General features: G+C 69.7%; 88 protein-coding genes and 3 pseudogenes. 51 read left to right on the forward strand and 40 right to left on the reverse strand.

From position 1 onward, the window contains the following. Positions 1-137 precede the first annotated feature (137 nt). Together purN and purH are read left to right on the forward strand one after the other, a co-directional pair. A pseudogene (gene purN, locus ACZ7IB_RS07575) lies at positions 138-650 on the forward strand (phosphoribosylglycinamide formyltransferase); the annotation flags it as partial. Then, positions 637-2190, forward strand: coding sequence for a bifunctional phosphoribosylaminoimidazolecarboxamide formyltransferase/IMP cyclohydrolase (gene purH / locus ACZ7IB_RS07580; protein WP_470909989.1), 1554 nt, complete (start codon positions 637-639; stop codon positions 2188-2190). The pseudogene purN and the gene purH, both read left to right, overlap by 14 nt. A gap of 102 nt (positions 2191-2292) precedes the next feature. On the opposite strand, the gene ACZ7IB_RS07585 is transcribed toward purH, so the two are convergent. After that, positions 2293-2883 (reverse strand): hypothetical protein, encoded by a 591-nt coding sequence (locus ACZ7IB_RS07585; protein ID WP_470909991.1) that lies wholly within the window; start codon positions 2881-2883, stop codon positions 2293-2295. A 238-nt stretch (positions 2884-3121) separates the two neighbouring features. Here ACZ7IB_RS07585 and ACZ7IB_RS07590 point away from each other — a divergent pair, with 238 nt between their 5' ends. The 5 genes and pseudogenes from ACZ7IB_RS07590 to ACZ7IB_RS07610 all read left to right on the forward strand — a co-directional run bounded on the left by ACZ7IB_RS07590 (position 3122) and on the right by ACZ7IB_RS07610 (position 8323). Beyond that, positions 3122-3985, forward strand: a complete 864-nt coding sequence (locus ACZ7IB_RS07590; RefSeq protein WP_470909993.1) for a bifunctional methylenetetrahydrofolate dehydrogenase/methenyltetrahydrofolate cyclohydrolase — start codon at positions 3122-3124, stop codon at positions 3983-3985. Positions 3986-4014: 29 nt separating this feature from the next. After that, on the forward strand, positions 4015-4710 hold the full coding sequence (locus ACZ7IB_RS07595) for a DUF3017 domain-containing protein (RefSeq protein WP_470909995.1): 696 nt from the start codon (positions 4015-4017) through the stop codon (positions 4708-4710). 413 nt (positions 4711-5123) lie between these two features. Next, a pseudogene (locus ACZ7IB_RS07600) lies at positions 5124-5454 on the forward strand (helix-turn-helix domain-containing protein); the annotation flags it as partial. Positions 5455-5835: 381 nt separating this feature from the next. Then, entirely contained in the window at positions 5836-6825 is a 990-nt protein-coding gene (locus ACZ7IB_RS07605; protein WP_470909996.1) for a malate dehydrogenase, read from the forward strand. A 121-nt stretch (positions 6826-6946) separates the two neighbouring features. Beyond that, the gene (locus tag ACZ7IB_RS07610; RefSeq protein ID WP_470909998.1) at positions 6947-8323 is read left to right on the forward strand and encodes a B12-binding domain-containing radical SAM protein; all 1377 of its coding nucleotides are present in this window, start codon (positions 6947-6949) and stop codon (positions 8321-8323) included. Positions 8324-8356: 33 nt separating this feature from the next. Here the strand turns inward: ACZ7IB_RS07610 and ACZ7IB_RS07615 are convergent, their stop codons facing one another. After that, positions 8357-9091: an isocitrate lyase/PEP mutase family protein gene (locus ACZ7IB_RS07615; protein ID WP_470910000.1), complete on the reverse strand. Its 735-nt coding sequence runs from the start codon at positions 9089-9091 to the stop codon at positions 8357-8359. A 58-nt stretch (positions 9092-9149) separates the two neighbouring features. Continuing rightward, positions 9150-9665, reverse strand: a complete 516-nt coding sequence (locus ACZ7IB_RS07620; RefSeq protein ID WP_470910002.1) for a carboxymuconolactone decarboxylase family protein — start codon at positions 9663-9665, stop codon at positions 9150-9152. Between the two features lie 47 nt (positions 9666-9712). On the opposite strand from ACZ7IB_RS07620, the gene pdxR reads away from it, so the two are divergent. Then, a complete protein-coding gene (gene pdxR, locus ACZ7IB_RS07625; RefSeq protein WP_470910003.1) occupies positions 9713-11116 on the forward strand; it encodes a MocR-like pyridoxine biosynthesis transcription factor PdxR in 1404 nt (467 codons plus the stop codon). Positions 11117-11173: 57 nt separating this feature from the next. Here pdxR and ACZ7IB_RS07630 read toward each other — a convergent pair whose 3' ends face one another. Beyond that, entirely contained in the window at positions 11174-12037 is an 864-nt protein-coding gene (locus tag ACZ7IB_RS07630) for a DMT family protein (RefSeq protein WP_470910446.1), read from the reverse strand. A 295-nt stretch (positions 12038-12332) separates the two neighbouring features. Then, positions 12333-13538 carry an ornithine--oxo-acid transaminase gene (rocD, locus tag ACZ7IB_RS07635; protein WP_470910005.1) on the reverse strand — a complete coding sequence of 402 codons (1206 nt, stop codon included), beginning with the start codon at positions 13536-13538 and terminating at the stop codon, positions 12333-12335. Positions 13539-13778: 240 nt separating this feature from the next. Here rocD and trpS point away from each other — a divergent pair, with 240 nt between their 5' ends. Both trpS and ACZ7IB_RS07645 read left to right on the forward strand, forming a co-directional pair. Continuing rightward, positions 13779-14792 (forward strand): tryptophan--tRNA ligase, encoded by a 1014-nt coding sequence (gene trpS / locus ACZ7IB_RS07640; protein WP_470910008.1) that lies wholly within the window; start codon positions 13779-13781, stop codon positions 14790-14792. A 119-nt stretch (positions 14793-14911) separates the two neighbouring features. After that, on the forward strand, positions 14912-15502 hold the full coding sequence (locus ACZ7IB_RS07645) for a 2'-5' RNA ligase family protein (protein ID WP_470910010.1): 591 nt from the start codon (positions 14912-14914) through the stop codon (positions 15500-15502). 18 nt (positions 15503-15520) lie between these two features. Here ACZ7IB_RS07645 and ACZ7IB_RS07650 read toward each other — a convergent pair whose 3' ends face one another. Then, positions 15521-16351, reverse strand: a complete 831-nt coding sequence (locus ACZ7IB_RS07650; RefSeq protein ID WP_470910012.1) for a decaprenylphospho-beta-D-erythro-pentofuranosid-2-ulose 2-reductase — start codon at positions 16349-16351, stop codon at positions 15521-15523. Between the two features lie 69 nt (positions 16352-16420). After that, positions 16421-17770 (reverse strand): FAD-binding protein, encoded by a 1350-nt coding sequence (locus ACZ7IB_RS07655; RefSeq protein ID WP_470910014.1) that lies wholly within the window; start codon positions 17768-17770, stop codon positions 16421-16423. A 141-nt stretch (positions 17771-17911) separates the two neighbouring features. Here ACZ7IB_RS07655 and ACZ7IB_RS07660 point away from each other — a divergent pair, with 141 nt between their 5' ends. Beyond that, positions 17912-18841, forward strand: a complete 930-nt coding sequence (locus tag ACZ7IB_RS07660; RefSeq protein WP_470910016.1) for a YihY/virulence factor BrkB family protein — start codon at positions 17912-17914, stop codon at positions 18839-18841. On the opposite strand, the gene ACZ7IB_RS07665 is transcribed toward ACZ7IB_RS07660, so the two are convergent. After that, the gene (locus ACZ7IB_RS07665; RefSeq protein WP_470910018.1) at positions 18789-20042 is read right to left on the reverse strand and encodes a D-alanyl-D-alanine carboxypeptidase family protein; all 1254 of its coding nucleotides are present in this window, start codon (positions 20040-20042) and stop codon (positions 18789-18791) included. The genes ACZ7IB_RS07660 and ACZ7IB_RS07665 overlap by 53 nt on opposite strands. A 121-nt stretch (positions 20043-20163) precedes the next feature. On the opposite strand from ACZ7IB_RS07665, the gene ACZ7IB_RS07670 reads away from it, so the two are divergent. The 3 genes from ACZ7IB_RS07670 to ACZ7IB_RS07680 all read left to right on the forward strand — a co-directional run bounded on the left by ACZ7IB_RS07670 (position 20164) and on the right by ACZ7IB_RS07680 (position 23455). Beyond that, the gene (locus tag ACZ7IB_RS07670) at positions 20164-20409 is read left to right on the forward strand and encodes an SCO4848 family membrane protein (RefSeq protein ID WP_256103017.1); all 246 of its coding nucleotides are present in this window, start codon (positions 20164-20166) and stop codon (positions 20407-20409) included. Positions 20410-20438: 29 nt separating this feature from the next. Beyond that, the gene (locus ACZ7IB_RS07675; RefSeq protein ID WP_470910020.1) at positions 20439-21710 is read left to right on the forward strand and encodes a metallophosphoesterase; all 1272 of its coding nucleotides are present in this window, start codon (positions 20439-20441) and stop codon (positions 21708-21710) included. Positions 21711-21898: 188 nt separating this feature from the next. Continuing rightward, positions 21899-23455 (forward strand): ABC transporter substrate-binding protein, encoded by a 1557-nt coding sequence (locus ACZ7IB_RS07680; protein ID WP_470910447.1) that lies wholly within the window; start codon positions 21899-21901, stop codon positions 23453-23455. A 95-nt stretch (positions 23456-23550) separates the two neighbouring features. Here ACZ7IB_RS07680 and ACZ7IB_RS07685 read toward each other — a convergent pair whose 3' ends face one another. The 4 genes from ACZ7IB_RS07685 to ACZ7IB_RS07700 all read right to left on the reverse strand — a co-directional run bounded on the left by ACZ7IB_RS07685 (position 23551) and on the right by ACZ7IB_RS07700 (position 26446). After that, positions 23551-24261, reverse strand: coding sequence for a TetR/AcrR family transcriptional regulator (locus ACZ7IB_RS07685; RefSeq protein WP_470910022.1), 711 nt, complete (start codon positions 24259-24261; stop codon positions 23551-23553). Positions 24262-24284: 23 nt separating this feature from the next. Further along, positions 24285-24713, reverse strand: a complete 429-nt coding sequence (locus ACZ7IB_RS07690) for a thiol-disulfide oxidoreductase DCC family protein (protein ID WP_470910024.1) — start codon at positions 24711-24713, stop codon at positions 24285-24287. A 7-nt stretch (positions 24714-24720) separates the two neighbouring features. Next, positions 24721-25152 (reverse strand): hypothetical protein, encoded by a 432-nt coding sequence (locus ACZ7IB_RS07695; RefSeq protein ID WP_470910026.1) that lies wholly within the window; start codon positions 25150-25152, stop codon positions 24721-24723. 67 nt (positions 25153-25219) lie between these two features. Beyond that, complete coding sequence (locus tag ACZ7IB_RS07700; RefSeq protein WP_470910028.1) at positions 25220-26446, reverse strand: MFS transporter; 1227 nt, start codon at positions 26444-26446, stop codon at positions 25220-25222. 87 nt (positions 26447-26533) lie between these two features. Here ACZ7IB_RS07700 and ACZ7IB_RS07705 point away from each other — a divergent pair, with 87 nt between their 5' ends. Further along, positions 26534-27043 (forward strand): MarR family winged helix-turn-helix transcriptional regulator, encoded by a 510-nt coding sequence (locus ACZ7IB_RS07705; RefSeq protein WP_470910030.1) that lies wholly within the window; start codon positions 26534-26536, stop codon positions 27041-27043. Between the two features lie 19 nt (positions 27044-27062). On the opposite strand, the gene ACZ7IB_RS07710 is transcribed toward ACZ7IB_RS07705, so the two are convergent. The 7 genes from ACZ7IB_RS07710 to ACZ7IB_RS07740 all read right to left on the reverse strand — a co-directional run bounded on the left by ACZ7IB_RS07710 (position 27063) and on the right by ACZ7IB_RS07740 (position 32782). Next, entirely contained in the window at positions 27063-27551 is a 489-nt protein-coding gene (locus ACZ7IB_RS07710) for a hypothetical protein (RefSeq protein ID WP_470910032.1), read from the reverse strand. 290 nt (positions 27552-27841) lie between these two features. Further along, complete coding sequence (locus tag ACZ7IB_RS07715) at positions 27842-28444, reverse strand: hypothetical protein (RefSeq protein ID WP_470910034.1); 603 nt, start codon at positions 28442-28444, stop codon at positions 27842-27844. Between the two features lie 180 nt (positions 28445-28624). Next, the gene (locus ACZ7IB_RS07720) at positions 28625-29392 is read right to left on the reverse strand and encodes a succinate dehydrogenase iron-sulfur subunit (protein ID WP_470910035.1); all 768 of its coding nucleotides are present in this window, start codon (positions 29390-29392) and stop codon (positions 28625-28627) included. Next, positions 29392-31152, reverse strand: a complete 1761-nt coding sequence (gene sdhA, locus ACZ7IB_RS07725; RefSeq protein WP_470910037.1) for a succinate dehydrogenase flavoprotein subunit — start codon at positions 31150-31152, stop codon at positions 29392-29394. The genes ACZ7IB_RS07720 and sdhA overlap by 1 nt, the downstream gene beginning before the upstream one ends. A 29-nt stretch (positions 31153-31181) precedes the next feature. After that, on the reverse strand, positions 31182-31658 hold the full coding sequence (locus ACZ7IB_RS07730) for a succinate dehydrogenase hydrophobic membrane anchor subunit (RefSeq protein ID WP_327273381.1): 477 nt from the start codon (positions 31656-31658) through the stop codon (positions 31182-31184). Between the two features lie 5 nt (positions 31659-31663). Further along, positions 31664-32044, reverse strand: coding sequence for a succinate dehydrogenase, cytochrome b556 subunit (gene sdhC, locus ACZ7IB_RS07735; protein ID WP_093900148.1), 381 nt, complete (start codon positions 32042-32044; stop codon positions 31664-31666). Between the two features lie 207 nt (positions 32045-32251). Beyond that, complete coding sequence (locus tag ACZ7IB_RS07740) at positions 32252-32782, reverse strand: 2-oxo-4-hydroxy-4-carboxy-5-ureidoimidazoline decarboxylase (protein WP_470910449.1); 531 nt, start codon at positions 32780-32782, stop codon at positions 32252-32254. Positions 32783-33080: 298 nt separating this feature from the next. Here ACZ7IB_RS07740 and ACZ7IB_RS07745 point away from each other — a divergent pair, with 298 nt between their 5' ends. The 6 genes from ACZ7IB_RS07745 (at position 33081) to ACZ7IB_RS07770 (ending at position 39354) form a co-directional block, all read left to right on the forward strand. Beyond that, on the forward strand, positions 33081-34685 hold the full coding sequence (locus ACZ7IB_RS07745; RefSeq protein WP_470910039.1) for a beta-N-acetylhexosaminidase: 1605 nt from the start codon (positions 33081-33083) through the stop codon (positions 34683-34685). A 124-nt stretch (positions 34686-34809) separates the two neighbouring features. After that, positions 34810-35607 carry a DUF4328 domain-containing protein gene (locus ACZ7IB_RS07750; RefSeq protein ID WP_470910040.1) on the forward strand — a complete coding sequence of 266 codons (798 nt, stop codon included), beginning with the start codon at positions 34810-34812 and terminating at the stop codon, positions 35605-35607. A gap of 135 nt (positions 35608-35742) precedes the next feature. After that, positions 35743-36252 carry a hypothetical protein gene (locus ACZ7IB_RS07755; protein ID WP_470910042.1) on the forward strand — a complete coding sequence of 170 codons (510 nt, stop codon included), beginning with the start codon at positions 35743-35745 and terminating at the stop codon, positions 36250-36252. A 34-nt stretch (positions 36253-36286) separates the two neighbouring features. Further along, positions 36287-37084, forward strand: coding sequence for a hypothetical protein (locus tag ACZ7IB_RS07760; RefSeq protein WP_470910044.1), 798 nt, complete (start codon positions 36287-36289; stop codon positions 37082-37084). Between the two features lie 348 nt (positions 37085-37432). Next, on the forward strand, positions 37433-38224 hold the full coding sequence (locus tag ACZ7IB_RS07765) for an RNA polymerase sigma factor (protein WP_470910450.1): 792 nt from the start codon (positions 37433-37435) through the stop codon (positions 38222-38224). Further along, positions 38224-39354, forward strand: coding sequence for a hypothetical protein (locus ACZ7IB_RS07770; RefSeq protein WP_470910046.1), 1131 nt, complete (start codon positions 38224-38226; stop codon positions 39352-39354). The genes ACZ7IB_RS07765 and ACZ7IB_RS07770 overlap by 1 nt, the downstream gene beginning before the upstream one ends. Before the next feature lie 206 nt (positions 39355-39560). Here the strand turns inward: ACZ7IB_RS07770 and ACZ7IB_RS07775 are convergent, their stop codons facing one another. Then, positions 39561-40379 (reverse strand): L,D-transpeptidase family protein, encoded by an 819-nt coding sequence (locus tag ACZ7IB_RS07775; RefSeq protein WP_470910452.1) that lies wholly within the window; start codon positions 40377-40379, stop codon positions 39561-39563. A 343-nt stretch (positions 40380-40722) separates the two neighbouring features. Here ACZ7IB_RS07775 and ACZ7IB_RS07780 point away from each other — a divergent pair, with 343 nt between their 5' ends. The 3 genes from ACZ7IB_RS07780 (at position 40723) to leuE (ending at position 43730) form a co-directional block, all read left to right on the forward strand. Then, complete coding sequence (locus tag ACZ7IB_RS07780) at positions 40723-42303, forward strand: acyl-CoA mutase large subunit family protein (RefSeq protein WP_470910048.1); 1581 nt, start codon at positions 40723-40725, stop codon at positions 42301-42303. An 89-nt stretch (positions 42304-42392) separates the two neighbouring features. After that, complete coding sequence (locus tag ACZ7IB_RS07785) at positions 42393-43004, forward strand: Uma2 family endonuclease (RefSeq protein WP_470910050.1); 612 nt, start codon at positions 42393-42395, stop codon at positions 43002-43004. Positions 43005-43064: 60 nt separating this feature from the next. Then, positions 43065-43730, forward strand: coding sequence for a leucine efflux protein LeuE (gene leuE / locus ACZ7IB_RS07790; RefSeq protein WP_470910052.1), 666 nt, complete (start codon positions 43065-43067; stop codon positions 43728-43730). A gap of 18 nt (positions 43731-43748) precedes the next feature. On the opposite strand, the gene ACZ7IB_RS07795 is transcribed toward leuE, so the two are convergent. Both ACZ7IB_RS07795 and ACZ7IB_RS07800 read right to left on the reverse strand, forming a co-directional pair. Next, positions 43749-43973, reverse strand: coding sequence for a hypothetical protein (locus ACZ7IB_RS07795; RefSeq protein WP_470910054.1), 225 nt, complete (start codon positions 43971-43973; stop codon positions 43749-43751). A gap of 56 nt (positions 43974-44029) precedes the next feature. Beyond that, a complete protein-coding gene (locus ACZ7IB_RS07800; protein WP_470910056.1) occupies positions 44030-46000 on the reverse strand; it encodes a DUF8189 domain-containing protein in 1971 nt (656 codons plus the stop codon). Positions 46001-46201: 201 nt separating this feature from the next. Between ACZ7IB_RS07800 and ACZ7IB_RS07805 the strand changes: the two genes are divergently transcribed. Then, the gene (locus ACZ7IB_RS07805; RefSeq protein ID WP_470910058.1) at positions 46202-55810 is read left to right on the forward strand and encodes a polymorphic toxin-type HINT domain-containing protein; all 9609 of its coding nucleotides are present in this window, start codon (positions 46202-46204) and stop codon (positions 55808-55810) included. Beyond that, positions 55807-56088, forward strand: coding sequence for a hypothetical protein (locus tag ACZ7IB_RS07810; protein ID WP_470910059.1), 282 nt, complete (start codon positions 55807-55809; stop codon positions 56086-56088). The genes ACZ7IB_RS07805 and ACZ7IB_RS07810 overlap by 4 nt, the downstream gene beginning before the upstream one ends. Positions 56089-56521: 433 nt before the next feature. Here ACZ7IB_RS07810 and ACZ7IB_RS07815 read toward each other — a convergent pair whose 3' ends face one another. The 3 genes from ACZ7IB_RS07815 to ACZ7IB_RS07825 all read right to left on the reverse strand — a co-directional run bounded on the left by ACZ7IB_RS07815 (position 56522) and on the right by ACZ7IB_RS07825 (position 60247). Next, the gene (locus ACZ7IB_RS07815; protein ID WP_470910454.1) at positions 56522-57658 is read right to left on the reverse strand and encodes an acyltransferase family protein; all 1137 of its coding nucleotides are present in this window, start codon (positions 57656-57658) and stop codon (positions 56522-56524) included. A gap of 226 nt (positions 57659-57884) precedes the next feature. After that, positions 57885-59270, reverse strand: a complete 1386-nt coding sequence (locus ACZ7IB_RS07820; RefSeq protein ID WP_470910060.1) for a polysialyltransferase family glycosyltransferase — start codon at positions 59268-59270, stop codon at positions 57885-57887. Beyond that, the gene (locus tag ACZ7IB_RS07825) at positions 59270-60247 is read right to left on the reverse strand and encodes a glycosyltransferase family 2 protein (RefSeq protein WP_470910062.1); all 978 of its coding nucleotides are present in this window, start codon (positions 60245-60247) and stop codon (positions 59270-59272) included. Before ACZ7IB_RS07825 ends, ACZ7IB_RS07820 begins: the two co-directional genes overlap by 1 nt. A 209-nt stretch (positions 60248-60456) precedes the next feature. Between ACZ7IB_RS07825 and ACZ7IB_RS07830 the strand changes: the two genes are divergently transcribed. Genes ACZ7IB_RS07830 through ACZ7IB_RS07845 form a run of 4 tightly spaced genes read left to right on the forward strand, consistent with a single transcriptional unit; the run spans position 60457 to position 65130 of the window. Then, entirely contained in the window at positions 60457-61806 is a 1350-nt protein-coding gene (locus ACZ7IB_RS07830; RefSeq protein ID WP_470910064.1) for a DUF6716 putative glycosyltransferase, read from the forward strand. Between the two features lie 20 nt (positions 61807-61826). Then, a complete protein-coding gene (locus ACZ7IB_RS07835) occupies positions 61827-63062 on the forward strand; it encodes a cytidylyltransferase domain-containing protein (RefSeq protein WP_470910066.1) in 1236 nt (411 codons plus the stop codon). 47 nt (positions 63063-63109) lie between these two features. Further along, complete coding sequence (locus ACZ7IB_RS07840; protein ID WP_470910068.1) at positions 63110-64063, forward strand: N-acetylneuraminate synthase family protein; 954 nt, start codon at positions 63110-63112, stop codon at positions 64061-64063. A gap of 11 nt (positions 64064-64074) precedes the next feature. Further along, positions 64075-65130, forward strand: coding sequence for a hypothetical protein (locus ACZ7IB_RS07845; protein ID WP_470910070.1), 1056 nt, complete (start codon positions 64075-64077; stop codon positions 65128-65130). A 338-nt stretch (positions 65131-65468) separates the two neighbouring features. Here the strand turns inward: ACZ7IB_RS07845 and ACZ7IB_RS07850 are convergent, their stop codons facing one another. Beyond that, complete coding sequence (locus ACZ7IB_RS07850; protein WP_470910073.1) at positions 65469-65714, reverse strand: hypothetical protein; 246 nt, start codon at positions 65712-65714, stop codon at positions 65469-65471. Positions 65715-66049: 335 nt separating this feature from the next. Here ACZ7IB_RS07850 and ACZ7IB_RS07855 point away from each other — a divergent pair, with 335 nt between their 5' ends. Beyond that, complete coding sequence (locus tag ACZ7IB_RS07855) at positions 66050-66781, forward strand: XRE family transcriptional regulator (protein WP_470910075.1); 732 nt, start codon at positions 66050-66052, stop codon at positions 66779-66781. Between the two features lie 258 nt (positions 66782-67039). On the opposite strand, the gene ACZ7IB_RS07860 is transcribed toward ACZ7IB_RS07855, so the two are convergent. Next, positions 67040-67360 (reverse strand): replication initiator, encoded by a 321-nt coding sequence (locus tag ACZ7IB_RS07860; protein ID WP_470910077.1) that lies wholly within the window; start codon positions 67358-67360, stop codon positions 67040-67042. Positions 67361-67678: 318 nt separating this feature from the next. Here ACZ7IB_RS07860 and ACZ7IB_RS07865 point away from each other — a divergent pair, with 318 nt between their 5' ends. Together ACZ7IB_RS07865 and ACZ7IB_RS07870 are read left to right on the forward strand one after the other, a co-directional pair. Further along, complete coding sequence (locus ACZ7IB_RS07865) at positions 67679-68953, forward strand: helix-turn-helix domain-containing protein (protein WP_470910079.1); 1275 nt, start codon at positions 67679-67681, stop codon at positions 68951-68953. A 141-nt stretch (positions 68954-69094) separates the two neighbouring features. Continuing rightward, positions 69095-69412, forward strand: a complete 318-nt coding sequence (locus ACZ7IB_RS07870) for a hypothetical protein (RefSeq protein ID WP_470910081.1) — start codon at positions 69095-69097, stop codon at positions 69410-69412. Between the two features lie 190 nt (positions 69413-69602). On the opposite strand, the gene ACZ7IB_RS07875 is transcribed toward ACZ7IB_RS07870, so the two are convergent. The 5 genes from ACZ7IB_RS07875 to ACZ7IB_RS07895 form a co-directional block, all read right to left on the reverse strand. Beyond that, complete coding sequence (locus tag ACZ7IB_RS07875; RefSeq protein ID WP_470910083.1) at positions 69603-70562, reverse strand: ABC transporter substrate-binding protein; 960 nt, start codon at positions 70560-70562, stop codon at positions 69603-69605. Between the two features lie 124 nt (positions 70563-70686). Then, positions 70687-72702, reverse strand: a complete 2016-nt coding sequence (locus ACZ7IB_RS07880) for an ABC transporter permease (RefSeq protein ID WP_470910084.1) — start codon at positions 72700-72702, stop codon at positions 70687-70689. Between the two features lie 61 nt (positions 72703-72763). Beyond that, the gene (locus tag ACZ7IB_RS07885) at positions 72764-73873 is read right to left on the reverse strand and encodes a quaternary amine ABC transporter ATP-binding protein (RefSeq protein WP_470910086.1); all 1110 of its coding nucleotides are present in this window, start codon (positions 73871-73873) and stop codon (positions 72764-72766) included. Next, on the reverse strand, positions 73870-75426 hold the full coding sequence (locus ACZ7IB_RS07890) for a GMC family oxidoreductase (RefSeq protein WP_470910088.1): 1557 nt from the start codon (positions 75424-75426) through the stop codon (positions 73870-73872). The genes ACZ7IB_RS07885 and ACZ7IB_RS07890 overlap by 4 nt, the downstream gene beginning before the upstream one ends. Positions 75427-75498: 72 nt before the next feature. Further along, positions 75499-77019: an aldehyde dehydrogenase family protein gene (locus ACZ7IB_RS07895; protein ID WP_470910090.1), complete on the reverse strand. Its 1521-nt coding sequence runs from the start codon at positions 77017-77019 to the stop codon at positions 75499-75501. Between the two features lie 351 nt (positions 77020-77370). Between ACZ7IB_RS07895 and ACZ7IB_RS07900 the strand changes: the two genes are divergently transcribed. The 14 genes and pseudogenes from ACZ7IB_RS07900 (at position 77371) to ACZ7IB_RS07965 (ending at position 90272) form a co-directional block, all read left to right on the forward strand. Continuing rightward, on the forward strand, positions 77371-77976 hold the full coding sequence (locus ACZ7IB_RS07900) for a hypothetical protein (RefSeq protein WP_470910092.1): 606 nt from the start codon (positions 77371-77373) through the stop codon (positions 77974-77976). A gap of 140 nt (positions 77977-78116) precedes the next feature. Further along, entirely contained in the window at positions 78117-79343 is a 1227-nt protein-coding gene (locus tag ACZ7IB_RS07905) for an amidohydrolase (RefSeq protein WP_470910455.1), read from the forward strand. Between the two features lie 138 nt (positions 79344-79481). Next, positions 79482-80522: a BMP family lipoprotein gene (locus ACZ7IB_RS07910; RefSeq protein WP_470910094.1), complete on the forward strand. Its 1041-nt coding sequence runs from the start codon at positions 79482-79484 to the stop codon at positions 80520-80522. Positions 80523-80786: 264 nt separating this feature from the next. Beyond that, a complete protein-coding gene (locus ACZ7IB_RS07915; RefSeq protein WP_470910097.1) occupies positions 80787-82379 on the forward strand; it encodes an ABC transporter ATP-binding protein in 1593 nt (530 codons plus the stop codon). Continuing rightward, a complete protein-coding gene (locus ACZ7IB_RS07920; protein ID WP_470910099.1) occupies positions 82376-83491 on the forward strand; it encodes an ABC transporter permease in 1116 nt (371 codons plus the stop codon). Before ACZ7IB_RS07915 ends, ACZ7IB_RS07920 begins: the two co-directional genes overlap by 4 nt. Further along, entirely contained in the window at positions 83488-84777 is a 1290-nt protein-coding gene (locus ACZ7IB_RS07925; protein WP_470910100.1) for an ABC transporter permease, read from the forward strand. The genes ACZ7IB_RS07920 and ACZ7IB_RS07925 overlap by 4 nt, the downstream gene beginning before the upstream one ends. After that, complete coding sequence (locus ACZ7IB_RS07930) at positions 84774-85172, forward strand: cytidine deaminase (protein WP_114246244.1); 399 nt, start codon at positions 84774-84776, stop codon at positions 85170-85172. Before ACZ7IB_RS07925 ends, ACZ7IB_RS07930 begins: the two co-directional genes overlap by 4 nt. A gap of 112 nt (positions 85173-85284) precedes the next feature. Beyond that, the gene (locus tag ACZ7IB_RS07935; RefSeq protein WP_470910102.1) at positions 85285-86562 is read left to right on the forward strand and encodes a thymidine phosphorylase; all 1278 of its coding nucleotides are present in this window, start codon (positions 85285-85287) and stop codon (positions 86560-86562) included. Positions 86563-86660: 98 nt separating this feature from the next. Beyond that, positions 86661-87251: a Uma2 family endonuclease gene (locus tag ACZ7IB_RS07940; RefSeq protein ID WP_470910104.1), complete on the forward strand. Its 591-nt coding sequence runs from the start codon at positions 86661-86663 to the stop codon at positions 87249-87251. A gap of 6 nt (positions 87252-87257) precedes the next feature. Beyond that, positions 87258-88071 (forward strand): annotated as a pseudogene (locus ACZ7IB_RS07945) (transposase); the annotation flags it as partial. A gap of 529 nt (positions 88072-88600) precedes the next feature. Next, on the forward strand, positions 88601-89065 hold the full coding sequence (locus tag ACZ7IB_RS07950) for a hypothetical protein (protein ID WP_470910106.1): 465 nt from the start codon (positions 88601-88603) through the stop codon (positions 89063-89065). Positions 89066-89211: 146 nt separating this feature from the next. After that, the gene (locus ACZ7IB_RS07955; RefSeq protein WP_470910108.1) at positions 89212-89508 is read left to right on the forward strand and encodes a hypothetical protein; all 297 of its coding nucleotides are present in this window, start codon (positions 89212-89214) and stop codon (positions 89506-89508) included. Next, a complete protein-coding gene (locus ACZ7IB_RS07960) occupies positions 89505-89873 on the forward strand; it encodes a hypothetical protein (protein WP_470910109.1) in 369 nt (122 codons plus the stop codon). Before ACZ7IB_RS07955 ends, ACZ7IB_RS07960 begins: the two co-directional genes overlap by 4 nt. 264 nt (positions 89874-90137) lie before the next feature. Next, entirely contained in the window at positions 90138-90272 is a 135-nt protein-coding gene (locus ACZ7IB_RS07965) for a hypothetical protein (protein ID WP_470910111.1), read from the forward strand. A 333-nt stretch (positions 90273-90605) separates the two neighbouring features. Here ACZ7IB_RS07965 and ACZ7IB_RS07970 read toward each other — a convergent pair whose 3' ends face one another. Beyond that, on the reverse strand, positions 90606-90734 hold the full coding sequence (locus ACZ7IB_RS07970; protein ID WP_470910113.1) for a hypothetical protein: 129 nt from the start codon (positions 90732-90734) through the stop codon (positions 90606-90608). Positions 90735-90858: 124 nt separating this feature from the next. On the opposite strand from ACZ7IB_RS07970, the gene ACZ7IB_RS07975 reads away from it, so the two are divergent. Further along, positions 90859-91236: an STAS domain-containing protein gene (locus ACZ7IB_RS07975; protein ID WP_470910115.1), complete on the forward strand. Its 378-nt coding sequence runs from the start codon at positions 90859-90861 to the stop codon at positions 91234-91236. 118 nt (positions 91237-91354) lie between these two features. On the opposite strand, the gene ACZ7IB_RS07980 is transcribed toward ACZ7IB_RS07975, so the two are convergent. From ACZ7IB_RS07980 to ACZ7IB_RS07995, 4 genes are all read right to left on the reverse strand, one after another. After that, complete coding sequence (locus ACZ7IB_RS07980) at positions 91355-91609, reverse strand: hypothetical protein (protein ID WP_470910117.1); 255 nt, start codon at positions 91607-91609, stop codon at positions 91355-91357. 34 nt (positions 91610-91643) lie between these two features. Beyond that, the gene (locus ACZ7IB_RS07985; RefSeq protein WP_470910118.1) at positions 91644-92633 is read right to left on the reverse strand and encodes a sigma-70 family RNA polymerase sigma factor; all 990 of its coding nucleotides are present in this window, start codon (positions 92631-92633) and stop codon (positions 91644-91646) included. Between the two features lie 117 nt (positions 92634-92750). After that, positions 92751-93467 (reverse strand): L,D-transpeptidase family protein, encoded by a 717-nt coding sequence (locus ACZ7IB_RS07990; protein ID WP_470910120.1) that lies wholly within the window; start codon positions 93465-93467, stop codon positions 92751-92753. An 85-nt stretch (positions 93468-93552) separates the two neighbouring features. Beyond that, a complete protein-coding gene (locus tag ACZ7IB_RS07995) occupies positions 93553-94875 on the reverse strand; it encodes an MFS transporter (RefSeq protein WP_470910122.1) in 1323 nt (440 codons plus the stop codon). Positions 94876-94937: 62 nt separating this feature from the next. On the opposite strand from ACZ7IB_RS07995, the gene ACZ7IB_RS08000 reads away from it, so the two are divergent. Further along, positions 94938-95891, forward strand: coding sequence for a LysR family transcriptional regulator (locus ACZ7IB_RS08000; RefSeq protein WP_470910123.1), 954 nt, complete (start codon positions 94938-94940; stop codon positions 95889-95891). Positions 95892-95975: 84 nt separating this feature from the next. On the opposite strand, the gene ACZ7IB_RS08005 is transcribed toward ACZ7IB_RS08000, so the two are convergent. The 3 genes from ACZ7IB_RS08005 to ACZ7IB_RS08015 all read right to left on the reverse strand — a co-directional run bounded on the left by ACZ7IB_RS08005 (position 95976) and on the right by ACZ7IB_RS08015 (position 100090). Next, entirely contained in the window at positions 95976-97748 is a 1773-nt protein-coding gene (locus ACZ7IB_RS08005; RefSeq protein ID WP_470910125.1) for an RICIN domain-containing protein, read from the reverse strand. Between the two features lie 283 nt (positions 97749-98031). Further along, positions 98032-99006 (reverse strand): AraC-like ligand-binding domain-containing protein, encoded by a 975-nt coding sequence (locus ACZ7IB_RS08010; RefSeq protein ID WP_470910457.1) that lies wholly within the window; start codon positions 99004-99006, stop codon positions 98032-98034. Between the two features lie 322 nt (positions 99007-99328). Beyond that, a complete protein-coding gene (locus ACZ7IB_RS08015) occupies positions 99329-100090 on the reverse strand; it encodes an alpha/beta hydrolase family protein (protein WP_470910127.1) in 762 nt (253 codons plus the stop codon). A gap of 103 nt (positions 100091-100193) precedes the next feature. Between ACZ7IB_RS08015 and ACZ7IB_RS08020 the strand changes: the two genes are divergently transcribed. Further along, entirely contained in the window at positions 100194-101348 is a 1155-nt protein-coding gene (locus ACZ7IB_RS08020; protein ID WP_398632090.1) for an adenosine deaminase, read from the forward strand. 136 nt (positions 101349-101484) lie between these two features. Next, positions 101485-101817, forward strand: coding sequence for a hypothetical protein (locus ACZ7IB_RS08025; RefSeq protein WP_470910130.1), 333 nt, complete (start codon positions 101485-101487; stop codon positions 101815-101817). Positions 101818-101959: the final 142 nt, after the last annotated feature.

The following is a 101959-nucleotide window of genomic DNA, read 5'->3' on the forward strand; positions in this document are numbered from 1 at the left end:
CATCCCCTCCCCCCTCCCTTCGGCGTGCCCCCCCCCCCCCCCCCCCCCCCCCCCCCCCCCCCCTCCCCCCCCCCCCCCCCCCCCTCCCTCCCCCCCCTCCCCCCCCCCCCCCCCCCCCCCCCCCCCCCCCCCCCCCCCGCTCCGGCGTCGTCGGTCTGGAACGGGCGGAGCGCGCCGGACTGCCGACCTTCGTGTGCAGGGTCAAGGACCACGCCACCCGCGAGGAGTGGGACGCGGCACTCGCGGCCGCGACGGCCGAGCACCGCCCGGACCTCGTGGTGTCCGCGGGATTCATGAAGATCGTGGGCAAGGAGTTCCTCGCCCGGTTCGGTGGCCGGATCATCAACACCCACCCCGCCCTGCTCCCCAGCTTTCCCGGTGCCCATGGGGTGCGTGACGCACTCGCGTACGGCGTGAAGGTCACCGGGTGCACCGTCCACTTCGTCGACGACGGCGTCGACACCGGTCCGATCATCGCGCAGGGCGTGGTCGAGGTGGCCGAAGAGGACACGGCGGAGGGCGAAGCCGCTCTCCACGAACGCATCAAGGAAGTCGAGCGCAAGCTGCTCGTCGAGGCCGTGGGGCGGCTCGCCCGCGACGGCTATCGCATTGAGGGACGAAAGGTTCATCTCGGTCATGTCGGTGAATAAGCCCATCCGCCGCGCCCTGGTCAGTGTCTACGACAAGACGGGGCTCGAAGACCTCGCCCGCGGTCTGCACGAGGCGGGTGTCGAGCTGGTCTCCACCGGCTCCACCGCCGGGAGGATCGCTGCTGCCGGGGTGCCGGTCACCAAGGTCGAGGAGCTCACCGGCTTCCCCGAGTGCCTCGACGGCCGCGTCAAGACGCTGCACCCGCGCGTCCACGCCGGCATCCTGGCGGACCTGCGCCTGGACGCCCACCGCGAGCAGCTCGCCGAGCTGGGTGTGGAGCCGTTCGACCTGGTGGTCGTCAACCTCTACCCGTTCAAGGAGACCGTCGCCTCCGGTGCGTCCGCCGACGAGTGCGTGGAGCAGATCGACATCGGCGGCCCGTCCATGGTCCGCGCCGCGGCCAAGAACCACCCGTCCGTGGCCGTCGTCACCAGCCCCGAGCGGTACGCCGACGTCCTTGCCGCGGTCAAGGCGGGCGGCTTCGACCTGACCGCCCGCAAGCGGCTCGCCGCCGAGGCGTTCCAGCACACGGCCGCGTACGACGTGGCCGTCGCCTCCTGGTTCGCGGACGAGTACGCCGCCGCCGACGACTCGGGCTTCCCCGACTTCTTCGGTGCGACGTACGAGCGCAGCAACGTCCTGCGGTACGGCGAGAACCCGCACCAGCCCGCCGCGCTCTACACCTCCGGCACCGGCGGCCTGGCCGAGGCGGAGCAGCTGCACGGCAAGGAGATGTCGTACAACAACTACACGGACACGGACGCCGCGCGCCGGGCCGCGTACGACCACGCCGAGCCGTGCGTGGCGATCATCAAGCACGCCAACCCGTGCGGCATCGCGATCGCCGACGACGTCGCCGAGGCGCACCGCAACGCGCACGCCTGCGACCCGCTGTCGGCCTTCGGCGGTGTCATCGCCGTCAACCGTCCGGTGACCGTCGCCATGGCCGAGCAGGTCGCGGAGATCTTCACCGAGGTCATCGTCGCCCCGGCGTACGAGGACGGCGCGGTCGAGATCCTCGCCCGCAAGAAGAACATCCGTGTGCTGCGCTGCCCCGACGCCCCGACCTCCACGGTCGAGGTCAAGCCGATCGACGGCGGCGCGCTGCTCCAGGTCACCGACCGCCTCCAGGCCGACGGTGACGACCCGGCCAACTGGACCCTCGCCACCGGTGAGGCCCTCTCCGAGGACGAGCTGAAGGAGCTCGCCTTCGCGTGGAAGGCCTGTCGCGCGGTCAAGTCCAACGCGATCCTGCTCGCCAAGGGCGGCGCCTCGGTCGGCGTCGGCATGGGCCAGGTCAACCGGGTCGACTCCGCGAAGCTGGCCGTCGAGCGTGCGGGCGAGGAGCGGGCGCGGGGCGCGTACGCCGCGTCCGACGCGTTCTTCCCGTTCCCGGACGGGCTGGAGATCCTGACCGCGGCCGGCATCAAGGCCGTGGCCCAGCCGGGCGGTTCGGTCCGTGACGAGCTGGTCGTCGAGGCCGCGAGGAAGGCGGGCGTGACGATGTACTTCACGGGTACGCGGCACTTCTTCCACTGACCCGGCAGAACGACCGAAGGCCGTACCCCCGCCCACGTGCGGGGGTACGGCCTTCGTGTGATTCCGGTGCCGCGACGGCGGGCCGGCAGGCCCGCGGCCGGATCAGTACTGCGGCTGCTGCTGGCGGTTGAACCAGGCGTTGCCGTCGGCCCGCGCGACGAAGACGATGATCAGCACGGCGAGAACCGTGTGGACGAGACCGAAGATGACGAACGGGTAGATACCGAGAATCGCGGTGATCGCACCGAAGACGATCGCCGTTATGCGGATGCCGTTGGTCCCCTTGCCGAACTTCACGGCCAGGAAGACGGCGAAGACGCCCCACAGCACTGCGAAGACCACGATGCCCCACAGGGCACTGCCGGAGTAGTCGGCAAGCTGCTGAAACTGAACGTCGTCCTTGAGCGTCGCGTCGTTCTTCGCGGCGTTCACGGCCGCAGCGGCGATCGCGAAGATGATCGCGCCGATGACCTGCAGGCCGGTGATCACGTAGAGCATGACGCGGGCTGCCTTCACGCCGCCCGGCATCTCGGTGGGCGCACCAGGGAAGCCATAGCCGCCCTGTACCGACGGGGCCGCGGGATAGCCGCCCTGCTGCGGCACACCCTGCGGGGACTGCTGCGGGTAGCCGTACCCCGGCTGCCCGCCCTGCTGCTGCTGGCCGTAGGGGTTGTTCGGGTCGCCGAAGCTCATGGCGAATTTCCTCCGTTGCAAAAAGTGCGGGGACGACGCGGTCCGAGCGGAGGAAACATGCGCAATTAGTACGGTCTGTCCCCCCGACGCTGTCCGCGGTACTGCGCGGCTCATCGTGGTCCTGACAACGACTTTTTGTCCAGTCGATCGCCGTATGCGTTGTGCAAGCGCAATCTGATGGCCACCGTGGGCACCCAGAATTGGTATGCGGGCGGGGTCATCCGCGAGGATGGGCACTATGACTGCCCAGATTCTCGATGGCAAGGCCACCGCAGCCGCGATCAAGTCCGATCTCACCGTCCGCGTGGCGGCCCTCAAGGCGCAGGGCATCACCCCTGGCCTGGGAACCCTGCTCGTCGGGGACGACCCGGGCAGCCGGTGGTACGTGAACGGCAAGCACCGTGACTGCGCACAGGTCGGCATCGGCTCCATCCAGCGCGAACTCCCCGACACCGCCACCCAGGAGGAGATCGAGGACGTCGTACGGGAGCTCAACGCCGACCCCGAGTGCACGGGGTACATCGTGCAGCTTCCCCTGCCCAAGGGGATCGACACCAACCGCGTCCTGGAACTGATGGATCCGGCCAAGGACGCCGACGGCCTCCACCCGATGAACCTCGGCCGGCTCGTACTGAACGAGACGGGCCCGCTGCCCTGCACCCCGCAGGGCGTCGTCCAGCTGCTCCGCCACCACGACGTGGAGATCAACGGGGCACACGTCGTGGTCGTCGGCCGCGGTGTCACCATCGGCCGCTCGATCCCGCTGCTGCTGACCCGTAAGTCCGAGAACGCCACCGTCACCCAGTGCCACACCGGTACGCGTGACCTCTCGGCCCAGCTCAAGCAGGCCGACATCATCGTCGCCGCGGCCGGAGTGCCGCACATCATCAAGCCCGAGGACGTGAAGCCGGGCGCGGCCGTGCTCGACGTCGGCGTCAGCCGGGACGAGCACGGCAAGATCGTCGGGGACGTACACCCGGGCGTGGCCGAGGTCGCCGCCTGGATCTCCCCGAACCCGGGCGGTGTCGGCCCGATGACCCGCGCCCAGCTGCTCGTCAACGTGGTCGAGGCGGCCGAGCGCAACGCAGCCGACGCAGTCTGAGCCGGCTGACCCGATCCGGAAGGAACCCCATGGGTGCTGGTACGAGTCCCGCCGACCCGGCCGCCGAGGCGGACCGGACGTCTCCGGTGCCGTCGGACGCGGACGTGCCCGGTGCGGGCGCGGCGGATGAGGCTGCGCCGGATCGGGCTGCGACCCGTGAGGGTGCTGCTCGTGAGGGGACGGTCGTCCGGGCGGATGCGGACTTTGATGCCGACGCCGATGAGGACTCCGGCGACGCGGACCGGGGCGAGGACACCCGCCCGGAGGCTGCCGCTGCCGCCGGTCCCGGTAGCGGCGCCCCGGCCGGCGCACCGCACAGCGGTCCGCGTCCGTCGCGGAGGTTCCCGTCGTTCACCCGGGACACCGCGCGCCCCGAGGGCGGTGGCCGTGCCGCGTCCGGGGACGCGCCCGCCCCGGCCCGGCAGTGGCCGCTGCTCGCCGTGCTCTGCACGGCCGGGATCGGACTGCTGATCGTGGCCGTCGACCCCTTCGCAGAGGCCTTCAGGATCGGCACGATGCTGATCGGTGTGGCCCTCATCGGGGGTGCCGTGCTGCGTGTCGTGGTCCCGTCGGTGGGCATGCTGGCGGTCCGTTCCCGCTTCACCGACCTGGTGACGTACGGGTTGCTCGGCTTCCTCATCGTGATGCTCGCGCTGGTGGCGCAGCCCAAGCCGTGGCTGGATATTCCGTTCCTGGAGGACGCGGTCCACTTCACGATCCGCTGAGGCCGTCCGTACAGCTACAGCTACAGCTACGGCGCGCGGCTTGAGGACGGTGTCCGTCCCCTCCCCCGAGAAGGGACGGACACCCGAGGGCGGGGGCAGCCACCGAAACGCAAGCGTTCCGGATTGTGGTGACTTGAGCGGCCTTGCCCCCGTCCTGGCTTCAGCCTCGTGGACGGCGAAGACCGCTACAAGGGAACCCTGTGGCCTGTGGCACGGAAGTGACCATTCCGCCACTGTGTGATCGCCCCGCAACGTGTTCGGCACGCATCGGTGGCGCCGGGGGCGTGCGCGGGTGCGCCCCGAGTCCCGAACACCCCTGTGCGCCCCGTCCGCTGGAACTGCCGCCCTGCGTTCGTGCGTACTCCTGGGTAGTCCGGAACGGAAGAAGAACCGGATCCGGGCAAGGGGAAGCAATGCCTCGTTGGAAGGCGCTGTCGGATGAACTCGATCCACAGATCAGGGAGTTCGCCGGCCAACTGCGCAGGCTCGTCGACCGCAGAGGGCTGAGCATCGCCGCGGTGGCCGACCGTACGGGCTACAGCAAGACGTCGTGGGAGCGCTATCTGAGCGGGCGTCTGCTCGCGCCCAGAGGAGCGATCGTCGCTCTCGCCGAGGCGACGGGCACCAATCAGGCGCATCTGACGACCATGTGGGAGCTGGCGGAGCGGGCATGGAGCCGTTCCGAGATGGGCCAGGACATGACGACGGAGCCCATCCGGATCCCCCGGGCGCGTGCGTCGCTCCCGCCGGTCCCGCAGCAGCCCCCGCACCGGACCGGAGACGGGGGAGTGGACCGCTGTGGCGGCGGCCGCAGACGACTGGCCGTGCTCCTCGTGGTGGCGGTCGGTGTGCTGCTCGTACTGGCCGGGGCGGTGCTGCTGACCGGAGCGGGGCGGTGACGGCGATGACGGGACGGCCCACCATCGAGCGACCGTCTCCCGGGTGAGCGGATACGGCCGGGTGAGCGCTGTGTGACGGGTTGTGTGCGGTGCCACAGGGGGCCGGGCGGTCGGGGGGTTCCGGGTCGGATAGCCTGATCGCTGGATATCTCTTCACGTCAAGATTCAGGGATGTCCAGCACCAGGGGCAGGGACCCCCACCGCCAGCTGTCTAACGGAGATCGCCATGACCCGCACTCCCGTGAATGTCACCGTGACCGGCGCAGCCGGCCAGATCGGCTACGCGCTGCTCTTCCGCATCGCCTCCGGCCACCTGCTCGGCCCGGACGTGCCGGTCAACCTGCGCCTCCTGGAGATCCCGCAGGGGCTGAAGGCCGCCGAGGGCACCGCGATGGAGCTCGACGACTGCGCCTTCCCGCTGCTGCGCAACATCGAGATCACCGACGACGCCAATGTCGGCTTCGCCGGTGCCAACGTGGCCCTCCTGGTCGGCGCCCGCCCGCGTACGAAGGGCATGGAGCGCGGCGACCTGCTCTCCGCCAACGGCGGCATCTTCAAGCCGCAGGGCAAGGCCATCAACGACAACGCCGCGGACGACATCAAGGTCCTCGTCGTCGGCAACCCGGCCAACACCAACGCGCTCATCGCGCAGGCCGCCGCCCCGGACGTACCGGCCGAGCGCTTCACCGCGATGACCCGCCTCGACCACAACCGCGCGATCTCGCAGCTGGCCGCCAAGACCGGTGCCGCCGTCTCCGAGATCAAGAAGCTGACGATCTGGGGCAACCACTCGGCGACCCAGTACCCGGACGTCTTCCACGCGGAGGTCGCCGGCAAGAACGCCGCCGAGCTCGTCAACGACGAGGCGTGGCTGGCCGACACCTTCATCCCGACCGTCGCCAAGCGCGGCGCCGCGATCATCGAGGCCCGTGGAGCGTCCTCGGCCGCCTCGGCCGCCAACGCCGCCATCGACCACATCCACACCTGGGTCAACGGCACCGCCGCCGGCGACTGGACCTCCATGGGTATCCCGTCGGACGGCTCCTACGGCGTGCCCGAGGGCATCATCTCGTCCTTCCCGGTCACCACGAAGGACGGCAAGTACGAGATCGTCCAGGGCCTGGACATCAACGAGTTCTCCCGTACGCGCATCGACGCGTCGGTGCAGGAGCTCATCGAGGAGCGCGACGCGGTTCGCGAGCTCGGCCTGATCTGATCCGTTACGCCCTCCGAGGCGTACACCACCGCCCCCGGCAGCAGTCGCCGCCGGGGGCGGCCGCGTCGGTACGTGGCCGTGGCCGGGAACTGACCGCCCGGCTTCCCGAGTCTGGGCTGTCATGCGCGTGACGATGATTCTTCCGGCCCTGACCGAGGCGACCAGCCCGTTGTTCCGGCCCATCAAGTACTCGCTCTTCCCGCCGCTCGGCCTGGCGACCCTCGCCGGCTACCTGGACCCGGACGACGAGGTGACACTCCTCGACGAGCATGTCGAGCGGGTCGACATCGAGACGCTCGACAGCCCCGATCTGCTGGTCGTCCAGCCGTACATCACCTCCGCCCGGCGCGGCTACGAGATAGCCGACCACTTCCGAGCCCGCGGCGTCCACGTCGCCATGGGCGGCCTCCATGTGACCTCGCTCCCGGATGAGGCCGCGGCACATGCCGACACGATCTTCACCGGGCCGGGGGAGGACACCTGGCCGCTGTTCCTGAAGGAGTTCCGGGACGGTGTGCCGGGCCGCAGGTACGACTCGAAACTGCGCACCCTGGCCGGACTGCCGCCCGTGCGACGGGACCTGATCAAGCGGCATCTGTATCTGGTGCCCAACTCGATCGTCGTCTCGCGCGGCTGCCCGCACCACTGCGACTTCTGTTACAAGGACGCCTTCTTCGAGGGCGGCAAGTCCTTCTACACCCAGGCCGTGGACGACGCGCTCGCCGAGATCGAGCGGCTTCCCGGCAGGCATCTGTACTTCCTCGACGACCATCTGCTCGGCAACCGGCGCTTCGCCGAGGCGCTCTTCGACGGGATGGCCGGAATGGGGCGGCTCTGGCAGGCGGCCGGCACCGTGAAGTCCGTACTCCAGCCGGATCTGCTGGAGCGTGCCGTGGACGCGGGGCTGCGCAGCCTGTTCGTCGGCTTCGAGACCGTCAACAGCGCGAACCTCGCCGAGCGGCGCAAGGACCAGAACATCGGGAAGGACTACGCGGCCGCCGTGCGCCGCCTTCATGACGTCGGTGTCATGGTCAACGCCAGCTTCGTCTTCGGGCTCGACCACGACGGCCCGGACGTCTTCGACCGTACGGTGGAGTGGGCCGTCGAGCAGGGCATCGAGACGGCCACCTTCCACATCATGACGCCGTATCCGTCCACCGGCCTGTGGAAGCAGATGGAGGCCGAGGACCGGATCGTCCACCGGGACTGGGACCTCTACGACACCCGCCATGTCGTCTACCGCCCGAAGGGAATGAATCCGCGTCAGCTGGAGGACGGGTACTGGCGTGCGTACCGGGACTTTTACCGGTGGTCCAACATCTGGCGCGGTGCGGCCGCCCAGCCGGGCACGCATGAGCGGCTCAGGCATCTGGCGTACGCGGGCGGCTGGAAGAAGTTCGAGCCCGCCTGGGACGCCCTGATCCGCTCCCGCAACGTGGTGCGGGCCATGCCGATGCTGGAACGGACCCTCGCGGCCTTCGGCGGCAGACAGGCCTGAGCGTGCGGGGCAACCGTGCGCGGCCCGGGGTGCCTACCCCTTCCGCAGCTCGTCCGCGATCTCGCGTACGGCCGCCATGGCCCGGCGCTGCAGCCCGGGGCCGAAAGTGATCCGGTCGGCGCCCAGTTCCCCCAGCCGGCGCGGGGTCGGGCCGTCCGGCCGGGCAAGGGCGTTGAGCGGGGCCGGGACGGCGGCGGCCAGCCGGGGCAGGGCCTCGGGCGGAGCCGCGATCGGGTAGACGCAGTCCGCGCCCGCCGCCACGTACAGCAGGGCGCGGCGAACCGTCTCCGCTTCCTGGTCCGTGCCGTCGGGGACGCCGTGGACGTATGTGTCGACGCGGGCGTTGACGAAGAGCCGGTCGCCCGCGACCGCCCGTACCTCCGCCAGCCGGTCCGCCTGCCTCTGGGCATCGACGAGGGTGCCGTCGGCCGAGTCCTCCAGATTGCAGCCGACGGCTCCGGTGTCGAGGAGGCGTTCCACGAGTTCCTCCGGCGCCAGTCCGTAACCCGCCTCGATGTCCGCCGAGACGGGGACGGCGGCCGGGACGGCGCGCACGATCCTGGCCACGGCCGCGAACATCTCGGCGGCGGGCGTCGCCCCGTCCTCGTAACCGAGCGAGGCCGCGACCCCGGCACTGGGTGTGGCGAGCGCCGGGAAGCCCGCATCGGCGAAGACGCGGGCGCTCGCCGCGTCCCACGGACCGGGGACGATCAGCGGATCGCCGGGGGCGCGGTCGTGGTGCAGGGCACGGAGGACGGATGCGGTCATCGCGGGGCTCCCGGGGGTGTTCCGACGCAGGGGCGGGCGGGGTGCGGGGCGTGCCGGGTCAGTGCTTGACGTCGCCCGGCGTGTAGTGACCGGGGACCATGCGGGTGGTCACGGCGAACCGGTTCCAGGCGTTGATCGTCGTGATCGCGGCGATGAGGTGGGCGAGCTCGGTCTCGTCGAAGTGCTTGGCGGCTTTCTCCCACACCTCGTCCGGCACGAAACCGTCGGTCAGTACGGTCACCGCCTCGGTCAGCTCAATGGCCGCGATCTCCTTCGGCGTGTAGAAGTGCTGCGACTCCTCCCACGCGCTGAGCTGGACGATCCGCTCGATGGACTCGCCCGCCGCCAGTGCGTCCTTGGTGTGCATGTCGAGGCAGAACGCGCAGTGGTTGAGCTGCGAGGAGCGGATCTTCACCAGCTCCCCGATGACCGGGTCGAGGCCCCTGCGGGATGCCGCGTCCAGCCGGACCATGGCCTTGTAGACATCGGGGGCGAGCGCGGCCCACTGCTGCATACGAGGGGTGTGCTCGGGGTTGAGTCCGGAGGTCGGGTGGCTGTGCTCGTTCGTCGTCATGGGTACGACGTTACGGTGAAGATGGCGCAGCGGTATGGTCCATTTCCATGACGGATTCCTGGGCCACTTTCGGCGCCGACCTGCATCTGGAGACGACGGGTGCGGCGGGGCTGCGGGCCGGGCTCATGGACGCCCTGCGCGAGGCCGTACGGACGGGGCGACTGGCGCCCGGCACCCGGCTGCCGTCCTCCCGCAGCCTCGCCGTCGACCTCGGCATCGCCCGGAACACCGTCGCCGACGCGTACGCGGAGCTGGTCGCCGAGGGGTGGCTCACCGCCCGGCAGGGTTCGGGGACCATGGTGGCGCGGCGGGCCGAGCCGCGCCGGACGGCCACCAGGGCGACACGCTCCCGGCCGGTGCGCTCGCGGCCCGCCCACAACCTGCTGCCCGGGTCGCCCGACCTCTCGACGTTCCCGCGCGCCGACTGGCTCAAGGCGGCCCGTCGCGCCCTGACCGCCGCACCCAACGACGCCTTCGGATACGGCGATCCGCGCGGGCGCATCGAGCTGCGCGCCGTCCTCGCCGACTATCTGGCCCGCGCCCGCGGTGTGTACGCGCATCCGGAGCGGATCGTGATCTGTGCCGGTTTCGTGCAGGCGCTGAAGCTGATGGGGACGGTGCTGCGCAAGCGGCGGGTGCGGGAGGTGGCCGTCGAGTCGTACGGACTGGACGTGCACTGGAAGCTGCTCGCGGACGCCGGGCTGCGCATGCCCTGTCTGCCGGTCGACGGACTCGGGGCCAGGACCGGTGAACTGGCCGGGCTGCGCGGCGTGGGCGCGGTCCTGATGACGCCCGCGCACCAGTTCCCGACGGGGGCGCCGCTCCATCCCGACCGGCGGGCCGCGGCGGTCGACTGGGCGCGCGGCACGGGCGGCCTGATCCTGGAGGACGACTACGACGGGGAGTTCCGCTACGACCGGCAGCCGGTCGGTGCGCTCCAGGGCCTCGACCCCGAACGCGTCGTACACCTGGGAACGACGAGCAAGTCGCTGGCGCCGGGACTGCGGCTGGGGTGGATGGTGCTGCCGGAGAACCTGGTGGGGGAGGTGGCCGAGGCCAAGGGGCTGAGCGATTGGTCGTCGAGCGCGCTGGAGCAGCTGACGCTTGCGGAGTTCATCGAATCGGGTGCGTACGACCGCCATGTGCGCTCGATGCGGCTGCGCTACCGCCACCGTCGCGACCAGCTCGTCGCGGTGCTGGCACAGCGGGCGCCCGATGTCCGGATCAGCGGTATCGCCGCCGGACTGCACGCCGTGCTCGAACTCCCGGAGGGCAGCGAGCCATCGGTGATGCGGGCGGCCGCCTGGCAGGGGCTGGCACTGGAGGGGATCTCGCGCTTCCGGCACCCGGAGGCGCCGCCGGGGCGCGACGCTTTGGTCATCGGCTACGGGACACCGACCGACAGCGCCTGGGCGGGCGCACTGGACGCACTCTGCCGGGTGCTGCCGTAGCCCCCGCCGTCGTACGGCAGACGGCAGTCCGACGACAGGACCGAGTACACCCAGGTCCTACAGCGTTCCGGGGAAGGTCGGTTCGGCCGGTCCGGGGGTGTCCGCCGGGGCCTCGCCGAACCGGGCCAGGGCCAGCGCTCCCACCACCGCCACCACGAAACCGGCGACCGCCAGCCAGACCAGGCCCTCGCGGGTACGGTCCCCGAGCCAGATGACGCCCACCAGCGCCGGGCCGATCGTCTCGCCGAGCACCATGCCGGCCGTGGCCGTCGTCACCGAACCGCGCTGCAGCGCCGACGTCAGCAGCAGGAACGCCGAACCGCCGCCCAGCAGCAGGGCGTACCCGGCCGGGTCGGCGAGCAGCGCAGACGGGGACATGTCGTTGATCAGCCGGACCGTGACCTCCACCACCCCGAAGCCGCACCCCGCGCCGAGCCCCAGAACGAGCGCCCGCGGCCTCTCCGGTAGGCGTCCGGCTGCCGCGCCGATCAGCAGAATGCCGAGGGAGATCCCCAGCATCGTCCAGCCCAGGGCCGCCGGACCGGTCCCGTGGCCCTCACCGCCGGAGGCGAGCCCCAGCATGCCCAGGCCCGCGCAGACGACGCCGACCGCGGTCCATTCGACGCCGCTCAGCCGCACCTTGAGGAGCCGGGCGGCGACTACGGCGGTCACCGCGAGACTCGCGGCCAGGGCGGCGCCCACCGCGTAGATCGGCAGGGACCGCAGGGCGATGATCTGGAGGACGAAACCGCAGCCGTCGAGGGCGAGTCCGGCGGTGTAGCGCCACTGGCGCAGGGCGCGCAGCAGCAGCGCCGGATCGACCCCCGCGTCCGACCCCGGCTGGGCGGCGGCCCGCGAGGCGACGGCCTGGAGGACGGAGGCCGTACCGAAGCAGACGGCGGCGCCGAGCGCGCAGATCATCCCGATGAGCACACAGGGACTGTACTTGTGGCCGTTCGGTGCACCGGCTTTCGGTCGTAACCCGCAGCCGTTTTGTCTGATAACTAGCCCAATGGCTTGGTTTGTTGGCTTGATTCATGAATTATTCGCGGGAATCGCGCGGGTGTGGATCACGAGGGGGCAATGTCTGCCGGTTCCGGTCTCGTCGTACATGTCGTCGAGTGGTGGTCGCACGGTCATGGACGAGTACGCCCGCTTCCTGCCCCACGTCATCCTCTGGATCCCGGCCCGGCGGCCCGGCGACCGCCGACGGAACTCAGCCGCGCAGGACGCCGCGGAGCTGCTCCAGCCCCCAGTCCAGGTCCTCCTTGCTGATCACCAGCGGCGGGGCGATCCGGATCGTCGAGCCATGGGTGTCCTTGACCAGCACCCCGCGGTCCATCAGCTTCTCGGAGATCTCCCGGCCGGTGCCGTGGCGCGGGGCGATGTCGACGCCCGCCCACAGCCCGCGGCCCCGTACCGCCTCCACCGCGCCCGCGCCCACCAGCAGCCTCAGCTCCTGGTGGAGGTGTTCGCCCAACTCGGTGGCCCGCTGCTGGAATTCGCCGGTACGGAGCATCGCGATGACCTCCAGCGCGACCGCACAGGCAAGGGGATTCCCGCCGAACGTCGAACCGTGCTCACCGGGCCGGTACACCCCGAGCACATCCTTCGACGAGACCACCGCCGACACCGGGACCACACCGCCGCCCAGCGCCTTGCCGAGCACATACATGTCCGGCACGACACCCTCGTGCTCACAGGCGAAGGTCTTCCCGGTCCGGCCCAGGCCCGACTGGATCTCGTCCGCGATGAACAGCACATTCCGCTCACGGGTGAGTTCACGTACCCGGGGGAGATAGCCGGGCGGCGGCACCAGTACCCCGGCCTCGCCCTGGATCGGCTCCAGCAGAACCGCCACGGTGTTCTCGGTCATCGCCTCCGCGAGCGCGGTCAGATCCCCGTACGGCACGATCTCGAACCCAGGCGTGTACGGACCGAAGTCCTCCCGTGCCTCCTGGTCCGTGGAGAAGCTGATGATCGTCGTCGTCCGGCCGTGGAAGTTGTTCGCGGCGACGATGATCTTCGCCATGCCGTCCGGGACGCCCTTCACCCGGTAGCCCCACTTGCGGGCGGTCTTGACCGCGGTCTCCACGGCCTCCGCCCCGGTGTTCATCGGCAGCACCATTTCCATGCCGCACAACTCGGCGAGCTGTGTACAGAAATCGGCGAACCGGTCGTGGTAGAAGGCGCGCGAGGTGAGGGTCACCCGCTCCAGCTGTGCCTTGGCCGCGTCGAGCAGTCGCCGGTTGCCGTGGCCGAAGTTGAGCGCCGAATATCCGGCGAGCATGTCGAGGTAGCGCCGGCCCTCGACATCGGTCATCCAGGCTCCGTCCGCCGAAGCGACGACGACGGGCAGCGGATGGTAGTTGTGCGCGCTGTGCGCCTCGGCGGAGGCGATGGCAGTTTCCGTGGTCGACACGGGATCTCCGTTCGTCGTGCGGCGTGGGCGGAGGGTGGTGCCCACTTTGTATCGTCGGTCGGAACCCTGGTGAGGAAACCTTCAATTCACGGCGCGCCCGTCCGCGCCGTCCACCGCCCGCAGCCGTCCCGCCGGCCCGGCTGTGTTCCCCGTCTCATCCACGGCGGTGCGTGTCCTGCGTCCGCACACCTTCCGCACCGCCTGCCGGAGATCGGTTCCGTACCTGAGACAATGGGTCGCATGGCCTCTGAACGCCCCCGCGTGCTCTCCGGAATCCAGCCCACCGCAGGCTCGTTCCACCTCGGCAACTACCTCGGTGCGGTCCGCCAGTGGGTGGCGCTGCAGGAATCCCACGACGCCTTCTACATGGTCGTGGACCTGCATGCGATCACCATTCCGCAGGACCCCGCGGAGCTGCGCGCGAACACCCGGCTCGCCGTCGCCCAGCTCCTCGCCGCCGGTCTCGACCCGGAGCGCTGCACGCTCTTCGTCCAGAGCCATGTCCCCGAACACGCCCAGCTCGGCTGGATCATGAACTGCCTCACCGGCTTCGGCGAGGCGTCCCGCATGACGCAGTTCAAGGACAAGTCCGCCAAGCAGGGGGCCGACCGCACCACGGTCGGTCTCTTCACGTACCCGATGCTGATGGTGGCCGACATCCTGCTGTACCAGGCCGACCAGGTCCCGGTCGGCGAGGACCAGCGCCAGCACCTGGAGCTGACCCGTAACCTCGCCGAGCGGTTCAACGGCAGCTACGGCGACACGTTCACCGTGCCGGACCCGTACATCCTCAAGGAGACGGCGAAGATCTACGACCTTCAGGACCCGTCGTCGAAGATGAGCAAGTCGGCGGCCACCCCGAAGGGCCTGATCAACCTCCTCGACGAGCCGAAGGCCACCGCCAAGAAGGTCAGGAGCGCGGTCACCGACACCGACACGGTCATCCGATTCGACCGGACCGAGAAGCCCGGGGTCAGCAATCTGCTGACCATCTACTCCACGCTGACCGAAACTGGTATCGCGGATCTGGAGCAGAAGTACGAGGGCAAGGGCTACGGTGCGCTCAAGACCGACCTCGCCGAGGTCATGGTCGAGTTCGTCACACCGTTCCGCACCCGCACCCAGGAATACCTGGACGACCCGGAGACGCTGGACTCGATCCTGGCCAAGGGCGCGGAGAAGGCCCGCTCCGTCGCGGCCGAGACCCTGGCCCGGACGTACGACCGGATGGGCTTTCTGCCCGCGAAGCACTGAGTTCAAGGACCCTGGCGGTTTCGCGGCCGCAGGCGTCACACTGGCGACGGGAAGTTGATCCGGTGGATGGCTGAAAACCGGCCATCGACCATCGACCATCGAGGATTGAGGAGAACGACGTGGGGACCGTAACGCTCGGCGTTTCGATCGCGGTCCCGGAGCCCTACGGCAGCCTGCTCCAGGAGCGGCGCGCGAGCTTCGGGGATCCTGCCGCGTACGGCATTCCCACCCACGTCACGCTCCTCCCGCCGACCGAGGCCGAGGCGGCCGACCTGCCCGCGATCGAGGCGCATCTCGCGCAGATCGCCACGGGCGGCCGCCCCTTTCCGATGCGGCTGGCCGGCACGGGGACCTTCCGGCCCCTCTCGCCGGTCGTCTTCGTCCAGGTCGTCGAGGGGGCCTCGGCCTGCTCGTGGCTGCAGAAGCGGGTCAGGGACTCCTCCGGGCCGCTGGTGCGTGAGCTCCAGTTCCCGTACCACCCGCATGTGACCGTGGCGCACGACATCGCCGAGCAGGCGATGGACCGGGCGTACGAAGAGCTCTCCGACTACGAGGCCGCTTGGACCTGCGCTTCCTTCGCGTTGTACGAGCAGGGCCCGGACGGCGTCTGGCGCAAGATCAACGAGTTCCCGTTCGGTGCCGGGGACGGCGCGCCCGCCGTGCCCGCGCAGGGCGGCTCCTGCGTGGACGAGCCCTCCCTGCACCCTTGAGCGCCTGGCGGGCCCTCTTCACTCCTTGAACGCCCCGGCGCCCGAGGGCCAGACCGGCAGGCGCCGGAACAGCGGGCGCGGTACATGCCGCAGTGCCGACATCACTACACGCAGTGACCCCGGCACCCACACCGTCTCCGAACGCCGCCGCAGACCCGTCACGATCGCCGCCGCGACCGCGTCCGGAGTCGTTGCGAGCGGCGACGCCTCCAGCGGTGCAGCGGCGAACCGTGCCGCGGTGAGCCGCGGCGTCGCGGGCCGGGCCGCCGTTTCTGGCCGTACGACGCCGGGGCGTACGACCATCACATGCACCCCCGTGCCGTACAGCGCGTCCCCCAGCCCCTGTGTGAACGCGTCCAGGCCCGCCTTGCTGGACCCGTAGATGAAGTCGGCACGGCGGACGCGTTCGCCGGCCACCGAGGACAGCACCACCAGCGAGCCGTGTCCCTGTGCCTGGAGTGCTCCGGCGCACACCAGCCCGGCGGAGACGGCTCCCGTGTAATTCGTCCGGGCGACCCGGACCGCGGAGAGCGGCTCCTCCTCGTCACGCTCCTGGTCGCCCGCGATACCGAAGGCGAGGAGCACCATGTCGATGTCGCCCTCGGTGAAGATCTTGCCGAGGGCGGTCTCGTGGGACTCGGAGTCGAGGGCGTCGAAGTCGACCGTACGGACGTCGGCGCCGCGTGTGCGCAGTTCGGCGGCGGCCGACTCCAGTCCGGGCGAGGGGCGGCCGGCCAGCCAGACGGTACGGGTCCGGCGGGCGATCAGCCGGCGTGCGGTGGCGAGAGCGATCTGGGACGTGCCGCCGAGAACGAGCAGGGACTGCGGGGCACCGAAGGCGTCCTTCACGGAAACACTCCTTGCGGACGAGGGGGGTGAGCGGGACGAAGGAGGGCGAGAGGCGGAAGACCGCAGCGGTCAGAGTGACAGGCGGCGCGACAGGTCCGAGCGGAAGGCCCCGTTCGGGTCCAGCTCGGCGCGCAGCGACCGGAATTCGGCCAGCCGTGGATACATCGCGGCCAGCGTCTGAGGCCGCAGCCGGGAGTCCTTGGCCAGGCAGACCCGGCCGCCGGCCTCCGCCACCTCCTCGTCCAGCGAGTCCAGGAACCCGGCCAGGCCCGGCAGCGCGGCGGGCAGATCGAGGGCGAGCGCCCAGCCGGGCATCGGGAACGACAGCCAGCCCGGGTCGCCTTCGCCGAACCGTTTGAGCACGGCGAGGAACGACGGGCAGCGCCGCTGGGAGATCCGGCGCACGATCCGGCGCAGTGTCTCCTCCTGTCCGTGCCCGACGACGAACTGGTACCGCACGGATCCGCCGCGCCCATGGATCCGGTTCCAGTGCGGCAGGCAGTCCAGGGGATGGAAGAACGCGGACAGCTCCTGGAGCTCGCCGATGCGGTATCTGGGGGCGCTGCGGTAGTGGAGCTCGTTGAAGATGGCGACGGAGGTACGGCCGAGCAGCCCTTCCGGTACGAGCGCGGGTGCGACCGGCAACTGTCCCGGGCGGAACGCGAGCGGTGTGCGCCGGGCGCGCGCCGGGAGCGCGTACCGGGGTACGTGCTCCCCTCGAGTGAGTACGGAGCGCCCTGTCGCCCGGCCGCGGGCGAGGAGATCGATCCAGGCGGCCGAATAGCGGTAGCGGTGGTCCCCGGCGGAGAGCCTGGCCAGCAGGTCGTCCAGGTCGACGGTCCGTTCGGTGTCCACCGACATCCAGGAGCTGGTGACACGGTGGCACCGGAGCGTGGCGGAGAGGATCACACCCGTCAGACCCAGGCCGCCCGCGGTCGCGTCGAAGAGATCGGTGCCGGGCCGGACCGTACGGATCTCGCCCTCGGCTGTCAGCAGCTTCAGCTCCTGGACGTGCCGCGAGAAGGAACCGGAGAAGTGATGGTTGCGGCCGTGGATGTCGGCGCCGATCGCGCCGCCCACGGTGACATGACGGGTGGCCGGTGTGACGGGGACGAACCAGCCGAGCGGAAGCAGTACTTCCATCAGCCGGTGCAGGCTGGCCCCGGCGTCGCAGACCACCAGGCCGGTCCCGGCATCGATGGTGCGGATCCGGTTCAGCGCGGTCATGTCGAGGACGGAGCCGCCCGCGTTCTGTGCGGCGTCGCCGTGGGACCGGCCGAGCCCCCGGGCGATGGAACCGCGGGGTCCGCAACCGCGTACCGTCGCCGCCGCCTCCTCGTACGTACGGGGGCGGAAGCGCAGGGCGGTCGTCGGGGCGGTACGGCCCCAGCCGGTCAGGGACACGGTGTCGACAGACATGGTGGTGACCGTATCGCCCGAGAAAACCCTTTCGAGGGATTTGTTACAACACTCACCGATATGGGTGATTGGGGAAGTGGCAGCCCGTACGGCAGCGAAGGGGATGCCGGTTTTCCGTGCCCGGGAGGGTAGTCGTACGTCATGGACTGGCTGAAAAACCTCCCTGTCATCGGGCCGATCGTCTCCCGGCTGATGGCGACGCACGCCTGGCGCTCGTACGAGACGCTGGAACGGGTCCACTGGGCCAGGCTCGCCGCCGCGATCACCTTCATCAGCTTCCTGGCGCTCTTCCCGCTGATCGCGGTCGGTGCGGCGATCGGTGCCGCGCTGCTCTCCACCGAGCAGATCCACAAGATCGAGGACAAGATCGCCGGGCAGGTGCCGGGCATCTCCGACCAGCTCGGCATCAGCAATCTTGTCGCTCACGCGGGCACGGTCGGGCTGGTCGCCGGTGCGCTGCTGCTCTTCACCGGCATCGGCTGGATCGGCGCGATGCGGGGCTGTCTGCGCGCCGTGTGGGGCATGGACGACATGGACCTGGGCAATCCGGTCATCCGCAAACTCAAGGATGTCGGGCTGCTCTTCGGTCTGGGCGGGGCGGCGCTCGTGACTCTCGCCGTCTCCTCGGCCGGTTCCGTCACCGTCGGCCGGACCGCCGGTCTGCTGGGCATCTCGGACCGGGGTGCGGGCGGTGTGGTGCTGCAGGTGGCCGCCTTGGTCGTGGCGGCCCTCGCCGACTTCCTGCTGCTGCTCTATCTGCTGACGCTGCTGCCCGGGGTCGAGCCCCCGCGGCGCAGGCTGCTGGTCGCTGCGGCGATCGGCGCGGTCGGCTTCGAACTTCTCAAGCTGCTGCTCGGCAGCTATGTGAAGGGCGTCGCGTCGAAGAGCATGTACGGCGCCTTCGGGGTGCCGGTCGCGCTGCTGCTGTGGATCAACTTCACGGCAAAGCTGCTGCTGTTCTGCGCCGCCTGGACGGCGACGCGGAACAGCAAGGACACCGAGAAGGACTCCGCCGTCGTCAGCGACGAGGAAGGCGGCGCACCAGGTCCGGCAGCGGCCAGCGCCGGTTGACCAGGAACACCCCGCCGGCCAGCAGCGCCAGGACGCCTCCGGCGATTCCCAGCGCGATCCATACGCCCCCGTTGCCGCCGTCGGCGGCAGCGGCCTCGGTGTTGTGCGAGGGGCCGTTCCTGCCCTTGTCCTTCTCGTGCGCCGCCGCGGGGCCCTTCCCGGTGCCGGTTCCGGTGCTGGCGGACTTCGGGGGTACCAGTTCGCCGACCGGGGTCACCTTGCCGCTCGCGGCGAAGCCCCAGTCGAGGAGGCTGGCGGCTTCCTTGTAGACGGCGTGGCGCTCAGTGGACGACGGGTTCATGACGGTGACGAGCAGCACCTTGCCGTTGCGTTCGGCGACACCGGTGAAGGTGTTGCCCGCGTGCGTGGTGTAGCCGTTCTTGACCCCCGCGATGCCCTTGTACGGGTCGACGCCGTCCGCACCGGTGAGCAGCCGGTTGGTGTTCTGGATCTTGAAGCTCTCGCGCTTCCCTTTCTTCTCCGCGCCGGGGAAGTCCGCCTCGGCCGTCGAGCAGTACTCCCGGAAGTCCGCCTTCTGCAGCCCGCTGCGGGCGAACAGCGTCAGGTCGTACGCGCTGGAGACCTGATCGGGCGCGTCGTAACCGTCGGGCGACACCACCTTCGTGTCGAGCGCCTGCAACTCCACGGCGTGTGCCTGCATGTCGGCGACGGTCTTGGGGATGCCGCCGTACATCGAGGACAGCACATGCACCGCGTCATTGCCCGAACGCAGGAACACCCCGAGCCACAGGTCGTGGACCGTATAGCTGAGGTGTTCCTTGACGCCGACCAGGCTGCTGCCCTCGCCGAGATCGGCGAGGTCCTCCTCCTGCACCGTGTACGTCCGGGTCTTCGGCTGCAGTCCGGGCATCACGGTGTCCGCGAAGAGCATCTTCAGGGTGGAGGCGGGGGGCAGCCGCCAGTGCGGGTTGTGCGCCGCGAGGACCTCGCCGTTCTCCGCGTCCGCGACGATCCAGGACCTGCCCGTGAGGTCCTTGGGCAGTACCGGGGCGCCGACCCCCAGCTTGACCTGCGTGCCGGTCCGGCCCAGCAGCTCGCCACCGACCCGGGACATACCGGCGGGTGGCTTCGGCCGGTTGGCGGGGGTGTCCTTGTCGACCGCCAATGCCGGACTGATGGCAAATGTGGACAACAAGGCGGCAGAGGTGACCGTCAACGCGATCTTTTTCAGAGCAGGCACGGTCGGAAACGTACAGGGTGAAGATATGAATGTGGGTACGGATGGCTTGACCCGCCGTGTGTACCGCCGGGACAGCCCACCCCGGGCGACTTCGCCGGAGCGCGGCGGAGATACTGGGGCCATGAAGCTCAGCCGCCCCGTCTCCTGGTTCCTGCTCGCTTTCGGGGTGTGGAGCTGGTTCATCTGGATCACTTTCGTCAAGAACCTGTGGAAGGACGGCAGCGGACTCGCCTTCGACGACGCGGGTGACCCGACTGCGTACTTCTGGGTGCATCTGTTGCTCGCCATCACGTCCTTTCTCCTGGGGACGGCCGTTGGTGTGATCGGGTTCCGTGGGGTCAGGGCCCTGCGCCGCGAAGGTGCATAACAAGCCGTACGACGGGCGGGGGAGCGCAAGTGGCAGTGGCCGGTCTCGCAGTGACGGCAGTCGTGGTGCTCGCGCTGCTCGTCGGCGTGCACCGCTATCTGTGGCGCCGCTTCGTCGGTGACACGACGGCCGAGGGCAGCGCCCTGCGCAGAACCGGCACGGTGGCCGCGTACCTCCTGCCGCTGCTGAGCATCGGCGCCCTGGTCTCCGGCCGTACGGGTGCGCCCTTCTGGCTCCAGCGGGTGCTGGCCTGGCCGGGGTACCTGTGGCTGGCCGCGCTGCTGTATCTGACGCTGGCTCTGCTGGTGGGCGAGGCGGCACGGCCGATTCTGCGACGGGTGCTCGCGGGCCGGGCGAACGAGTCAAGCCGGTCGAATCGTCCCGCGGTGACGAAAGTGCTCACGCCCGAGGCCATCGGCGCCCCCGCAGCGGACATCCGCGTCGCCGATGCCCCCGCCGCAGACACCCTCGCCGTCCCCACGCGCCGTCTGTTCGTCGCACGGGCCGTCGGGGGCGCCGCCGCCGTCGCCGGGCTCGGCACGGTCGGCTACGGCACGTACGGCGTGCTGCGCGGGCCGCGGATCAAGCGGATCACCGTCCCGCTCGCCAAGCTGCCCCGCTCCGCGCACGGCTTCCGGATCGCCGTCGTCAGCGACATCCACCTCGGCCCGATCCTCGGCCGCGCCCACACCCAGCGGATCGTCGACACGATCAACCGGACCCAGCCGGATCTGGTCGCCGTCGTCGGGGATCTCGTCGACGGAACCGTCGCCGACCTCGGTCCGGCCGCGGAGCCGCTCGCGCGGCTGAGTGCCCGCCGGGGCAGCTTCTTCGTCACCGGTAATCACGAGTACTACTCCGGTGCCGCCCAATGGGTTGATCATGTACGGGAATTGGGGCTTCACCCTTTGGAGAATGCCCGGGTCGAGATCGACGGATTCGATCTTGCGGGCGTCAATGACATTGCCGGGGAGAGCGAGGGGAAGGGGCCCGACTTCGATCGCGCGCTCGGTGACCGGGACCGCACCCGCGCCGCCGTCCTCCTCGCCCACCAGCCCGTCGTCATCCACGATGCCGTCGCCCACGGCGTGGACCTCCAGCTCTCCGGCCACACCCACGGGGGCCAGCTCTGGCCGGGCGATCTCATCGCCGAGTTGGCCAATCCCACGGTCGCCGGGCTCGACCGCTACGGCGACACCCAGCTGTACGTCTCCCGTGGCGCGGGCGCTTGGGGGCCGCCCGTACGGGTCGGCGCACCCTCCGACATCACCGTCGTGGAGCTCGCCTCCCGGCAGGCCTGACACTCCGTCGATGGCCTGTTACGGATCTTGTTGATCTACCCAAGGTTTCAAGTGCCGAACAAAAGGCCATGAGCCCCACTTTTACTCTTCCAGATGTGAAAATCGTGTGATTGGCTGAGCGCGAACATGCGGTGATGTGCGTGTCTGAGCGCAACGCCGAGGTGGGGCTGGTAAGGGAGAGCACGGCAATGCGGTCGATCCGGCTACGGATTCTCGCGATTCTCGCGGTTTTGGTCATCGCAGGCGTCGGCGCCTGGCAGCTGCTTCCTTCGGACGAGGTGAAGAAGGACCCGATCACGGTCGGTACGACGGACGCGGTCACCTCGCTCGACCCGGCGGGTGCGTACGACGCCGGTTCCTGGGCGATGTACAGCAACATCTATCAGTCCCTCATGACGTTCAAGTCCGGGGCGATCGTCCCCGAACCCGACGCCGCCGAGAGCTGTGGGTTCATCGGCCAGAAGCTCCAGACGTACCAGTGCAAGCTGCGCGACGATCTGTTCTTCTCCAACGGTCGTAAGATGACCGCCGCCGATGTCAAGTACTCCATCGAGCGCATGATCAGGATCAAGACGGATGTCGGTCCGTCGGTGCTGTTCCCGAGCCTCAAGAGCGTGGTGTCCGAGGGCCGCACCATCACCTTCAACCTCTCCTCGCGCGATGCGACCTTCCCGCAGAAGCTCGCCACGGGAGCCGGTTCGATCGTCGACCGCGAGTCGTACCCGCCGAACAAGCTCCGGGCCGGAAGCACGGTCGACGGCTCGGGTCCCTACATCCTGACGTCGTACCGGCCGAGCGCCACCGCCGAGCTGGTCCCCAACCCCCGGTACAAGGGTGCGCTGAGCAAGACCGGCGTCCCGGTCACCGTGCACTACTACAAGGGGTCGGAAGCGCTCCTGGCGGCCTGGAAGTCCGGGCAGGTCGATGTGACGCACCGCCAGCTGCCGCCTGCCACGCTCGCCGAGCTGAACCCCGGCGACCCCGATCTGCGCGTCACCGAGGCGGGCAGCGCCGAGATCCGCAATCTCGTCTTCAACGTCCGCGACGGTTCCCCGTTCGCCGACAAGAAGGTCCGGCAGGCCATCGCGTCGCTCATCGACCGTGGGCCGCTGGTGACCGATGTCTACAAGGGCACGGTCGAACCGCTCTACTCGCTGATCCCGCAGGGCTACATCGGACACAGCACACCGTTCTTCGACGCCTATCCGTCGCCCGATCCCGCGCGCGCGAAGAAGCTCCTGGAGCAGGCCGGCGTGCAGACGCCGCTGCACTTCACCTTCGGCTACCGCGGCGGCGACGAGGCGTACGCGAACGAGACCGCGGAGCTGCGCAGGCAGCTGGAGGCGGGCGGCCTGTTCAAGGTCACGGTCAAGGCCGTCGAGTGGACGAAGTTCCAGAAGGAGTACGCGGCCGGCAAGTACGACGCGTACACCGTCGGCTGGTTCCCCGACTACCCGGACTCCGACACTTTCAGCCAGCCGCTGGTGGGCCGCACCAACAGCCTCCACAACGGCTACACCAGCAAGAAGATGGACGCCCTGATCGGCGCCACGCTGCAGTACAGCGACCGCAGCCGTACCTCGGCGGACTTCAAGGAGCTCCAGGCGCTGGTCGGTGAGGATGTGCCGCTCGTGCCGCTGTGGCAGAAGAAGGACTACGTCGTCAGCACGACCGATGTCTCCGGTTCGCAGTACCTCTCGGACGGCACCGGCCTCTGGCGGCTGTGGGAACTGAGGCGGATCTGACGGTCCGCCGCGCCGGACCCGGCGCGTACGACAGGATCCGAGGGGCGGTCGTCCCGGTACTGCCGGGAGGCCGCCCCCCCCTGCCTGGGGCCTGCCTAGGTCCGACGCTTCGCTGCGCCGGGCAGGAACTCCTCCAGCACCTCGTGAATCTGCCGCACCAGAGGTCGCAGCACCCGGAACCGGGAGAGTGCGATGGCGCGGGCACCGATCGGGGCGGAGCGCTCGACCAGGCGGCGGCTGCGTTCGGTGTGCTCCGTCCGGTCGTACACCCAGTAGAGCACCAGGCCCATCTGCATCAGCCACATCAACTGCGGCAACAGCTCCGCCAGTTCGGGATCGGTCTTGGCGTCCGAGCCGGCCAGGCACCGCCGGTGGATGGAGATCGCCGCCTCGCGGGCCGCGACCGAATCCGCCGAGAACGGGCTGAGCGGGCTCTCCGGGTCGGCGGCGTTCTTGAAGAACTGGGCGGCGAAGCGGTGGTACGGCTCCGCCACGTCCAGCCACGTGAGCAGGACCCCGCGCATCCGCACCGCGAGGTCCTTGTCGCCGTCCAGGACCGGCTGGACCGCCGCTTCGTGCTCGGCGGCGAGCCGGTCGTAGAAGCCCTGGACGAGGTGTTCCTTGTTCGTGAAGTAGTAGTAGGCGTTCCCGACGGAGACGCCGGCCTCCTGGGCGATGGCCCGCATCGTCGTCTTGTCGTAGCCGCGTTCCTGGAAGAGCCGGAGCGCGGTTTCGAGGATGAGTGTGCGGGTCTGCTCGCTCTTGGGAGCCTTGACTTCCTTCACGTCCTTCGCTTCCTTCACCACAGTCCCGAGGGTATCCGCCCCGATCAGTCCCCGGATCCGGGGACCGTACAGGCACTGTCCCCGTCGCCGCACGGTGTCGCGGTCAGCGACCGGTACTTCGCGGCGGCGAGCACGGTCGCCCGGGCGAACGGGCGGCCCGCCGGGGTGGTCAGCCAGTGGGATCTGGGCCGGTGTTCGGCCAGCGCCCAGAGGCAGACGATCCATGCGTCGGTCCCGCGGTAGATCTGCCCCCGGTCGCCGATCACGGTGATCTCGTCGAGTGTCCCGGCGTGGTCGAGTCCGGGGAAGCGGCGTCGTGCCTCGTCGGAGGTCGCCGGGACGAGGTCGAGCGGGACGAGCTGACGCTGCTTCACCAGCCACTGGCGCAGATGGACGCAGAGCGAGCACTGCGCGTCGTACAGCACCGTGAGGCGTTCGACGGGCAGCCGCTGCCCGCCTGTTCCGGCCGTCATGGCGCGCTCAGGCCTTGCCGGCGGGTGCAGCCCACGGGCCGTTTCCCGGGCCCGTCCAGCCCTGCGGCGGTACGGGCGGGGTCTGCTCACGCTCCATCAGGCCCCTGCGGCGGATCTTGTTGAGCACATAGACGTTGCCGAGGTGCAGCACGCCGAGGACGAGCAGGACGACGCCGAGCTTCACCGACAGTGCCTCGAAGAGCCCGCGGGCGTCGGCGACCCCGTCGTCGTTCCTCAGATAGAGGGTGACGAAGCCCAGGTTGACCAGGTAGAAGCCGACCACCAGCAGGTGGTTGACGGCATCGGCGAGTTTCTCGTTCCCGTGCAGCACATCGGCGAGGAACACCCTGCCGTTGCGGCTGAGCGTGCGCGCCACCCAGACGGTGAGTGCCACGCTGATCAGCAGGTAGATGACGTACGCGACAACAGTGAGGTCCATGCCCCACCCTCCCTTGAACGCGTTCAAAAGTTGTTGTCATGGACTGTAGACCTGTCTTTGAACATGTTCAAGCAGGTACCTCGGCGGCTCGCTCCTCCTGCTTGCCGGGCGCCCCGAAGCGCCGTACGCCCGGCACCGCCGCCGTCGCCAGACAGGCGGCGCCGACCCCCACCGCGGCGACGGCCAGGGGGACTTCGGCGCCCCAGGCCGAGGCGGCGAGCGGGGCCAGGGCGTAGCCGAGCGGCATCGCGCCGAGGGAGAGGAGCCAGTCGTACGAGGTCACGCGGGCCAGGGCATGCGCGGGCACGGCGGACTGGACCGAGGTCTCCCAGACCGGGTTGAGGAAGCCGAGGCCGGCCTGCGCGATGCCGTACGCGGCGATGGTCACGACAACGGGCGCGTGGACGGCGAGCAGGCCGAGCGGGAGGGCGTACGTGGCAAGGCCCAGGTTGGCGATCAGGACCGGGCGGCGGGGGTGGGCCCGGCCGGCCAGCAGGGAGCCGAGGAGCAGGCCGACCGCGCCGGTCTGGAGGAGGGCGACCCAGACGCCCTTGCCGCCCAGCTCCCGGACGAAGAGCGCCGGACCCACGGTCATCAGGACGGCCGCCGCGCAGTTCCAGGCGGCGTGGGCGATCAGGCTCGTCCAGTACCAGTCGCGGCCCCTGACCTCGCTCCAGCCCTCCTTGAGGTCGGTGAGCAGGGAGCGCCGGGGGATGGGCACATGCCGGACCTTCATGGCGGACAGCAGCGCCGCGCTCACCGCGAAGCTCGCGCCGTCCAGCACGAAGGCCCAGCCCGGGCCCGCGGTGAGGATCAGGGCTCCGGCGAGGGCCGGGCCGCCGAGCCGGGTCGCGCTGTTGACCACCGCCATCAGTGAGTTGGCGCGCAGCAGCCCCGACTCCGCCACGGTGCCGCGGATCAGCGGTGACACGGTCGGCATCGCGAACGCCCCGGCGGCGCCGCCGATCGCCTCGGCGAGGGCGATCTGCCAGAGCGCGGGGGAGCCGCCGAGCAGCTCCGCGCCGACGAAGAGCTGGGTCACGCACCGTACGAGATCGGTGGTGAGCGCGACGGTGCGGGCGTTGAAGCGGTCGCCCACGACGCCACCCAGTGGTAGCAGGAGCAGCTTGGGGATCAGCGCGCATCCCAGGACCAGGGCGAGTGCTCCGGTCGATCCTGTGGCCAGATAGACGGCCAGGGAGAGGGCGGTGGGGATGGCGGAGTCGCCGAGGAGGGAGAGGGTGCGTCCGATGAAGAGCAGGCGGAAGGCGCGCGTGCGCAAGGGGTGCGGCATGCGTGCAACCTATTTTGGTTCCGAATTATTCGTCAACGAAATATCTCGCACCGAAGCGTAGTCGGGGGCCGGGCGTACGCTTTCCCCATGCAGCGACGCGACTGGACCGACGGACATGTGGAGCGCTGGAGGCCCGTCCTTCCCCACCTCGATCCCGATGTCGAGGGCGCGGTGATTCGTATGAAGAGGCTCTCCGTCCATCTGCGCCGGGTGCGCGAACAGTCCCTGGTCGACTTCGACCTCGACCGCCAGGAGTTCGACACGCTCCACAAGCTGGCCGGACGCGGCGGGAAGGCGGCCCCCTCCGAGCTCGCCGCCGACCTCGACCTCGCGCCCGCCTCCGTCACCGGCCGGCTGGACGCGCTCGAAAGGCGCGGCTTCGTCCGCCGTACGCCCTCCACCACCGACCGCCGACGGGTCGATGTGGAACTCACCGACGAGGGCCGCTCGACCTGGCTGGGCGCGATGGATGTCCTCGGCCACGAGGAGGACCGGCTGCTCGGCGTCCTCGACAAGGACGAACGCACGCTGCTCAACGACATGCTGCGGCGCATCATGGTGGTCGCCGAGGACCGGGGCGGCGCCGAGTGGGACTGAGGCGCGGGGTGCCGGGCACTCAGCCGGCTTCGTCGTCAGGGACTTTGACGACGTGATCGGCCGGCTCCGCCAGGAGTTCGTCCGGATCCTGCGCCAGGATGCGGCCGAGCGTCTCGTTCCATTGCGCGGCCGCCTGCTCCACCGACGAACGGAAGCCGCGCCGCAGCGGCACGCCCGCGAGCAGCAGGGCGAACGCGGCGACCGGCCGCAGCGGCAGGCGCCCGTGCAGGGTCAGCGTGACATCGACGTACCACCGGCCCTGCCCTGCGGGCCGCGGCCTGAGACGCAGGCGCGCGACGCCCAGCCGGTGCTTCAGCCGCGCCGTCGCCGGGGCACGCAGGGCCGCCGGCCACCAGGCGGCCGGATCGAGCGATGCCTTCCCCGACGGGCGGCACAGCGAACCCGACCCCTCCGGGCCCCGCATCCGCCCCTCGATCTCCAGCGACCCGGGGCGCTCGGGGCTGCGCAGCCGCAGGGCCATCCGTCCGGTGAACTCCGGTGACCGCACAGCTGTTCCAGGGCGACGACACTGCTGCGCCGCCACTCCCTTACCACCGTCGCCCCCAGCTCGTCGGTGCCGGAGCCGGAGGGCTCGTACCGGGTGCCGGGCCGCAGACGGTGGCCCTTGACCAGGCTGAGGCCGGGTATCGTCCGCCCGTCCGGCAGCACGATGTCAGGGCCGCGGGCCCGGGTGGCCCCGGCGAGATCGCAGACCAGCCCGGCGTACGCATGGAGCCGGTCACGATCCAGCGCGACGACGGTGACGGTGTGCTGGAGGCGGGCCACCCCTGCGGACCGTCAGATGCTCATCGCGCGGGCCGTGTTGAGCTGTGCCATCACCATATGGAAGGTCTCCGGGCCCATCGCCGGGATCATCGTCGAGTGGTGCCTGCCGCCGCTGGTCACCGAGACCTGGATGAAGCCGGTCGTCTTCTTCTCCTTCATCAGGAGGAAGAGCAGACCGACCAGGCAGAGCAGCGCGAAGACGATCGCGAGCACGATCGCGACCGTCGGGATCTTCTCCTCGGTGCGCGACAGGTCCGTGGCCGTCCACACGGCGCCCTTGAGGGGCATCGTGCCGGCCGGCGTCACGATCTGGTCGTTCATGACGGTGATGTCGCCGAACGTCAGCATCGGCACACCGCCGCCGGGCAGTGCGCCCGGCTGCTGCGGGAAGCCGTAACCGGGCATGGTCGGCTGGGCAGCCTGGCCCTGCGGGTAGCCGTAACCGGGGCCGGGCTGGGCCGCGGACTCGGGCAGCTGCTGCGGGTAGCCGTAGGCCGGCGTGCCCGGGCCGGGCGGGCCATGCCCCTGGCCGTCCGCGACGGTGGGCGGATTGCCCGGCTGCTGGGGAGGCCCCCACTTGTATGAGTCGTCCGCGTACGGATTCGGATCGCTCAACGTTCCCCGCTTTCGATCAAGTCTGTGCGCCCCGTGCCGTGCTGCGCCGGAGGCGGCGAACCGTGTCCGGTTCCGCATGACCGTACCGTCAAGACCCGAGCGGTGCAGCAAGAGGCCCCGCTTCCCGCAGTGTTCGTGCGGAAAACGGGGCCTCTGATGCAACCGGTGCGCCGGTGGCGGTCAGAAGCGGCGCGTGATCAGCGCCCGCTTGACCTCCTGGATCGCCTTGGTGACCTCGATGCCACGCGGGCAGGCGTCCGTGCAGTTGAAGGTGGTGCGGCAACGCCACACACCGTCACGGTCGTTGAGGATCTCCAGGCGCTGCTCGCCGCCCTCGTCGCGCGAGTCGAAGATGAAGCGGTGCGCGTTGACGATGGCCGCCGGGCCGAAGTACTGGCCGTCGTTCCAGAACACCGGGCACGAGGACGTGCACGCGGCGCACAGGATGCACTTGGTGGTGTCGTCGAACCGCTCGCGGTCCTCGGCGGACTGCAGACGCTCGCGGGTCGGCTCGTTCCCCTTGGTGATGAGGAAGGGCATGACATCGCGGTACGCCTGGAAGAACGGGTCCATGTCGACCACGAGGTCCTTGAGGACCGTGAGGCCCTTGATGGCCTCGACCGTGATCGGCTTCTCCGGGTTGATGTCCTTGATCAGCGTCTTGCAGGCGAGCCTGTTCTTGCCGTTGATCCGCATCGCGTCGGAGCCGCAGATGCCGTGCGCGCAGGAGCGACGGAACGTCAGCGTGCCGTCGACGTCCCACTTGATCTTGTGAAGGGCGTCGAGAACACGCTCCTTCGGGTCGATCTCGATCTGGAAGTCCTGCCACTGGGCCTCGTCGGAGACCTCGGGGTTGAAGCGGCGGATCCGGAAGGTGACCGTGATGTACGGGGAGGCAGGGGACGCCGAGGGGTCGGTCTCCACCTTGTCCAGAGTCGGGGTAGCCATCAGTACTTACGCTCCATCGGCTGGTAGCGGGTCTGGACGACCGGCTTGTAGTCGAGCCGGATCGACTCGGTGCCGTCGTCGGCGACCTCGCGGTACGCCATGGTGTGGCGCATGAAGTTGACGTCGTCGCGGTTCGGGTAGTCCTCGCGGTAGTGACCGCCGCGGGACTCCTTGCGGGCCAGCGCGGAGGTCGCCATGACCTCGGCCAGGTCGAGCAGGTTGCCCAGCTCGATGGCCTCCAGGAGGTCCGTGTTGAACCGCTTGCCCTTGTCCTGGATGGACACGTCGAGGTAGCGCTTGCGCAGCTCGGCGATCTTGTCGACGGCCGTCTTGATGGTCTGCTCGGTACGGAACACCATCACATTGGCGTCCATGCACTCCTGCAGCTCCAGACGGATCGTCGAGACCCGCTCGGTGCCCGTCGAGTTGCGCAGCCGCTCGACCTGGTCGACGACCATCTGCGCCGGGTTCTCGGGAAGCTCGACGAAGTCGTTCTTCGCGGAGTACTCGGCGGCGGCGATGCCCGAGCGGCGCCCGAAGACGTTGATGTCGAGCAGCGAGTTGGTGCCCAGACGGTTGGCGCCGTGCACGGAGACACACGCGACCTCGCCGGCGGCGTACAGGCCCGGGACGACGGTGGTGTTGTCGGCCAGCACCTCGCCCTCGACGTTGGTCGGGATGCCGCCCATGGCGTAGTGCGCGGTCGGCTGGATCGGAATCGGGTCCGTGTAGGGCTCGATGCCGAGGTACGTACGCGCGAACTCGGTGATGTCCGGGAGCTTGGCGTCCAGCTGCTCCGGCGGCAGGTGCGTGAGGTCGAGGTAGACGTGGTCGCCCTCGGGACCGCAGCCGCGGCCCTCACGGATCTCCGTGTAGATGGAGCGGGACACGACGTCACGGGACGCGAGGTCCTTCATGACGGGCGCGTACTTCTCCATGAAGCGCTCGCCGTCCTTGTTGCGGAGGATGCCGCCCTCACCGCGGGCGCCCTCCGTCAGCAGGATGCCCATGCGCCAGATGCCCGTCGGGTGGAACTGGAAGAACTCCATGTCCTCCAGCGGCAGGCCGCGGCGCCACGCGGCGGCCTGGCCGTCACCGGTCAGGGTGTGCGCGTTCGACGTCACCTTGAAGAACTTGCCGGTGCCGCCGGAGGCGAAGATGATCGCCTTCGCCTGGAAGACGTGGATCTCGCCGGTCGCCAGCTCGTACGCGACGACGCCCGCGGACTTCTTCAGCCCGGTCTCGGGGTCCTCCTGGAGCAGGAGGTCCAGGACGTAGAACTCGTTGAAGAACTCCACACCCTCCTTGACGCAGTTCTGGTACAGCGTCTGGAGGATCATGTGGCCGGTGCGGTCCGAGGCGTAGCAGGACCGGCGGACCGGGGCCTCGCCGTGGTTACGGCTGTGGCCGCCGAAGCGACGCTGGTCGATCTTGCCCTCGGGCGTGCGGTTGAACGGCAGGCCCATCTTCTCCAGGTCGAGAACGGAGTCGATGGCCTCCTTCGCCAGGATCTCGGCGGCGTCCTGGTCGACCAGGTAGTCGCCGCCCTTGATCGTGTCGAAGGTGTGCCACTCCCAGTTGTCCTCTTCCACGTTGGCGAGCGCGGCGGCCATGCCGCCCTGCGCGGCGCCCGTGTGGGAGCGGGTCGGGTAGAGCTTCGTGAGCACGGCGGTACGGCTGCGCTTCGTGGACTCGATGGCCGCGCGCATGCCGGCGCCGCCGGCGCCGACGATGACGGTGTCGTACTTGTGGATCTGCATGATTTCCTCTGGTCCCTCTGGCCCGGCGCCTAGCGGATGTTCGGGTCGAAGGTGAAGATCACCAGCGTGCCCAGCAGGACGGTGAACACCGTGGCGGTGTACAGCAGCATCTTCAGCCAGAAGCGGGTGTTGTCCCGTTCGGCGTAGTCGTTGATGACCGTACGGAGGCCGTTGGCGCCGTGCAGCATGGCCAGCCAGAGCATCGCCAGGTCCCAGACCTGCCAGAACGGCGAGGCCCAGCGGCCCGCCACGAAGGCGAAGCCGATCTTGGAGACGCCGCCGTCCAGCACCAGCTGGATCAGCAGGTGGCCCAGGACCAGGACAACCAGGACGATGCCCGACAGGCGCATGAAGAGCCAGGCGTACATCTCGAAGTTGGTGCGCGAACCCTTGGGGGTCTTGCCGGTCCGCTTGCGCGGCGGCTCGATGACCGGAGCCGGGTGGTCGACGTCGTAGAGGCGGACGCCCTCGACGGAGCCGATCGCGGCGGAGGACTCGGTGGACATTGGCCTCAGCTCCCGAAGACTTCGCGTACGGCGTGGCCGAGGACGGGGTACAGGGCCCCGACCATCAGCACGACCCAGACACCCACGACGGACCAGAGCATCTGCTTCTGGTAGCGCGGGCCCTTGGCCCAGAAGTCCACGGCGACGATGCGGAGACCGTTCAGCGCGTGGAAGAGAATGGCGGCCACCAGGCCGTATTCGAGGAGCGCGACGATCGGCGTCTTGTACGTGGCCACGACGTCGTCGTAGGCCTCGGGGGAAACGCGGACGAGAGCGGTGTCCAGGACGTGTACGAACAGGAAGAAGAAAATGAGGACACCGGTGACTCGATGAGCCACCCAGGACCACATGCCTTCCCGGCCGCGGTACAGCGTTCCAGCCGGCACGGAAGAACCCTCCGGGAGCGGGGATTGGGGCCGGCCGGCTTGACTGTCGGTCTGACCCGGCCGGGTACGGTCCACCGGCCCCGGCCATCGTAGCGACGCTTTGTCGGTTCGTTCGCGCGGGGGCCTCTGGTGTGATCAAAGTGGCAATCAAACAGGCACGGACGGGCTAGAACGGACTGGTCCGCAGGGCTGACCGGCCCCGTTCCGTTATGAACCCGATACCAGCTCGATGATGCGGCCCCGGGCGAGTCGCCGCATCTCGTCAGCGGTGACCACCCGCTCCTGGTCGGGGTCGTGGGTCAGCCTGGCCCGGATTCCGGCGAGCACCTGGTCCGGCTGTTCGGCGGGCTCGAACCCGTCCAGGCAGATCACGAAGACGTGGCCGAAGCGGCACTCGTACGCTGCGTGCGCGGCCCGGAGCGCGAGATGGGCGGAGTACGGCGCGGCGTGGTGCAGTCCGGGGGAGACCTCGGCGGCGAGTGCCTCGGCAAGATCCGGCGGGGACAGGTCGTAGCCTGCCTCGTCGGCGGCGGCCAGCAGTGCGTCCAGGTCGGGGTACGGGCGGTGGGCGGCCACCCGCCCGGCCCAGCGCCGGCTGCCGAAGCAGTCCAGCAGGGCGGCCTCGGCCTCGGCGGGCGGTGCGGTGTTGAAGCGGTCGAGTTCCGGGGCGTCGGCCCGGTCCTGTGCCGGTCCGGAGTTCTGGACGGGTACGGCCGTCCGGGTGGCCGGTCGCCGCAGTCGCTTCGGGAGGCCGGCGTGGGACTCGCTGGACCTGGACAGCGTGGGCTCCTCGAATCAACGGCATCTGTGAACCTGGAATGGGGCGGGACGGGTGAGACCAGGCGGATGCAGGGTGAAGGGAGAGACGAATGTGCCTCAAAGGTAGCGAGGCCGGGCAACGGTCGTCCGACGGATGCGCGAACTTCACCCGGACGAGAGAGTTTCGGAACGTCTGAGGGACCTTATTTCGGGGAGATTGCCCGGCTATCTCCTGACTTATGCTCTATTTCCCATCAATACCGGAGGTTTCTGATCGATGTCGCCCTCACGCGGCGCTCTTGTGACCGGTGCGGCCCTCACCGCGGCGGCTGCCGCGACGATCGCCGTCGTCGTCTGGCCGGAAAGCTCCGGCAGCGGACCCGCGGGGGAGTCGGGGTCCCGCACTCCCTCGCGCGCCTCGGCCGCTCCCTCGCCGACCCGGAGCTACCCGCTCTCCACTCCGCCCCGCACCATCCCCGCCGTACGCGAGCACATTGCCGCCCGCGGCCCCGGCTGGCGGCCCGGCCCGGCCGCCGGGGTCGTCATCGCCGACGGCAGCGGGACGCTCGCGGACGAGGGACAGCTGCTCGCCAAGGAACTGAAGATCCACTACCGGGGTGACGTCCCCGCCCGCGCGGGCGATGTGGAACTGGCCCTCACTCCCGGCAAGGGCACCCCGGAGTCGTACACCCTCAGAACGCACGACGGACGGGTCACGATCAGCGGCCCCGACCAGGCCGGTGTCTTCTACGGAACCCGAACCCTGAAACAGTCGGTGCGCGCCGACGGCGAAATGCCCGAGGGCGAGGTACGCGACCGCCCCGACCGGCCGCAGCGCGGCCTCAACCTCGACATCGCCCGCAAGTACTACACCGTCGCCTGGATCGAGGACCGGCTGCGCGAGATGGCCGACCTCAAGCTCAACCAGCTCGGCCTGCACTTCTCCGACGACCAGGCGTTCCGTATCCAGTCCGACACCCACCCCGAAGTCGTCTCGCCGCAGCACCTCACCAAGGCGGAGGTGCGGCAGATCCTCGGCCTCGCGGGCCGGCTGCACATCGAGGTCGTCCCCGAGATCGACTCCCCCGGCCATCTGGGCGCGGTCCTGCGCGCCCACCCCGACCTCCAGCTGCGCAATGTGTCGGGTGTGCGCTCGACCGGATCGCTCGACATCTCCAACCCGGGGGCGGCGAAGCTCATCGATGAACTCCTCGGCGAGTTCACCGAGCTGTTCGGCGGCCGGTACTGGCATCTGGGCGCCGACGAGTACCGCGCCCTGATGGCGAAGGACCCGGCCGCCTCGTACCCGCAACTGCAACGCGCCGCCCAGCAGAAATACGGACCACAGGCCGGCATCAAGGACCTCGCCACCGGCTGGCTCAACGACCGCGCGGCGGTGGTGCGCCCGCACGGCAAGCAGCCCAAGGCCTGGAACGACGGCTTCTTCCGCGACGGAGTCGTCCACGCCGACAAGGACATCGAGGTCGAGTACTGGACGGGCAAGGAGTACGGCGCCCGGCTGCCGGAGGAGTATCTGCGCGAGGGACGGCGCGTGGTGAACCTCAACGACGAGTTCCTCTATTACGTACTCGGTCAGCCCAACAACTTCGTCTACCCCACGGGCAAGCGGATCTACGAACAGTGGACCCCGCTCGTCCTGCGCGGCACCCAGCCCGTCCCGTCGCGCTACTCCGGCCAGATCCTGGGCGGCCGGTTCGCGGTCTGGGGCGACCTCCCGAACGCGCAGACCCCGGCGCAGGTGGCGCAAGGCATCCGGATGCCGCTGCGGGCGACGGCCCAGAAGCTGTGGAGCCCGGGAAAACCGGCGCTGAGCTGGGATCAGTTCCGGGCACTGGCCGCGCGGATCGACGGGGTGGGCTGAGCGGGGCGGACCGGATTCCCCGTGGACAGGCGGGTGGGCAAGGGTTACGTTCGCGTGCCGCGCGCTCCGGGGAGAGGCGCGCGTTCTTGCGTTCCTGGCTCAGAATCCTGGGGGGTTCCACATCGTGCTGTGCTCCACCTGCCGTCTCAGACCGCCGGTCACCGCGGACGGACACTGTCTTCTCTGCGCCGGACCGGCCGGCGCGCCGGTCCCGGCGCCGCCGGTCCCGGCCTTCGTCGCTCCGCAGCAGTATCTGCGCTCGCCGGACCGGCTCGCGATGGCCGTCGTCGTTCTGCTGGCCGTCGTCGCCGGGGCCGACCTGCTCGCCATGGCAGCGGGGCAGAACATCCGCAGGCTGCTCGGCGACGGGCTGGAGAACGACTTCGCGACGTACGACGACGCAGAGGCGGCCCTGGCGGACAATCTGTACGGGTCCGCCGGTGTGCTGCAGGGTGTCATGGCCCTGGCCACCGGCATCGTCTTCATCATCTGGTTCCGGCGGGTGCGGATGAACGCCGAGGTGTTCGACCCGAGCACGCAGCCGATGTCGCCCGGCTGGGCGGTCGGCGCCTGGTTCGTCCCGGTCGCCAACCTCGTCCTGCCGCGCCGGATCGCGGGTGGCATCTGGACCGCGAGCGCCCAGACCAACACCGACGGCAGCTGGCGCACGGTCCCGGCCACCCCGATGAATCTGTGGTGGGGGGCGTGGGTCTGCTCGCTGGTCTTCTCCTGGGTCACGTCCCGGCAGTACATGAGGGCCGAGGAGACGCAGGAGATCATCGACGCGGCGGGCCTGGTGTTGGCGTCCGACGCGTTCGACATCGTGGCGGCGGTGCTCGCGATCCGCTTCGTACGCAAGCTGACCCGGATGCAGGGGGAGCGGGCAGCCCTCGGCGTGTATCCGCTGGGCGCCCAGGGGTAGCGGGACACACCCGCTGAGCGATGCTATTCGGCCCCCCAGGTGACGCTTTTGAGCCATCCGGCGCTGAACGCGGTAACGGGAAGCGCCGCGTCCCCGTGCACGCACGCACGGGGACGCGGCCGACGGGAGACGCCGATGAGCCTGCTGGAACTGATCGCCGCCGCCGACGAGAGAGGGCTCGCCGCAAGCGCGGTCGCCTGCCTCGACCGCTGTCTGCCGCAGCCCGCCGAGGGCACCGATCCGGATCCGCTGCGCCCGCTCTGGGCGGGGTGCGCGGACGGCTCCGTGTGGCCGGACCGCCTCGCGGAGGTGCGCGCGGCACTGGACACCGCGGCCGACGGGGAGGGGGCGGCTCCGCGGATCCGGAAGCTGCTGGGCGACGCGCCCGTGGACCGGGCGGAGCCGGGGATGCGGGAGTGGGCGGACGCCTGCTCGCTGCTGGCCCTGGAGATCCACCTCGGGCAGGACGCGGCGCCGTCCGCCGGGGCGGAAGCGGTGCGGTGCTGCCGCGAGGGCGATCCGGAGGCGGCCGGCCCGTTGCGCGCGTGCTCGGCAAGCGTGCGGGGGCGGTCCGCACGTCCGCGTACCGCGGACTCAAGAGGCTGGCGGGGCAGTTGTCCCCGGGCCGTGCGGCAGGTGCCGTGACAGACAGGGTGAGCCGGACGCTGGGAAATGAAGAATGAGACACGAATCGCGGCGGCCGCCCGAAGCGCCGGGGACACCTGAACTTGCCGCCCTGCTCGCGGCAGCGCGGCGTACCGGGGCGCTCGACCCCGGCGACGAGAAGCGCGCGACCGCCGCCTTCGTGGCGGCGCGGGACGAGGGCGCGCACGCCGCGGTGGTGCGGTGGCGGCGTCGACGTGACGACTGGCGTCCGGAACGACGGCGCGGTGTGCGCTCGTTCCTGGTGATGCTCGGCGGCTTCGTGGCTGCGGCGACGCTCGGCGGGGTCGCGGTGGCCGCGGGTTCGGGGGCGATTCCGGCACCTTTCGGTGGCGGTGAGCCCGACGGGGTGGAGTCCGTACGCCCCCCGCGCACCTCTCCCGCGACACCCGGTGGGCGTCCCTCCGGCGAGGAGTCGCCGCGGCCGGACGGCGACGGTACGGCGCTGGGGGCCACGAATGCTCCGGGCGACGTGCACCCTTCCGGCCGGCCCGACCGGGCACAGGCCGATGTCGCGCTGTGCCGTGTGTACCTCAGCGACCGGGGCAGCGGGAAGGCCAGGGACACCGCCGCCTTCGAACGGCTGGAGGCGGCCGCGGGCGGTGCGTCGGAGGCGGCGGTGACGGCCTACTGCGACGGGCTCCTCGGACAGCCGTCACCGGGGGAGTCGAAAAAGGCCCAGGGCAACCGGGACGCGAAGGGGGAGGCGGAGAAGAAGGCCGTGCCTGAGGGGAAGCAGGGCGGCCAGGCGCCGTCGAAAGGGAGCGGGAACCGGACCGGGAGCGACGGCAAGGACAGGTCCGCTGTCGACTGAATCGCCGACCGGTCCGTCACCGGGTTGGAAGGGCGTCCTCCGGGAACGGTGCCGGCCGGGATCCCGGACCGGCCGAACAGAGAGAACTGAGGGGGAACGAGGACGACCGGGGCCGCCACCCCCCACAGGAGAGGCCCCGGTCGTCTTCCGCGGGGCCGTAGGACGACCCCGTACTTCTCTCAGCGCCGTCGCTGCGTTTTCTGTCACACTGCACCGCGCCGGAAGAATGTTGCAGGTTGTACAAGCCATGGACGCGACACCCGTGAAGGACGTAGCGTGCTGAGTCGCGCAGCGTGGCGCGGCAGTGATGACCAGCTGCGATTCAGGACAGCAGGGCAGGTTGAGGGAGTGCTGGGGGACGACGCGGAGCTCACTGCCGCGGTGCTCGCGGCACAGGACGGGGACGAAGACGCCTTCCGTACTGTGTACCGCGCTGTACAGCCGCGACTGCTGGGCTACATACGGACACTCGTGGGGGATCCGGACGCCGAGGACGTGGCGTCCGAGTCCTGGCTGCAGATAGCGCGCGACCTCGACCGGTTCAGCGGCGACGCCGACCGCTTCCGCGGCTGGGCGGCACGGATAGCGCGTAACCGTGCCCTGGACCATCTGCGGATGCGCGGCAGGCGCCCCGCGGTCGGCGGCGACGAGTCGGAGCTGTCGGAGAAGCCGGCCGAGTCCGACACCGCCGACGAGGCGATGGAGGCCCTGGCCACCGGCCGCACGATGTCGCTCATCGCCCAGCTGCCCCAGGACCAGGCCGAGGCCGTGGTGCTGCGGGTGGTGGTCGGTCTGGATGCGAAGAGCGCGGCCCAGACGCTGGGCAAGCGGCCGGGGGCGGTACGCACCGCGGCGCACCGGGGACTGAAGCGGCTGGCCGAGCTGCTGCGCACGGACGACGCGGACAATGACGGCGGCCGCCCCGGTGACGGGGACGGCGAGGGCGGCGACGGCCGTACCGAAGGCGGCGCGGACCGTGTTCCCGCGGGCGATCCGGCGGATCCGCCCGCCCCTCGCACAAGCACGGCAGGCCGGACGGCGGAACTCGGCGCCGTGCCCGCCCAGCGCCCCTCCCACAACGGTTCGGCGGCGCCGGCCGGTGTGACGCATTCGCGTCCGTGGACGCAGAAGGACATGTGATGGCCGACGAGCACTACGAATGGCTTGACAAGGACGCGGCGGAGAGATTGCTCCGCGGCGAACCGGTCGATCCCGTGGGCGGTCAGTCGCGTACAGAGGCGGAAAGGCTCGCGGCAGCGCTGGACGCCGCCGCACGGGCCGCCCGCCCGGCCACCGGCGAACTGCCGGGCGAGGCCGCGGCGCTGGCCGCCTTCCGCACCGCCGCGCAATCCGCGCGCGCACGGACACGAGCGGCGAACCCGCAGGTGAAGGGGTACGCCGAGGAGACGGGCGAACCGGCACCGGCCGACGTACTCGAACCGGTGCACATCCGGCCCGCCTCCGGCGGCTTCGCCCCGCACCGCCCCTCTTCCTCCGCGGGCTCCGGCCGTACCCGCTCCCTGGGCTGGAGCCGGCCCATCCGCTTCGGCCTGGTCGCCTCCTTCGCGGGCTGCGCGCTCGGCGGGGTGGCCGTGGCCGCGAGCACCGGGATGCTCCCCGGACCGTTCGGCGGGCACACCCCCGTACCGGCGAGCTCCGTCTCCGCCGCCGCGACGCCCGAGGAGCTCGGCTCGGGGGCAGTCACCGACGAGAGCCCGTCCGCACAACGGCCGCCCGCCTCTCCGGAGACGGGGCCCTCCATACCCCCGGCGGATCCTTCCGCCCCCACCGGTGACCGGGACAACGGCAGAACCGGCAAGGGCGAGGGCCGCAAGGGCGACGACAACCGGAAGCCCGACGGCACCGCGAGCGGAACCCCGAACGGCACCGAGAACGGCAAGCAGCCCGACGGCTCCGGGAACGGCACCTCCGGCGACTGGTACGCCAGGGCGCTCAAGGCCTGCCGTGACTACCGCAAAGGCAAGCTGGACGACGACAGCAGACGGCATCTCGAAGCGCTGGCGAAGGGCGCCCGCAATCTGGACCGGTTCTGCGACCGCCTGATCGCCAAGGACGCCAAGGACACGGACGGCCAGAACAGCCCCGACAGCGACGGCGAGCAGGGCGACGACGGCGATTCGAACGGGGACAGCGGCGGCTCCAACACGCTCCCGGCGATCCGGTTCACCACCCCGCCGTCGCCCTCGACCCCGGCCTCCTCGCCGGCAGCGGACCGGGCGTCCCTCGGCGCCGTCGGATCGCCCGGCTGAGAGCCGTGCGCGCCAGTCCCTTTCAAGCCGTCCACCACCAGGTGTGACGTTTTTCGAGGCCATGGCGCAGTACAGAGTGAGCCGACTGGTCATCGGCAGCGCACAGAGCCGGGGTTCCCCCCGTACCTGCGGCTCAGCGCATTGGCGCGGGCGGGACACGTTCCCCCGGTCCCGTCCGCGCCCCTTTCCTCCCGGCCGGACAGGCCCTACCCGTAGACGACGACCTTGTCGCCCGTCCTCACCTGGGCGAAGAGCGAGGCGATCTTTCCCTCGTCACGGACATTGACGCAGCCGTGCGAGGCGCCGCTGTAGCCACGGGCCGCGAAGTCCGCCGAGTAGTGCACCGCCTGGCCGCCGCTGAAGAACATCGCGTACGGCATGGCCGTGTGGTAGATCGTCGAAACATGGTGCCGTGACTTCCAGTAGACGGAGAAGGTGCCTTCGCGGGTCGGCGTGTACTGGGAGCCGAAGCGGACGTCCATCGACGAGACGACGCGGCCGTCGATCATCCACGACAGCGTCCGGCTGTTCTTGCTGATGCAGAGCACCCGGCCCGTCATGCAGCGCTTGTCCGGCTTGGTGACGGGCAGGGTGGTCGGCGGGTTCAGCTCGGCGGCCGTCGGCGCGTGGGTCATGCCGAGCAGCTTCTGCCAGGTGACGGTGTCCGTCCTGCCCGTACGGGAGAGGCCGCGCTTGCCCTGGAAGGACTGGACGGCGGCGACCGTGACGGTGCCGTAGTAGCCGGTGGGGGAGCGGTCGAAGTGGCCGATCTGCCGCAGCCGGGCCTGCAGTTCCCGCACCTGCTTGCCCTCGGAACCGCTCGCCATCAGCGTCGTGCCCTGCGGGTCCGGCTTCGGCGCGGGCGTCGCGGTGGTCTTCGGGGACGACGACGATGCGTCCGGCGAGGGTGACTGCGATGCTGCGGGCTTGGCGTCGTCGGCCGCCGTGGCCCGGGGCGGTGACGACGGGGCCGCGGACGCGCTGTCGGCGGGCTGCGCCTTGCAGCCGGCGGTCGCGGCGGTCATGGCGAGAACGGCGAGCGCCGCCGTGGCCGTGGTCCCCGCCCAGCCCCGTGTCCTGACCCGCGCCCTGCGCCGTGACGTGCTTCCGGTGATGCTGTCTATCATCTCGGCCCCCTGATTCTCCGGGTTTCTCCGGTGTCCCATTGGACGGATTCCCGCTCTGCCCGGTTGCCAAAGCCCGCGCATGATGGGGAGAGCGGCGGCGAGGGTCGTGGGGGAGGGCTGTGAGCAAGGTCCCAGCCCGTGCATCTCCACCGGTCTCGTGCCCGCCGCTACAGTCCGTCGCGGGAATCCTTGGTTACCAGTAAGTAGCTTTACCGAGCAGCTTCAGCGGGAGGCACAGCAGATGACGCGCGAGTCGGAGTCGGGACTGCCCATCGAGCCCGTGTACGGGCCGGACGCACTCGACGGGTGGAACCCCGACGACAAGCTGGGAGAGCCGGGTGCCTACCCCTTCACGCGCGGCGTCTACCCCACGATGTACACCGGCCGGCCGTGGACGATGCGTCAGTACGCAGGTTTCGGTACGGCCACGGAATCCAACGCCCGCTACAAGCAGCTGATCGCCAACGGCACGATGGGCCTCTCCGTCGCCTTCGACCTGCCCACCCAGATGGGCCACGACTCCGACGTGGCGATCGCGTCCGGCGAGGTCGGCAAGGTCGGGGTGGCGATCGACTCGATCGACGACATGAGGGTCCTGTTCGGCGGAATCCCGCTCGACAAGGTCTCCACCTCGATGACGATCAACGCGCCCGCCGCGCTGCTGCTCCTCATGTACCAGCTGGTCGGAGAAGAGCAGGGCGTCCCGGCGGACAAGCTGACCGGCACCATCCAGAACGATGTCCTCAAGGAGTACATCGCCCGCGGCACGTACATCTTTCCGCCGGGGCCCTCGCTCCGGCTGATCGCCGACATCTTCAAGTACTGCCGGGCCGAGATCCCGAAGTGGAACACCATCTCGATCTCCGGCTACCACATGGCGGAGGCCGGGGCCTCGCCCGCGCAGGAGATCGCGTTCACCCTCGCGGACGGCATCGAGTACGTACGTACCGCCGTCGCGGCCGGCATGGACGTCGACGACTTCGCCCCCCGCCTCTCCTTCTTCTTCGTCGCCCGTACGACGATCCTCGAAGAGGTCGCCAAGTTCCGCGCCGCCCGCCGGATCTGGGCGAGGGTGATGAAGGAGGAGTTCGGCGCGAAGAACCCCAAGTCGCTGATGCTGCGCTTCCACACCCAGACCGCGGGCGTCCAGCTCACCGCCCAGCAGCCCGAGGTCAACCTGGTGCGCGTCGCCGTCCAGGGTCTGGCCGCGGTCCTCGGCGGTACGCAGTCGCTGCACACCAACTCCTTCGACGAGGCGATCGCCCTGCCCACCGACAAGTCCGCCCGCCTCGCCCTGCGCACCCAGCAGGTCCTGGCGTACGAGACGGACGTCACGGCCACCGTGGACCCGTTCGCGGGTTCGTACGTCGTCGAAAAGATGACCGACGATGTCGAAGCTGCCGCCCTGGAACTGATGCTCAAGGTCGAGGACATGGGCGGGGCGGTCAACGCGATCGAGCGCGGCTTCCAGAAGAACGAGATCGAGCGCAACGCGTATCGCATCGCCCTGGAGACCGACAGCGCCGAGCGCGTCGTGGTCGGCGTCAACCGCTTCCAGCTCGACGAGGAGGAGCCGTACGAGCCGCTGCGCGTCGACCCCGCGATCGAGGCCCAGCAGGCGGCCCGGCTGGCGAAGCTGCGGGCCGAACGCGACCAGGGCGCGGTCGACGAGGCGCTGGGCCGGCTGAAGAAGGCGGCCGAGGGCACGGACAACGTCCTGTACCCGATGAAGGACGCCCTCAGGGCACGGGCGACGGTGGGCGAGGTCTGCAATGCGCTGCGGGAGGTGTGGGGGACTTATGTGCCTACGGTTGCGTTCTGAAGCGATGTCCACCCGCGGGAGTGATCTCTCGCTGAATGTCCATGGCCCCGGATAAGCTCGTGAACAGTGGTCCCCGAAAGGAGGATGCCGTGGCCGTAATACAGCACGAGGAGCAGGTGCGGGAGCAGGAACAGCCCGAGCTGACGCTCGGCGAGGCAGCCGAACAGCTCGCACGCTCGCTGCCTGGGCATCGCGTGGAGATTCTCCAGGGGAGGCTCACTGTGACACCACCAGCGGACGGAACGCATGCTCTGGCCTTGTCCTGGCTGGGCGAGGAGTTCGGCGCCCGGGCACGCACGGTGGGGCTCAGACTCGTCCAGGGGGTCGGGCTGTGGCTGCCCACCGGGCCGGAGGACTACGCGATTCCCGATCTGTCGGTCGTCGAGGCGGACTTCAGGGACGCCCATGTCATGAAGAACTGCTACGCCGCCCATGCCTTCCGCATGGTGGTGGAGGTGACCTCGACCAACTGGGCGGACGACCTCGGTCCCAAGGTCGAGGATTATGCCCAGGCGGGCATTCCGGTCTACGTCGTGGCCGATCGCAAGCATGACCAGGTGCTGCTCTGCAGCGACCCGCGGGGCGGCGAGTACAAGAACAAGGTGCCCCACAAGCGCGGGACGTCGTTCACCGTGCCGGACGTGGTCGGTGTCGAGATGAAGCTCTCCGTGGACCGCCTCCTCGACGGTGACGAGGACTGACCCCGGATTTCCCCGAACCCCCCGAACGGAGTGCCGTACCCGCGTGCGACACTCCGTTTCATGCTGGGTGTCACCGATCTGCCGACCTATCTCGCCGGCCTGGTGCTGATCGTTCTTCTGCCGGGGCCGAATTCGCTGTACGTGCTGTCCGTCGCCGCCCGGCGCGGCGTGCGGACCGGTTATGTGGCGGCGGCCGGGGTGTGGACCGGGGACACCGTGCTGATGACGTTGTCCGCGCTGGGGGCCTCGTCGCTGTTGCGGACGACGCCGGTGCTGTTCGCCGTCGTCAAGTTCGCGGGTGCGGGCTATCTGACCTGGCTGGCGATCGGCATGCTGCGGGCCGCGGTGGCCATGTGGCGCGAGCGGCACCGGCGGATGGCCGAGCTGACCGAGGAGAGCGCCGGACCCGAGAATGTTGGGGCGATGGAGCGGCCGTACCGGCGGGCGCTGGTGGTCAGCTTCTTCAACCCGAAGGCGATCCTGTTCCTGATCTCGTTCTTCGTGCAGTTCGTCGACCCCGGCTACGCCTACCCGGCGCTGTCCTTCCTGCTGCTGGGCACCCTGCTGCAGATCGCCAGCTTCCTCTATCTGTCGATGCTGATATTCGGCGGCACCCGCCTGTCCGCCGCGTTCCGCCGCCGCAAGCGGCTGTCGGCGGGAGCCACTTCGGCGGCCGGTCTGCTGTTCCTGGGGTTCGCGGCGAAGCTCTCGCTCAGCAGCGTGTGACCGCGGCGAAGCTCTTGCTCAGCGGTGTGCGACCGCGGCGACGCCGAGCGGGGCCAGGTACGCGGCCAGGCCCGAGGCGTCCTCGCCCGCCCAGCCGATGCAGCCGTCGGGGCGGATGAGGAACAGGCCCTTTCCGTACTCCTCATAGGCTTCAGTGCGGTGCACGCGGACCAGGTCACCGTCGAACGCCGGGAGTTCGGTGTCCGCGCCGACCGCCGGCAGCGGGCCACCGCGTCCCGGCACAGACGGTCACGACGGGGGCGGCGCCACCCTCTCGGCCCCGCCCCCCACGCCTCGGATCAGTTGTCGGACGGCTTGGGCAGAGCCCGGGCCTGGAACCGGGGCGCGTCCTGCGCGGTGCTTGCGGCGGTGCGCGCGAAGCTCGGCTGGACCTGGTAGATGCGGGTCTGGTTGTCGGCGGTACGGAAGGTGTAGGCCCAGGTCGGGCCGTTGCTGGTGGTGTAGGTGAAGGTGGTCGGCACGGTGGCGGCGGCCTCGGACGACGGCTGCTGCCAGGGGCGCCAGGTGCCACTGCCCTGGGTGGTCTCGCCGGTGTTGTGGATGGTGCCGTCGGTGCCGCGCGCGGTGATCTCGGTGAGGCCGGTCAGCGGGGAGATGACGGCGCTCGGCTCGCCGTCGGCGGTCAGCCCGGCGACGGTTTCCCAGGAACCGTAGGCACCGTTCTCGGCGGACTGGGCGGCGGTGATGATGTGGCCCTGGCCGTCGTTGGCGAACACCCGGATGCGGTACCCCGGGTAGACGACGAGGGAGGGCGTGCCGCTGACGTTCTGCGCGCCGAGGCCGGACCAGGCGGAGATGCTGCCGTTCTCGGTGAACCGGGCAGTGGTGAGCGTGCCGCTGGTGGTGGTGGCGAAGAGCTGGATGCCGTCGCGGACGGTGACGGCCTGGAGGGTGCCGCCGAGGCCGGACCCGGTGAGGGGCATCCAGCTCATGAAGTCGACGTTGGCCCGCTGCTGGATGCGGTACCAGGGCTTGCCGTCGCCGTCGACGGCGAACTGGACGAGCAGCCCGCCGGGGGTTTTCGCGGTGACCGGGTGGTGAGCCATGGCGCCGGCCAGGTCGATCCAGTCGTTCCAGTCCGCGGAGGCCTTGGCGGTCTGGTTGCGCTGCCAGATACTGCCGGAGGTGTTCTGCGCGGTGAGGACGACGCGCCCGTCGGTGTGCTCGCTGAGGGCGGGGCGTCCGGTGAAGGCTTCGTTGCCGGACACGGTGGTCCACTGCACGCCGTTGTAGTCCGAGGCGTCCGCCATCCGGCCGTGCACCAGCCGGCCGATGTTGTCCGTGTACGCGAACTCCAGTGACCCCGTGGACGACTGGGTCACGGCGGCCGGGGCGAAGCTCTCCAGCGGTACCGAGGGGGAGACGGGGGTGTGGCTCGAGGTGATGCGGCAGGCGTCCGGGGCCCCGGCGACGTTGGAGTAGTTCTGCCAACCCGCGCTGCCGACGGTCTTGTTGTAGACCGGGAAGTCGCGGATGTTCTCGTCGAAGCGGTAGTAGTCGGCGGCGCCGGTCCCGGTTACGCCGACCAGGGTGTCACCGCCGATCGAGGTGATCCCCTTGGAGTACTGGTGCCAGTCGGCCAGGCTCTCCACCACGTGCCGCTCGAGCCAGCGCTGACTGGTGAAGTCGTAGCGCGAGCGGTAGAGCCGGCCGTCGGTCGCCGAACGTCCGTAGACCACGCCGGAATCGGCGGCGACGATCAGGTCGTAGCGCTCCCAGCCCTGGTCGATGATCTTCCCGCTGTCGGCGCTCCAGGTGTCGGCGGCGGAGTCGTACTTGTAGGTGCGCAGCGCGCCCTCGTTGTCCAGCACCCAGATCCGGTCACCCCGGTCGATGGTGATCTGGTTGCGGTCCTCGGCCTTGGTCAGCCAGCCGAAGTTGGGGCTGATCTTCTTGTGGTGGATGTCCCAGGCGCCGGTCGAGCTGACCCGGTGGCTCAGGTAGAGGCCGTCGGACTTGATTCCGTAGAAGCGCGCGCCCTGGCCCGCCAGCATCCGGCCGTAACCGCTCCAGGTCGTGTCGATCGTGCTGGGGGAGGTCAGATTGCCGCCGCTGACCGGGGTCGGCATGTCGTAACGCAGCAGCTTGCCCGCGGAGTCCAGGGCGTACACGGGGCCCGTGGTGGTGCAGGTGGCGGCCTCCGCCGCGTGTGCGGTGCCGGGCAGGGCCACGAGCAGCGGGATTGCGGCGACGGCGGCGGTCAGGGCCGCCAGCCGACGGGCGGTGCGCGGAGTGAAGTGGGACGTCATGCGGTCGGACGCTAGGCGAGCAGCGGTGAACGGTGCGGTATCAACCGGGTGAAGAAAGCGCGTTCATGATTGACGGGTACATGAACACTCGCCGCATCTGTCGACACGCATCCCTCACGGTCCTCAACATCAACGGGTCCGTTCCGTGAAGAACTTGGGGGTTCCGTGCCTGCGTACCGAAGAATCGCGCGACGTCTGCTGATGCTTCGCGCGGTACGCGGGATCTGGGGCCGGGTCGTCGGTCTGGCCGTCGTCGTGACGCTGGCCGTCGGCACGCTGGCCCTGGCCGGAACCGGATTCCCCCTGTTCCCCGATGCGCCGAAGGCCGCGAAGGGCCCCGGCCAGCGGTGGGGCAGCGCCGAAGGGCGCAGCCACGTCGGAGGCGGCCCCGGCAACACCGAGTCGCCGACGTCGATGCGCGCGAAGTACCCGCTCGAACCACCGCAGTCGGCCCGGCCGGCGGTCCGGCCCAACATCGCCGAGGTCACCGCACCGCCCGCCGCCCGGACCACCGGATTCGACCGCGCGACCAGCAAGGAGCTCGTCTCCGAGCGGGACGCCCGCAGCCGCACCTACGCCAACCAGGACGGCACCCGCACCACCGAGATCTCCACCACGCCCATCAACTACCGTGACGGCAAGGGCGACTGGCACCCGATCGACGCGAAGCTGACCGGGCGCGAGGACGCCGCCCCGACCGCCCGCGCGGGTGCGGGGGCCGCCGGGTGGACCAACACCGCCGACTCGGTCGGCCTCGACCTGGCCGCCCGTGCCGACGCCCCGCAGCTCGCCGCCCTCACGCTCCCGTCCGGCGAGTCCTTCTCCTACGGGCTGAGCGGCGCCGCTCCCGTACCGGGCAGCGCGGACGGCACCAGGGTCAGCTACGAACAGGTCCTGCCCGGCACCGATCTCTGGCTGGACTCGCAGGCCGGCGGGGTCAAGGAGACCCTGGTCCTGCACTCCGCGTCCGCACCCGCCGAGTTCGTCTTCCCCCTCGCGCTCGACGGCCTCGATGCCACCGTCCGGGACGGTTCGGTCGTGCTCACCGGCTCCGACGGCCGCACCAGGGCCGTCATCCCGGCCGGGTTCATGACGGACGCCCGCGGCGCCACCTCGTACGCCGTCCGCTACACCCTCGTCGACCGTGACGGCCGCCCGGCCCTGCAGGTGAACGCCGACCGCGGCTGGCTCACCGACCCGGACCGCGCCTTCCCCGTCCGCGTCGACCCGTCCGTCGAGACCGGCGCCGCGTCCACGTCCATGTACGTCCGGGACGGCGGCCCGTCCGTGGTCGGCACCGACGAACTCCAGGTCGGCCGTGGTCCGTCCGGCGCGACCTACTCCTACCTCGGCTTCCCCGGCCTCGACGACCGGCTGCGCAACCACCGGATCTTCGGGGCGCAGCTCCAGATCGTGAACTTCGACTCCGCCTCCTGCAAGGCGCGACCGGTCTCCGTCCACCCGGTGACCCAGTCCTGGACCGCGGGCACGGCCACCGCCTACCCGGGGCCGTCGGTCGGCGGGGCGCTGGCCACCCGGTCGTTCGCGTACGGGCACGTCGCCTTCGGCGCCTCCCGGTCCAACTGCCCCGCGGCCGGGGAACTCTTCGACCTCGGCAAGGGCGGCCGCGACCTGGTCCAGCGCTGGGCCGACGGCACCCAGCCCAACAACGGCCTGTCGCTGCGCGCCTCGGACACCGACACGCTCTCCTTCAAGAAGCTCACCGGCCACGCCACCGCGAACCCGCCGAAGCTGTTCGTCACGCACTCGCCGTACAGCGCCACGTACGCCTTCCCCAAGCCCGTCCCCGACCCGCCGGTGCTGCAGAACCAGGCGGGCAAGGTCAAGGTCGCGGTGACGAACACGGGGGCCGAGACCTGGACCCCGAGCACCTACTACCTCGCGTACCGCGCCTATGACGCCAAGGGCAAGCTGGTCACCCAGCAGCGGTCCGCCAACCTCACCGGCAACGTGGCGCACGGGGCGAAGGCCACCCTCGACGCGACCATCAAGGCCCTGCCGCCGGGCACCTACCTGCTCGACTTCACCATGGTGCGCACCGGCGGCAAGGTCTTCACCGACGAACAGGTCCCGCCCGGCCGGCTCACCCTCCAGGTCTTCGACATCGCCCCGGTGGTCAAGGAGCAGTTCCCGCCCAACGGCTACCAGGCCCAGACCCTCACCCCGCAACTGTGGGCGAGCGGGGTCGACATCGACGCCCCGCCCGGCTCGGCGCTCCAGTACAAGTACGAGATCTGCGAGGCCGGCAAGGACGGCAAGCCGACCGGCTGCACCACCTCCGCCTACCAGACGTCGTCCGCCTACCCCGTCCCGGCCGGCCGGCTGAAGTGGGGCACCACCTACCTGTGGCGCGGCTTCGTCAAGGACGCGTCCAACGAGGTGCCCACCGCGCAGGTCGCGCTGGTCGCCGCCGTGCCGCAGCCCGAGATCACCTCGCGGCTGTCCGAGACGCCCGGCAAGGAGTTCGACCCGAACGTCGGGAACTTCTCCTCCTCCGCCATCGACGCGTCGCTCACCACGACCGGGCCCGACCTGACCCTCGTCCGCACGTACAACAGCCTCGACCCGCGGCGCGACCTCGCGTTCGGCGCGGGCTGGTCCACCCGGTACGACATGCGGCTCACCGCCGACGACGACGGCAGCGGCAACGTCGTCATCCGCTACCCCGACGGCCAGGACGTCCGCTTCGGCAAGAACCCCGACGGCACCTTCGCCCCGCCGCCCGGCCGGTACGCCAAGCTGACCCTCGACGCCACGGCGGGCACCTACCGGCTCCAGGACAAGTCCGGCACCAGCTATGACTTCAGCACCGGCGGCCTGCTCACGAAGATCACGGACGCCTCGTCCAACGTGGTCACATACACCTGGTCCGGCGGGAAGATCCAGAGCGCCGCGCACGCCCGCAGCGGCCGCGCGCTGAACTTCACCTGGACCGGCTCCCACGTCACCGCGGTGTCGACCAACCCGGTCGACGGCGCTCCGCTGACCTGGTCGTACACCTACACCGGCGACCTGCTCGACAAGGTCTGCGACCCGACCGGCGGCTGCACCCGGTACGAGTACGGGGCGGGCAGCCACTACGGCAGCACGGTGCTCGACTCCCGCCCCGAGTCCTACTGGAAGCTGGGCGAGGCCGAGGGCACGGCCGCCGACAGCGCCGTCGAGGCCAACCTCGGCAAGGACCGCGGCACCTCCACCGACGTCACCCTCGGCGCGGCCGGCGCCCTCTTCGGCGACCCGGGCACCGCGGCCGGATTCAACGGCAACACCTCCCGCATCGTGCTGCCCTCCGGCACCCTCAAGAAGAGCCGGGACACGGCCGTCGAGGTGTGGTTCAAGACGCCCGCGACCGGCGTCGGCGGCCCGCTCGTCGGCTACCAGAACAAGGCCTGGGGCACCGCGCCCCAGGCCGGTGTGCCCGCCCTGTATGTCGGCAACGACGGCAAACTGCGGGGCCAGTTCTGGACCGGGACCGTCGCCCCGATCACCGACATCACCAAGAACGTCAACGACGGCAAGTGGCACCACGCCGTGCTCTCGGCGTCCGGCTCCACCCAGAGCCTCTACCTGGACGGCAAGCTCTCCGGCACCCTCACCGGCAAGCAGCTCGTCGCCGGCGACCTGACCTACAACCAGATCGGCGCCGCACACGCCACCACCCCGGCCTCCTGGCCCGGCTGGGGCAGTACCGGGCCCCGCTCCTTCGCCGGCACCATCGACGACGTCGCCGTCTACCACCACCCGCTCGGTGCGACGGCCGTCGCCGGTCACTACCGCGAGGGCACCCGGACCGCGGACCTCCTGACCCGGACGACGCTGCCGTCGGGCCGCACCGCCTCCGAGGTCACGTACGACACCGCCCGCGACCGCGTCCAGGAGTACACCGACCGCAACGGCGGCACCTGGAAGATCGGTACGCCAGCGGTCTTCGGCAACGATACGGACCTGCGCCGCACCGTCGAGGTCCACGACCCGGTCGACTCGCCGTACTTCTACGAGTACGACGGCCTGACCTCGCGGATGCTGCGCTACGGCGAGCCGATGGCGCTCGGCGCCCGCGACTCCAACCCCTCACCGAGTCCGTCGGACACCGACCCGCCGCAGGAGGTCTGCAGCGAGCCCGACCCGGGCGACCCGGCGTTCTGCACCAACCCGCCCGGTGACGGCGGCGGCGAACCGGACTTCATCCGGCACCCCGCCGACGGTGTCGCCATCCGTCTCTTCGAGTACGACGACAACGGTTTCCAGACCGGCATCATCAGTGAGAACGGCGACCGGGTCACCCTCGGCTACGACGACCGGGGCAACGTCACCAGCCGCACCACCTGCCGGGCCAAGGACGACTGCCAGACCTCGTACACCACCTACCCGACCCCGGCCGGCGACATCGACCTGCGCGCCGACCAGCCCTCGCAGACTCTCGACGGCCGGTCCTCCGGCCCCACCGACACCCGCTTCCGCACCCAGTACCAGTACGACGTCCGGGGGCTGCTCACCCAGCAGACGGCGGCCGACAGCGGCACCGTCAAGAACACCTACACCACGGGCGCCGAACCCGCCGTCAACGGCGGCAACACCCCCACCGGGCTGCCGCTGACCTCCACCGACCCGCGCGGCAAGGTCACCCGCTACCTGTACTTCACCAGCGGTGACCTCGCCCAGGTCACCGAACCCTCCGGCCTGGTCACGAAGTTCACCTACGACGCGCTGGGCCGCAAACTCACCGAGACCGCCATCTCGGACGCCCAGCCGTCCGGCGCCACCGTCACCCTCGCCTACGACAAGCTGTCCCGGCTCGTCTCCACCACCGAACCGGCCGCCACCAACGTCGTCACCCTCTCCAAGCACCAGCAGCGCACCGTCACCGGCTACGACGCCGACGGCAACACCGTGCGCACCGAGGTCGGCGACGTGCTCGGCGGTGACCCCGCACGCGTGATGACCTTCGAGTACGACGCGTACGGCCGGGCCGGGAAGGTGACCGACGCCGAGGGCGGCGAGACCACCTACGGCTACGACATGCTCGGCAACAAGACCTCGATGGTGGACGCCAACGGCAACCACTTCGACTACGTGTACACCGCGCGCAACATGATGGCCGAGACCCGGATGCGCGACTGGGACGACGACGGCGGGGACCCGGAGTACACCGTCCTGCAGTCGTACGCGTACGACATGGGCGGCCGGGTCGTCCGCAACACCGACGCGATGGGACGCGACCTCGTCTACGAGTACTTCGGCGACGACCTGCTCAAGTCCCTCACCCTCAAGGGATTCCACAACTCCGACGGCACCCGCCGGGACATCGTCGTCGAGTCCAACACCTACGACGGCGCCGGCAACGTCCTCACCGAGAAGGCGAACAACGGCAAGCTCGTCACCGATTACACCTACGACGCGGTCGGCCGCACCAAGTCCGAGGTCACCGACCCGGCCGGGCTCGCCCGCCGGACCACGTACACCTACGACCTCGCGGGCAACGTGGAGACCACCACGTCCAACGGCGCCCCCTCCAACGTGCCGTGGCCCACGAGCGTCACACCCGAGACCGTCCGGTACGTCTACGACAACGCGGGCAACGCCCAGCAGGAGATCGTCCAGAACGGCACCGACAGCCGCACCACGGTCTACGGATACGACCAGCGCGGCCTCGTCACCTACCGCACCGACCCGGCGGGCAACCGCACCGACTACGCCTACGACGAGGTCGGCCGCCCGCTGTCGGCCACCTCGCCCTCCGTGGCGACCGAGTCCGGCGGCGCGGACCCCGTCACCTCCCGCCCGACCACCTACACCGGCTACGACAGCTTCGGCGCGGTCACCGAATCCGTCGATGCCCTCGGCAACACCAACCGCACCGCCTACGACCGGCTGGGACGCACCCTCACCGCCACCGCCCCCCGCTACCAGGCCCCCGGCTCCACCGGGACCGTCACCCCGACGACCTCCCGGAGCTACGACGCGCTGGGCAACGTGGTCACCGCGACCGACCCGCTCGGCCGGGTCACCGAGTTCCACTACGACCGGCAGAACCGGCTCACCGACAAGGACGTACCCGTCGGCAAGGACGACGAGCACGCCCGGTGGTCGTACGCCTACACCCGCACCGGCGAACTCCTGTCGGTCACCGACCCGTCCGGGGCGCGCGCCGAGACCACGTACGACGACCTCGACCGGCCCGTCACCACCACCCGCATCGAACGCAAGCCGCTGCCCGCCGCGTTCACCACCCGCAACGAGTACGACGACGCGGGCAACGTGGTCAAGCAGACCGAACCCGGCGGCGGCATCAGCCTGTACGGCTACGACAACCTGGGCCAGCTGACCCGGGCGACCGACCCGGGCGGTGTGGTCACCCAGTTCGGCTACGACATGAGCGGCCGCGAGGTCCGCAGCACCGACGGCATGGGCCGCACCTCGGCCAAGCTCTTCGACGCCTTCGGCCAACTGGTCCGGGACTCCGACCTGGACGCGACCAACAGCCTGCTGCGCAAGGTCGACTACGGCTACGACACGGCCGGCAACCTGACCACCTCCACCGACCCGCTGGGCCGCACCACCCGCTACGACTACGACGCCCTCGGCCGGCTGACCGGGCAGACCGAACCCGTCTCCGACACCGAGTCCGTCGCCACCTCCTTCGGGTACGACGCACTGGGCAACCGCACCCGCTACACCGACGGCCGCGGCTACAAGACCCTCTACACGGTCAACACCCTCGGCCTGGCCGAGTCGGTCGTCGAACCGGCGACCAGCCGCGACCCCGCACCGCAGGACCGCACCTGGACCACCGCGTACGACGCCGCGGGCCAGGCGGTGAAGCTCAGCGCGCCCGGCGGCGTGGTCCGCGAACGCGGCTACGACCGGGCCGGGCTGCTCGTCCACGAGACCGGCAGCGGCGCCGAGGTCGCCACCCCGGAGAAGAACTTCGGCTACGACTCCTCGGGCCGGCTGACGAAGGCCTCGTCGCCCAAGGGCGACAACACCTACGCGTACAACGACCGCGGCTCGCTGATCGAGGCGAAGGGGCCGTCCGGCACCGCGACGTACGAGTACGACGCCGACGGTCTGCTCACCTCCCGCACCGACGCCGCCGGCACGGCGAACTTCGGCTACGCCCGCAGGCAGCTGACTTCCGCCACCGACCCGCTCACCGGCGCCAACCAGACCTACCGCTACGACGGGGCGGGCTCCGTCAAGGAGATCGACTACGGCGCCGGCCAGTCGCGCAGCTTCGCCTACGACGACCTGGGCCGGATCGACTCGGACACCGTCAAGAGCAGCGGCGGCGCCACCATCGCGTCGACCGACTACGGCTACGACTCCGACGACCACCTCACCTCCAAGAAGACCACCGGAACGGCCAAGGCCGGTGAGAACAGTTACGGATACGACCAGGCCGGACGCCTGACCTCCTGGACGGAGAACGGCACCACCACCGAGTACGGCTGGGACAAGAGCGGCAACCGGGTCAAGAACGGCGACAAGACAGCCACCTTCGACGAACGCAACCGGCTGCTGTCCGACGGGGACTACACCTACGACCACACCCCGCGCGGCACCCTGGCCGGCCGGACCAGCTCCGGGATGACCGAGGAATTCACCTTCGACGCCTTCGACCGGCTGACGAAGGCGGGGGAGTCCGGGACGGAGTACACCTACGACTCCCTGGACCGGGTGGCCTCCCGCAACCAGGCGGACTTCAGCTACGCGGGCCTCGCCCCCGACCCCGTCAAGGACAACAACTCCACGTACGGCAGGGGCGCGTCCGACGAACTGCTCTCGGTCGCCGAGGGCACCGGCGCGGCGCAGCTGACGGTGACGGACAAGCACGGCGACGTGGTCGGCGACATGTCGGCGACCGACGGCGCGGCCACCGCGCTGACCGGTTCCACGGCCTTCGACCCGTTCGGGCAGCCGTCCGCGTCGAGCGACGCCCAGCCGGGCACGGCGGGCAACGCCGGCTACCAGGGCGACTGGACCGACCCCGACACCGAGCAGGTGAACATGGGGGCGCGCTGGTACGACCCGGGCACCGGGGTCTTCGACTCCCGGGACTCCTACACGTACGCCTCCGGAGCCTCGATCCTCGCCAACCGGTACACCTACGGGGCCGGTTCCCCGATGGACTTCACCGACCCGGACGGGCACTGGCCCAGCTGCGGCTGGTGCAAGAACGCGTACAACAAGATCAAGAAGAACAAGTACGTCCGTGCCGCCGTCAAGACCGCCAAGAACATCGCCAAGGCGGTCGTCTACACGGTCCGCCACCCCATCTCCGCACTGAAGAAGGCCCTCAGCTACGTGGGCAAGGCGGCGAGCTACATCTACCGCAAGTCCGGCCTCAAGCGGATCGTCGACGCCGGCGTGCGGATCGCGAAGAGCGTCGGGCACAGTACCGGGTTCACCCAATGGGCCCGGGAGAAGGCGGCCGAGGCGCGCAGGATCTACCACGAGACCCGGGCCGCGGTCAGCCGCAAGGCCCGGGAGGCGGCCGCCTTCGTCGCCAAGCACAATCCGATCCCCGAGATCGTGGCCGCGGCCCGGCCGCTCATCGCGGTGGCCAAGGCGGTGGTGACGGCCGATCCCAATCTGCCGGCGATTCTCGTCGGCGCGGCCAAGGACGTGATCGCGGACGTGGCGAAGGCGACGGACGCCATCCGTGAGGCGGTGGTCGAACAGGTCGGCGCCGTCGTCGAGACGGTCCGCGACTCCGTCGACTGGGGCGCGGTGTGGGAGGGCGTCAAGACGGTCGGCAACGTGGTCGGCGATGTCACCGGCTTCAACGACATCAGGGACTGCGTCACCACCGGCGACATGGAGGCCTGTGCCTGGGCCGTCGCGACGGTGGCCGGTGTGGCCCTCGGCGGCGTCGGCGCGGGCGCGGTCCGGGCGGCCAAGGCGGGCCGGATGGCGACGAAGGCGGCGAAGTACGCGGACGACATCGCGAAGGCCGCCAAGAAGGCCGACGAGACACTCGACCGGGTCGAGTCGGCGGTCGAATGCGTCCAGCTCGCTTCGGACCTGGTGGGCAACAGCTTCGTACCGGGCACCGAAGTGGTGATGGCCGACGGCAGCCGGCAACCGATCGAACAGGTCGAGGCGGGCGACAAGGTCCGGGCCACCGACCCCACCACCGGCAAGACCTCCACCCAGGAGGTCACCGCCACGATCAAGGGCAAGGGCCTGAAGAAACTGGTCCGCCTGACCCTCGACACGGACGGCCCCAAGGGCACCGCCACCGACACCCTGACCGCAACCGCCGGCCACCCGTTCTGGGTCCCGTCCGCACGCAAGTGGCTGAAGGCCGAGGACCTGAAGCCCGGCCAGTGGCTGGAGACCGGATCGGGCACCCACGTCCAGGTGGAAGCGGTCCGCGGCTGGACGCAGGCGGCAGCGGTCTACAACCTGAGCGTCGACCGGGCGCATACGTACTATGTGCTGGCAGGTGACGCCCCCGTACTTGTCCACAACTGTGGCGGTATTGATGACGCAACTACCCTCTATCGGTTCGGGAGTGGGCCGGAAACCACCGAAAGGCTGGCTGCTGATGCCGCCAACGCCGAAGCGCATGGTTTCCCTCACGGGATTTCGACATCAAGGCGACTGCCTCCTAAGATCAAGGAATCCGGAGAATATCGTTCGACAACTGTGGGTGAACTGAGGGGAGAGGGGTTCAAAGTGGAACAGACGGGTAAGAACAAGGCGCATCACACAGTCCACCTGCCTAAACCGGTAACAGATCAAGTCGCAGAATCACTGAATCGACTATTCGGGAGTCCAGGATGAGTGACCCGCTAGCGATGGCGGGCGCGATGATTCTAGATATCTCCGCAGACCTTTCGGAGAGAGTTGCCTCGCTACGCCGCCTATCTGAGTCGGATAGTGAAGCGGCGCTTCAAGTCGCCATTGCGGTAACCGAGAATTCAGAAGAATCCTCAACCGTCTTCGTTGCCATGGGGAAAGAGATCGCTCGAATTGCTTCGAGTTATCGCTGGCTTACGGAATTCGAAGTGAGGAATATGAACGATTCAGCGTTTGAAGCCTACTGCGAGAACCTCGAGTAGTCCGACCCTTTCCAGCTCGTCTGCGGTGGCCGGATGGGAGTGCTTGAGCGATCTTCGCTCGTTATTCAGGCTCAAGCCATCGGTGTTGTATCGGAATTGTTAAGCGGTTTCCCTGAACGCTTCGGGGGCGCCTGATCTGTCGAGTAAAGAAATTCGCCGGGGATTGGTTCGAAACCACTCCCCGGCGACTTTTTTGGCAAGGTGCAAAAAGCTCTTGACGGCAACGTCAGCGGACGACTGCGGCGGGTGGGTCGTCAGGGTCGAAAGGTCCGCCAGTCGGCCACGGCCCCAGCCGAACCTCCGGCCATAGGCCACTGCGTACTGCCGAAGCAGGATGTGTCCCTTTCTCTATGTCTTCAAGGCGTCCCGCCGGCGGGGGCCGGAAGGGCGGTACAGCCGTTCCTTCGGCACCGTCACCCTGCCCGGCCCCCGCTCACGCGCCCGCGCGCAGCGCCGCGTGCAACCGGGCGCTCTGGGCGGTCATGGCTCGCTTCAGGCGCGGGCCGACCGGCTTCTCCACGTAGCGGTTGATCAGCCAGGCGAGGATCAGCAGCGAGCCGACCGCGCCGAGCAGTGTCGGGACCGGGGGCAGGCCCCAGCCGCGGTGCAGGACCCGGATGGCGAACCAGCCGAGATGTTCGTGCACCAGGTAGAACGGGTAGGTCAGGGCGCCGGCGACGGTCAGCCAGCGCCAGTTCGCCCAGCGCAGCCACCCCAGTGCCACCGCGGCGACCGAGAGGAACGCGGCGGCGACGATCAGCTCGATCACGTACGGGGAGCGGTGGAAGTCGCCGTCCATGCCCGGGTGCCAGAGCGCGGTGACGGAGTAGCGCTGGCCGAGGAGAAAGCTCATCACGACGATTCCCCACAGCAGCAGGTCGCTGCCGTACCGGTGGATCAGGTACAGGGCCAGGCCGCCGATGAAGAACGGTGCGTGGTCGCGCATGACCAGTTCGTCCGTCAGCGGTGTCTGGGCGACCCGGGCGAGCACCCCCGCGAACGTCCACAGACAGCAGAAGGTCACCACCCTGCGGTAGGTGACGCCACGCCAGACGACGAAGAGCGCGAACAGAACGTAGAAGCGCAGCTCCACCCAGAGCGTCCAGCACACGCCCAGCACCCGGTCCGCGCCCATGGGCTGTTGCAGCATCGTCAAGTTGAGCAGCAGTTCGTCCGAGCGCAGCGGCTTCACGACGACCGGCAGGGCGATCGCGGCCGCCGTCACGAGGATGATCGCGGCCCAGTACGCCGGGTAGAGGCGGGCGACCCTGGACCGGAAGAAGTCGCCCAGCGAGCGCCCCCAGCTGCTCATGCAGATGACGAAGCCGCTGATGACGAAGAAGAACTGCACCCCGAGACAGCCGTAGACGGCCGCCTGGGAGAGGGTCGGGAACATCTGGCCCGGCGACTGCCCCCAGGACTGAGCGACCGGGCCGTCTTTCCCCGCGAAGTGGTACAGGCAGACCATGAGGGCGGCCAGGATGCGCAGTCCGTCCAGGGCCCGCATCCGGCCTGCGCCCGCGCCGGGGCGCGGGTTGCGCGGGGCGGGGGGTGCGGACGGAGCGGGCATTGCGGCAGCCGCAGCGGACCGGGTTGTCGTGGGCGCTTCGGCCACGGGGATGTTCCTCTCCTGGAACAGGCCGGGACGTGTGGAATCACTGGAACCGGCCTGCCCCGGGGCCGCCCGCGCGGACGGCCGGGCCTGCTGCCGCGCCGGGGACGGCCGGAGGATCGCCGTCATCGCGGCGGCGGAGTACGGACGGCCCGCCGACCACCTCGTCCGACGGCAGGGCGGGTCAGCCCGCCGCCGCCCGCTTCAGGGTGCGGGCCTTGCGGGCGATCCGGCGCACCGTCGCGTTGCGCGGGATGAACGCGAGCTGTGCGGGTACGGCTCCGGGCAGCCCCAGCGCGGTCAGCCGACGCCGTTTGAAGTAGCGCCAGATGTTGTCGCGCTGCCCCGTTAGGTACCGCTCCGCTTCGGGGCGCAGCGCGGCCTGGATCTGCGGTTGCATGGCGTAGCCGACCGCGCTGACCAGGCCGGTCGGCTCGCCCCGGACCTCTTCGGCGGAAGGCAACGACCATTCGGTGACCGCGGACGGGTCCTCCAGATCGGGCAGGAGCGCGTCGACGATCGTCAGCGGGATGCGGTTGCTGTTCTGGTACGGGGCGAGCCGTTCCAGCAGGGGGCCGGTGCCGACGCGGGCCACCGGGAGCCCGTAGAACGAGGCGGCGGTCAGCAGCGCGGTGGAGAAGCAGCCGACGACCAGGGCGGGGCGCATGGTTTCGAACAGCGTCTCGGCGAGGACCGGGCTGTCGAGAACGGTGAGGTCCGCGCCGAGCCGTGCCGCCTCCTGCTCCAGCGACCGCGCCCAGTGGGCCGGCGCGCTGGGGTGCGGCTTGAAGACGACCCGGGTGTGGCCGAGAGCGACGGCGCCGCGCAGCATCCGCGCGTGCAGGTCCTCCTCCTGCTGGGGCGTGAGAATGCCCAGCGTGGACAGGTACTGGCCGAGCAGCAGGGCCGGGGCGGGGCCGCCGCCGGGGCCGGGGACGTCCGCCGATCCGGCGAGCTCGTCCAGGACCTTGAGGAAAACATCCGTCGGGACGATCTCCGACTCGACGCCGAACTCGGTGAGCAGCAGCGGCCGCAGGCCCGGTACCAGGTCCAGGTGGAGCAGCCGGCGGATGCGGGTGCCGACCAGCTGGTCGAGCTTGCTGCGGGTCGGCCCGTAGCTCATCAGCCCGTCGGCGTAGATGTGTACCGGGCTGTCGCCGAAGATCACCGCGAGGGCCTGGGCGGGGTTGGCCTGGATGGACTCGCAGGCGATCTCGACCGGTTCGTCGTCGAGGTCCCACGCCCTGCGCACGGCCCGCTCCCACAACGAGGCGTCCTGTTCCCGGGGCGACCAGCCCGCGGGGTGGAACGGCCGGATGAAGTCGTTCCAGGAATGCACCGTGTCGAATTCGGACTCCAGTTTCTCGAATCCGGGCCTGTGATGGAGCGGTGTGCCCAGTTCGGGAGAAGGCGAGGTGTCGCTCACGACGAGGATGCGCCGGTGCTCCGAGCGCGGACCGAATTGGCCCGCGCGCAATGCCGCGACGAGTGTGGCGGCGGCGTACTGTGTGCACGCGGAGAAGATCTGGGTGGTGGACCGGCCGACCGGCGCGGTGTACATGCCGGACATCAGGCCGCGACCTCCCGGGAAGCGGAACGGCGGCGTACGCGGCGCAGCCGGTCCGCACGGCGGTCGCCCAGCGAATTCAGCGTCTCGGCGAGAATGTCCTGGGGCATGCGCCGCAGAGAAGCCGCACTCATGGAGCGCAATTTCCGTGCCACTGCTGGTTCGAACCTTTCGATGGATTCCAAGTGGTGCACCATCACCGCGCAATAGGTCCGCACCGCCTTCGGCAGCAGCCGGTCCGCCTCCGGATCGCGCGCGGTCTCTTCGAGCACCTGGTCGAAGGCCCGGATGAAGTCGAGCTGGCGCACGTCGCCGATCTGGGTGAGCGACGACGCCACCCCACGCCGGTAGAAGACCCCCGGCAGGCCGACCACCGCGAACGATTCGGCCTCGCGGTGCAGGCGCCAGATCCAGGGCCGGTCCTCGGCCGTGCGCAGCCCGTCCCGGAAGCGGAGCAGCCCCGATTCCACGAGCCTGCGGTGATACGCACCGGCCCAGGCGTAGGCGTAGTCCACGGGCGTCGACCGGTCGGACGGCAGGATCACGTCGCGCGGTCGCATGACGGTGTTGCGCAGACCGTGCGGGACCTGGTGGACGGTGCGCGTCCGGTCCGTGAACTGCACATGGTCCGTACGGACGAAGTCGCACCCCAGATCCGTGATGGCGGCCAGCAGCCGCTCGTAGTGGCCGGGAACGACCCAGTCGTCGCCGTCGAGAAAGGTGAGGTACTCGCCGCGCGCCGCATCGATTCCCGTGTTGCGTGCGGTGGCCAGGCCCCCGTTCTTCTCGTGTCTGACCAGGACGGCACCGGGGATCTCGCGCTCGGCGCGCTGGAGGATCTCCAGAGTCCCGTCGGTCGAACAGTCGTCGACGAAGATGAATTCGAAATCAGTTCGGGCATTGGCCCGCAGACTTCGCAAGGTGTCGGGGGCATATGACCGCACGTTGTAGAACGGCACGATGACGGAGAGCTTAACCACGCGTCACACGCTAGGCGGAGGCCCGTCATTTGCCTTGGCCCCGGAAAAGACGGCAGGTGAACGAAGAATGTAGAAATGATGAACCGGTCGATCCCTTGTTTCGTGTGGGGGATTTTGTGCGAGCGATTCGCCAAGCGTCGTCGGGCTGTTAACCAGCTGTTGCCATCACGTTGGGCCGTGAATCAAAATGCCTTCCTAAGTTCTGGGACGTGCCCCCACGTACCGAAAAGACGACCGCCCTCCGGGTAGCCGTACTCGCCGACTCCGACACCCGCTGGAAATGGGGCGCGCTCACCGCGCGCCGCCTCACCGCCGGCGCGTCCGGGACGTCGGCGCAGCGCGTCGAGATCAGCGGACTGCTGCTGCGCGGCCGGGCCACCCCGACCCCGCGCCAGCTCGCCGAGGTCGGCGACGTCGGTATCGACGCCGACCGGGTGCGCGAGGTGACGGCCGTCGAATTCCTGCACAAGGTGCGGGACGAGGGATACGACATCGTCGTGCTCGCTCTCGTCGGGGGAGCCGTCCAGGCGATGCTGCACGGTCTGGCCGCGCTGCGGCTGCCGGCCAGGCCCGTCGTCGTCACCGGTTATGTCGGCGTCGTCTACGAGAAGCTCGCCGACGGACTGCTGCTGCGGCACGGCGCGGACGTCGTCCTCGCCAACTCCCGCCACGACGCGGAGCGTTTCCGCGCGGTGTACGAGGGAGTGGGCGCCGATGCCTCGGCCGTCACGGAGGCCGCCCTGCCGTTCCTCGGCGGCGAGCCGCACCGCCCGCAGGAGGGCCGCGACACGGTCGTCTTCGCCGCCCAGCCCTCCGTACCGGCCTCCCGCGCCGACCGTACGTATCTGCTGCGCAGGCTCGTCGAGCACGCCAGGCTGCACCCGGACCGCGAGGTGCTGCTGAAGCTGCGCTCCAAGCCCGGCGAGCACACCACGCACATCGAGGAACTCCCGTACCAGCGGCTCGCGGAGAAGCTGCCCGGCGGACTGCCGCTCAACTTCCGTCTGGTGTACGGGCACATGGGCGAGGTCCTGGACCGCACCGACCTGCTGGTCACGGTCTCCTCGACCGCCGCGCTGGAGTCCCTGCACCGGCGCATCCCGACCGCGATCCTCACCGACCTCGGCGTCCGCGAGGCCCTCGGCAACCACCACTTCATCGGCTCCGGCCTGCTCACCTCCTGGGACCACCTGGACGGCGGCTTCCGCCCGGAGCCCGACCCGGAGTGGCTGGCCGGACAGGGCGTCGCCGCCGACGGCACGTACGCCACCGCCTACGACAACGCCCGCGCACGCGTCGAAGCCCTGCTCGACGCCGCCCGCCTGCCCGACCTCGCCCCGTACTACACACCCGCCACCGCCCCCGGCTACCTCCCCGGGATCCTCGCCCGCCACCACCTGGCCCCCGACGGCCACCCGCTGCCGGGTGCCGAACGGCCCCGCGAGGTCAGCGGAGTGCGCGGCGCGGTCCGTGACGCGGTCCGGGAAGCGGCGCGCGGCGCGTACCGGCAGGGCGTCCAGCGGGTCGCCCCCGTCATCCGGCGGATGGGCGAGCTGTGAACATCACTTCAGGAGCAGAGATGACCCCGACCCCGACCGTGCTCGCCGTGATCCCCGCCCGCGGCGGATCCAAGGGCGTCCCGGCCAAGAACCTCGCCCAGGTCGGCGGCGTACCGCTGGTCGCCCGTGCCGTACGCGCCTGCCTGGCCTCCCGTGAGGTCACGGACGTCGTCGTGACCACCGACGACGCGGCCATCGCCGACGTGGCCCGCGCCGCCGGCGACACGCTGGGCGCCCCGGAGCGGGTGCACATCGTCCAGCGTCCGGCGGCCATCGCGGGGGACAAGTCGAGCAGCGAGGACGCGGTGCTGCACGCCCTGGACGCGTACGAGGCGATGCACGACCGGAAGGCCGACGTGGTGCTGCTGGTCCAGTGCACCAGCCCCTTCGTCGTACGGGAGGACATCGACGGCGTCGCCGCGGCCGTCGCCCGCGACGGCGCCGACACGGCGGTCACGGTGGCTCCGTTCCACGGCTTCCTCTGGCGCGACGGCAGTGCGCCCAAGGAGGACAACTACGGCGTCAACCACGACAAGTCCGTCCGGCAGATGCGCCAGGACCGCCCGGAGGACCTGCTGGAGACCGGCACCGCGTACGCCATGAACGCCGCGGGCTTCCGTATCCACCGCCACCGCTTCTTCGGCCACACCGCCCTGGTGCGCACCGACGCCGCCCGGGTCCTGGAGATCGACGACCCGCACGACCTGGCCCGCGCCCGCGCCCTCGCGCCGCTCCTGGACCCCTCACCGCTGCCCACCCGGGACGACATCGACGCGGTCGTCCTCGACTTCGACGGCACACAGACCGACGACCGGGTCCTCATCGACGCCGACGGACGCGAGATCGTCGCCGTCCACCGCGGCGACGGCCTGGGCATCGCGGCCCTGCGCAAGGCCGGAATGCCGCTGCTGATCCTCTCCACGGAACAGAACCCGGTCGTCGCGGCCCGCGCCCACAAGCTCCGCATCCCGGTCCTGCACGGCATCGACCGCAAGGACCTGGCGCTCAAGCAGTGGTGCGACGAACAGTCCATCGCTCCGGAACGCGTCCTCTACGTCGGCAACGACGTCAACGACCTGCCGTGCTTCGCGCTGGCCGGCTGGCCCGTCGCGGTCGCGAGCGCCCATGACTCGGTACGCGCAGCGGCGCGCGCCGTCACGACCACCCCCGGCGGCTTCGGCGCCATCCGCGAGATCGCGGCCTGGCTGCTGGGCCCCACCCTCACGGCCACAGCTCCCACCCAGTCCCCCGAGTAACTCCCCCCAAGCACCCCCCCCAGTCCCCCAAGTAAGGAACGCACCTCATGAGCACCTCCCGTCTGCGCACCCTCGGCACCCGCACCGCGGGCCCGGGCCGGCCCGTCTACGTCACCGGCGAGATCGGCATCAACCACAACGGCGACCTCGACAACGCCCTCGCGCTGATCGACGTGGCGGCCGAAGCCGGCTGCGACGCCGTCAAGTTCCAGAAGCGCACCCCGGAGATCTGCACCCCGCGCGACCAGTGGGACATCGAGCGCGACACCCCCTGGGGCCGGATGACGTACATCGACTACCGCCACCGCGTCGAGTTCGGCGAGGCCGAGTACCAGGCCATCTCCGAGCACTGCGCCAAGCGCGGCATCGACTGGTTCGCCTCCCCGTGGGACACCGAGGCCGTCGCCTTCCTGGAAAAGTTCGACGTCCCGGCGCACAAGGTGGCCTCGGCCTCCCTCACCGACGACGAACTCCTGCGCGCCCTGAGGGCGACCGGCCGCACGATCATCCTCTCCACCGGCATGTCGACCCCGCGCCAGATCCGCCACGCGGTAGAGGTCCTGGGATCGGACAACATCCTTCTCTGCCACGCCACTTCGACGTACCCGGCCAAGGCCCAGGAGCTGAACCTCCGGGTCATCAACACCCTCCAGCAGGAGTACCCGAACGTCCCGATCGGCTACAGCGGCCACGAGACCGGCCTCCAGACGACCCTTGCCGCCGTCGCCCTCGGCGCCGCGTTCGTCGAGCGCCACATCACCCTCGACCGCGCCATGTGGGGCTCCGACCAGGCCGCCTCCGTCGAGCCGCAGGGCCTCACCCGCCTCGTCCGCGACATCCGCACCATTGAGGCCTCGCTCGGCGACGGCATCAAGAAGGTGTACGAGTCCGAGCTCGGCCCGATGAAGAAGCTCCGCCGGGTCGCGGGCGTCATCGCCGAGAGCGCCGAGAGCGCCGAGAGCGCCGAGACGGCCCCGGCCGCCGAGCCGGTCGCGGTCTGACGGGCCGACCGGTGAACCTCGCCTTCGTCGAGAGCCCGGTCCAGCTCCTGAACGTCCTGGAGTGGGCCTACACAGAGGGAGGCGACGACCATGCCCTCACGGACATCACGCTCGTCGTCCTCCCCCCGGTCGACCCGATGTCGCGCGGCCAGCTGCGCCGGATGGCGGAGCTGGCCCGCGACGAGGGCGTCAACGTCCGCTGGCAGGAGGCGCGCGGCGGCCCCGGCGCGCCCCTGAAGACCCTGCGTTCACTGGCCGGGCTGCTGCGCAGGGCGGAGCGGATCGTCATCGGCGACCCCTTCTCCCGCTACGTCCAGCTCCTGCTCACCATGGTCCGCGCCCGCCGTCTCACGGTGGTCGACGACGGCACGGCCACCATGGAGTTCGTCGCCCAACTGGCCCGCGGAGAGCGCCTGGTGCGCTGGCACCGCAAGGGAAGCTCGGGCCCGCGCGAACTGGTCCTGGCCCCGGTCACGGCCCGCGCCCGCAGCCGCTTCACCCCGTCCGCCACCCGTACGGTCGAGGTCTTCACGGCGATGCCGGTCGAGGCTCCGCCCGGCGTCACCGTCACCCCCAACACCTTCGCCTGGACCCGCGCCCGCTTCGGCCCGCCGCTGCTCACCAAGGGCGCGGACCTGGTCGGCACCTCGCTCGTCGAGACGGGCGTGGTCGACCGGGCCCAATACCTGGAGGCCGTCGCGGCCCTGGCTCGCACCCATGGGGCCACCCGCTACTTCGCCCACCGCCGCGAGTCCACCGACAAGCTCCACGCCCTGGAAGCCGCCACCGGCCTGGAGATCGTCCGCCCCGACCTCCCCCTGGAACTCGTCGCCCGCCGCGGCCCCATCGGCCGTACGGTCCTGAGCTTCCCCTCCACGGTCGTCCACACCCTGCCCCTCGCCCTCGTCGGTACGGACGTCAAGGTCGCGGTCTGCGACATCGCCCCGGAATGGCTCCGCGACACGGCATCCCCGCGCGCCCAGGGCTTCCTGAGCGGCGTCACGGAAACGGCCCGCGACGTACAGCGCCTGGCGCCCTGGTGGGCGACGGCGATCACGGAGGCGTGAGGGACAGAGACCCCACCCCGTACGGAAACGTGACACCCGCACCTGGGGGTGTCACGTTCGCGCCCCACCATGGTGCGGGTATCCGGTCGAAATGCTCCCCGTGATGCGCGGCCGACGAGGCTGCTGTCGCTGGGGCATTGGCAGGCTGCCGTGCCCGCGTCGCCGATACGGACGCCGGTTGGGCAGACCCCACCCGGTGTTGAGTGCGGCGTGGATGCGCAGTCCGTTGCGGCTGGTGGTGGCAGTGACCCTCTGCGCAACGACATCGTGGCTGGCCGGTGAGCGGCCGCTCCAGAAGCGCCGACCGCCCATGGGCGCATCGCTCCGCCAGGGGACCTCTACGGCCTGGGCGACTCGTCGCGCCTCAGGGCCTCCGCCAGGCACTCCACCATGTCGGCGGGGAGCATCCCCAGATGGACGTACGGCCTCCCGGAGCAGGCCACCGCAGGTCGCAGGTGGCTGATCCGGTCGGCAGGAAAGCCACGCACCGCCAGCGCCTGCCTGAGCGCCTCGACAGCGTCTTCCGCCGCCTTACGTCCCTCGCGCCACTGCTGCATCTCCAACGCCTTCGCCCCCTGCGTCATCGTCGGCGCCCCCTGGTCCTGTGAGGGTGGTTACGGATCTCCACGTCTGCGTCCGTCGCGTCCGAGTAGTCGCCTCGCGCCCTGGCCTCCAGTCTCTGTTCGACCAGAGCCGCGCACACATCGCAGCCCTCTGCCGGTTGCGGAGGCTCCGGGGAGAGCTGAAGGTGTACGGGCTTGTCCATCGTTGTCCTGCGAGCTGTCATAGCTGTGATGCTGCTCGCCCCTTGTGGATGTATCTCGCCATGAATCAGGGACAGTTGGACCGTTGAGCGCTACGGTTCAAAAAGGCCAAAATGTCGCGGGGGGAAGTCTTGAATGTCGCTCTACGATCGGCTATGGCAGACGCCAAGCTCTCGCCACGGAAACTCGCCGCCCGTATCGGCGTGGCGCCCAAGACGGTGGAACGGTGGCTGGCCGATGCCGAGTTGGTACCCCATGCAAGGAACCGTGTCGACGCGTGCCGGGCGCTGAAGGTGGACGAAGAGATGATCTGGCCGAAGGCCGTACAGGAACGCGTGAAGACCGGTCACGACCGCGAGTTGGTGCACGCCTACCCGTACCGTTCCGCCTGCCCGTCGACGGTGTGGGGCGAGCTGATCGAGGGCGCCACGACGGACATCTTCCTGGCTGGTTACACCAACTACTTCGTGTGGCTGGAGCAACCGGCATTCGTCGACACACTGCGCAGGAAGATCGAGACGGGATGCCGGGTGCGCTTCCTGCTCGGTGATCCCGACGGGGAGGTGACCCGTCAGCGCGAGTCCATCGAGGACGTCGCCCTGAGTGTCGCCACGCGCATCCGGATCAGCCTGGAGCACCTGGGACGCCTCGGCCCCTTGGACGGCCTGGAAACGCGTTTCAGTAACCCCCAAGACGCTGTGAATCACGTGTCCCTGTCCGTGTTCAGGTTCGACCACGACGCACTCGTGACACCCCACTTGGCCCGGCTGGTCGGCCACGACTCGCCTCTCCTGCATCTGCGCCGCCAAGGCGACAGCGGGATGTTCGACCGGTTCGCGGAACACGCCGAGGAACTGTGGGACCGGGGCGTACGCCAGACGCCATGATGGCGCGCCCAAAGGACACAGCCACAAGGGCAAGGTGAGCCGCCGTGCAGATCTCCCCCCTTGCGCTCCAGCCCCGGCCGCCCTCCCGACTGGAGCAAGCCCATGACAAGCCGGGCGGGAAGGTACTGAGCAAGTCAATCAGCAGGCCCTTGTACTTCGAGACGGCGAAGCAGGCCCGTGACTGGGGCACGGTGACGGCCAACTTCATCGGCGCCTCCAGCACCAAGGACTGGGTCTCACTCGACAACGGTGTGGGCATCAGCCTTGCGCGTCGACCGCCAGGACCAGCCCGGTGTCGACCGCAACGTGACCTATCGGTAAGACGAGGCCGGCAACGTCCGGTCCATGGCGGACGTCGCCCGCAGCGGCACGGCACGGCACGGCACGGCACGGCACGGCACGGCACGGCACGGCACGGCACGGCACGGCGACGGTGGCGTACGGCGGCGGGGGCTGGGTGCTGCCGTCCGGGCCGTCGAGCCGGATGACCGCGTGGAAGTGGACCAAGCCGCGCTTCTGGTACTCGGCGACCTTGGCGAAGGAGGCGCGTGACACGGTGCGGGCGGCCGTCTGGGGCATGCCGAGCAGGGCGGCGATCGCTGGGACGCAGGTAGGTCACGAAGCGTGCACTCAACGCGGGGGCGTGGGTGCTGAACAGGCCGCGCCGGCTCCGTCTCGCCACCGGGTACGGCGGTACGACCTTGGCAATGGGTGTCCCTGCATTGCGGATTGGCCCGCGTCCACCGCTCGGAATTCTGCATGCTGGTTCGAACGTGATCGACCGCGCCCCGTACGGAGGTTGCCACCGTACAAGTCCGCCACGAACACGGGCGTACGAACGCGAGGTGCGCCCTACCCTGGACGTGATGTGCGTCGCCTGCAGAGAGGGGCACGATCGTGTCGTCCGAAGCCACCCCCGATTCATCCCCAGAAGGCGTAGGCAGCCCCGCTCCGGAACCCATCGCGTTCGGCCAGCGCATGCAGGTGCTGCGCTCCCGCCGGGGTATGAGTCGCCCTGTCCTCGCCGGGCTGGTGGGCAGGTCACCGAGCTGGGTCAAGCAGGTCGAGAGCGGGCAGTTGCAGATGCCCAAGCTGCCGATGATGCTGCGGATCGCGGAGGCGCTGCGCGTCGGTGATCTCGCTGAACTGACCGGCGATCAGTCCCGGCCGGTCGCGTTGTTCGCCGGTCCCGGTCATGCGCGGCTCGCGCAGGTGCGGGCGGCGATCGATACGTATCCCTTCACCAGCGCGTGCGAGGCGCCGCCCACCGCGCACGTGGAGGCCCGCCTCGCTCACGCCTGGCGGGCGCGGCACGCGGCGGCCAACCACCGTGAGGTCATCGGTGCACTGCTGCCCGGTCTGATCCGTGATGCGCAGCTCGCGGTACGGCAGTCCGAAACCTCGGCTGAGCGACGTGCCGCGCAGGCACTGCTCTCCCAGGCGTACAGCCTCAGTCAGTTCTTCCTCGCCTACCAGCCCGATGGGTCGCTGCTCTGGCGGGTCGTCGAGCGCGGCATGGTCGCCGCCATGGAATCCGAGGACCCGCACACCGTGGGGGTGGCCGCGTGGCTCGCCGCTCAGGCCCATCGCGACAGCGGCCCCGCACATTTCGACGCGGCCGATGCTGTGACCATGGAAACCCTCGCTCATCTGGAGCCGCTGCTGGCGGACGCCGCCGACGACGTGCTCGCCATTGCGGGGGCCCTTCGTTTCGAGGCTGGGTACACCGCGGCTCGCCGCGGTGACAGCGGCAGCGCCTGGGGACACTGGGACGTTGCGCGCGCCATGTCCGCGCGGCTTCCCGCGGGCTACTACCACCCGGTCACCTCGTTCTCCCGCGCCATCATGGGTGCGCACGCCGTGACCGTGGCCGTGGAACTGCACGCGGGCGGGGAGAGCGTGCGGCAGGCCGCTGCAGCCGACTCGTCCGCGATTCCTTCCCGGCCCAGACGGGCTCGGCACCGCATCGAGGAGGCACGCGGATACCAACTCGACGGCCAGCCGGAAGCGGCTTTGGCCGCACTGGGCAAGGCGTACGAGTCGGCCCCCGAGACCATTCGCTACAACGGATACGCACGCCGGATCGTGCTCGAAGAGACAGAGTCCAAGAGCGCGGCCCAGCGCCGCAGGGCCGGTGAACTCGCCGTGAAACTAGGTGTTCTGGCTGCCTGATCGACGCGTGGAGAGATGGGGACAGAAACTCTGCCCCGTCCGTGTGCCAGTGCCTTCTACGGTCGTGGTCGTACGCCCACCGCAGGGCCGGGAGCCCTTGCGGCTGCCCGAAACAGCGACCTCACGGAAGCAGGTCCCCTCATGCCGAATCCCACCACTCGCCTTCTGCCCTGGAAGGGCGCAGACGGCAGGACGGGTCTGCTGATCACTGATCGCGACGCCCCTGGCCACGTCTCCCGAGTTGCCGATCAGATCGAGGCCGTGCAACTCGGTATGGGAGTGGAACTGATCGGGCACGCGGAGGAGCTGCTGGCGGATCCGAAGACCGGGGCCGCCCAGGTCCGTTATCTGGCCGCCCGGTTGACCGAGGCGCTGAGGGATGCCGTACGCGTGGCGGTGAGCCGTGGGGACCGGCTGCGTGGGCCCGAGGAGCCGCCGCTGCCGACCCCACGGACCTGAGCGGCCTTCGCGGCGTCACAGAAACGGCCCGCGACGAGATGGCCGAAGTGGAGCACGCTCTCAGCTGTTATCCGGGCCTCGCGAACGTGCCGGGGCCCCGTCAGGAGGCCCCCGGCACGTGCGCGAGGACCGCTCCGGGGGGACTGCCTCGCGGAACCACCGGAGGCAGAGCCGGGCCGTCCCCTGCGGGCTACTTCTTCGGCAGCCACGCCTTCCAGACGGCCTTGTTCTCCTTGACCCACTTCTCGGCGGCCTTGTCGGCACTCATCTTGTCGCCCGCGATCATGGCGGCGACCTCGTTCTGCTGGTCGGCGGTCCAGTTGAAGTTCTTCAGGAACTGGGCCGCGTCACCGCCGTTCTTGGCGAAGTCGGCGTTGAGGTACTTCTGCAGCGGGGTCTTCGCGTAGCCGCAGGCGATCTTCTTCGTGTCCGCGTCGCAGCCCGTCTTGTACTCGGGCAGCTTCACCTCGACCAGGTCGAGCTGGGCGTTGAGCCACTGCGGCGTCCACCAGTAGCTGATGAACGGCTTCTTGGCCTTGTAGTTCTCCTTGATCTGGGTGATCTGGGTGGCCTCGGAGCCCGAGTAGACCGTCTTGTAGTCCAGCTTCAGATTCTTGATGAGCGCGTCGTCGTTGGTGGTGTACGACGGCGAGCCCTCCAGCAGCTGGCCCTTGTCGCCGCTCTCCGCGGTCTTGAAGAGGCTCTTGTACTTGTTGAGGTTCTTCCAGTCGGTGATGTCCGGGTGCTCGTCCACGAGGTATTTCGGCACGTACCAGCCGATGTGGCCGGTGACGCCGAGGTCGCCGGCCTCGACGATGCTCTTCTTGTCGTCGACGTACTGCGAGACCTTCTTCGGCGCGCCGCCCCAGTCCTCCAGGATGGCGTCGGCCTTGCCGCTGCTGAGCGCGTCGAAGGCGACCGACTCGTCGAGCTGGGTCTCTTCGACCTCGGTGTCGAGCTCGTTCTCCAGGATGTACTTGGCCACAGCAGCGTTGGCCTCGGCACCGACCCAGGACGGGACGGTGATGGTGACCTTGCCGGAGCCGGAGGACGAGTTCGTCTTGGCGGCACCGCAGGCGCTCAGGCCGATGACGGCCAGGACGACGGTGGTGGCCGCGACGGCCCGGCGGGCGTGATCTTTGTTCTTCATGGTGGGGGTGTCTCTCGTTTCGGTCGGGCAGGATGTCCTGCGCTGAGCGGCTGCGCTTCGTTGCTCGCTGCTTCGTTCCGGGCTGGACCGGGCTGGGCTGGGCTTCTCGTGCCGCCTGTGGGGTTCAGGAGCTCTCGTTCCTCGGCGCGCGACGCTGCGTGGTCCGGTCCAGGACGAGGCCGAGCAGGACGATGGCGACGCCCGCGGTCAGACCGACACCGAGGTTGCTCTTCTGCAGGCCGTAGACGACGTCGTAGCCGAGCGCGCCGGAGCCGACGAAGCCGCCCATGATGACCATGGCGAGCACCAGCACCACGCCCTGGTTGAGCGCGAGCATCAGCGCGGGCCGGGCCAGCGGCAGCTGCACCTGGCGGATCTGCTGGTACGTACTGGCGCCCATGGAACGGGCCGCCTCCAGCGTCGAGGCGTCGACCTGGCGTAGACCCTGCACGGTGATCCTGATCACGGCGGGCAGCGCGTACAGGAAGGCGGCGGCGACGGCGGCGGACCGCCCCACGTTGAAGAGAGCCACCACCGGGATCAGATAAATGAACTGCGGCAGGGTCTGCATCGTGTCCAGCACGGGTCGCAGTACGCGCTCCAGCAGGGGCATCCGGGCCGCCGCCACACCCATCACGAAGCCGGCCAGCAGGGTGAAGACCACACCGGCGATGGCCTGCGACAGGGTGTCCAGGGAGTGCTGCCACACCCCGATGACACCGACTCCGGCCATCGCGAGCGCCGCCGTGCACATCGCGCCCCAGCCGCCCGCCAGCAGAGCCAGCACCGCGGCCAGCAGCACCAGCGACCACCACGGCATGGCGGTCAGACCGTCCCGCAGCGGGTTGAGGACCCAGGTGGTGAAGCCGTCCGCCCAGGTGCGGGTGCCGCCCAGGACGGGCACACCCTCGGCCAGGTGGCCGGTGAACCAGTCGACCGCCTTGTTGACCGGTTCCGAGATGTCCACGGTCCAGCCCTCGGGCCACTCGTCGACCAGCAGGGCCTTGCCGGCCCCGGCCGGAGCGGCGAACGCGGCGCCCACCAGGACCCAGCCGCGCCACCCGTGCAGCCAGGGAGAGGCGGCGTCCACGGCAGCCTCGCCCAGCCGGTGTCCCGCGGCCGCCGTCGTGCGGTCCAGCCAGATGGCAAGGAGCACGATCGGGATGCCCGCCGCGAGTGCCTTCCCGACGTCGACGGTCGACAGGGCCCGGAACACCTCTTCACCGAGGCCGCCCGCGCCGATCACCGAGGCGATGGTGACCATCGAGAGCGCCATCATGATCGTCTGGTTGAGGCCGAGCAGGATCTCCTTGCGGGCCAGTGGCAGCCGTGCGGTCAGCAGCCGCTGCAGCGGGCTCGCACCCAGCGACGCGGAGGCCTCCATGACCCCGGCGTCGGCGTCGCGCAGGCCGAGCGCGGTGAGCCGGGCCATCGGCGGCGCCGCGTAGATGACGGTCGCGATCAGCGCGGACGGCACGCCGATGTCGAAGATCAGCACGAGCGGCAGCAGATACGCGAACGCCGGCATGATCTGCATGGTGTCGAGGACCGGGCGCAGGATGCGCTCGAAACGGTCCGAGAGCCCTGCGCCGAGACCGAGCAGCGCGCCGATCACCGCGGAGACGGCGACCGAGACCGCCATGAGCGCGAGCGTCTCCATGGTGGCTTCCCACATGCCGAGCAGCCCGCACACCGCGAACACGCCGAGCGCGGTGGCGGCCGCCTTCAGGCCGCGCCGACCCGGGCCGCCGACCCGCCAGGCCAGCAGCACCGCGGCCGCGGTCACCCCGAACCAGCCGAGGCTCTCCAGGAAGCCGGTCACCGAGTCCACGGAGGACTCGGCCCAGTTGCTCAGGTGCAGCAGGAAGTAGAGGAAGACCGGGCTGGTGTCCCGGTTCTCGACGACCCAGTCGTAGGCGTGGTCGAGGGGAGTGGAGACGTCGACGGTCAGATCGGACGGCCAGCTCCCGCTGCCCCACAGGACGGCGCAGAGCGGAATGAGCACAACCATGGCGACGGCGAACGGCAGGAGCCTGCGTACGAGGCGATGCTGCGTCAGGGAGGGGGCCGCGACGGGCGCGGGCTCCTTGGACAGGTCGGTGGGGGCGGGCGGCGGGGCGGGCGTGACGACGGCGCTCATGCGGCCCACCCCCGGGTATGCGGACGGACCGCCGGAAGGCGAAGGCTGCTCGGTATACGCATCAGGCCGCGACCTCCTCGCGGCCGAGGCCCGCGACGACCCGCAGCAGCCCCTCGTGGTCGACGACGCCCAGGCAGCGGCCGTCCTCCACCACACAGGCGGGGGCGCCGCTGCGGGCGACGGTCTCGATGGCGCAGGAGACGACCGTGTCCGGGGCGAGGGCGCCGGGATGTCCGGGGCCGCCGCAGTCTCCAGCACGCATGGCCGTGCGCACCGTGATGACCTGCTCGCGCGGTACGTCGCGCACGAAGTCCCGTACGTAGTCGTCGGCCGGGGAGCCGACGATCTCCTCCGGGGTGCCGAGCTGCACGATCCGGCCGTCCCGCATCAGGGCGATCCGGTCGCCCACGCGCAGCGCCTCGCTCAGGTCGTGGGTGATGAAGACCATGGTGCGGCCCTCCTCGCTGTGCAGGCGGATGACCTCCTCCTGCATGTCCCGCCGGATCAGCGGGTCGAGCGCGCTGAACGGCTCGTCGAAGAGCAGCACCTCGGGGTCGACGGCGAGCGCCCGCGCCAGTCCGACACGCTGCTGCTGGCCTCCGGACAGCTGGACCGGCCTGCGCTGCTCCAGCCCTTCGAGCCCGACCTTGGCCACCATCTCCGCGGCCTTCGCGCGCCGTTCGGCCTTGCCCATGCCCTGGATCTCCAGGCCGTACGCGACGTTGTCGAGGACGGAACGGTGCGGCAGCAGCCCGAAGTGCTGGAAGACCATCGAGGCGCGGTGCCTGCGCAGTTCCCGCAGCCGGTTCCTGTCCATGGCGAGTACGTCCTCGCCGTCGATCTCCACCGTGCCCGAGGTCGGCTCGATGAGCCGCGTCAGACAGCGCACCAGGGTGGACTTGCCGGATCCCGACAGGCCCATGACGACGAAGACTTCGCCCTTGCGCACGTCGAAGGAGACATCCCGCACGGCCGCGGTGCACCCCGTGCGGGCACGTAGTTCGGTCTGCGACAGCTCGGTGAGCTCCGGGTCGCCCGGGATGCGGTCGGCCTTCGGTCCGAAGACCTTCCAGAGGTTGCGGACGCCGAAGACGGTCGGCCGCTGCGTCACGTCCGACGACTCGGGTTCCTTGCCGAAACCGGGCTTCGCAGGGGTGCTGGTATCGCTCATCGGGCCTGACTCCTCTCATCGGAAGCCGCGTTCAGCAACTCCGCGCACTTCTCACCGACCATCAGGACCCCGATCATCGGGTTCACCGCAGGCATCGTCGGAAAGACGGACGCGTCGGCGATACGGATCCCTTCGAGGCCGCGGATTTTCAAGTCCGGAGCTACGACGGCCTGTTCATCGCTGACGGCCCCCATGCGGCACGTACCCGCCGGGTGGTACACGGTGTGCGCCACCTTGCGCGCGTACTCGCTGAGTTCCGCGTCACCGGTGACGCCGGGGCCCGGGCACACCTCGCGCTTCAGCCAGTGCGCCAGCGGCTCGGTCTTCGCGATCTCGCGCGCGATCCTGATGCCGTCGACGAGGGTGCGGCCGTCGTGATCGTCCTCGTCCGTGAAGTACCGGAAGTCGAGGGCGGGCTTGACCGCCGGGTCGGCACTGGTCAGGTAGAGGCGGCCGCGGCTTTTCGGCTTGGGGATGTTGGGCGTCATCGAGACGCCGAACTCCGGGCGCTCGTAGCCCAGTCGCTCCGGATTGTCCGTGAACGGGATCTGGTAGAAGTGGAACATCAGGTCGGGGCCCTGGTGCTCCGGATCACGCTGTACGAACAGTCCCGCGTCACTGTCCATCGCGGAGTTCTCGGGGATCGGCCCGTGCGTCTCCCAGACGATCACCGACTCCGGGTGGTCGAGCAGGTTCTCGCCGACGCCCGGCAGGTCGAGTGCGACGGGGATGCCGAGTTCCTTCAGCTGCTTCTTCGGGCCGATGCCGGAGTGCAGCAGCAGCCGGGGCGAATCGACGGCGCCCGCGCACAGCAGCACCTCGTTCTTCGCCCGTACGAGGATCTCCTCGCCGTCCTTGGTGCGGACGTGCACGCCCTTCGTGCGCGTGCCGTCCAGCTCCAGCCTGTACGCCCAAGTCTCCAGGAAGAGACGGAGGTTGGGCCTGGTGTCCATGACGGGATGCAGATACGCGACCGATGCACTGGAACGCTTGTTGTTCTCCGGGTGGTACGCGAGGTCGAAGAAGCCGACGCCCTCCGTGAACGGCTTCTCGTTGAAGCCCTCCACGCGCGGCACCTCGAGCGCGGACCGGGCGGCGTCGACGAAGTCGCGCGCGATCGCGTTCCGGTCCTTCTCGTCGACCGGGACGATGTTGTTGAGGAGTCGCGCGTAGTACGCCTCCATCGGCAGCGCACCCCAGCCCTCGGCGCCCGCCGCCTCCCACTCGTCCCAGTCGGACGGCAGCGGCTTGAACGCGATGAGCGTGTTGTGGGACGAGCAGCCGCCGAGCACCCGGGCGCGGCTGTGCCGGATGTGAGAGTTGCCGCGCGGCTGCTCGGTGGTCGGGTAGTCGTAGTCGAGCTCTCCGCCGAGCAGGCCCATCCACCGGCGCAGGGTGAGGACGTCCTCGCGGTCGATGTCGCTGGGGCCGCCCTCGATGACGGCGACGGTGACGTCGGGGTTCTCGGTCAGACGGGAGGCGATGACGGAGCCGGCGGTGCCGCCGCCGACGACAACGTAGTCGTACTCTCGCTCGTTCTCGGTCTCAGGCATTGGGGGGTACTCCTCTGTCGTGCAACGTGCTGCGCGTACGAAGGGCGCAGAGCGGGCCGGGGCGTCCTGGGCTCAGCCCGCGAACCACCGCACCGGCTTCGGCGCGAGGTTCTGGTACACGTGCTTGGTCTCGCGGTACTCGGCGAGACCGGCCGGGCCGAGCTCGCGCCCGACACCGCTCTTGCCGAAGCCGCCCCACTCCGCCTGCGGGAGGTAGGGGTGGAAGTCGTTGATCCAGACGGTGCCGTGCCGCAGTCGTCCGGCGACGCGCCGGGCGCGGCCCGCGTCGGCGGTCCAGACGGCGCCGGCGAGCCCGTACTCGGTGTCGTTGGCGAGCGCGACGGCCTCGTCCTCGGTGCGGAAGGTCTCGACGGTGAGGACGGGCCCGAAGACCTCCTCGCGTACAACCCTCATCTCCCGGTGGCACCGGTCGAGGACGGTCGGCTCGTAGAAGTACCCGGTGGCGGGCCGTTCGGCGGACGGCTCGGGGCGCTTGCCCCCCGCCCGCAGCACCGCGCCCTCCTCCAGCGCGGAGGCGACGTACGCCTCGGTCTTCTCCCGCTGCTGCTCCGACACGAGCGGGCCGCACTCGACACCGTCCTCGGTGCCGCGCCCGAGCCGGATCCGGCTCGCCCGGCGGGCGAGCTCGGCGACGAAGCGTTCGCGTACGGACTCCTCGACGATGAGCCGGCTGCCCGCGGAGCACACCTGGCCGCTGTGGATGAAGGCGGCGTTGAGGGCCTGGTCGACGGCGGTGTCGAAGCCCTCGTCGGTGGCGCAGGCGTCGGCGAAGACGACGTTGGGGTTCTTGCCGCCGAGTTCGAGTGCGACCTTCTTGACGCTCATGGCGGCGGCCTGCGCGACCTTCGTACCGCTGATCAGGCCGCCGGTGAAGGAGACGAGGTCGACGTCGGGGTGCTCGGCGAGGCGGGCGCCGACGCAGTGCCCGGGTCCGGTGACGATATTGGCGACACCGGCGGGCAACCCGGCCTCGACGAGCAGGCGGATAAGCGCGATCGTCGTCAGCGGGGTGATCTCGCTCGGCTTGACGACGAAGGTGTTGCCGGCGGCGAGTGCGGGGGCGACCTTCCAACTTGCCTGCAGAAGCGGGTAGTTCCAGGGTGTGATCATGGCGCAGACGCCGACGGGCTCGTGCACGACGACGCTGTGGATGTCGTCGGACCCGGCGTCGACGACGCGTCCGCCGCCCTCTGCGACGACCAGATCGGCGAAGTACCGGAAGGCATCGGCGACGCAGTCGATGTCGACGCGTCCTTCTTCGAGGGTCTTGCCCGCGTCACGCCTCTCCAGGAGCCCGAGCTCCTCACGATCCCTCAGGAGGAGGCCGGCGACACGGCGCAGGAGGGCGGCGCGCTCGGCGACAGGGGTGCGGGGCCACGGGCCCTCGTCGAAGGCGTGGCGCGCAGCCGAGACGGCCGCGTCCGCGTCCTTCTCGTCGCCCTCCGCGACCACGGCGAACGGCTCGGCATCGGCGGGATCGAGGATCTCACGCGTGGCGCCGGAGGCGGCTTCACGCCACTCCCCGCCCGCGTGGATGGTCTTCTGCGCCTGTATTGCGGCTTGTCCAGCCATGATCGGTACTGCCTTCCGTCCCTGTTCTGCGCCGTTATGCCACGTCGGTGTCACCCTTCAGGGCCGTGGACACTTGCCCCCGAGTCCGGGATGCATGCACAGTCCGTGGCCAGAAGTGCGCTGTGTCACTGAAATGAAGGCCGGAAAGGCCGAAACGTACGCTGAAAAGCGACATGCGCCATGGAGGTGGGTCAACGTCCCGCAGTCTGCGGATGTACGGATCGGGGCGGCCGGGTAGGTCAGGTCAGGATTGCAGGAGCCTCACCCTGACCAGGAAGTGGCCTGCAGCCAGGGTTTGTTGGGGGGAAGCCCCGATAGCGGGCAGGGTCGGCCGGGCGCGAGCATCAGCACATGACGACGATGCGGATGGCGACGGAGCGACAGGGCACCAAGGCCGGGACGGTGTTCCTCGTGGGACCGGCCCTGATGGCCGCGTACGGAGCGGTGCGGCTGATCGGGCGCGCCGTCAGTGATTACGGGCCCGGGGTGTGGTGGACGCTGGCGCATCTGCTGTTCCTGGCCGGGGTACTCGTGTTCGTGCCGGTGTTCCTGGGGCTGCGGAAGACCGCCGTGGTGCGCGGCGGCAGGCGGGGCGCCGTCGAGGTGGCGGCTTGGGCCGGGCTGGCCGGGGCGGCGGCGGTGGCGGTCCAGGCGGTGATCGACCTGGTGGTCGGGTTCGTCGCGGCGGACGAGCAGGCCATGAGCGACCTGTTCGGGCGGGTGCAGGACGTACCCGGTGTGATGCCGTTGGTCTACACGGTGGTGCCGTTGCTGTTCTGGTTCGGACTGCTGGCCCTCGTCACCCTGCTCGCGTTCTTCCGCCGGGACCTGGTCCGGGTGTGGGCTCCCGTCGCAGTGCTGGCCGGGGTCGTGCTGGCGGCCGTGAGCCTGGATCTGCTGCCGGTCGGTGCCCTGTGCATCGGGCTGGCGCTGCTGCCGGTGCGCCGCAGCCAGTAGAAAATGGGTGAGTTTACCCACCTCCATCTCACGTCACACGCTCCGACGCCACATTTTGTTCGTCTATGCGGCTGAACTTTTGTTGATCTGTGGTCAGTTGAGGGGTCAAGGGCCTTACCCTTCACCAGGTGAACCAGTTGATGTCCCGTGATTCCGATGCCCAGCCGCCCGGGGACGAGGCGCTGCCCGGCACCCTGCCCGAAGCCCTGCGTGCCGAACTGATCGCCTTCCGCCGCGATTTGCACATGCACCCCGAGCTGGGCAACCAGGAGTTCCGTACCACGGCGGCCATCAAGGCCCGGCTGGAGAAGGCGGGGCTGGAACCACGGGTACTCGACACGGGGACGGGTCTGATCTGTGACGTGGGAAGCCGGGGCAGCGACCCGCGGCCCATGCTCGCTCTGCGCGCGGACATCGACGCTCTGCCCATCCCGGACACCAAGGCGGGCGTCCCGTACCGCTCCACCGTCCCCGACCGGGCGCATGCCTGCGGGCACGACATCCACACCACCTCGGTCCTCGGCGCCGGGCTGGTGCTCGCCGGGCTCGACCGGCAGGGGCTGCTGCCGCGGCCGGTGCGGCTGATCTTCCAGCCGGCCGAGGAGGTGCTGCCCGGCGGTGCGCCCGACACGATCGCGTCCGGGGCGCTGGAGGGCGTCGGGCGGATCATCGGGGTGCACTGCGACCCGAAGGTGGACGTGGGGCGGATCGGGCTGCGGGTCGGGGCGATCACCTCGGCCTGCGACCGGCTGGAGGTCAGCCTCGACGGCCCCGGCGGGCACACCGCCCGGCCGCATCTGACCACCGACCTGGTCACCGCCGCCTCCAAGGTCGCCACCGAGGTGCCCGCGCTGCTGGCCCGACGGGTCGACGCCCGTGCCGGGCTTGCCGTCACCTGGGGCCGACTGGAGGCCGGGCACGCCTGCAACGTGATCCCGCAGCACGCCGAGCTGTCCGGCACCGTGCGCTGCCTGGACCTGGCGGCCTGGCGGGAGGCGCCGGACCTGGTACACGCGGCGATCGACGAGGTGGCCGGGATGCACGGGGCCAAGACGGTGATCAACTACGTCCGGGGCGTCCCGCCAGTGGTGAACGATGCCGCCGTTATCGATCTGCTCGCCGGGGCGATGACCGCCCGCCGCGGGTCGTATGCGATCGAGGACACCGAACAGAGCCTCGGCGGCGAGGACTTCTCCTGGTACCTGGAACACGTCCCCGGAGCCATGGCCCGGCTCGGGGTCCGTACTCCCGGCGACACCGCCCGGCTCGACCTGCATCGTGGCGATTTCGACGCCGACGAGGAGGCGATCACGGTGGCGGTGGAGCTCTTCACCGCCTCCGCGTTGCTGGACGGCAACCATCCGTAACCGGACAGGTCACCTCTGGTTCGCGACGATCCGATAACAGCTTCCGTACAGGGCTTTATCTGACATCTACGCGCGTTACGATCGCCGCGAAACCAGCGCCGGAAGAGGCGCTTCGGTCAGGTTTGAAGGAGCCTTCCCTTGCGCCGGGTATCCAAGATCACCGCTGCGTGTGCTGTCACTGCAGCTCTCGCGCTCACCGCCACCGCGTGTGGCGAGTCGTCCACCGAGAGCTCCGGCTCCGACAAGGGCAAGATGAAGATCGGCATGGCCTACGACGTGGGCGGCCGTGGCGACAACTCGTTCAACGACTCCGCCGCGCGTGGTCTGGACAAGGCCAAGTCCGAGTTCAGTGCCGAGACGAAGGAGCTCACCGCCAAGACCGGTGAGACCCCTGCCGACCGTGAGCAGCGCCTCGAGTCGCTCGCCGAGGGCGGCTACAACCCGGTCATAGCGGTCGGGTTCGCGTACAAGGACGCGGTCGACAAGATCGCGGCCAAGTACCCGAAGGTCAGCTTCGGTCTCGTCGACTCGGTCGCCGCCGCGAAGAACGTCGACAGCATCGTCTTCACCGAGGAGCAGGGCTCCTACCTCGCCGGTGTCGCCGCCGCGCTGAAGTCGAAGGACGGCCAGGTCGGCTTCATCGGCGGTGTGGACCTTCCGCTGATCAAGAAGTTCGCCGCGGGCTTCCAGCAGGGCGTCCTGGACACCAAGCCGAAGGCCAAGGTGCAGATCCAGTACCTGTCCACCGGTTCGGACCTGACCGGCTTCGGCAGCCCCGACAAGGGCAAGGAAGCTGCCAAGGGCATGCTCGACAAGGGTGCGGACGTCATCTTCGCCGCAGCGGGCGGCTCGGGTGCCGGTTCGATCGAGGCCGTCGCCGGCAAGAAGGGCGCCTGGTCCATCGGCGTCGACTCCGACCAGGCGCTCGACCCGGCGCTGTCGAAGTACAAGGACACGATCATGACCTCCGTCGTCAAGAACGTCGACACCGGCGTCTTCGACCTGGTCAAGTCCGTCAAGGACGGCAAGCCGTTGACCGGCACGCAGGCGTACTCCCTGGCCAAGGGTGGCGTCAGCCTGACCGCCACGGGTGACCACCTCAAGGACATCCAGACCCAGCTCGACGAGGCGAAGAAGAAGATCGTCGACGGCACCATCACGGTCAAGACCACGACCTGATCCGGCCCGTCGATCGGGGCCCGGGTGAGCCGCTTCGGCTTCGCGCGGGCCCCGATTCACGTACGGCTTCCGGTCGCATCGCCGTAGCCGTACGCACACTGTCTGCCACCTGCCATCAGGTGGCCAACGGTTCGGCGGCGCTACGCGCGTAGCGTCCGCCGGGCGCGGTACCTTTTTTCGCCCCACCGCCTCCGTCCCATCGCCTCCGCCCTCCGCTCCTGCCAAGGAGAGTGCGTCATCAACGCGTCCAGCAGTCCTCATGCCGTGGAGCTCCGCGGCATCACCAAGCGGTTCCCCGGAGTCGTGGCCAACCACGACATCGACATCACCGTGCGCCGCGGCACCGTCCACGCTCTCGTCGGCGAGAACGGCGCCGGCAAGTCCACTCTGATGAAGATCCTGTACGGCATGCAGAAGCCCGACGAGGGCACCATTGCGGTGGACGGCGATCAGGTCTCGTTCCACAACCCCGGCGACGCCATCGACCGCGGCATCGGCATGGTGCACCAGCACTTCATGCTCGCCGACTACCTCACGGTCCTGGAGAACGTCGTCCTCGGCTCCGAGAAGCTGTACGGGATCGGCGACCGGGCCCGCGCCAAGATCAAGGAGATCTCCGACGCCTACGGACTCGGTGTCCGCCCGGACGCCATGGTCGAGGACCTCGGGGTCGCCGACCGGCAGCGCGTGGAGATCCTCAAGGTCCTCTACCGCGGCGCCCGCACGCTGATCCTCGACGAGCCCACCGCCGTCCTCGTGCCGCAGGAGGTCGACGCGCTCTTCGACAACCTGCGCGAGCTCAAGGCCGAGGGCCTGACCGTCATCTTCATCTCGCACAAGCTGGGCGAGGTCCTGTCGGTCGCCGACGAGATCACCGTCATCCGGCGCGGTACGACGGTGGGCACCGCCGACCCGAAACGCACGACGACCAAACAGCTCGCCGAGCTGATGGTCGGCAGCGAACTCCCGTCGCCGGAGACCCGTGAGTCGACCGTCACCGACGTACCGATGCTGACTGTCGAGGGGCTGCGGCTGACCGCCACCGACCCGGACGGCGTGGTGCGTTCGGTGCTCGACGGCATCGACTTCACCATCCACAAGGGCGAGGTCCTCGGCATCGCGGGCGTCGAGGGCAACGGTCAGTCCGAACTGGTCGACGCGATCATGGGCATGCGCCACCTCGACACCGGCGTACTCACCCTGGACGGCGTCGACATCTCCCGCACGCCGACCCGCAAGCGCCGCGAGGACGGCATGGCCGTCATCCCCGAGGACCGCCACCGGCACGGACTGCTGCTGGAGGCCCCGCTCTGGGAGAACCGCATCCTCGGCCATGTCACCGAACGCCCCAACAGCAAGGGCGTGTTCCTCGACCTCAAGGGAGCCCGCGCCGACACCGAGCGGATCGTGCGCGAGTACGACGTCCGCACCCCCGGTATCGAGGTCACCGCGGCCTCCCTCTCCGGCGGCAACCAGCAGAAGCTGATCGTCGGCCGCGAGATGAGCCACGACCCGAAGCTCCTGATCGCCGCGCACCCCACCCGGGGCGTGGACGTCGGAGCCCAGGCGCAGATCTGGGACCAGATCCGCGAGGCACGCCGCGAAGGACTGGCGGTGCTGCTGATCTCCGCCGACCTGGACGAGCTGATCGGGCTCTCCGACACCCTGCGTGTCATGTACCGCGGCCGACTGGTGGCGGACGCCGACCCGGCGACCATCACCCCGGAGGAGCTCGGCTCGGCGATGACGGGCGCGGCCACCGGCCACCTCGAAACGCCGGACGAGACAGCTGCGCCGGACGACTCCGGTGCCGAAAGCACCGACACCGACCCCCGGAACGGGGGAGAGGACCGATGAAGAAGATCGACAAGGAGCGGCTGCTCCTGGGGATCGCGGCCCCCGTACTCGCGATCGTGGTCGCCTTCCTGGTGACCGCACTCGTGCTGGCCGCCACCGGCAAGGAGCCGTTCAGCGCCTTCGGCATCATGTTCGACTACGGGATGAAGTCGGACAGCCAGGTCTACATCCTGAACAAGGCGACGACGTACTACCTCGCAGGTCTCGCGGTGGCCGTCGGCTTCCGGATGAACCTCTTCAACATCGGCGTCGACGGCCAGTACCGCCTCGCCGCCTTCTTCGCCGCTGCGGTCGGCGGCGCGCTGACCCTGCCCGGCGCCTTGCAGATCCCGCTGATCATCCTCACCGCGATGATCGTCGGCGCGATGTGGGCCGGTATCGCCGGCGTCCTCAAGGTCACCCGGGGCGTCAGCGAGGTCGTCTCGACGATCATGCTGAACGCCATCGCGACGGCCATCATCGGCTACCTGCTCCAGCAGGGCCGCCTCGGCCACCTCGACGAGGCCGGCACGAAGATCTCCACCAAGCCGCTCCCGGAGTCCTCGCACTTCTTCGAGTTCCCGACCACTCCGTCGCCCGTCTGGGGCTTCATCGTGGTCGCGGTCGTCGCGGGCATCGCCTACTGGTTCGCGCTCTCGCGCACCCGGTTCGGCTTCGACCTGCGCACCGTCGGCCAGTCCGGCTCCGCGGCCGAGGCCAGCGGTGTCGACGTGAAGAAGATGGTCGTCACCTCGATGCTGATCTCCGGCGCCGTGGCCGGTCTGGTCGGTATGCCGACCCTCCTCAACGACAGCTTCGAGTACAGCGGCGACTTCCCGGTCGGCATCGGCTTCACCGGTATCGCCATCGCCCTCCTCGGCCGCAACCACCCCATCGGCATCGCGCTCGGCGCACTGCTCTGGGGCTTCCTCGAGCGCGGCACCGGCAAGCTCGAATTCGAGGGGTACGACAAGGAGATCGTCGGCGTGATCCAGGGCGTCATCGTCCTGTGCGTCGTCATCGCCTACGAAGTCGTCCGCCGCTACGGACTCAAGCGCCAGCAGAGCAAGGTCGGCGCGGAACTTGCCGCACAGGCCGCCCGTAACTCCGACCAGCAGGAGGTGTCGGCGTGACCGTCACGGCGACTTCCACCCCGCCCCCCGCGGCCCCCAAGGTCTCCGGCGGCAAGGGCGGCCGCACCCGCCTCTCCTTCCCCGTCGTCCTGCTGATCGTCGCGGGCGCGCTGCTCGCGCTGTCCGCAGTGCGCGCCATCACCGGCGCGCAGGACGTCACCTCTGCCGGGCAGATCAGCGCGGCGCTCGCGATGGGCGTGCCGATCGGGCTCGCCGGTCTCGGCGGCCTGTGGGCCGAGCGGGCCGGTGTGGTCAACATCGGCCTCGAAGGCATGATGATCCTGGGCACCTTCTTCGGCGCCTGGGCCGGCTGGCAGACCAACCCGTGGCTCGGTGTGCTGGCCGGGGTCATCGGCGGCATGCTCGGCGGGCTGCTGCACGCCGTGGCGACCGTCACCTTCGGCGTCGACCACATCATCTCCGGTATCGCCATCAACATCCTGGCGCTCGGGTTCACCACCTACTTCGCCAAGCTCTGGTTCAACACGGGCGAGGCGGCGGCCAAGGGCGGCAGCCCCAAGCAGTCCCCACCGGCCGACGACATCACCTCGGTGACGATCCCGGGCCTCTCCGACTGGCTGCACTCCATCGAGAAGCACCACTGGTTCTTCGTCTCCGACCTGGCCGGCGTCATCGGCGGCCTGGTCACCAATGTGTCGCTGCTGACGGTCCTGGCCGTGGTCCTCTTCGTCCTCACGTTCTTCGTGCTGTGGAAGACCTCGTTCGGGCTGCGGCTGCGCTCCTGCGGCGAGAACCCGGTCGCCGCCGAGTCGCTCGGTGTGAACGTCTACCGCTACAAGTACATCGCGGTGATCGTCTCCGGCGGCATGGCCGGCCTCGGCGGTGCCTTCCTCTCGCTGGTCACCTCGCACATCTACAACGAGGGTCAGACCGGCGGCCGCGGATACATCGGTCTCGCCGCGATGATCTTCGGCAACTGGCGGCCCGGCGGGCTCGCCATGGGCGCAGGCCTGTTCGGCTTCGCCGACGCGCTCCAGCTGCGCAACGGCGGCGAGTCCGTCCACGCGCTGCTCCTGCTGCTCGTGGTCGTGCTGGCCGTGCTCGCCGCCTGGAAGCTCTACCGCAAGAGCTTCGTCCAGGGCGCGGTCAGCGCGGTCATCGCCGCCGCGGTGCTGGTCTGGTACCTCGCCACGGACACGGTGCCCACCGAGTTCGTGAGCGCCACCCCGTACATCGTCACGCTGCTCGTCCTCTCGCTCTCCGCCCAGCGGCTGCGGATGCCGAAGGCGGACGGCATGCGCTACCGGAAGGGGCAGGGCAAGTGACGGCCGCCGCGGAGGTCGACTGGGCCGCGCTGCGGAGCGCCGCACGGTCCGTCATGACACGTGCGTACGTTCCCTACTCGCACTATCCGGTCGGCGCCGCGGCCCGCGTCGACGACGGCCGTACGGTGTCCGGCTGCAACGTCGAGAACGCCTCGTACGGCATCGGGCTGTGCGCCGAGTGCGGCCTGGTCTCCCAGCTCCACGCCACCGGTGGCGGGCGGCTGACCCACTTCACCTGTGTGGACGGGGCGGGCGAGATCCTGGTGCCGTGCGGCAGGTGCAGGCAGCTGCTGTACGAGTTCGGCGGGCCGGAGCTGATCCTGGAGACGCCGGACGGCCTGCGCACGCTCGACGAGATGCTGCCGCAGGCGTTCGGACCGGACCATCTGAAGTAGAACTGCTGTGGCCCTCCCGTCCGTTGGGAGGGCCACGCCCGTATCCACCCTCTATGCGCGTAGAGTCATTCAGGACTCTTGCGTACGTACCGGCCGGAAGGACTCCCAGGACATGGACGCCATCTCCGTCATCCGCACCAAGCGCGACCGGGGCGAGCTGACCCCCGAACAGATCGACTGGGTCATCGATGCCTACACTCGCGGCGAGGTCGCCGACGAGCAGATGTCCGCGCTGGCCATGGCGATCCTGCTGAACGGCATGAACCGTACGGAGATCGCCCGCTGGACCGCCGCCATGATCGCCTCCGGCGAGCGGATGAACTTCGACTCGCTCTCCCGCCCCACCACCGACAAGCACTCCACCGGCGGCGTCGGCGACAAGATCACCCTGCCGCTCGCCCCGCTGGTCGCCGCCTGCGGCGCCGCCGTGCCTCAGCTCAGCGGCCGCGGACTCGGCCACACCGGCGGCACGCTCGACAAGCTGGAGTCCATCCCCGGCTGGCGCGCCCACCTCTCGAACGCCGAGATGCTGAACGTCCTGGACACCACCGGCGCCGTGATCTGCGCCGCCGGTGACGGGCTCGCCCCCGCCGACAAGAAGCTGTACGCGCTCCGCGATGTCACCGGCACCGTCGAGGCCATCCCGCTGATCGCCAGCTCGATCATGTCCAAGAAGATCGCCGAGGGCACCGGCGCACTCGTCCTGGACGTCAAGGTCGGCTCGGGCGCCTTCATGAAGACCATCGAGGACGCCCGCGAACTGGCCTCCACCATGGTCGCGCTGGGCACCGACAGCGGAGTCCGGACGGTCGCGCTGCTCACCGACATGGCCACCCCGCTCGGCCTGACCGCGGGCAACGCCCTGGAGGTGCGCGAGTCGGTCGAGGTGCTGGCCGGCGGCGGCCCGAAGGACGTCATCGACCTCACCCTGGCCCTCGCCCGCGAGATGCTGGACGCGGCCGGGCTGGGGGACGCCGACCCGGAGAAGGCCCTCGCCGACGGCTCCGCGATGGACGTCTGGCGCCGGATGATCTCCGCCCAGGGCGGTGACCCGGACGCCACGCTTCCGGTCGCCCGCGAGCAGCACGTCGTGACGGCCCCGTCCACCGGCGTACTGACCCGTCTGGACGCGTACGACATCGGCGTCGCCGCCTGGCGCCTCGGCGCGGGCCGCGCCCGCAAGGAGGACCCGGTGCAGGCGGGCGCGGGCATCGAACTGCACGCCAAGCCCGGTGACACGGTCACGGCCGGACAGCCGCTGCTGACGCTGCACACCGACACCCCCGAGAAGTTCGACTACGCGCTGAAGGCCCTGCCCTCCTCGTACGACATCGCCCCGGCCGGCACGGCCTTCACCGCCACCCCGGTGGTGCGGGAACGTATTGCCTGACCTGCGGCTTTCCCATTCGGGTGAACGGGACCGGTGGACTGCCGCCGGTCCCGTTCGGCATGCTGGACTCGGTGACGCACCGATAAGAGGAGACCGCCATGAGCGCACTCACCGTCGATCCCGCCCCCGGCCACGGCCAGGAGTGGGACGATCTCGTCCGGATCTGGGAGGAGACGGACGCACCCGAGGGCTGCAAGGTGGAGATCATCGAGGGGATCGTCACCGTGTCGCCACCGCCGTCCAAGGACCACAATCTCACCGCTGCGCGGCTGCAGCGCAGGCTTTACTCCGTGCTTCCGGAGGACTGGGAGATCTTCCAGACCCTCGGCGTCTCGGTGCCGGGGCGGGCCGGGCTCTACATCCCCGATCTGGTCGTCGTGCCGGACGCAGCGGTGATCGGGCCGGGCAACCGTATCCCGGCCGAAGAGGCCCGGCTCGTCGTGGAGATCACCTCGCAGGCCAACGCCAACCACGACCGCATCGGCAAGGTGCACGGATACGCGAAGGCAGGTGTCGAGCTGTTCCTGCTGCTCGACCCGTGGCACTCGGGCCGCCCCACCGCCACCCTCTACGGGGAGCCCGATGGCGGCACCTACCGGGTGCTGGACACGGTCGAGTACGGGGGGAAGCTGACGCTGCCCGAGCCGTTCGGGCTGGACCTGGACACCGGGGCGTTCCCGGTCAGTTGAGAAGGGGACGCCGACGCGGTCCGCGACGACCTGCGCGACTACGTGGTTGAGCACCTGCACGACGACCAGTTGGTGCTCGTGGTCGATGAGACCGGCGACGCGAAGAAGGGCAGCCACATTGTCGGTGTCCAACGCCAGCACACCGGCACAGCGGGGAGAATCGAGAACTCCCAGTTCGCCGTCTGCCGGGTCTGCGCAGGCTGACGCGGACGTGCAGCGGTGGACGGGTAGCTGTGCGTCCCGCGTTCGTGGACCGACCAGCCCGACCGCCGGGCTCGACCCAGACACCGCGTTCGCCACCAAGCCCGAACTCGCCGCCCGCGTGATCGCCCGGTTTCTCGAGACCGGCCACCACGCCCTTGGGCGGCCGGCGACGAGGTCTACGGCGGCAACCCGAAACTGCGCACCGTCCTGGAGGAACGCGCCACCGGCGAACTCGCCTACTACCGCGGCCACTTGCCGAAGCCGGTACCACTGACAACTTGGTGCGGGTCGCCGGATTGAGGTGGCAGGTCAAGGAGACCTTCCATTCCGGAAAGGGCCTGGCCGGCCTGGATGAGCACCAGGTCCGCCGCTACAACTCCTGGTCCCGCTGGGGCACCCTCGCCGCGATCGCCCACCCCTTCCTCGCCGTCGAACACGTCCACCGGCCCTCCCTTGGCGATCTGATGCCGCTGAACTGCAACGAGATCGCCCGCCTGTTCATAGTCCCGGTCGCTCTGCACGTTCACGACGTAGCCCACCGGCTCCACTGGCGACGACGCCACAGGCCCGCTCCTAGGCTGGCCACTACCGCCGCCAGGCCGCAGCACCGGCGTGATCACAATCGACCGCTGGAGTAGCAGGCCCCGGCGGAAGGAACCAGACTCAGGACAGGGCGACGGCGACAACGCCTGGGGCGATACGTGGAGACATGTACATCCTTCATGGTTGACGCGCTGGGTCTGCGTGTCCGGGCACGGTGGGGAGCAGGTAGTCCCCGGCTCAAGACGAAAGAAACAGGCGGGCGGTTGTGTCACGTTCGAATTTTTTGCGCACATGGATTCAGTGCATAGAGCCGGACACTTGGTGCCAGACGTACAGAGCCTGATGATCCAACAGGGGGGAATCGGACAGTCCGCTCCGTGATCGACGCGAAAGATGCGGCTGTGAGGCCACGGCACGGCATATGCCCGGGATCGTTTTGGACAGCGTTAGGGAACCCTGTTGCTACACAGTGCAACTGGACCGTACGTTTTGGCCGATGCACCGGGAAATCCCGGGCAGCGGACGACACTTCAGCGCATTGGTTTCCAGGCCATCGACATGTGCCGAAGCGCCGCCCGCACTCTTACCCGAGAGGAATTATAGTGAACAGACGCCAGGTTGGCATCGGGGTCGCAACTGTGCTGGCCGCGATGACCGTTGGTCTTGCCGCCCCTGCAGCAACAGCTGCACAGTCGCAGCGGGCCCAGAGCGCGCCCGCCGGCTTCCAGGCCGGTGTGGACGAGATCGACGTCAACTCCCACGCCACGTTCGTCAACTACCTCAACTCGGCCGAAGGCCAGGCCATGCTCGCGGACGCAGACCTCACACCGGAGGAGCGCTCGGCTCTCTACTCCGATGATGTGACCACCGAAGCTGTCGTCCAGGGCCGTTTCTCAGCCCTGGTCAAGGCTGTGAAGAAGGTCAAGGGCTGCGTCACCGCCGTCAAGAAGGGCTTTACTGCCTTCAAGGACTGGTACAGCGAAAAGGTCCCGAAGGCCATCCGCTGGGCGATCGCGTGGGCTTCCGACGTGTACACGATCTACGCTTACATCAAGGGCCACATCTGATCTGACACGCGCGCGGCCGCGGGTTGCCCTCTGCAAGGGGAACCGCCCGTGGCCGCCGGACCCGTTCGCCCACGCACCGGGACTGAGCCGGTGCATGCAGCCTCAGCCCGTCAGGGATGGCAGGCTGTCTCCGACCGGAGATACACATGCCCACGATGCGCCATGAAGGCAAAGATCCCGGCACGTTCGTCGGTACCTTGGACTGGATCGTCGCCTCAGTTCTGTTCGGCATAGTCCTTGCCCTGGACTACGGATTTGGAGCACGCTCCTATGCTGCCTACGCGGCTTGGCCGTTGTGGGCATGCAGCGTCGGACTGCTCCTCACACACTGGCACACCGTCATCCGGGGCAAGAATGTAGAACTCTGGGGTTTCTGGGCCGCAGGACTGGCCCACGTCCTTGCCGCGTGGCACGTCATAGCAGTCATCAAGGACGTGACATGAGCACAATTAAGACCCGTGCCGCAGCAACTGCGGCCGCCGTCATCGTGGGAGCTTCCGTTCTCATGATGGCGCCTGCCTCCGCCTCCACCACCGCCCTCACCTGCAGCACCGGCCCTCTGGGTGGCCCCAGCATCAACTACGGCGGGAAGCTGACAATCTGCAAAAGCAGTGATACCCAGCAGACCCGCATCACCGGTACGATTTCCGGGATGTCGAAGGTGGGTGGCCACGTCAACATCAGAATCGGGACTTACAAGAAAACCACATCCGTCTGCGGCGTCGAAGACAAGACCATCAACACCGGATGGCAAGCCGGCACCCATATCATTACGTACGCCGATGGTGGCTGCCCCAGCACTGGATGAGTATCTCCTGACCGGCAGTTCAGTCTCTGCTGGATAAACAGCCAGCCAGGAACTGCACGAGACTGGTCCCCTCGCGCGGCGCCCGGTGGTCGACCGGCCTTGCTTCTCGCGGGCCTGCCAGACCACCGGGCCTCAAGCTCCGCTGCTCTCCTGGATCCACTTCGCAGCGAATCCACGTCTCGTTCGGCCCGTTGGCCACCTGTACGCATCATCCGCCTGCGCCCACACCCCACCTGCAACGCCCAGTTCGACACCGCCGTCGCTGTGGCGTACACGGACGCCGCAGGTGAAGGAATTGACGCACCGTACGGCGCGCTGATTACCCTGGCCCGCGACCTCAATGCCGGGCGTACCGAGTCCTACGACATCGCCGACGGCATCAGGGCCTGGCGAATCTGAGAGCTGGCAGAGAGGAGCGTGCCCCTCCTCGGGAGCGGTGGAGCTGAGGGCTGTCATGCCAGTTGGTGAGAGGGGCCGTATCGGGTTCCAGCTCGCCGGGCGCCCTCGGGCGCCGGGGTCGATGCGGCCGAGGGCACGCAGGGCGGCGTTGTGGCTGCCTCAAGGTTGCCGCTGACAGAGTTTTCCGCGAAGAAACTTGATGATGAGGCTCATCGAGGCACGCCCGCCCAAGCCGCCGCGGGCTCCCCCGACACCCTGGAGCGGACGATCAGCGGAACCGCTGGCGACCCGCCGAAACGACCGTGATCACGATCTGCGGCAGGAGTGAGACGCTCACTTGCCGAAGTAGGCGTTGCAGATCGACACCGACGACTTGTTGCCCCCGCTTGTCCGTGACGTCGGCCGGGTAGAGATGGACTTCCCCTTGGCCGGGCTCTTCACGGAGAGCTTGCCCGCCTTCACCGCGGATTTCCTCCAGGTCACAAATAACGGGAGTTGACGGAAGTTCATCGGTCCGGGGCCGTTCGACGACGCGTGGGGTGCCCGGGGTCACGGCCTCCGGGGGAAAGTGCGGATCCGGGCAGCGATGAGTTTCGGCCGCCGGACCGGTCTCACTGGTGTGGAACCCATGACTCCGAACCTTCTCGTCGTCACCGGCCGCGTCACCAGGGCCGCGGTGCCGGGACTCTGCGCCGAGCTGGAGACGCTGCTGTACGACCCCGACGGCGCCGTCCGCGACCCGGACACGGGGGTGGACTGCGACGTGGGCGGGGTCGTGTACGTGGATCTGGCCCTGGTCGAGGCGATAGCGCGACTGGGGCTCGTCGCGCGCCGGGCGGGCGGCAGGAGACTGCGGCTGCGCAATGCGCCGCCCGAACTGCAGAGCCTGCTCGACCTGGTCGGGCTGGCCGATGTGGTGGACGTGGTGTGCGACGGGACGAGGGCCGGGGAGGGTCGGGGCTGAGGGCCCCGCCCCGATGCGGGGGAGCGGGTACGGGGTGCGCCCCGCGCCGCGCCCCGTACCCCGTGCCGCCGCCCCGCAGCCCTCGCCCCCTCGTTGCCGTCCTCAGCCCCCGTCCTGCTCAGTCCCCGGACCTGAGCCGGGCCCGCACGCAGATCACCTGCCTGAGCCGGGTCGCCCCGCCGTCGACCGGGGCCGCCGACGCCTTGAGGAGCGGGGCCGCGGTGGCGGTAGGGCGCCGGGACGCGGCGCTGATGAGGTCGTCGCAGGCGGACTCGGGCTGCGGTCCCGGTTCACCGCCGGGCCCGGGGCCGCCGGTGGCGGACGGCTCGCCCATCCACTGGGTCAGCCCCCAGCCACCGGCCGCCAGCACCACCCAGCCGGCCCCAGCCCGTTCCGTATGCCGCGTCTCACGCCGCGTCGGCGTCGAGATGGTCCGGCAGCCCGAAGAGCGGGAACCAGCGCGGGGTGTCCAGGAAGCAGTGCATCCCGGTGATGGCCCCGTCCGAGATGTCGATGACCTGCACCGCCCACGGCACGAACCCGGGCCCGTCCGGATTCGGCTTGTAGTGCGCGAACGCCGGGGTGCCGTTCGCCTCCGTCGCCACCAGCCGCGAGCCCGCGCAGCCCGCGCCGATGGAGAGCATGAAGCCGGTGATGTCGTCGTGCCCCTGGAGCCAGAGGTCGAACGGCGGCATCGTCATCACGGCGTCCTCGTGGAGCAGTGCGGTCAGCGCCGCCATGTCGTAGCCCTCGAAGGCCGCCACGTACCGCTCAAGGAGCTTGCGCTGCTCCTCGTCGAGCGGATTCGCGGCGTCGGCGGCCTCGCCCTCGTGTTCGGCGAGGGTGGCCCGCGCCCGCTGGAGGGCGCTGTTGACCGAGGCGACCGAGGTGTCGAGCAGTTCGGCGACCTCGCTCGCCTTCCAGGCCAGCACCTCGCGCAGGATCAGCACGGCCCGCTGCTTGGGCGGCAGATGCTGCAACGCGGCCATGAACGCCAGCCGCACCGACTCCCGCGCCACCGCGGCCTCCGCCGGGTCGGCCACCGACGGCAGGATCCGTCCGTCCGGCATCGGCTCCAGCCAGGTGTTCTCCGGCAGCGGGTTGAGCGCCGCCTGGGCGAGCGGCGTCGGGCCCGTCAGATCGACCGGACGGGCCCGCTTGTTCCCGGCGTTCAGCATGTCCAGACAGACGTTGGTGGCGATGCGGTACAGCCAGGAGCGCAGCGAGGAACGCCCCTCGAACTTGTCGAAGTTGCGCCAGGCACGCACCAGAGTGTCCTGTACCGCGTCCTCCGCCTCGAAGGCCGAGCCGAGCATCCGGTAGCAGTAGCCGGTCAGCTCGACCCGGTGTCCCTCCAGCCGGCTGTCGATGTCCGCCGTAGCTGTCTGATCACTCATCGCTCCACCCCTGTTGCGCTGTGACGCCACTCACTTCAGCACTTCGGAAGCTACAGCAGGGCACTGACAACGGGAGCGGGAAGTGCCGAAGCGGCACACGTTCCGGTCACGCTCCGGTCAGGTGCCGGGCTTGCGCCCGTACACGTACACGTCGTCGCCGTTCTTCAGCAGATTCCAGTACGACTTCGCGTCGGCGCCGCGCATGTTGACGCAGCCGTGCGACCCCGGCGGGTTCCACATCTTCAGGCCCACCGAGTGGAACGCCTGTCCGCCGTCGAAGAACTGGGCGTACGGCATCGACACGTGGTAGATCGACGAAACGTGGTTGATGTGCCGCATGTAGATCTTCTTGGACCCGGTGCGGGTCTCGTATCCGTTGCGGCCGCTGCGGATCGGCACCGGACCGAACTTCAGCTTGCTGCCGTCCTGGATCCAGCTCAGCTGCCGGGTCAGGTCCACACACGCGATGCGCCCCTTGTTGGTGGGGCACTTCTTGGCCTTGTTCGGGTTCTTGCCGGCCGCCTTCTGGGCCGTGAGCGTCTTCATCGTGCGCCAGGTGACCGGCCCCGCGTAACCGATGTCCGGGGTGACCCCGTGGGTGCGCTGGAACGACTGGATCGCCTTGCAGTCGGCGGCCGACTGCCTGCCGTCGACCGGCCGGTGCAGATACTTCTCGACCTGCTTCTGGTACGGCCCGGTGGACGTCGTGCAGGACGCCGCCTGCGCCGATCCGCCGGTGCCCAGGACGAGGGCGGGCGCCGCCATCAGACCGGCGGCGGCCAGCGCGACCGCGCGCCGCCCCCGGATCGCCCGTATGTTCCCTGCGACTCTCATGTACGCCAACTTCCCTTCGCGCGCCGTGAGGTGCTTCCGCCTGCTAGACGCGCGTCGGGGAGTGGATGGTTGTGCGTCGTATGTCTCAGTTCTGTACGGACGCCACCGGCGCGAGCCGGCACCGCTCGGCGCGTGCGGCCCGCGTGCCGTACAGCGTGATCGAGACGACGCCGAGGACCGCGAGCAGCCCCAGCGATACGGTCCCGGCCCAGCCTCCGGCGTGGAAGGCGACCGCGCCGAGCGTGCCGCCCGCGCTGGAGCCCAGGTAGTACGCGGACTGGTAGAGCGCCGACGCCTGGGCACGGCCCTTCGTCGCCGCACGGCTCACGGACGAGGAGGCGACCGCGTGCCCGGCGAAGAAGCCCGCCGTGATCAGGACCAGGCCGAGGAGTACGGCGGCCAGCTGGTCGGCGAGCGAGAGCAGCAGACCGGCGGCCGTGGTGGAGACGGCCAGGTACAGCGCGCCCCGTCGGCCGAGCCGGGCGACCAGCTTGCCGGCCGCGGCGGAGGAGACCGTACCGACGAGATAGACCAGGAAGATCGAGCCGACGATGCCCTGCGGGAGGTTGAACGGCGCCTCCACCAGGCGGTAGCCGATCACCGTGTAGACCGCGCCGAACACCGTCATGAACAGCGCGCCGATCCCGTACAGCCGACGCAGCAGCGGATCGGCGAGGTGCCCGCCCACGGTCTTGGCGAGGGCCTTCGGGTTCAGCGAACCGGGGGTGAAGTGCCGGGCCCGGGGGATCATGAAGTGGAATACGACCGCGCAGGCCACGGCCAGCAGCCCGACCGCGCCGAGCGCCGCCCGCCAGCCCCACAGCTGGGCGACCCAGCCGGTGAGGATACGTCCGCTCATCCCGCCGATGCTGTTGCCCGCCACGAACAGTCCGATCGCGGCGACCAGCGCCTTCGGCCGTACCTCCTCCGCCAGATACGCCATCGCGGATGCGGGCAGTCCGGCCAGCGCCGCGCCCTGGACGGCGCGCAGCGCGATCAGCCAGCCCAGCGAGGGCGCGAACGGCACGAGCAGCCCGACCAGTACGGCGACCGTGAGCGAAGCGGTCATCATCTGCCGCCGCCCGAACCGCTCGGAGAGCGCGCTCATCGGCAGCACACACAGCGCCAGCGCGCCCGTCGCGGCGGAGACCGTCCAGCTGGCCTGTCCGGCCGTGGCGCCGAGGGAGGCGGAGACGGCGGGCAGCAGGGCCTGGGTGGAGTAGAGGAGAGCGAAGGTCGCGACACCGGCGGCGAAGAGCGCGAAGCTCATCCGGCGGTAGCCGGGGCGGCCGGGTTCGAGACGGTCCGGCACGGCGGGGCCGGCGGTGGCGACAGCGGCGGCGACGGGGGACGGCTGGGGCGAGGCGGCCACGGTGAGGGTGGACGCCCCGGTACTGGCAGGAGGCATGGTTCAAAAGTAGGACCGCTGGTTTCATGCGTCCAATGCATGAACTCGTCATAATCGTTCCCATGGCGCATGAACGCAGCTCACAGCCCCGGCTGTCACCCAGTAGTTACGAAGAAGACATTCGCGCAGTCCTCGCGCCGCGGCTGGCCCACTTCGGGGCGGTGGCCCGCCACGAGCACGTCACCCGCGCCGCGCACGAGCTCGGCGTCCCGCAGTCGACGCTCTCGCGGTCGATGGTCAGGCTCGAACAGGACCTGGGAGTCGCCCTGTTCGCCCGCAAGGGCCGAACCGTCTCCCTCACCCCCGCGGGCCGCACCTTCCTGGGCTCCGCCGAGCGGGCCCTCGCCGAGGTCGAGAAGGCCGCCGACTCGGTACGGGCGGACGCCGACCCGGCCACCGGCAAGGTCGCCTTCGGCTTTCTGCACACCATGGGATCCGAGACCGTGCCCGCCCTGATCCGAGCTTTCCGTGTCGACCACCCCCGGGTCCGCTTCCAGCTCGTGCAGAACTACGGCGAGGCGATGATCGAACGCCTCCGGTCCGGCGGCCTCGACCTCTGTCTCACCTCTCCCGTCCCGGACGCCCCCGATCTGGTCGCCCGCCGCCTCGACGAACAGCGGCTGCGCCTCGTCGTCCCCGAGGACCACCGCCTCGCCTCGCGCCGCCGCATCCGACTGGCGGAGGCCGCCGACGAAAAGTTCGTCACCCTCGAACCCGGGTACGGCCTGCGGCAGATCACCGACGACCTGTGCGCGGAGGCGGGCTTCGCGCCACGTGTCGCCTTCGAGGGCGAGGAGGCGGAGACCTTGCGCGGCCTGGTCGCGGCCGGCCTCGGCGTGGCCCTGCTGCCACCACCCGCGGTGGCCCGCCCCGGCGTCGTGGAACTCACCGTCACGGCACCGAGGGCGGCCCGCGAGATTGGCGTCGCCTGGCTGGACGGCCACCCGGACACCCCGCCGGTGGCCGCCTTCAAGCGCTTCCTGCTGTCGCGCCGGGGCCATCTGCTGCCGGACTGAACGGGGCGGGGCGCTGTACACCATCCCCGGGAACGCGACGGCCCGCCGGGTTTCCCGGCGGGCCGTCAGAGGCGAGTGTTCAAGTCACACGTTGGGGGCGGTCCTGGAGATGGTCCAGCGCTCGTCCTGTGAGCCGTTGCAGGTCCACTGGATGAGCTGGCTGCCCTTTTGGGCATTGGAGCCCAGGCCCAGGCACTTGCCCGAGTAGACGTTCCGCAGTTCGTGGGTGTCCTGGTCGTACCACCACTTCTCGTCCACCTTGGTATTGCAGGTGTACTGGATCATGCCCTTGCCGTCGGCGAGGCTGTTGCCGGTGCCCAGGCACTTGCCGGAGTGCGTGTTCTGGATGAAGTAGGCGGGGTTGCCGTTGTTGTCCTTGGTCTCCTCGAACACCCAGCGCTCGTCCTGGGCGTTGTTGCAGCCCCACTGGATGACCGGCCTGCTGTTCTCGATCTTGCTGCCGACGCCCGAGCACAGCTTGCTGTAGTCGTTGTACAGGTACTGGTAGTTGTCGGCCATCCGTGGCAGCAGGGAGAAGACGACGCGCTTGCCGTTGCGCTCGTTCATGCCCCACAGGCGGCCCGAGGAGAACGAGAAGGACAGGTTCTGGGTGAGGGGCGGCGTGCGGGTGAGGATCGATACGGGGCCGTTCGGCTTGGCCTGCCAGATGCAGTAGTAGGCGTCTTTGCTCGCGGGGTTGGTGACTCCCATGTGGCCCGTGTCGCACATGGCTGACATGTAGTAGTACGTGCCGTCGGTGGCCACGCCCTGCAAGCCGTGGACAGGAGCGGCGTAGGCGGCCTCCGCCTTGACGGGGGACGTACCGCCCTCACCGAGGTGTTCGATCGGCCAGCGGATCACGTCCACAGGGGGGGTACGTTCGGCATTCCCGTACCGTCCGGAGACCAAGCGCGGCGGTGACGTGCTGCGGTCCAGGCTCAAGGAGCTCAGACACGCTATGGCTCCGTCGCAGTTCATGTCGGAGCGATCGGCCGGCTCGGCCGCGTCCTGCTGGGCCTTGGTGCGGTTCGAGTAGCGGGCGACCATGGGCAGGGCCCACTGGTGGTATTCGGCCGAGGACGTGCCGCCCGAGATGCCCGACTTATCGGAGAGGGAGTTCACCTTCCACAGGTGGTCGAGGTCGTAGATCTGCAGTTCGCCGCCGTTGGCCACGAACAGCCTGTTCCCGTACCAGACCATGCCGTCGGCGTGGATGTCGTCGACCGAGGTGAACTGGGGGTTGGCCCGGCTGCCGGTGGGCTGGACCAGCAGGACGTGCCCGTAGGTCCGCTCCGTGCCGGTCGATTCGAGGATGGAGACGCGGGCCTTCTTGTTGCGGTCGTTGTCCCCGCCCCCGACGCCGTAGTACCAGGTCGCCATGTACAGGTGGTGGCCGTCGACCGTGCCGCTCGGGTCCGCGTCGTGGGAGGCGGTGAAGCCCTGCGGATGCCAGCCATTGGCCCAGGCATTGGTCTTGTCGTCCGTCTCGTCCCAGCAGAAGCCGTTGTACTTGAACGTGCCGTTGATGCCGGTCGTGTGGCAGAGGGAGCGGCCGATGTGCTGCTTCGACTGGGCGACGCTCAGCGGGGAGGCCCGCGTCACGACGCCCTTCGCCTCGGCCCCCTCGATCACCGAGCGTGCCGTCTGGCCCTCGTTAACACCTGGCATCTCCCGCGGATGGAGAGCGAAGCCGGACGCGTCCTCGCTCTTGAACGGCCTGCCCGCGTCCTCGATCTTGGCGGGGTCGTTGGCGGCGACCGCCTGCTGGGCGCCCGATATCAGCGCCGCCAACGAGGACAGGGCGACCAGCGCCGCTGTGATCCGTCCTCTGCGACGGTCCCGTTGCTTGGCAATCATGTGGCCGTACCCCGATTCGTCGGTGAAATCGACGCAAAGTGTGATCGATTTTTCTTGAGTGGATATGTGGTGATAGTTCGTCAGGTCGCGGGATGGTTTGGGGTAAAGGGTGACCGGTGCGGGCTGGGCGGGGTGAACAGTCCGGGTTCGGGTTCGGGCCAGAACGGGTTCGACAACCCAGCGGGACAACCGGGCCCACTTTCCGTCACGGACGTCCTCCAGGATGCCTACGTGAGGCGGCCAGGTCGTTAGCACTGAGTGCACAACTGCGTTCGCAATGGGTTCACTCGCGGTCGTGGAGGGCTTGGTGCCGGTGGTCCTTGGGCGTGGTGCCGTAGGCCGCGCGGTAAGCGCGGCTGAAGTCGGCTGCGCGGGGGAATCCCCAGCGGGCGGCGATGGCGTGGATGGGGGTGGTGCGGAGCGCGGGGTCGGTGAGGTCGCGGCGGGCCGCCTCCAGGCGCAGGCGGCGTATCCACGCGGCGACTGTGGCGTCTGCGTCCTGGAAGAGGCGGTGCAGGTAGCTGGTGGAGATGTGGTGTGCGGCGGCAATGGTGCTCGGGGTGAGATGCGGGTCGTGCAGGTGCTCTCGGATGAACGCCTGGATGCGAAAGGTGAGGGCCCGCTGGTGCGTCTCCGGGGGCAGGCAGTCGCCGGCTTCGAGCAGATGGGCGAAGAGCGCGGCGACCAGCGGGGTCGCGATGGAGGCCAGCCGCGACCGGTCGGAGGGCTGGTACGCGGCCGAGTCCGCGATCAACCGGGTGAGGAACTGTGCCAGCAGGGCACCCATGCCTTCCCGGGCCGACACCGGCGCTCCGACGATCCGGCCGGCCATGTCGCGAGGCAGTGGCAGCAGGGCCTTGGGAACCTCCAGCGCCACAGTCTGGACCAGGTCGCCGGTGCTGTAGACGTCGTTCGGCAGCGACGACGAGTTGATGAACAGGTCGTACGGCTTGTACTCGGTCTCCCGGTGCCGCCACACGCCCGCCCCGCTCCCGCGTACGACGAGTGACAGGTGGTATGCCTCGGGGTCGGACTGCCGGATCAGCTTCGGCGTGCGCCGGAACACCAGCGGCTGGAACGTGGCAGACCACACGGTGACGGCCCCGAGGTCCAGCACGCGCTGGGAGGCCTGGAAGTCGTCGGTGTGGTCGCTGCGCAGGTCCATGGGCGCATGGGTACGGCCCAAGAGCTCGGTCCAGTAGTTGAACCGGTCCGCCGCCGACACGTCTTCGCTGCGGAACACCATCTCGTCCAACAACTGTCGTCTCACCGTTCCTGAAACCGCAGGTCAAATGCTCTCTGGGGGATGACGAGGCAGCTGAACGCCCCGGTTCCACTCGCGCCGGGCGGGTGCCGAAGGGTCGCTCACTCACACGACCTGCGGGACACGGCCTGGTGGCTGCCGACATCAGCAGCCCGCCCCACCCCCGTTGGCTGAGCGCAGGTCACGAGTGAGCCGGCCCAGACAGTGCTGTACTGCCTGGGCTCAGCCGACGGGCGGCCGGACAGGCGGTCGCCGTCCAGCCGTCCTCGCGATCACCGCGCACCCGCTCCACGGGCCGGTACCCGCCCCGGCCTCTTCAGCCCCGCAGCGACCTCCCGAACCCCGCGGCCAGCGGCATCCGCAACCCCAGCGGTGGCGGCGCCGCCAGGGCGTCGGCGACCGGGCGGGCGTATGCCCGGCCGAAGAGCGATCCGCGGACGAAGTCCGTTGCCAGGGCCACCACTTCGGCCCGGTGCTGGCGCAGACCGTGGCCGTCCGAGTGGACCTCGAAGCGGCAGGTGTCGCGGTTGGCCTTCTTGGCGCGTTCGGCCAGACGGAAGGAGAGTTCGGGGTCGGTGCGGGCGTCGTTCGTGCCGTGAACGAGCAGGACCTGCCGGCCGAGCAGATGCTTCACCGGCTCCGGCTCGTCCGTCGAGCTTTCGGGCAGCCAAGGGGCCATCGCCAGAACGGAGTTGACCGCGGCGTGGCCGCCCGCACGGAGTGCGGCCCGGCCGCCCATGCCGTGGCCGGCGAGGCAGACGGGGACGTCGCCGTAGCGTCGTACGACCTCGTCCACCGCCCATCGGGCGTCCGCCGCGAACTGCGCGTCGGTCGCGTTCCAGCCGCGACAGCGGTAGCGCACGACATGCGCGGCGAGCCCGTCCTCCTGGCCCGCGCGGGCCAGGGTGCGGGCCAGTGGCAGCTGGAGGGCGTACGAGAGAGGGGAAGGGCGGCGGTGCGAGTCGGCCTCGCCGTCCGGGAGCAGCAGAACCACGCCGCTGACCGCAGATGGTTTTCCGGCCGTCCTGACGGCCCGTCCCAGCCTTGCAGCAGGCAGGGGGAGTGCGCGCTGTGCCATGGCAGAACAGTGTCAGAAGGACAGGTGTACTCCACCCGTATTCGCGGTCACTGTTACGTATCGACAAGCGACAATCTACGCGCGTAGGCGTTAGAGTGCCCAGATGATGAGCCCGACCCTCCATGTGCCCGGCCAGGACCAGATCCGGCGTGCCCCCAAGGTTCTTCTCCACGACCATCTCGACGGCGGCCTGCGTCCGGGAACGATCGTCGACCTCGCCCTCGCGAGCGGCTACGACGGACTTCCCGAGACCGAGCCCGACAAGCTCGGCATCTGGTTCCGCGAGGCAGCCGACTCCGGATCGCTGGAGCGCTACCTGGAGACGTTCGCCCACACCTGCGCCGTCATGCAGACCCGCGACGCGCTGGTCCGGGTGGCCGCCGAATGCGCCGAGGACCTGGCCGCGGACGGTGTCGTGTATGCCGAGGTGCGGTACGCCCCGGAGCAGCACCTGGAAGCCGGGCTGACCCTCGAAGAGGTCGTCGAGGCGGTCAACGAGGGCTTCCGCAAGGGCGAGCAGCGGGCCCGCCTGGACGGGCACCGCATCCGTATGGGCGCCCTCCTCACCGCGATGCGGCACGCCGCCCGCTCCCTGGAGATCGCCGAGCTCGCCAACCGCTACCGGGACCAGGGTGTCGTCGGCTTCGACATCGCGGGCGCGGAGGCCGGCTTCCCGCCCACCCGGCACCTCGACGCCTTCGAGTACCTCAAGCGCGAGAACAACCACTTCACCATCCACGCGGGCGAGGCCTTCGGCCTGCCGTCGATCTGGCAGGCGCTCCAGTGGTGCGGCGCCGACCGGCTCGGCCACGGCGTCCGCATCATCGACGACATCGAGGTCGCCGAGGACGGCGGTGTGAAGCTCGGCCGCCTGGCCTCCTATGTACGGGACAAGCGCATCCCGCTGGAGCTGTGCCCGACCTCCAACCTCCAGACCGGCGCCGCCGCCTCGTACGCCGACCACCCCATCGGGCTGCTGCGGAAGCTGCATTTCCGGGCCACCGTGAACACGGACAACCGGCTGATGAGCGGTACGAGCATGAGCCATGAATTCGAGAAGCTGACCGAGACTTTCGGATACACGCTCGATGACATGCAGTGGTTCACCGTCAATGCGATGAAGTCGGCATTCATTCCTTTCGATGAACGTCTGGCGATGATCAATGACGTGATCAAGCCCGGATATGCCGAGCTGAAGTCCGAGTGGCTCTTCGAGCAGACCGCTGCGACCAGCGTGCCTTCCTCTTCCGCGGGCTGAACCACACCTCCGCGGAAAACGGCCGGGACTGCGAAATTCCGGCCGTTTTCCGTGTGTCGGCATGTTTGCGGGACGGGCAGTGGGCTGACTACGTTTCAGAGCCGCTCACATCCCCTTCCCCAAGGATGAATTTCACATGAAGCAGTCTGCTGTCAGGACTCTCGGCGTCGCCGCTCTCGGTGCCGCTTTCGCGGCTGCCGCCGCGGGGACCGCATCCGCCACCGTGCTGCCGGCCGACGCCGCGGCCACTGCCCTGCCGGTCGCCGGCTCGGCGCTGGAGAACACCCCCCGGACCCTGCCGCTCCAGGACACGGCCACCAAGCTGGTCGGCACCGGCCAGCAGAAGCTCGCCGGCGACGCCACCGCCCCGGTCAAGGGTCTGATCGGTGGTCTGCCCGCGGGTGGCCTGAGCACCAACGGCCTGTCGACCAACGGCCTGTCGACCAACGGTCTCCCGCTCGGCGGCTGATCCCCGTACACACGCCTGTGGGGGGGGGGGGGGGGAGGGGGGGGGGGGGCACCCCAGCAGGTTTTTTGTTCGGGGGGTCCCCAGCGGGAGAAAGGGGCTTCTCCGGCGAGGAGAAAAACCCCCACAACCAAACGAAGCAGAA

It is taken from the genome of Streptomyces sp. NPDC037301, assembly GCF_055602785.1.

What these genes read in the sequence shown, in the direction of transcription:
- ACZ7IB_RS07920 (WP_470910099.1), top strand. Translation starts at nt 82,376, where the DNA reads ATGAAGAAGATCGACAAGGAGCGGCTGCTCCTGGGGATCGCGGCCCCC.
- purH (WP_470909989.1), top strand. Translation starts at nt 637, where the DNA reads ATGTCGGTGAATAAGCCCATCCGCCGCGCCCTGGTCAGTGTCTACGAC.
- ACZ7IB_RS07975 (WP_470910115.1), top strand. Translation starts at nt 90,859, where the DNA reads ATGAGTTTCGGCCGCCGGACCGGTCTCACTGGTGTGGAACCCATGACT.
- ACZ7IB_RS08015 (WP_470910127.1), bottom strand. Translation starts at nt 100,090, where the DNA reads ATGGCACAGCGCGCACTCCCCCTGCCTGCTGCAAGGCTGGGACGGGCC.
- ACZ7IB_RS07775 (WP_470910452.1), bottom strand. Translation starts at nt 40,379, where the DNA reads ATGACCGCCGCGACCGCCGGCTGCAAGGCGCAGCCCGCCGACAGCGCG.
- ACZ7IB_RS07590 (WP_470909993.1), top strand. Translation starts at nt 3,122, where the DNA reads ATGACTGCCCAGATTCTCGATGGCAAGGCCACCGCAGCCGCGATCAAG.
- ACZ7IB_RS07860 (WP_470910077.1), bottom strand. Translation starts at nt 67,360, where the DNA reads ATGCCCCAGACGGCCGCCCGCACCGTGTCACGCGCCTCCTTCGCCAAG.
- ACZ7IB_RS07890 (WP_470910088.1), bottom strand. Translation starts at nt 75,426, where the DNA reads ATGCCTGAGACCGAGAACGAGCGAGAGTACGACTACGTTGTCGTCGGC.
- ACZ7IB_RS08020 (WP_398632090.1), top strand. Translation starts at nt 100,194, where the DNA reads ATGATGAGCCCGACCCTCCATGTGCCCGGCCAGGACCAGATCCGGCGT.
- ACZ7IB_RS07955 (WP_470910108.1), top strand. Translation starts at nt 89,212, where the DNA reads ATGCCCACGATGCGCCATGAAGGCAAAGATCCCGGCACGTTCGTCGGT.
- ACZ7IB_RS07815 (WP_470910454.1), bottom strand. Translation starts at nt 57,658, where the DNA reads ATGCCCGCTCCGTCCGCACCCCCCGCCCCGCGCAACCCGCGCCCCGGC.
- ACZ7IB_RS07835 (WP_470910066.1), top strand. Translation starts at nt 61,827, where the DNA reads ATGACCCCGACCCCGACCGTGCTCGCCGTGATCCCCGCCCGCGGCGGA.
- ACZ7IB_RS07690 (WP_470910024.1), bottom strand. Translation starts at nt 24,713, where the DNA reads ATGACGGCCGGAACAGGCGGGCAGCGGCTGCCCGTCGAACGCCTCACG.
- ACZ7IB_RS08000 (WP_470910123.1), top strand. Translation starts at nt 94,938, where the DNA reads ATGGCGCATGAACGCAGCTCACAGCCCCGGCTGTCACCCAGTAGTTAC.
- ACZ7IB_RS07745 (WP_470910039.1), top strand. Translation starts at nt 33,081, where the DNA reads ATGTCGCCCTCACGCGGCGCTCTTGTGACCGGTGCGGCCCTCACCGCG.
- ACZ7IB_RS07885 (WP_470910086.1), bottom strand. Translation starts at nt 73,873, where the DNA reads ATGAGCGATACCAGCACCCCTGCGAAGCCCGGTTTCGGCAAGGAACCC.
- ACZ7IB_RS07585 (WP_470909991.1), bottom strand. Translation starts at nt 2,883, where the DNA reads ATGAGCTTCGGCGACCCGAACAACCCCTACGGCCAGCAGCAGCAGGGC.
- ACZ7IB_RS07940 (WP_470910104.1), top strand. Translation starts at nt 86,661, where the DNA reads ATGAGCGCACTCACCGTCGATCCCGCCCCCGGCCACGGCCAGGAGTGG.
- ACZ7IB_RS07850 (WP_470910073.1), bottom strand. Translation starts at nt 65,714, where the DNA reads ATGACGCAGGGGGCGAAGGCGTTGGAGATGCAGCAGTGGCGCGAGGGA.
- ACZ7IB_RS07630 (WP_470910446.1), bottom strand. Translation starts at nt 12,037, where the DNA reads ATGATCTGCGCGCTCGGCGCCGCCGTCTGCTTCGGTACGGCCTCCGTC.
- ACZ7IB_RS07805 (WP_470910058.1), top strand. Translation starts at nt 46,202, where the DNA reads ATGCTTCGCGCGGTACGCGGGATCTGGGGCCGGGTCGTCGGTCTGGCC.
- sdhA (WP_470910037.1), bottom strand. Translation starts at nt 31,152, where the DNA reads ATGCAGATCCACAAGTACGACACCGTCATCGTCGGCGCCGGCGGCGCC.
- ACZ7IB_RS08005 (WP_470910125.1), bottom strand. Translation starts at nt 97,748, where the DNA reads ATGATTGCCAAGCAACGGGACCGTCGCAGAGGACGGATCACAGCGGCG.
- ACZ7IB_RS07660 (WP_470910016.1), top strand. Translation starts at nt 17,912, where the DNA reads ATGGACTGGCTGAAAAACCTCCCTGTCATCGGGCCGATCGTCTCCCGG.
- ACZ7IB_RS07755 (WP_470910042.1), top strand. Translation starts at nt 35,743, where the DNA reads ATGAGCCTGCTGGAACTGATCGCCGCCGCCGACGAGAGAGGGCTCGCC.
- ACZ7IB_RS07875 (WP_470910083.1), bottom strand. Translation starts at nt 70,562, where the DNA reads ATGAAGAACAAAGATCACGCCCGCCGGGCCGTCGCGGCCACCACCGTC.
- ACZ7IB_RS07730 (WP_327273381.1), bottom strand. Translation starts at nt 31,658, where the DNA reads ATGTCCACCGAGTCCTCCGCCGCGATCGGCTCCGTCGAGGGCGTCCGC.
- ACZ7IB_RS07700 (WP_470910028.1), bottom strand. Translation starts at nt 26,446, where the DNA reads ATGCCGCACCCCTTGCGCACGCGCGCCTTCCGCCTGCTCTTCATCGGA.
- ACZ7IB_RS07960 (WP_470910109.1), top strand. Translation starts at nt 89,505, where the DNA reads ATGAGCACAATTAAGACCCGTGCCGCAGCAACTGCGGCCGCCGTCATC.
- ACZ7IB_RS07620 (WP_470910002.1), bottom strand. Translation starts at nt 9,665, where the DNA reads ATGACGACGAACGAGCACAGCCACCCGACCTCCGGACTCAACCCCGAG.
- ACZ7IB_RS07990 (WP_470910120.1), bottom strand. Translation starts at nt 93,467, where the DNA reads ATGAGAGTCGCAGGGAACATACGGGCGATCCGGGGGCGGCGCGCGGTC.
- ACZ7IB_RS07985 (WP_470910118.1), bottom strand. Translation starts at nt 92,633, where the DNA reads ATGAGTGATCAGACAGCTACGGCGGACATCGACAGCCGGCTGGAGGGA.
- ACZ7IB_RS07670 (WP_256103017.1), top strand. Translation starts at nt 20,164, where the DNA reads ATGAAGCTCAGCCGCCCCGTCTCCTGGTTCCTGCTCGCTTTCGGGGTG.
- ACZ7IB_RS07605 (WP_470909996.1), top strand. Translation starts at nt 5,836, where the DNA reads ATGACCCGCACTCCCGTGAATGTCACCGTGACCGGCGCAGCCGGCCAG.
- ACZ7IB_RS07680 (WP_470910447.1), top strand. Translation starts at nt 21,899, where the DNA reads ATGCGGTCGATCCGGCTACGGATTCTCGCGATTCTCGCGGTTTTGGTC.
- ACZ7IB_RS07935 (WP_470910102.1), top strand. Translation starts at nt 85,285, where the DNA reads ATGGACGCCATCTCCGTCATCCGCACCAAGCGCGACCGGGGCGAGCTG.
- ACZ7IB_RS07655 (WP_470910014.1), bottom strand. Translation starts at nt 17,770, where the DNA reads ATGTCTGTCGACACCGTGTCCCTGACCGGCTGGGGCCGTACCGCCCCG.
- ACZ7IB_RS07610 (WP_470909998.1), top strand. Translation starts at nt 6,947, where the DNA reads ATGCGCGTGACGATGATTCTTCCGGCCCTGACCGAGGCGACCAGCCCG.
- ACZ7IB_RS07695 (WP_470910026.1), bottom strand. Translation starts at nt 25,152, where the DNA reads ATGGACCTCACTGTTGTCGCGTACGTCATCTACCTGCTGATCAGCGTG.
- trpS (WP_470910008.1), top strand. Translation starts at nt 13,779, where the DNA reads ATGGCCTCTGAACGCCCCCGCGTGCTCTCCGGAATCCAGCCCACCGCA.
- ACZ7IB_RS07995 (WP_470910122.1), bottom strand. Translation starts at nt 94,875, where the DNA reads ATGCCTCCTGCCAGTACCGGGGCGTCCACCCTCACCGTGGCCGCCTCG.
- leuE (WP_470910052.1), top strand. Translation starts at nt 43,065, where the DNA reads ATGCTGGGTGTCACCGATCTGCCGACCTATCTCGCCGGCCTGGTGCTG.
- ACZ7IB_RS07900 (WP_470910092.1), top strand. Translation starts at nt 77,371, where the DNA reads ATGACGACGATGCGGATGGCGACGGAGCGACAGGGCACCAAGGCCGGG.
- ACZ7IB_RS07595 (WP_470909995.1), top strand. Translation starts at nt 4,015, where the DNA reads ATGGGTGCTGGTACGAGTCCCGCCGACCCGGCCGCCGAGGCGGACCGG.
- ACZ7IB_RS07870 (WP_470910081.1), top strand. Translation starts at nt 69,095, where the DNA reads ATGCCGAATCCCACCACTCGCCTTCTGCCCTGGAAGGGCGCAGACGGC.
- ACZ7IB_RS07770 (WP_470910046.1), top strand. Translation starts at nt 38,224, where the DNA reads ATGGCCGACGAGCACTACGAATGGCTTGACAAGGACGCGGCGGAGAGA.
- ACZ7IB_RS07820 (WP_470910060.1), bottom strand. Translation starts at nt 59,270, where the DNA reads ATGTCCGGCATGTACACCGCGCCGGTCGGCCGGTCCACCACCCAGATC.
- ACZ7IB_RS07705 (WP_470910030.1), top strand. Translation starts at nt 26,534, where the DNA reads ATGCAGCGACGCGACTGGACCGACGGACATGTGGAGCGCTGGAGGCCC.
- pdxR (WP_470910003.1), top strand. Translation starts at nt 9,713, where the DNA reads ATGACGGATTCCTGGGCCACTTTCGGCGCCGACCTGCATCTGGAGACG.
- ACZ7IB_RS07800 (WP_470910056.1), bottom strand. Translation starts at nt 46,000, where the DNA reads ATGACGTCCCACTTCACTCCGCGCACCGCCCGTCGGCTGGCGGCCCTG.
- ACZ7IB_RS07720 (WP_470910035.1), bottom strand. Translation starts at nt 29,392, where the DNA reads ATGGCTACCCCGACTCTGGACAAGGTGGAGACCGACCCCTCGGCGTCC.
- ACZ7IB_RS07855 (WP_470910075.1), top strand. Translation starts at nt 66,050, where the DNA reads ATGGCAGACGCCAAGCTCTCGCCACGGAAACTCGCCGCCCGTATCGGC.
- ACZ7IB_RS07780 (WP_470910048.1), top strand. Translation starts at nt 40,723, where the DNA reads ATGACGCGCGAGTCGGAGTCGGGACTGCCCATCGAGCCCGTGTACGGG.
- ACZ7IB_RS07880 (WP_470910084.1), bottom strand. Translation starts at nt 72,702, where the DNA reads ATGAGCGCCGTCGTCACGCCCGCCCCGCCGCCCGCCCCCACCGACCTG.
- ACZ7IB_RS07840 (WP_470910068.1), top strand. Translation starts at nt 63,110, where the DNA reads ATGAGCACCTCCCGTCTGCGCACCCTCGGCACCCGCACCGCGGGCCCG.
- ACZ7IB_RS07760 (WP_470910044.1), top strand. Translation starts at nt 36,287, where the DNA reads ATGAGACACGAATCGCGGCGGCCGCCCGAAGCGCCGGGGACACCTGAA.
- ACZ7IB_RS07615 (WP_470910000.1), bottom strand. Translation starts at nt 9,091, where the DNA reads ATGACCGCATCCGTCCTCCGTGCCCTGCACCACGACCGCGCCCCCGGC.
- ACZ7IB_RS07810 (WP_470910059.1), top strand. Translation starts at nt 55,807, where the DNA reads ATGAGTGACCCGCTAGCGATGGCGGGCGCGATGATTCTAGATATCTCC.
- ACZ7IB_RS07905 (WP_470910455.1), top strand. Translation starts at nt 78,117, where the DNA reads ATGTCCCGTGATTCCGATGCCCAGCCGCCCGGGGACGAGGCGCTGCCC.
- ACZ7IB_RS08025 (WP_470910130.1), top strand. Translation starts at nt 101,485, where the DNA reads ATGAAGCAGTCTGCTGTCAGGACTCTCGGCGTCGCCGCTCTCGGTGCC.
- ACZ7IB_RS07895 (WP_470910090.1), bottom strand. Translation starts at nt 77,019, where the DNA reads ATGGCTGGACAAGCCGCAATACAGGCGCAGAAGACCATCCACGCGGGC.